We start from the raw sequence: 108732 nt of genomic DNA, 5'->3' as shown, positions 1-108732 counted from the left end.
CCGGTAACCAAGGCGGGAGAAGCTCGCTTAATGCGCGAGCCACCTGTTGTGGCAAGTGATTTCAGGATCAACCTTCGCAAATCTAGCTGTGGTTCACGGGTCCGCAAACCAACTGTTCGTGGTGTTACACAAGGTCCGCAGGGCTGCGGACCCCCAGCGGCCCGCGGTTCAGCACATGGGTGTAGATCATGGTGGTGCTTACATCCTGATGGCCCAGAAGTTCCTGGATCGTGCGGATGTCCTGGCCGCGTTCCAGTAGGTGGGTGGCAAACGAATGGCGAAAGGTATGGCAGCTGGCTGACTTGGTCACCCCAGCCTCAGTCACCGCCCGCTTCACGGCTTTCTGCACGATGCTCGGATCCAGATGGTGGCGTCCCTGGATCCCTGATGCTCCATCGTGCTAGCGATGTTCCTGTGGAAACACCCACTGCCAGGCCCATTCTCGATCGGCATTTGGATATTTCCTGGCGAGGGCATTGGGCATCAGCACCCGGCCCCACCCTGCAGTCAGATCCGCTTGATGCAGGCGCCGCACACCCAGCAGATGTCGCTGCAACTCTGCTACCAGGCTCTGGGGAAGCAGGGTGAGTCTGTCCTTGCCGCCTTTTCCATCCCGTACGGTCAGCTCACGCCGCTCGAAATGCAGATCCTTCACGCGCAGCCGCAGGGCCTCCATCAGGCGCAGACCGCTGCCATACAGGAGCCCCACCACCAGCGCTGGCTGCCCCTCCAGGCGATCACGCACCGTTTGGACTTCGGCCTCGCTGAGCACCACTGGGAGCCGTCGTCGTGTCCGCGCCCGCACTACACCCTCCAGCTCCAGGTCCCGTTCCAGCAGCTCGCGGTAGAGAAACAGCAGCGACGCCAATGCCTGGTTCTGGGTGGAAGCGCTCACTTTCAGGTCCACTGCCAGATGGGTGAGGAAGGCGTTCACCTCGGCGCTGCCCATGTCGCGGGGATGCCGCATGCCGTGAAACCGCAGAAAGCGCCGCAGCCATAGCTCGTAGGTCTTCACTGTGCGCCGGGCGTAGTGGCGGGTCTGGAGCTTTTCCCGGTAGCGCTGGATCAGGCCGGGAGACTTGGTTTGCTGGGTCATCCCAACCTCCGCCACGGCTACGGTTCAGCGTTGCCACGCTTGCAGGCTCCCGTTCAACAATCCAGACACGCCAGCCGCTCCGCGTCGCTGATGTCGCCCCGGTCGCGCAGCCATTGGCGGCGACGCGGGCGGCCGTAGGCCTGGCAGAACTCCTCCCCCAGGGCCGCCCGCAGGCGGCTGTCGCCGTCGAAGGCATCCAGCGCTTCACCCAGATCGGCCGGCAGCCGCGGGCAGATGTCGGGCGCGAGCGGGGCGGCGTAGTTGTCGTTGTCCCGGCGCGGGCCGGGTTGCAGCTGGCGTTCGATGCCGTCGAGGCCCGCCGCCAGGATGCCGGCCTGGAGCAGGTAGGGATGGGCCGAACCGTCCGGCAACCGCAGCTCCAGCCGCTGGTCGTCGGGGATGCGCAGCATGTGGGTGCGGTTGTTGCCGCTGTAGCTGATGCCCGCCGGGCTCCAGGTGGCGCCGGAGGTGGTGGGCGGCGCCGCCAGGCGCCGGTAGCTGTTCACCGTGGGGTTGGTGAGGGCGCACAGGGCCGGGGCGTGCTCCAGCAGGCCCGCCAGGAACTGGTAGGCCAACACCGAGAGCCCCAGCTCGCCGGCGGGATCGTGGAACAGGTTGGTCTGGGCGCCGCTGGTGCCGGCGCTGGCGTTGCCCGGCGTGCCCCAGAGGGAGAGATGGGTGTGGCAGCCGTTGCCGGTGCGTTCGGCGAAGGGCTTGGCCATGAAGCTGGCCTTGAGGCCCTGCTGTTCCGCCAGCGTCTTCACCATCACCTTGAAGAAGGCGTGGCGGTCGGCGGTGGTGAGGGCGTGGGCGAAGGTCCAGTTCACCTCGAACTGGCCGTTGGCGTCTTCGTGGTCGGCCTGGTACGGCCCCCAGCCCAGCTGCTCCATCGCCTCCAGCAGCGGCCCGATCAGGCCGTAACGGCGCATCAGCGCCAGCTGGTCGTAGCAGGGTTTCTCCTGGTGGTCGGCCGGATCGGCGATGCCGCCGCCGTCGGCCCCCAGCAGGAAGAACTCGGCCTCCACGCCGCTGCGCAGCTCGTAGCCCAGGGACGCCGCCCGCTCCAGCTGGGTTCGCAGCAGGCGGCGCGGACACTGGGCCATCGGTGTGCCGGCCAGCACCAGCTCGGCCGCCACCCAGCCCACCTCCGGCTGCCAGGGCAGGGGAGTGAGGCTGGCGGGATCGGGGATCGCCATCACGTCGCCGTCGGCGGGAGACAGATCCAGCCAGGCGGCGAAGCCGGCGAACCCGGCCCCGTCGCGGGCCATGGCCGCAATCGCCGAAGCGGGCACGAGCTTGGCCCGCTGGATGCCGAACAGGTCGGTGAAGGAGATCAGCAGGAACCTCAGCTGCAGCTCGCGGGCCTGGCTGGCGAGATCGGTCATGGCGGGGTGGATGGGGGGATGGGGCGACGGTGGTGGAGTGAAGGGGTAGCGGATGGAGGGATGGCGTGATCAGCTGGCCAGCAGCTGCTCTGCGATGCTCCGCAGCTGCTCCTGCTCCGGCGCGCTGCTGTGGGGGTTGCCGGCCCGGTGGCCGAGCTCGGATTCGATCCGGTGGAAGCTCGCCCCCGGGATGGCTCTGGCGTCGGCCTCCAGGTCGGCGGGGGGGAAGTAGAGGTCGTGGCTGCCGGCCACCACGGCGGTGCGGGCCCGCACCTGCCCCAGGGTCGCGGTCAGGTCGCCGCCGTCGGCCACGTCGTGGGCCAGCCAGGTGTCGAGCATGGCGATCAGGTCGCGCGGGTCGTGGCGCTGGTAGTGGGGCAGCCACTGCTGGCGCACGTGCTCCTCCACCGGTTCGGCGATGGTGCGGAAGAAGGGCTGGCTGGCGGCCCAGCTGGCGTAGATCAGGGCGTAGGTGAGCAGCCCCTGCTCCGGCGGTGCGCTGAAGCCGCTTCCCGTCCAGTGCCGGTCGGCGGTGAGGGCCTGGCGCAGGCTGAGCAGGAACAGGCGGTTGTGGGGGGAGGTGCGCGCCGTGCCGCACACGCAGCAGATGCGCGCCACCGCCTCGGGATGGTCCACCGCCCAGCGGTAGGCCTGCTGGGCCCCCATCGACCAGCCGTACACCAGCGCCGGCCGTTCCACCCCGAACAGCTCCGCCAGCAGCCGCCGCTGGGCGGCCACGTTGTCGCGCTGATCCACCACCCAGCCCTGCTCCGCCAGGCCCATGGCGCCGTGGCTGGGGCTGCTGGAGGCGCCGTTGCCGAACATGCCGGCGATCAGCACGCACCAGCGCTGCGGATCGAACACCGGCCCGGCCAGCCAGGCCAGGTCCTCCACCCGGGCGCCGTAGGAGCTGGGCACCAGGATCAGGTTGCTGCCCTCGGCGTTGAGCGCGCCGATGCGCAGGTAGCTCACCCGGGCGTCGGTGATGGTGCGGCCGCAGCTGAGGGGGAAAGGGCCCAGGGCATGCAACCCCTGCTGCCGGGGTGGTGCCGCTGGCGCCGCTGCGGAGGGGCTCATGACGCCGTCCTCATGCCGCGCCGCTGGCGGCGGGCAGGGCCAGGGCGGGCAGGTTGGCCAGCAGGCGGCGGTGCACGGCCACGTACCCCCGGTCCAGGTGCTGCAGGTGCGGCCCGATCAGCTCATGGGCCGCCGGCAGGGCATGGAAGGGCAGCGAGGGGTAGAGGTGGTGCTCTGCGTGGAAGGGCATGTTCCACATCAGCCAGCGCACCACGGGGTTGGTGAGGGTGGTGCGGGTGTTGGCGGTGCCGTCGGCGCTGAAGCTGCAGCCGCTGTGCTCGGCCAGCAGCACGAAGCGCAGGAACGGCTGGCCCACGGCCAGGGGCAGCAGCCAGAACCGGAGCAGGAAGCCGTTGCCGCCGATCAGCGACAGCGCCGCCAGCAGCAGGTAGAGGCCCGCCTGCAGCCACACCGAGCGACGCACCTGGGGGATCACCTCGGCATTCAGGTAGGGCACCGCCGAGAGGTCGCCCCACAGCAGCCGGGCATAGCCCTGCAGCTTGCCGGTCCACCACTGCCAGCCGCTCAGCTCCAGCAGGTAGGCCCCGGGGCTGGTGGGCACGGGATCATCCAGCTCCGGATCCAGGCCGGGCTGGTGGGTGTAGCGGTGGTGCCACTGGTGGTAGCGCCGGTAGGCGGTGGCGTTGTAGAAGCTCAGCAGCCCCAGCAGCCAGGCCACTGCGTCGTTGACGCGCCTGCTGCTGAAGGCGGTGCGGTGGCTGCACTCGTGCAGGCCCGCGAAGGCGGTGGCCAGCCCCACCCCGCTGGCCACCAGGCCGAGCAGGCGCAGGCCCAGGGGCAGGGTCTGCAGTCCCCAGAGCAGGCCGCCGGCCCCGATCAGCCCCAGGTGGCAGGCCAGGCGCAGCGCCGCCGGTCCACTGCGCAGCTCGTTGAGTTCAGCCAGCCGTGAGCGCTCGAGCAGCACGGATGGGGACGCGGGCATGGGTCGGGATCGGCGAGGGCGGGAGGGGGCAGGCGGGGCCCTGGGCGCCATCCCAGCAGCCCCGCCGGCGCCGCTGCGGTAGGCATGGTCACTGGTGCGCTACCTAGGCTGGATTCGTCTGATTCCGGTCCCTGGTTCGCGGGGGGTCCCCCAGCGCATCCCCCTCTCCCCCTGTCGATGGCGTCGTCGTTGTTCATGAGCCAGTCCGAGCTCCCCTCCGAGACCAGCGCCGATCCCCGCCGGCCGGCGCTGGTTCAGTCCCTGCGCAGCCGTTACGCCGACGCCGAGCGGCGTCAGGATGCCGCCGCCAAGCAGGCCCTGTTCCAGGAGGCGGTGTACCTGGGCATCCGGCCCGAGGAGTTCACGGCGCCGGGGTGAGCGCCGGCTCCATGCCGCGCAGGCAGCTGGCGAGCTCTTCCCGCAGCTCCAGGAACTGCGGCGACAGGCGCAGGTGGCGCAGGTCGCCCCTGTCGAGGTCGACGGCCACCGAACGCACGATGCGGCCGGGATTGGGCGCCAGGATGTGCACCTCCCGGGCCAGCAGCAGCGCCTCCTCCAGGTCGTGGGTGATCAGCAGGGCTGTGAGGCCGGTGCGCTGCCAGAGATCGTGCATGAACTCCTGCATCGACTCGCGGATCTGCAGATCCAGCGCGCCGAAGGGTTCATCGAGCAGCAGCACCCGGGGCTGGGCGGCCAGGGCGCGGGCGATCGCCACCCGCTGCTGCATGCCGCCGGAGAGTTCCCGCGGCAGCCGCCGGGCCGCGTCCGCCAGCCCCACCACCTCCAGGAAGTAGCTGGTGCGCTCGCGGATCTCGCGCCGGTTCAGCCCCTGCAGCTCCATGCCGAAGGCCACGTTCTGGGCGGCCGTGAGCCAGGGGTAGAGGCTGTACTTCTGAAACACCATCCCCCGGTCCGATCCCGGCCCGCGCACGGGGGTGCCGTCAATGCTGATCACGCCGGCGGTGGGGCGGTCCAGACCGGCCACCAGGCGCATCATCGTCGATTTCCCCGACCCCGAGCTGCCCACCAGCGCCACGAACTCGCCGGTGTTCACGGTGAAGCTGATCCGGTCGAGCACGAGCTTGCGGCTGCGGCCGCTGCCGAAGCTCTTCTCCACCTGGTCGACGCGCAGCTGCATGGGGAAGGTCGTGCGGTGAGAGTGCCGTTCAGTTGGCCCAGGCGCAGGCCCGGCGCATCACCAGCCGGAAGCCCAGATCGATCACCAGGCCGATCAGGCCGATCACGATCAGGCCGAGGAAGATCTCGTCGGTGCGCAGAAACCGCTGGGCCAGGCTGATCCGCTTGCCCAGCCCTTCGTTGGCGGCCACCAGCTCGGCCACGATCACCAGATTCCAGGCGGCGGCCATGTTGATCCGGTAGGCGTCGATCACCTGGGGCGCGATGCAGGGCGTGATCACCCGAAGCAGCACCTGGGAGGTGCGCCCGCCGAGGGTGAGGGCCGTCTCCACCAGTTCGCGCGGCACGAACTTCACCGCATCCATGATCATCAGCGTGTTGAAGAACAGGGTGCCGATGAAGATCAGCAGAATCTTCGGCAGCTCCCCCAGGCCGAAGTAGATGATCAGCAGGGGAATGAAGGCCGGGGCCGGCATGTAGCGGATCAGGCCCATCAGCGGCTCCAGCAGCCGGTTGATCACCGTGCTGGTGCCCATGGCGATGCCCAGCGGCAGGGCGACCGCCGCCGAGAGGGCGAAGCCGCCCAGCACCCGCCCCACGCTGGCCAGCAGATCGGCCCAGAGCAGCCCCTGGCCGGCCTGGGCCCGGCCCGCTGCCAGTACAGCCGCCGGGCTGGGCAGGAACAGGGGGTCCACCAGCCTCAGGCTCGTGACCAGCGTCCAGATCAGCAGCACCACCAGCACCCCGGTGAGTCCCAGGACCCAGGGGTGGTGCAGCAGGTCCTTCGCGCGTGCCATGGCCCCTCTCCCGCCCCCCGCTCAGTTCGCCTTGACCGCTTTCAGGAAGCGGCCCTCGAACAGGCCCTCCAGCTTCGGCGGGCTCTGCGCCAGGCCCACCTGCTGCAGGAAAGCGCTGATCTGGCCGGCGGCGTAGGGCAGCGATGCCATGGTGCTGCCGGGCGCCAGCGCCTTGAGGTTGTCCTCGAGGCTGAACAGGGTGGTGCCGGCCTCGTAGGCCCTGTACTCCTCCTCGCTCACGCCGGCCCGGGCGCTGAGGATGGCCAGCGAGGCCTCCGGGTTGGCCTGCATCTCGGCCAGGGTGGCGAACCAGGCGTCGACGATCTTCTGCACCTTCTCGGGGTTGGCCTCCACGAACTCGCGGCGGCACACCAGGTGATCGCTGATGGCGCCCGGGAAGTCGGCGGAGGTGAACAGGGTGGAGCTGCCCGGGCGCTTCAGGGCCTGGGTGGTGAAGGGGGCGAACACGCCCACGGCATCCACCTGGCCGGCCACGAAGGCGGCGGCGGCGGCCCCGGTCTCCAGCGGCACGAAGGTGATGTCGTCGGCGCTCAGGCCCGCCTTCTCCAGGCCCAGCAGCAGCAGGTAGTGATCCACCGTGCCCTCCTCGGCCGCCACCCGCTTGCCCTTCAGGTCGGCCACCGTCCTGATCCCCTCGGCCACGATGATCTGGTCGTTGCCGGTGGAGTTGTCGTTGGTGAGCACCACCTGCAGATCGGCGCCGCCGGCGATCGAACTGATCGTGTCGTTGAGGGTCTGGCTGTTGCAGTCAAGCTGGCCGGCGTTGAGGGCGTTGATCGAATCGAGGTAGCCGTCGAACCACTGCAGGGTCACCGGCACGCCGAACAGCCCCTTCTCCTCGGTGACCTTCCAGGGGATCCAGCCCGGCCAGGCGCTGTAGCCGATGCGCACCGCGCCTTCCGGCGTGCCGCCGCCGCAGGCGCTGAGGGTGGTGGCCCCGAGGCCCACCAGCAGCAGGGTGGCGAGCAGGCGGCGACGGCCGGTGCTGGGGCGGCGCAGGAAGGGAAGACGCATGGCTGGCAATCGAGCGGTGGTGGGGGATGGGCGGGGAGTTCCTGACCCAGGAGCTCCGCTGCGGCGAGGTGCCGCTGGATCGGGGGGCGGCCGGCGATGGCTCAGAAGGGTTCCGGCTGGCGCTGGCGTGGCCTGGAGGCGTCCGTCATGCGCTCACCAGGGCGGCGGGGGCCGCCGGCGCGATGGCCGCGAGCTGCGCCCCCAGCCACTGGTGCCAGGCCTCGATCCCCTCGCCGCTGGTGGCGGACACCGGGATCACTGCGCAGCGGGGGTTCACCTGGCGGATGTGGGCCTCGATGCGCTCCAGCTGCACCGGCAGGTAGGGCAGCAGATCGGTCTTGGTGATCAGCACGCAGTGGGCTTCGCGGAACATCACCGGGTACTTGAGCGGCTTGTCGTCGCCCTCGGTGACGCTCAGCAGCGCCACCTTGCGGTGCTCGCCCACCTCGAACTCTGCCGGGCACACCAGGTTGCCCACGTTCTCCACCCAGAGGATGTCGAGAGCGGCGGGATCGAGGCGCTGGCGCAGCAGCTTGAGGCCACCGCTCACCATCGCCGCATCCAGGTGGCAGCTGCGGCCGGTGGTGATCGGCACCACCGGCACCCCCACCGCCTCCAGGCGCTCGGCGTCCAGCTGGGTGGTCATGTCGCCCTCCAGCACCGCCATGGCGTACTCGCCGGCCAGGGCGGCGAGGCTGCGTTCCAGCAGCGAGGTCTTGCCGGCGCCGGGGCTGCTCATCACGTTCAGGCAGAGCAGCCGCCAGGCGTCGAAGTGCTCGCGGTTGTGCTCGGCCTGGTGCTGGTTGGCAGCCAGCAGGTTGAGGCCGAGGGTGTCTTCCAGGGGCATGTGCATGGCGGTCAGCGCGCAGCGGCGGTTCGTGAAGGGCGGGTTGGATCGCGAAGCAGGTAATCGACGGAGCGGATGCGCAGCTCGCGGCCACTGACGATCTCCTCCATCGGGTGATCGCAGCAGGGGGAGCGGTAGGCCTGCCGGGGATCGGGGCTGTAGGTGCTGTTGCAGATCAAACAGCGCCCCACCAGGGGCACGGTTTCGATCGCCAGGTCGGCGCCATCGAGCCAGCTGCCCTGCACGGCAACCCGCCAGGTGGTGACCAACTGGTCGGGTTCCACGCAGGTGAAGGCGCCCACCTGCAGATGCACCCGCTCCACCTGGGGCGTGTGCGGGGCGTGCTGCTGCTTCCAGGCGTTCATGGAGAGGAGCAGGCATTTGGTCATGTCGACTTCATGCATGGCCTCATCTCCACGTCTGATCGACGTTCATGTTGCAGACGTCGCTGATCCAGCTGGGCTTCTCCTTCCGCGGCAGCTGGCCGCTCACCACCAGGTGGGCCATGGTGTCGCAGATCACCCGGGTGGCCATCAGTGAGGTCATGTCGCTGATGTCGTAGGGCGGCGACACCTCCACTACCTCCAGGCCGCACACCGGCACGTTGCGCACGATCAGCTCCAGCAGCTTGAGGGCCTCGCGCGGCAGCAGGCCGCCGGGTTCGGGCCAGCCGGTGCCGGGCACGAAGCCGGCGTCGATGCAGTCGATGTCGAAGGAGATGTACACGCAGTCGGTGCCGTCGGTGGCGCGCTCGATGGCGTACTGCGCCGCCGCCTCCAGGCCCATGTCGCAGATGTCGGTGACGGTGAGCACGTTGGTGCCCCGCTCGCGGCACACCTTCACGCCTTCGCGCGGCACCTGCCAGCCACCGATGCCCAGCTGCACCAGGTTCCTGGCGGGGGCGTTGGCCATGTTCGTGGCGTGGAACCACGGACAGGTGTGCATGCGCTCGTCGAGGTCGATCTCCTGGGTGTCGACGTGGCGGTCGAAGTGGATGATGCCCACCTTCTTGTCGCCCAGATGCCGGCAGACGCCGCGCACGGTGGGGAAGCCGATCGAGTGGTCGCCGCCGAGGATGATCGGAAAGGCACCGCTGGCGAAGATGTGGGCGATGCCCTTGGAGATCTGGTCGAAGCTCTTCTCGTTGTTGGCCGGAATCGTGAAGATGTCGCCCACGTCGCAGAGCTTGATCTGCTCGCGCAGATCCACCCCCATCTCGTAGTTGTAGGGGGTGTAGAGGGCCGAGATCCGCCGGATGCCCTGGGGACCGAAGCGGGTGCCGGGCCGGTAGGTGGTGCCGGAATCGTGGGGGACCCCCACCACCGCCACGTCGAATTCCCCCACCCGGTTCACGTCCTCGATGTAGGGCGCCTTCATGAACGTGTTGATGCCCGCGAAGTGGGGCAGTTCGCCGCGGGAGAAGGTGGAGATGCGCCGGTCGACGATGCTCTCGGCGGCCTCCAGGCCCCAGCGGTGGCCCTGGTCCACCTCCTGCTGCCAGCCGGTGAGGGGCAGGCGGGCCTCCTTCTCGAGGGCCTCGGCGCCCTGACGGCCGCGCGGAGGTTCGAACGCGCCTTCAGGGCCGGTGGTCGCGCCGGTGGGATCGCTCATGGGCATGCACGGAGTGGACTGAAGCGGTCTCCCGGGCTTTTGTCCCTCCGTGCAACCGGGCGAACCCGGTGAGCTTCTCTCGGACCAGGCATCCCTCGGAGGCGCACGGCACGCAAAGTCGCGCACGGCACGCAGGGTGGGGATCGGAACCCTAGAAGCTGCTTCCGCTGAGCCAGATTCACCCCACACCGGCAGGTGCGTTGTGGCGACGGCTACCAGCCCCGCTGGAATCGACCGGCCTCAGCCGCCGCGGGCCCAGAGCTCCGCCTGCTCGGCATGGGCGCCGTCGAAGAAGCGTGTCTCCGCCTCGGTGAAGCGGGAGAGCAGCCGTGACGCCAGTTTCTCCCAGGCCTGATCGCCCAGCACCGCCACGCGCCGTGGCGTGCGGCGGTGCTCGCGCACCAGCGAGAGATGGTCGCCCAGAGCCGCCAGGCCGCTCCAGCCGTCGAACTCCCGCAGGTCCACCAGCAGGCGCACCGGCTGGGAGCTGGCGAACAGCCGGGCGATCTCCTCCTCCACCCCGTCGTAGGCGCTGGGCTCCAGCTGGCCGATCAGCCGCACGCGGACCACCCCATCCCGTTCCTCCAGGTGGATCGCGCCCAGCGATTCGGCAAGCCAGCGGCGGGCTTCCTGCTCGTCGCCGCCGGCGAACAGACGCACCGGACAGGGCAGCGCCACACCCATGGCCCGCACCGCCGTGCGCAGCCAGGGCACGTCGCTGATGACCGCGATGCGCTCGAAGCCGCGCCAGTGGCGCAGGCCCAGGCGGGCGTCGTCCCAGACGGCGGCGAGGTCGTAGCCCTCGAACCCCTCGCCGAAGACCATCAGGACCTTGATGCGATCGTGCATCTCGATCGCGCGGTCGATGGCCGGCACCAGCACGCTGTCGTAGTCCCCGCCGGTGATCCGCCCGCTGAAGGTGAAGCCCAGGGTCCCTTCCGGCAGCCCCGCAATCGTCTCGATCACGGCTTGTCTCCCCTGCTGACGCTCAACCCGAAGCTAGACAGCCCCATCAGCCAGGGCCACGCAGGCTCCTTTCGGCCTCGATCGTGTGCACCCTGAAGAGAGAGCCCCGGCTGCAGGGAGGCACCTCATGCATCACAGCGCCGTCCCCGAAGGCGTCATCGCCCGCATGCGGGAGATCCGCCGCGACCTGCACCGCCACCCCGAGCTGGCCTTCCAGGAGGAGCGCACGGCGGCACGGATCATGGCCGAGCTCGAGGCCCTCGGCATCGCCTGCGACTACGGCGGTGTGGGCAGCGGCGTGATCGGCCGGCTGGGGCCATCCCAGCCCGTCACCACCATCGCCCTGCGGGCCGACATGGACGCCCTTCCCGGGGAGGAGTCGACCCAGCTGCCCTTCGCGTCCCAGGAGCCGGGGCGCATGCACGCCTGCGGCCACGACGCCCATGTGGCGATGGTGCTGGGGGCGGCCCACCTGCTGGCGGCCGCGCCGCCGGTGGTGGGGGTGCGGCTGGTGTTCCAGCCGGCCGAGGAGAAGGGCGGCGGTGCCCGCACCGTGATCGCCGCCGGCGCCCTGGAGGGGGTGAGCGCGATCTTCGGCGCCCATGTGACCCATCACTACCGGGTGGGCCAGATCATGGTGGCGGCCGGGGTGATTACCGCCCAGTCGGACCGCTTCCGGATCGACGTGCGCGGCCGCGGCGGCCACGGCGCCAGGCCCCACGAGGCCACCGACGCCGTGGTGATCACGGGTTTCCTGATCACCGCCCTGCAGACCCTGGTGTCACGGGAGATCGATCCCGTGCACCCCTCGGTGGTGACGATCGGCCAGGTGCAGGCGGGTTCGGCGCCGAACGTGATCGCCGAGACGGCCGTGCTGGAGGGCAGCATCCGCACCACCCTGCCGGCGGTGCGCGATCAGCTCCATGCCGGCCTGCGGCGCATGGCCCGCGCCCTGGGCGACCTGCACGGCGCCGAGGTGGAGGTGACGCTCCAGAGCGGCTATCCGCCGGTGGTGAACACCGCCGCTGAAGCCCGCCTGGCGGAGCGCGCCGCCCGCCAGGTGGTGGGGGACGCCGGCCTGATGGCGCTGGACCACCCCAGCATGGGCAGTGAGGACTTCGCCTACTACCTGGAGCGGATCCCCGGCTGCTACGTGCGCTTCGGGGCCAGGCCCGAGGGCAGCCCGTACGTGCCCCTGCACAGTCCGGCCTTCGACATCGACGAGGGGGTGCTGCCGGTGGGCGCCGCCTTCTTCGAGGCGGTGGTGCGCGAGGCGGAACGATCGCCCCTGCAGGGAGCGCCGCCGGCCTGACGGCGGAGGCGCGGGCCATGGACTTCACGCCGTCGCCGGCCTTCTCGGTGGGGATGGAACTGGAGCTGCAGCTGCTCGATCCCCACACCCTCAACCTCACCGACGCGGTGCTGCCGCTGCTGGCGACCTATCCCGACCAGTCCTTCGTGAAGCCGGAGTTCCTGCAGAACACGGTGGAGGTGGTGTCGCCGGTGACGGCGGATCTCAGCGAGCTGGAGACCAGCCTGCGCACCCTGCTGCGCGAACTGCTGGGGCACCTCGACGGGCTGGGGCTGGGGGTCTGCGGCGCCGGCACCCATCCCTTCAACACCCAGCCGGCGCTGTTCACCCCAGGCGAGCGCTACCGGCTGATGGAGAAGTCCTCCGGCTGGCTGGGGCAGAACCAGGTGACCTTCGCCACCCATGTGCATCTGGGCCTGCCCGGCGGCGAGGAGGCCGTGACCCTGATGCGCGAGCTCAAGCCGTTCCTGCCCCTGCTGGTGGCGCTCTCCGCCAGCTCCCCCTGCTGGCATGGCAGCGACACCCGTTTCGCGGCCTTCCGCCACCGGGTGCTGGCCGCCTCGCGCAGCTACGGCATCCCGCCCGATTTCCCCGACTGGCCGGCCTTCGAGCGCTTCTTCGCCGCCATGGCCCGGGCCAGGGTGCTGCACACGGCCCGCGACCTCCACTGGGATCTGAGGCCCTGTCCCCACTTCGGCACCCTGGAGGTGCGGGTGATGGACGCCCAGCCCACACTCAGCGAGGCGCTGGCGCTGGCTGCGCTGCTGCGGGCGCTGGTGCGCTGTCTCCAGGCCTCCCGCGGCTCCTGGACGCCGCCCGCGGTGCTGGCCCCCCAGCCCTGGTGGACCCTGCGGGACAACTGCTTCATCGCCTCCCGCGATGGGCTCGAGGCCCGGCTGATCGCCAGCCAGGAGGGTGAGCTGATGTCCCTGCGCGCCATCGCCGATCAGGTGCTCGCGTGGGTGCGCCCCTGGGCTGCGGCCGATGAGCGGCCCTGGCTCGATCGCCTCGACGCCTCGATCGCCGCTGGGCTCCCCTACGCCCGCCAGCGCCGCCGGCTTCGGCGCGGTGGCGGTCCCCGGGAGGTGGTGGCGGCGTTGAGCCGTGAGTTCCGGGCCGATCTCAACGCTTCACCCGCCTGAGCGCCGACCCCGGCTGGGCCCGCCTGAGCCTGGAAGGGGTGCGGATCAGCCGGGCGCGTGGGCCTCGAAGAAGGCGAGCTCCAGTTCCATCGCCCGCCGGTAGGTGGCTTCCACCGCCTTGCCGGGGCTGGCCAGGCGGTCGAGCAGTGCCTCCAGGCGGCGGGCCAGGGCTGCGAAGGCGGGGTCGGCGTAGGTGTCGATCCACTCGGCGTAGGCGTGGCCGGGGTGGCCCACCTGGGCGCGCAGCTGCTGCCCCAGCCAGGCGTAGAGCCGCAGGCAGGGGGTCATGGCGGCGCAGATCAGGCCGGCATCGCCGCCGCGGGCGGTGGCGAGCAGAAACTCCGTGTAGGCCGTAGTGGCCGGCAGGGGGCTGGTGGCGTCGAGATCGATGGCCCAGCGGCTGGCGTAGCCGGCATGGAGGCGGAGTTCCTCCAGCACCCCCTGCAGCAGTGCATTGAAGGCCACCAGGCTGTCGCGGTCGGGGCTGTGGGCGATGGCCAGGGCATAGGCCCTGGCGAAGCTCTCCAGGAAGTAGGCGTCCTGGGCCACGTAGCCGCAGAAGGCCGCGCGCGGCAGGGTGCCCTGGCCCAGACCCTGCACGAACGGGTGCTCCAGGGTGCGCCGGGCCAGATCGGCGTTGCCGGCCCAGAGCTGGCCGGCCAGGCTTGCGCTCATCGCTGCTCCGCCTGCCCTGGCCCGACGGGCTCCACCATCCGGGCGGGCTCCACCCAGCGGTCGAAGTCCTCGGCGCTGATCTCGCCCAGCACCAGGGCCGCCTCGCGCAGGCTGAGCTGGTGCAGGTGGGCGTGCTTGGCGATGGCGCAGGCGCGGTCGTAGCCGATCGCCGGCGTCAGCGCCGTCACCAGCATCAGGCTCTGGTCGAGCAGGCTCTCGATGCGTGCCGTGTTCGCCTCCAGGCCCTCGATGCAGAAACGCCGGAAGCCGGTGGCGGCCCCGGCAAGCAGCTCGATGCTCTCCAGCAGGTTGTGGGCGATCAGGGGCTTGAACACGTTGAGCTCGAAGTTGCCCTGGCTGGCAGCCATCTGCACGGCGGTGTTGTTGCCCATCACCTGCACCGCCACCATCGTCAGGCTCTCGCACTGGGTGGGGTTCACCTTGCCGGGCATGATCGAGCTGCCGGGCTCGTTCTCGGGCAGGATCAGTTCCCCCAGGCCGCAGCGGGGGCCGCTGCCCAGCCAGCGGATGTCGTTGGCGATCTTCATCAGGCTGCCGGCCAGCACCGTGAGGGCGCCGTGGGCGGCCGCCAGCGGCTCGTGGCCCGCCAGGGCCTGGAACTTGTTGGGCGCGCTGGTGAAGGGCAGGCCGAGGCGTTCGGCCAGCCGGGCCGCCACCGCCTCGCCGAAGCCGGACGGTGCATTGAGGCCGGTGCCCACCGCCGTGCCGCCGATGGCCAGCTGGTGCACCTGGGGCAGGGTCGCCCTCAGCCCCTCGAGGCCCAGCTCCAGCTGGGCGGCGTAGCCGCCGAACTCCTGGCCGAGGCTGAGGGGCACCGCGTCCTGCAGGTGGGTGCGGCCGATCTTGATGATGGTTCTGAAGGCCTCGGCCTTGGTGGCCAGGGCGTCGTGCAGGGCCTCGAGGGCCGGGATCAGCCGCCGCTGCAGCTCCAGCGCCACGGCCACGTGCAGGGCGGCCGGGAAGGTGTCGTTGCTCGACTGACTCAGGTTCACGTGGTCGTTGGGATGCACCGGGCTCTTGCTGCCCAGCACCCCGCCGGCCGCGGCGATCGCCCGGTTGGCGATCACCTCGTTCACGTTCATGTTGGTCTGGGTGCCGGAGCCCGTCTGCCACACCTTCAGCGGAAACTCGGCGTCGAGCTCACCGCGGGCCACCTCCTCGGCGGCGGCCACGATCAGCTGCGCCAGCTCGGGGCTGAGCTTTCCGGCTTCGCGGTTCACCTCGGCGCAGGCGGCCTTGAGCGCCCCGAAGGCGTGCACCACCGCCGGCGGCATGGGCTGGCCGAAGGGGAAGAAGGCGATCGAGCGCTCGGTCTGGGCACCCCACAGGCGCTCGGCGGGCACCGCCACGGCTCCCAGGCTGTCGCTCTCCTGGCGCGTCGGGCCGGGGGCGCTCATCGGCGGGCGCCTCCGCCGCTCACCACCTCGGCGTTGAGCTCGTTGATGCTCACGGTGCTGCTGCCGCCGCGGAAGGCCTCGGGCAGGGGGATGCCGGTGGCTTCGCTCACCGCCTCGTTGATCACGTCCAGATCCACGGCGCCCTCCGCGTCCAGCAGCACGCGGCCCCCGCCGGAGAACACCACCACCTGGGGGGTGAGGCCGCGCCAGTAGTGGGCCGGGTCGCCGGGGCCGCCGTCGGCACGGTTCTGCAGGGGATCGGTGACCAGCGGGATCAGCTCGATGCTGTTGCCCCAGAGCCGCTGCAGTTCCGACACCACCGGCGCGAAACGCTTGCTGGCGGCGTCGTCATCGAGGTAGTACACCACCACGGCCGGGCGGCCGGCCCCGAGTGCCTGGGCCAGGGTGCTGCGCGGCGGCACCAGGGAGCCGTTGCCGGCGTAGAGGGCGTAGATGTTGCCGTCGTAGGTGTCGCTGTCGAGGGCGGCCCGGGCCGGAGCGGGCCACAGCAGCGGCGCCGCGGGCAGGAGCAGCAGCAGCGCCAGGGCCAGTCTGAGCAGCAGGCCGGTGAGCCGCGTGCGTGTTGGCATGGGGTGCGGCATGCGTGTCGCCATCCCCTGCCCGTCGGCCCCGGCCTGCTGCACGCTGCTCTCCCTCGATCGCGGTGGCGCCATTGTGGCGTCCGGCCGGAGCGTTCAAGGGCGGGTGAGGCTGCGCCCCATGCCCTGCAGGATGCCGCGGCCCACCAGGCCGATGGCCCTGCCCACCACCTGGGTGAGCAGCACCACCAGCAGATCGCCGATGCCCTTGAGCAGGGTGCGCAGCTGGGGGGCGATGGCATCGCGGGTTTCCAGGGCCAGGGTCACCAGCTGCTGCAGGCCGCCCAGCTGGCGCAGTTCCCGGTCGCGCGGTTCGAGCAGCTGCACGCTGGCGATGCCGGTGCCCTCCAGGCAGAGCAGCTGGCGGCGGCTCTCGTAGAGGGCGATCGGCCGCTCCACCCAGCTCAGCCAGCGCTGCTGGGCATTGAGCTGGTTGCGCAGCCGCTCCAGGTTGCGGGTGGAGAGCAGATCGGGGCGCAGCAGGTAGCGGCGCAGCTCCGGCCAGGCGCCGCAGCTGGCCAGCACCTCGGCGGCCAGCAGTTCGGCGCTGCGCAGCAGCCAGTTGGCCACCAGCCGTTCCAGGTGCAGCACGGCGCGGGGATCGTCCGGCGGCAGCAGCTGGCCGTCCACCAGCAGCGGCCGGGCCAGCACTAGGGCGGCGACCATGGGCAGGGCGTCGGGCAGCTCCGGGTCGTCGGCCCGCAGGTCGCTGGCGCGCACCAGGCTGGCCGCCACCGGCGTGAGGCTGCCGTCCTGGGGCAGCTGCACGTAGGGACTGGCCATCTCGCGCAGCGCCTGCTCGCGCAGCTGGGGCTGCAGTGCCTGCCAGCGCTCCAGCAGCGCCGTCAGGTCGCTGCTCCCGCCACCGGCCCCACTGCCAGAGCCGCCGCCGGCCAGTTCCCCGGCCAGCTGCAGGCGCAGCCGGTCGAGCTGGTGCACCAGGGCGATCAGCAGGTCGACGCGGCGGTCGCTGTTGAGGCCCTCGATCGCCAGCAGCTGGCCGCTGCGGTTGGCCAGACCGGTCTCGATCGCTGTCGTGAGCCGGCCGCGCACCGTGTCCCAGATGCCGCCGGCGCTGCGCTGGCGCAGGGTGAGTGCGCCCCCTGCGCCGGGCAGCTGGTCTGCGCCGGCAGCCTCGGCGGACACCGGCAGGGGGTCGCTCCAGGCCATGCTGAGCGGGCCCCAGAGCCACAGCAGCAGCCGGCGCGCCCAGCTCAGCTCCCGCAGGCGGCCCTCCAGCATCAGGCGGGCCAGGGGGTGGAGCGAGGGGCGGGCCAGCAGCAGGTTGCAGCCGGCCATGGCCACGGCGATCTGATCGAGACCGCTGAGCAGCAGGGCCTGGCCCAGGCCGGGCTTCGCGCCCGTTGCCGGCCCCTCGTCCGGCTGCAGCTGCAGCACGCGGCCGCCGCCGCGCAGGGTGGCGATCGCCTCCAGCAGCCGCTCCGGCGTGGGGTCCTCGATCAGGCCCTGGCAGGGGAGCTGCAGCAGCATCTCGCGGCCGAAGCCGTGGCCGGCGCCCAGCACCACCAGCAGCGGCGCCGGTTGCCAGCGCTCGCGCAGCAGCAGCGCTTCACGCCGGAGGCTGGCCTCGGCCATGGCCGCGCTGGGCCGCCAGAGCACCAGGGCCGGAGCGCCCTGGAGACGGCCGGGGCCCTCGGCCACCGTGAGTTCGCTGAGCTCGTCGGCCAGCAGCCGGGTGAGGGCGGCGGCCAGCAGGGGCTCGGCGATCAGCAGCAGCTCGGTGCTCACGCGCAGGCGCCTGGCGTCGGCCCAGAGTACCGGCCCCGGCAAGACGGCCTGCGGGTTGGGGGACCGGCCGCCGCTCAGCGGCGGGGGCGGCCGGTGAGGTGCAGGGTGTAGGTCTCGATGCAGTAGCCGGTGTGCTGTTCGATCTGCTGCAGCAGCTCCGGGGGCAGTTCCACGTCCAGATCGCGGATCGCGCCCGACTCCATACAGGTGAGGTGGCTGTGGGGATCGCTGCGGTAGCCGTAGAGGCGGCCGCTGGCGCGGTCGAGGCACTCGATCACCCCGGCCGACTGCAGGGCTTCGAGGTTCTGGTAGACGGAGGTATGGCCGATGTTGCGGCCCAGATCGTTGAGCTTCTCGAAGATGTCCCTGGCGCTGAGGTGACTCTTCTCGCTCCAGAGCAGATCGAGCACCATGCGGCGCTGACGGCTGAGGCGCATGCCCAGGTCGCGGCAGCGGCGGTACACCTCCTCAACGGTGGTGCAGCCTGCGGCGTCAGCGGCGGCGGGGGGAGCCGCCGTGGCGGAGCCGCTGGCGGCAAGCCCGGTTGTGGCGGGGGCGGCACTCACGCGTGGCAGCGGCTCTTGACGGCAGCAGGACGACTCAGTCCGTTATAGAGCAACCTGCAATCGGTCCGCCTACGCGATGCCGGCGCTGGCGGGGGGATCGCCCACGTCCTGCAGGCGCCCGTCGCCCACCGCGCCCAGGGCCTCGGCCAGATCCACCCGGCCGTCGTAGAGCGCCCGGCCCACGATCACGCCCTCCACCCCCAGCGGTTCGAGGGCCAGCAGCGAGAGCAGGTGCTCGAGGCTGCCGATGCCGCCCGAGGCGATCACGGGCACGGCGCTGGCCTCGGCCATGGCCCGCAGCGCCGTCAGGTTCGGACCCGCCAGGGTGCCGTCGGTGGCGATGTCAGTGCTGATCACCGCGGCGATGCCGCTGCCGCTGAAGCGCCGGGCCAGATCGGTGGCGTCGGTGCCGCTCTCCTCGATCCAGCCGCGCGTGGCCACCTTGCCGTTGCGGGCGTCGATGCCCACCACGATCCGGCCCGGGTGGCGCGCCGCCAGCTTCTGCACCAGCTCCGGCCGTTCCAGCGCCACCGTGCCCAGAATCACCCGGTCGAGGCCGCAGGCGAGCAGCTCCTCGGCCCGCTCGGCCGTGCGCACGCCGCCGCCGAGCTGCACCGGAATCGTCAGCGCGGCGGTGATCGCCTTCACGGCGGCGTCGTTCACCGGCAGGCCGCTGCGGGCGCCGTCCAGATCCACCAGATGCAGGCGGGCGGCACCCTGCTCCTGCCAGCTCAGGGCCTGGGCCACCGGGTCGTCGCTGAAGCGCGTCACCTGGCTGTAGTCGCCCTGGTGCAGCCGCACGCACTGGCCGTCGAGCAGGTCGATGGCGGGGATGATCTGCATCGCTGGCTGGCCTCGCACTCCACGCGCCGGCCATCCTGAAGGACCGCGGCTGCGTTCGTCCTGGCCTTCCTCCTGGAGCTGGTGCCGGCCCTGGCGGCGGGCATGCTGCTGGCCCGTGGGCATCCCCACCTGGCCGGTCGCCTGGCGGTGCCGCTGCTGCGCTGGGGCGTGCCGGTGAGCATCACCGGCCTGCTGCTGCGCAGCGGCCTGCACTGGAGCTACGGCCAGGTGCTGCTGCTGGCCGCCGCGGCCGTGCTCTGTGCGCTGCTGCTCCTGGCTCTGGTGCCGCCGCTGCGGGCCGCCTTTCGCACGCCCCAGCAGCGGCTGGGCGCCGTGGTGGGCAACACCGCCTACTTCGGCATTCCCGCGGCCCTGGCTCTGCTGCCCGCCGGCGCCGTGGGCTACAGCATCAGCTACGACCTCGCCGCCACCCTGTTCACCTGGTGCATCGGCCCCTCGCTGATCCGGGGCGTGCCGCTGCGGGCCGGGGTGCTGCTGAAATCCATGGCGGCCAGCCCGGCCACCCAGGGGCTGCTGGGAGCTCTGCTGCTGCAGGGCACCCCCTGGCACCAGGTCCTGGCCGCTGCCCTCTGGTGGCCGGCGCGGCTGGTGATCTGGCTGTCGCTGGTGGTGGTGGGCCTGCGGCTGGGGCCGGTGCTGGGGGCGCGGCTGCCCCTGCGCCTGCTGCCGGCCCTGCTGGTGAAGCTGCTGGTGTTCCCGTTGCTGCTGCTGGCCGGCGTGGAGCTGCTGGGCCTGGAGGAACCCGCCCGCTCGGCGGTGGTGCTGCAGGCGGCGGCACCCACGGCCGTGGCGGTGCTGCTGCTCTCGGAGGCCGCCGGCTCAGCGGTTGAGGGGCCCGAGGCCGCCACCGAGGCGGCGGCCCTCGTGCTCTGGAGCACATTGCTGGCCCTGGTGTCGGTGCCGCTGTGGGCCTGGGCCCTCGGCGCCGGCCTCCCCCTCGGGGCTTGAATGGCGCCCAGTTCGGACGCTCCGGCGGACTCAGGCGGCATGAGGATCCTGGTGATGGGCGGCACCCGCTTCGTGGGCCGGCCCCTGGTGGAGCTGCTGCTGGCCCAGGGCCACGAGCTCACCCTGTTCACCCGCGGCCGCAATCCCGTGCCGGGCGGCGTGGAGCACCTGGTGGGAGACCGCAGCGCGCCGGAGGGACTGGAGGTGCTGCAGGGCCGGCGGTTCGACGTGATCGTGGACAGCTCGGGCCGCACCCTCGCCGACACCCGCGCCGTGATCGCCCGTACCGACGCACCCGCCCACCGCGTCGTGTACGTGAGCTCGGCCGGCGTCTATGCCGACAGCGAGCTCTGGCCCCTCGATGAGAGCAGCCCCACCGATCCCGCCAGCCGCCATGCCGGCAAGGCGGAGACGGAGGACTGGCTGCGCGCCCAGGGCATCCCCTTCACCAGCTTCCGCCCCACCTACATCGTCGGCCCGGGGAACTACAACCCCGTGGAGAGCTGGTTCTTCGACCGCATCGTGCACGGCCGGCCGGTGCCGCTGCCCGGCGACGGCAGCACGATCACCCAGCTCGGTCATGTGCAGGACCTGGCCGCCGCCATGGCCCGCTGCATCGAGGTGGAGGCCGCCGCCAACCGCGTCTACAACTGCAGCGGCCGCCAGGGCGTCACCTTCCGCGGGCTGGTGCACAGCGCCGCCCGTGCCGCCGGTGTGGATCCGGCTGCTGTGGAGATCCGCAGCTTCGATCCCGCCGGGCTGGACAAGAAGGCACGCAAGGCCTTCCCCCTGCGCCTGGCTCACTTCCTCACCGACATCACCCGGGTGCGGCGGGAGCTGGCCTGGGAGCCGGCCTTCGATCTGGACGCCACCCTGGCGGACAGCTACCGAAACGACTACGCCCTGCGCCCGCCCGCCGAGCCCGACTGCAGCGGCGACGCGGCCCTGATCGGTTGATGGTGCCCACTCGCGGCTGAGCCAGGCTTCAGCGATCCACCAAAGGGTTGATCAGGCGGAGAGCGCCGATCCGGCCGCCGTGGTTGAAGTCCTCGCTGAAGAGCACATCACAGCGGCTGCGGATGGCGGCTTCGGCGATCAGGGCATCTAACCAGCTCAGCTGTTCGCGCGTGCTCAGCAGATGCGCATCGAGCACCAGCGTCGTGTCGGTGGTCACCACCTCGTGGTCAGCACAGACCTGCGCCAACCAGTGGCGGATCCGTTCGGATTTCCCGGGATTTCGCTGGTCGAGGCGGTAGGCCCAGAGGTTGGAGTCGATGAACGCCCGCATCAGCGGGGCTGGTGAAGCTCATCGCGCGTCCAGGGTTCTGCGCTGCTGCCGGTGCTGCTTGAGGCCACGGCTTCGAAGCGGGCCAGGGCCTCGAGCCTGCGGCTGCGGGCATCGACGTAGCGGCTGAACGGGTTCAGCTGCGCCGCAGGTACCCCCGGGCCGAGCTCAGCGCCAGCAGCAGCGACGGCCAGAACAGCCACCAGCCCAGTTGATGCAGGGCCGCTGGATCGGGTTGCCAACCCGGCGGCCAGAGCAGCAGCAGCAGGCTGGTGAACTGCAGCACGGTCTTGGCCTTGCCGGACAGGGAGGCTGGGCCGCCTCCGCTGGCTCCGGCGCGCCAGCCGGAGATCAGCAGCTCGCGGGCCAGCAGCAGCCACACCGCCCAGAGCGGCAGCTGCTGGGGCCACGCCGGCTGGGCGGCCAGCCACAGAAGCGGCGCGGCGATCAGGATCTTGTCGGTGAGGGGATCGAGGCGCGCCCCCCATTCCGAACCGCCACCGGCGCGGCGGGCCAACCAGCCGTCGAGGCCGTCGCTGAGGCCACCCAGCAGCAGCAGCCACCAGGCCAGGGCCGCCTGGCCGGCGCCCAAGGCCAGGATCAGCGGCAGGCCCAGCAGGGCCCGCGCCACGGTGAGGCCGTCGGCCAGCCGCCGAGCCCGGATGCTGAAACCCGCCGCTGACCTGCCGCTCATGGCAGCGGCCCCAGCTGGGCGTGGAGGCCATAGGGCTCGGCGTCGGCCGGATCGCTGATGCCCAGCTCCTCACGCCCCTGGCGCACGGGCCTGTGCCAGCCCTCTTCCCAGCGCACCGCGGCCAGACAGGCGGCCCGGCGGGCGATGGCGGTCAGCAGTCGCAGACTGTCGGCCGCGCGCAGCAACTCCTGGAAGCGCCCCATCCCCGCTTGCGGCTGCAGCTTCTGCCCATTGTGAAGGCGGCGCCGGCCCAGGCTCAGAATGCCCCCACAGCCCGCCCCTGCCGCCGTGGTGCAACAGCCCGTCTCCGCCGTGATGACCGCCCCGGTGCTCAGCGTCACGGTCGACACCCCCCTGCAGAACGCCGTGAAGCTGATGAGCGACCACCACATCAGCGGCCTGCCGGTGGTGGACGAGAGCGGCGCCCTGGTGGGGGAACTCACCGAGCAGGACCTGATGGTGCGCGAGAGCGGCTTCCAGCCGGGTCCCTACGTGATGCTGCTCGACGCCGTGATCTACCTGCGCAATCCCCTCAGCTGGGAGCGGGAGGTGCACCAGGTGCTGGGCAGCACGGTGGGCGAGGTGATGCGGCGCAATCCCCACAGCTGCGGCGCCGACCTGCAGCTGCCTGCCGCGGCCCGGCAGCTGCACGAGGGCGGTACCCAGCGCCTGTTCGTGCTCGACGACGCCCGCCGGCCGGTGGGCGTGCTCACCCGCGGCGACGTGGTGCGGGCCCTGGCCGCCGAGGCCTGAGCGCCGCCCCGTCCGCGGCGCTCCAGGGAACCACCGCGCCCTCCGCCACCAGCCACTGCCGCTCCCCGGTCGGGCTGGGATGGCCGCCGGTGAGCTCGCCGAAGGCGGGCAGCGCCAGGCGCTCAGCCCTGGGGTCGTAGCTGAAGCACGGCAGCCGCAGGCGGTCGGCGCCGCGGCCGATCACGGCCACCGGGTGCAGGTGGCCGCAGATGTTGAGCAGGCCCGGGCGCGGCTCGGGCTCATGGCTGAGCCACCACGGCCCCAGGGCCTGGCTGGGCTGCTGGGGCAGGCCGGCGATCCAGCTGCCGCGCTCGTGGTTGCCCCCCACCAGCTCCAGCGCACACCCCAGCAGCTCGGGCAGCGCCGCCAGCTTGGCCCGCAGCTCGGCGGTGAGGCCGAGGCGGCTGTGGATCAGATCGCCGAGCACCACCACCCGGTGCGGACGGTGCCGGTGGCTGAGCTCCAGCAGCCGGTTGAGGCTGCCGGCGTCGCCGTCGCTGGGCAGGGGCACGCCATGCACCTGGAAGGTCTCGGCCTTGCCCAGGTGCACGTCGGCCACCAGCAGCACCCCGCGCCGGGGGTCGAGGGCGGCCCGGACGCCCAGCAGCTCCAGATGCTCGCCGCGCCAGTGGAAGCTGGCGTTCACCGCGGGCCGATGGCCAGCCGGTAGGCCGGCCGCGCCTGGGCGGCGGCGATCGTGGCCTGCACCTGGGGCCAGGGGCTGAGGTCGATCTGGGGCAAGAAGATCGGCAGGTAGGCCAGATAGGCCTGCACGGCGCAGTCGGCGGCGCCCCAGGCCTCGCCCACCAGCGGCCCGCCGCCGGCCAGCTGCGCGTTGAGCACGTCCATCAGCCGCGGAAATTCGCGCTCGCGGTTGCTGGGCACGAACAGGGCCACCGCCAGGGTGGCGTTGGCGAACAGCAGCCACTGGGCCACCAGGGCCCGGCGGGCGGCCGCGGCGTCCGGCCCGCCCACCAGCTCAGGGTTGAATTCGCCGCCGTGGCGCTCGGCCAGGTGCAGCAGGATGGCGCCGCTCTCGAACAGCCGCAGCGGCCCGCCGCCGGGGGCCTCGAGACTGTCGTCCTCCAGGGCCGGCAGCTTGGCGAAGGGGTTGATGGCGGTGAAGGCCGCTTCGCGGTGCTCGCCGGCCTGCAGGTCGAGCTCCACCAGGCGGTAGGGGATGCCCTTCTCCTCCAGGTACCAGCGGGGCATGGAGGCGCGGGTGCGGGCGCCGCCGTAGAGGGTGAGGGTCATGGGGGCCTGGGCGGGAGCGCCGGCCAGCCTATGGGCCGCCGGAGGGCTGCCGCCGCCGGGCCTGGGGCACACAATCGAAGCAGTGTCGAAGCAGTGGCGGCGGGGGCTGGGGATGGCGGAGCACGGCACCCACGGAGACCCGGACCGCCAGGCCTGCCTGCTGCAGCTGGCCCCCCACCTGGTGGGCCGCACGCGCCGGGGGGTGGTGGGCAGCAGCCGTTACGCCGAGCGTCTGCGCGAGGCCGTGCGCCAGGCGGCCGCCGACCCGGGGGCCGGGCCGGTGCTGATCTGCGGCGAACCCGGGCTGGGCAAGGACAACCTGGCTGCCCTGATCCACTACGGCAGCCCGCAGCGGCGGCGCCTGATGGCCCGCATCGACGCCGCCACCCTGGGCGATGACGGGGCCGCCCTGTTCGGCAGCGCCTCCTCCGGCGGTGACGGTTCGCTGCTCGACTGCCTGGGGGACGGCGCCCTGCTCATCGACAACCTCGACCGGGCCGATCCCCGCCTGCGCCCGCGGCTGCTGGAGCTGCTGCGCGAAGGCCGCTGGCGGGCGCCGGGCCCTGCCGGCCGCGAGCGCCGGTTCTGCGGCCGGGTGTTCGCCACCACCGAGTCGGCCCTGGCGGAGTTCGACCGCTGCGCCACCGTGATCCGGGTGCCGCCGCTGCGGGTGCGGCGCCAGGACCTGGGCGAGTGGCTGCGCTACGGCATCCGCCAGCGGGCCCGGGGGCTGGGCTGGCGGCTGCCGCCGCAGGTGAGCGAGGCGGTGGTGAAGCGGCTCCAGAGCCACGACTTCCCGGGCAACGTGACGGAGCTGGAGGGCGTGATCGAACGGGCCCTGCGCCAGGCCGCCGCCGACAGCTCCAGTGAACGGCCCGGCGCCCCCTTCGCCAGCCTGCCCGCCACCCTGCCCGATGAGGTGTTCTGGACCGGCGCCCGGCCGGGCCGGGCCCGCTTCGACCTCTGGCGCTGGAAGCCGCGGCTGCGCTTCGCGATGCGCTCCCCCCGGCTCTGGAACGCCCTGCTCTTCGGCCTGGTGAGCTGGGTGTTCGTGCTGGTGAACCTGTGGCTCTGGCTCGGTCCCCAGGACCGGGCCCACAACGGCGCCCTGAACCTGTTCTGGGCCTGGTGGTGGCCGCTGATCCTGCTGGCCTATCCGCTGGTGGGGCGGCTGTGGTGCTCCTTCTGTCCGTTCATGGTGTGGGGCGAGATCAGCCAGCGCCTCGCCCGCGCCCTGGGCTGGCGGCCGCGCTCCTGGCCCCGGGGCGACAGCGACGCCTGGGGGGCGCCGCTGCTGGCTGCCGGCTTCGCCCTGATCCTGCTCTGGGAGGAGGTGTGGGACCTGGAGAACACCGCCTGGCTGAGCAGCTGCCTGCTGCTGCTGATCACCGCCGGGGCGGTGCTGGGCTCGCTGCTGTTCGAGAAGCGCTTCTGGTGCCGTTACCTCTGCCCGGTGGGCGGCATGAACGGCCTGTTCGCCAAGCTCTCGATCCTGGAGCTGCGGGCCCAGGCCGGCACCTGCAGCGGCAGCTGCAGCACCTACGGCTGCTTCAAGGGCGGTCCGGCGGTGGGTGAGGGTCTGGCCACCGCCGGCTGTCCCCTCGGCACCCACCCCGCCCACCTGGCCGACAATCGCAACTGCGTGCTCTGCCTCACCTGCGCCGCGGCGTGCCCGCACCGCTCCGTGCAGCTGCGCCTGCGCCCCCCCGCCGCCGACCTGCAGCGGGAGATGGAGGCGCCGGCCGGGGAGGCGGGGCTGATCCTGGTGCTGGCCGGCGGCATCGGCCTGCACCACTGGCAACGGCTGCTGGGCTGGCTGCCGCTGGCGCCCGGCAGCCTGCAGGCCGGGCCGCTGCTGCCGAGGCTGGCGTTCGGCTGCCTGGCCCTGGCCCTGCCAGCCCTGCTGTTTCTCCTGAGCCGGCCGCTGCTCCCGGCGGGCCAGCGCCGCCTGCCGCTCTACGCCCTGCTGCCCCTGCTCTGGGCGCTGCTGCTGGCCCGCCACCTGCCCCTGGGCATGGCCGAGGCCGGCCGCATCCTGCCGGTGAGCCTGGCGCCGCTGCTGGCCGGAGCGGCCTCATTGCCCGCCTGGAGCGCCGACGTCCACGTGATCGCCTTCTGCCAGAGCGCCGCGGTGCTGCTGGGGCTGGGCTGGTCGGCGGTGCTGCTGCGGCGGCTGTGGCCGGCGCCGCGGCTGCAGCTGGCCGGACTGGGGGTGTTCCTGCTGCTGGCCGCCGGCGGCCGCTGGCTGGTGGCCCTGCCGCAGCTGCAGCAGCCCCTGGCTGTCCTGCCGCCGGGATAATGGCGCCCAACCCCCCAGCCGCCCCCCGCACCTCCATGACCACCGCCCTGCTGATCGCCCTGGCCGCCTCGCTGGCGCTGATGGCCTGGATCGTCAAGCGCCTGGAGCAGGCCTGAGGGTCGCGTTCCTTCACAGGGGCAGCAGGGAGGCCATGCGCACGCAGGCTCCCTGAGCCTTGGCTGCGTACATCGCCTGGTCCGCGGCCACCAGCAGCTGCCGCACCGTGCGGCCGTGTTCGGGGTAGCGGGCGATGCCGACGCTCGCCGACAGCCCCGGATCCAGGCCCACTTCCGTGAGCGGTTCCCTGCAGGTTTCGATCAGCTTGTCGGCGATCCGCAGCAGCTCCCCCTCGCCGCCGGCATGGGGCACCAGCACCACGAACTCGTCACCCCCCTGACGGCAGATCACATCGGTGCTGCGCAGCACGGCCTGCAGGCGCCGGGCCATCACCTGCAGCACCCGGTCACCCACGGCATGGCCGTGGCGGTCGTTCACCTCCTTGAAGCCGTCGAGATCGAGATAGAGCACCGCCAGGGCCCAGTGGTGGCGCTGCGCCAGGGCCAGATCCCGCTCCAGCTGCTCCATCAGCAGGGCGCGGTTGCCCAGGCCGGTGAGCACGTCGTGGCGCGCCTGGTGGTGGACCGCCTTCTCCTCGGCGTAGCGGTCGGTGATGTCCTCCAGCATGCCCACGAAGTAGCGGGGCTGGTGATCCGGTCCGCGCACGGTGGAGATCGAGAGGTGGTGGCGGCGCAGTTCGCCGCTGCGCACCCGGTTCCAGAGGTCGCCCTGCCAGTGGCCCTGGCTGTGCAGGCTGCTCCAGAGTTCGCCGTAGAAGGCGTCGTCGTGGCGGCCGGAACGCAGCAGGTTGGTGTGCCGCCCGAGCACCTCCACCGGCCGGTAGCCGCTGAGGCGGCCGAAGGCCTCGTTCACCATCAGGATCCTGCCCTGGGGGTCGCTCACCACGATCCCCAGCCGCGAGGCCTCGAACACCGTGCTGGCCAGGGCCCGCTCCTCCCCGGCGGCCTGGTTCACGGCCAGGGCCGCGCGCATCGCCAGATGGCTGTTCACCAGCGCCCGGGTGCTGAGGGCGGCCAGGGTGGTGGCGGCCAGCCCGCAGGCCAGCGGCAGCCACAGGCCGCGCCGGTCCGCGCCCGGGCCTTCCCCCGGGCCGGCCCGCAGGAGCGTGAGGGTCCAGGTGCGGCCGGCCAGATCCAGCGGCTGGCTGAGGCTGCCGCCGGATGGATCGCCGCCGGTTTCCGGAAGGGGTGGCGGCTCCCGACCGCTGCCCGTGAGGCGCAGGCGGCCAGCCAGCCACTGGCCTTCTCTCAGCCGTGCCAGACCCCGGGCCAGCAGCCCGTCGCTCTCGACAACCGTCAGCGCCCAGCCCTGGGGGGGACCACCCGCTGCCGCCGCCGGCACCGCCAGCGCCAGCAGGGCCGGCTCCGGCCCGCCGCTGAGGCTGGCCAGGCCCGTTCGGGCCGAGCGCTCCAGGGCCTCGCGACGGGCGGGCACGGCGGCCGGATCCTCTCCCAGCAGTGGCCGATGGGCGGCAGCGGAGGGCGCCACCAGCTCCACCCGGCTGCGGATCGGCGCTGCGCCCGGCGCAGCCAGCGGTTCCAGGCGCCGGGCGAAGCCCAGCACCCGGCCCTCGCCGGCGAGGGCCGCTGCGAAGCTGCGGAAGTCCGCCTCCCGCACCGGTGCGGCCACCCGCAGCAGCCCCGCCACCGCCTGCAGCAGCTGGATGTCCTCGGCCAGGGCCGCGCGGATGGCCCCACCGGCCTGCAGCAGCAGCGCCTGCTCCAGGCGCCGCTGCTCGGCCAGGGCCGCGCGGTGCATCCCCGCCGTCACCACGCCGGTGAGCAGCAGCCCGCCCGCCAGCACCAGCGGCGGCAGCGCCTGCAGGGGGGCGGCCTGCAGCCCCTTCGCCAGCCGGGCGAGCGGCGCTGCCTGCCCTCCCCCGGGGCGGCGTCCTGGTGGCTCTGGCGGTGTGGCCACGCCGTCGGCTCCTGGGGCCGGGTCCCCGTTAAGACACCTCTGGCCTAGCAGGCTTCCGCCCGTTCCGCCTCGGCCCGCAGCCGCTCGATGCGCTCCAGCAGCGACTCGTTGCTCATGCGGTTGTTGAGACGCTCGGCCAGCAGCGGGAAGGCCAGCGGCCCCGGCCGGGGGGTGCGCTCCAGAAGCAGGCGGCAACCGAGCAGCCGCTCCAGGGCGGCGCGGATGCGCGGCAGCTCCAGCTGCTCCTGCAGCACCTCGCGCCGCGCCTGGGCCAGCAGCCGGTTGCCGGGCTCGTGGCGGCTGAACACGTCGTGGAGCAGGGCGGCGCTGATCTGCAGCTGGCCGCCGCTGCGGCTCTGGCCGGGATAGCAGTTGCGCACCAGGCCGGCGATCTGGGCGATGGAGCGGAAGCGGCGCCGTCCCAGTTCCGAGAGATTCACCGCCTGCTCCAGATCCTCCTCCAGCCGCTCCACCTCCAGCAGCGCGTCGCCGTGGAGCTCGAACAGCTCCTCGAACGGATAGCCGCGCGGCGCCAGCAACTCGAAGCCGTAGTCGTTCACCGACACCGTGATCGTGCCGGGCCGGTGGCGGGCCAGCCGCCAGGCCCACAGGAAACCCAGGCCCTCGTGCACGAACCGCCCCTCGAAGGGATAGGCGTAGAGGTGGCTGCCCTCGCGGCTGCGGCACACCTCCACCAGGAACTCATCGCGACGGGGCAGGCGCGAGAGGTCGGCCTGGCGGCGCAGCAGCGGTTCCAGGGCCTGCAGTTCGGGGGTGTCGAGCTCGCCATCCCCCGCGAGGGCCCGGGCGCAGCGGTCCACCTCGGCCCGGAGCCCCTCGCTGAGCAGATCGGAGAGGGCCATCTGGCCCCCCGCCCAGGCCGGCACTGCGGAACTCTTCTTCGTGGTGGCCTTCACCTGGGCGGTCATCTCCCGCAGGCGCACGAACTCCAGCTGGCGGCCGGCGAAGAAGAACACATCACCCGGCCGGAGGCGGGAGATGAAGGTCTCCTCCACATGGCCGAGCACGGCGCCGCGCACGTAGCGCACGGTCACCGCACGGTCGGCGGTGATCGTGCCGATGTGCAGGCGGTGCAGGCGGGCGATCGCCTTCTCGCGCACCACGTAGCGGAACCCGTCGCCGGCCGGCTGGCGCTCCAGCTTGCGATAGCGGGGATAGGCCCCCAGGCACTCGCCGCCCTCCTCCAGGAAGCGCAGGCACCACTGCCAGTCGCCGGGGCTGAGGCCGCGGAAGCTCCAGGCCGTGCGCACCACGGCCCACTCCCGCTCGGGATCGAAGCCCGGCCCGCAGGCCAGGGTGGTGAGGTGCTGGAGCAGCACGTCGAGCGGCGCCTCGGGCGGCCGGCGGGTCTCCACCAGGCCCTCGGCGAGGCCGCGCCGCATGGCGCTCACCTCCAGCAGTTCGAGGGCGTTGGTGGGCATGAACAGCACCTGGGCGGTGCCGCCGGGGCAGTGGGCGCTGCGGCCGGCCCGCTGCAGCAGCCGCGCCAGGTTCTTGGCCGAACCGATCTGCACCACCCGCTCCACCGGCTGGAAGTCGACGCCCAGATCCAGGGAGCTGGTGCACACCACCCAGCGCAGAGCGCCGCTCTTCACGGCCGCCTCGATCGCCTCGCGTTCGGCCCGGTCGATGGCGCTGTGGTGCAGGGCCAGGGCGTCCTCCATCTCCGGGCAGGCGTAGCGGAGGCACTGGTGCCAGCGCTCGGCCTGGTTGCGGGTGTTGGTGAACAGCAGCGTGGAGACGGCGGGATCGAGGGCCGCCACCAGCTCCTCGTACATGCGCAGGCCCAGGTGGCCGGCCCAGGGGAAGCCGTCGATCGTTTCGGGCAGCAGGCTGCGGATGGCGGTGGGCCGCTCGATGGCGGCGCTGATGATCAGGGGTTCGCCGCTGCCCGTGCCCACCGCCGCCCGGGCGGCCTCCTGGAGGTTGCCGATGGTGGCGCTGATCGCCCAGGTGCGCAGCGCCGGCCGCAGTGCCCGCAGCCAGCTCAGGCAGAGCTCGGTCTGGCTGCCGCGCTTGCCGCCCATCAGCTCGTGCCACTCGTCGAGAACCATTGCCTGCAGGCCGCTGAACAGCTCCGGGGCGCTGGGACTGGCCAGCAGCAGCGACAGCGACTCGGGCGTGGTGATCAGGATCTCGGGGGGCCGGCGCAGCTGCCGGCTGCGCTCACTGCTGCTGGTGTCGCCGTTGCGGATCGCCACCCGCAGCGGCCAGCCCATGGCCTCGATCGGTTCCTGGATGGCCAGGGCCAGGTCGCGGCTGAGGGCCCGCAGCGGCGTGATGTAGAGCAGGCGCAGGGCGCCGGGTGCTTCACCGGGCCGCTCCGCGCTCCAGCCCGCTTCAGCGAGCAGCTCGGCGATCGGACCCATCACCGCGGCATAGGTTTTGCCGGAGCCGGTGGGCACCTGGATCAGGCCGCTGCGGCCGGCCAGGTAGGCCCGCCAGGTCTGGCGCTGAAAGGGCAGCGGCGTCCAGCCCCGGCGTGCGAACCAGGCCTCGATCGGCGCCAGGGCGGCGGCGGCATCCACGCGGCGGCACACGCAATGCCCACAGTCCAGCAGGTGGGAGGGCGGCTGGGGCTGTGCCGGCCCGGTGTGGATCTCCTGGCCCGGGGGCGGGCCGGTAGCGCGGGCCACACCCGCTCCGCCGGCGCTCCATACCCTCGGGCCACTTCCGATCCGTGCCATGCCCACCTGCGTGCGGGCCCGCCACGTGGCCCCCGATCTCTCCGTGTTCGTCGTCACCAGCGGCTGCGATCCCGGCGGCCCGGCCAACGGGGGTCTGCGCCTGCTGCCCTACCGCTCCGACGGCGCCGCCCTGGCCGACGCCCGCCGGCTGGCAGCCCTGATGGAGCAGAAGCACAGCCTCTATGGCACCGGCTTCAGCGGCGGCAAGGTGGTGGCCCGGGCCGCCGATCCCCGGGGCCTCAAGCAGCGGGTGCTGCAGGTCACCGCCCTGCTGCTGGAGTCGCTGGGCGGCAGCATGGTGACGGGCTGCGATCTCAACACCGGCCGCGAAGACATGGAGCGGCTGGTGCGCTGGACCCCCCACGTGCTGGCGGCCGTGGGCAGCCGCATCGACCCCAGCGCCTGCACCGCCCACGGCGTGCTCGGTGCCCTGGAGGCCCTGCGCCCCCGTCCCGGCAGCGCCCTGGTGCATGGCTGCGGCGCCGTGGGTGGAGTGGTGGCCCGCTCCCTGGTGGACGCGGGTTGGCGGGTGTGGACCGTGGATCGCGATGGCCGCCGCGCCGCCCTGCCCGGCGCGCGCCCGCTGGACCCCGACGGTGCCTGGTGGCGCCAGGAGGTGGACGTGCTGCTGCCCTGCTCGGTGTCGGGCCTGATCGGCGGCGCCATCGCCCGCCAGCTGCAGGCGGCTGCGGTCGTGCCGGCGGCCAACGCCCCCTTCCAGCGGGCCTGCCTGGCCGACGATCTGGCCCAGCGGGGGGTGACGGTGCTGCCCGATCCGCTGGTGAACGCCGGCGCCGTGATCGCCGATTCGATCGAGCGCTACGCCCCCGACGCCTGGCGCCGGGCCGAGCCGGAGCAGGTGTATGGGTTCGTGCGGGCGGTGGTGCAGGAGCGCACCTGCCGCCACCTTGCCGGATCGGCGCTCGCGCCTGGCCCGGCCAGGGAGCCCGAACCCGTCATGGAGTGCGAATCCGCAGTGGAGACAGCGCCGATCGGCCTGCGCTTCCCGCTCTGGTGCGCCCGCCGCTAGCCCTTCAGGTCAGCAGCACCGACACCACCACCGCGGCCACCCCCAGGATCACGGCGGCCACCACCAGGCCGGCCGCCACATTGCCCCTGCGGATCTCGCTCCGGTAGTCGATCGGGGCGAGCAGGTCGAACAGCCAGGTGCCGCCGTAGATCAGCAGCACGCCGACGACGGTCCAGCCGATGGTGAGCAGCAGTTGCGTGAGCCGAGGAGCCATGGCAGCCAGCAGGGGGCTGGAACGCGTTCCCTACGCTATCGGCAGCGCCTGAGCCGAGATGGCGATGCCGTCATCGCCGCGGCAACCTCCCCCTGCCACGGTGTCACCGGCCCGGGACATCAGCCGCGGCGCGGAGGTGGTGCGCTGGCCCCAGCTGGCGCTGCTGCTGCCGCTGGCGCCGCTGCTGGTGCTGCTGGCGGCGGTGAGCGTTCCCCGCCAGCGTCAGCTGGTGGTGCTGGAGGGGGAGCAGCCGGCGTCGAGCCGTCCGTTCCGCCTGCACGACGGCTGGCTGGGCAGCCCCGAGATCCGTCTGCGCGCGGAACTGCCGCCCAACACCGCCATGGCGCTGGCGGTGGATCTGCTCGATCCCGCCGGCCAGACGGTGCTGCAGTTCGACCAGGAGGGCTGGCGCGAGCAGGGGATCTGGCAGGAGGACGGTGAGAGCGGCCGCTACGACGAGAGCGACGCGGAACTGCGGCTGCAGCTGCGGCCCCGCCAGGGGGGAGACCACACCCTGCGACTGGCGCTGGAGGAGTTCACGGATGCCGCCGGCCGGCCCCTGCCGGCGTCGCTGCGGGTGGCGCTGGTGGTGGACAACCACAGCGTCGACGGTGGGCTGCTGCTGATCACCGCGGCCGTCACGGCTGTGCTGGTGCGGCTGCTGTGGGTGGCGGTGTACGGCGACTGCCGCCAGCGCCGGCGCCTGCGGGTGGACGACGACGGGGCGGCCCTGCGGCTGGAGCTGGGCGGAGCCGGCCTGGTGCGGGTGCAGGTGCTGGCCCGCTACGAGGAACCGGATCTGCCGCCGGTCCGGCCGCAGCCGGCGCCGCGCCAGGTGGAGCTGGAGCTGGCGGTGAGCGATGCCTGGGGGGCGGTGCTGCTGCGTGAACGGCTGGAGGTGCCGCTGCGTCACTACAGCAACGATGGCGACCACTGGTGGGTGGTGAACACGAGCCGCTACCTGCGCCTGAGCGAGCCCGCCAGCCTGCGCCTGCGGGCCTCCCTGCCCGATCCCCTGGCCGGCGGGGCGGTGGAGCTTGAGTGGATCCAGCTGCTGGTCGAGGATGGCGTGGTCACCGCCTGGCCGGTGGCCGTGACCCCCCTGCGCAGCCCCGGGTGATGGAACGTCAGCTGCTGCTGCTGCTGGCCGTGCTGGCCCTGCTGCTGGGCTCCGGCCTGGCGGTCACCCGCCCGGCCCTGTACCGCATCGGTCAGGACGGCACGCCGCGCACCACAGGGGCCGTGGCCTTCCGCGGTCGCAGCGTCGGCGGCCGCTGGCAGCCGGCCGCGGGCCAGCGGGGCTGGGGCGGCTTCCAGGGGCGGGGACCGGGCGGAGCGAAGTGAGCCGATCCGCACCGTCGTCGCGGCGCCTGAGCGGCGGCCAGGTGCAGCTGCTGCTGATCACCGCCGCCATCTCCTCCTGTGTGGGCCTGGTGCTGGAGCTGCTGCTGGTGGCCCAGGCCAGCTACCTGGTGGGCGATGCCGCCCTGGCCACGGGGGTGGTGGTGGGCACCTTCCTGGCGGCCATGGGGCTGGGGGCCTGGCTGAGCCAGTTCCTGGCCACCGCCGGTGACCCCCAGCGCCAGCTGCTGCGGGCGCTGCTGCGGGTGGAACTGGGGCTGAGTCCACTGTGTCTGCTGGGCCCCCTGGCCCTGTTCGCCCTGTTCGCCGTCGACGGCCCGATCTGGCTGGCGGTGGTGCTGCTGACGCTGCTGGTTGGGGTGCTGGGGGGGATGGAACTGCCCCTGATCACCCGCCTGCTGGAGAACCAGCAGCAGCTGCGCACCGCCCTGGCGCGGGTGCTGGCGCTCGACTACCTCGGCGCCCTGGCCGGAGCGCTGCTCTTCCCGCTGGTGCTGCTGCCCTGGCTGGGGCTGCTGCCCACCGCCGCCGCCCTGGCGGTGGTGCCCCTGGTCACCAGCGCCCTGCTGGCCTGGCGGTTTCCGGAGCTGCGGCGCTGGCGCTGGCCCCTCGGCGCCGCCGTGCCGCTGACGCTGCTGGCCGGCGCGGTGGTGGGTCCGCTGGGCGATCGCATCGAGGACAGCCTCTACGCCGATCCGGTGGTGGGACGGATGCAGTCGCGCCACCAGCGCATCGTGCTCACCCGGCGCCGCGGCGACCTGCGCCTCTATCTGGACGGCAGCCTGCAGTTCTCCAGCCTGGACGAATACCGCTACCACGAGGCCCTGGTGCACCCGGCCATGGCCCTGCACGGCCGGCCGCAGCGGGTGCTGCTGCTCGGCGCCGGCGACGGCCTGGCCCTGCGCGAGGTGCTGCGCTGGCCGGCGGTGCGGCAGGTGGATCTGCTGGAGCTCGATCCGGCGATGCTGCAGCTGGCCCGCCGCCACCCGCTGCTGCGCCGCCTCAACGCAGGCAGCCTCGCCGATCCGCGCGTGCGCGTGCACGTGGGCGATGCCTTCGCCCGGGTGGCCGAGCTGGATGGGCCCTACGACGTGGTGATCGCCGATTTCCCCGATCCCGCCACAGCCGCCGTGGCACGGCTCTACAGCGTGGCCTTCTACGGCCGCCTGCGCCAGCGCCTGGCCGGCGATGGCGTGCTGGTGACCCAGGCCTCCACCCCCTTCTTCACGCCCCGGGTGCTGGCCTCGATCCAGGCCAGCCTGGAGCACCTGGGGCTGCGCACCCGGCCCTACAGCGTCAGCGTGCCCAGCTTCGGGCCGTGGGGGTTCGTGCTGGCCCAGCGCTCCGGCCCGGAGCGTGGCTTCGCACCGCTGCCCTTCACCGGACGCTGGGTGGATGCCACGGAGCTCGAGCGGCTGTTCGAGCTGCCGCGCGACCTGCGGCCGGATCCGGGAGAGACGGTGCTGCCGAACCGCCTGGGGCGGCCCGTTCTGGCGGAGTACCAGCGCCGCAGCCGCTGGCAGCAGGGCTGGCCCTAGGCGCCCTGGCGCCTAGATCCGCGACATCGCCGAGATCTTAGCGAGCTTGACGGCATCGAGGCCGTCGAGTTCCTCCAGCGTCAGCAGCTCGTCGCGCACCAGGCTGGCGAACACGAACAGCAGGCCGGAGAGACGGAAGTCGAAGCGGCCCTCGATGGCGTGGCGCTGGATGCTGAGGAAGTCGTGCAGGGTCCAGACGCTTTCGACGCTGTCCAGCGTGCGGGCATGGGCCTGGACGGTCTGCACCAGGGATGCGATCGCCCGCTGCTGAGCCCTGTCGAAGGCGCACCGGGCGATGATCTGCTCGGCTTCACTCCAGCCGGCATCGTCGGCCGGGGCCTGGGATGGAGCGGTTGACCGGGTCGCTGACGGGTGCTCGGCTGCCTGTCCTCCCATCCCTGTGCCGCGGTCTGAAACGTGATGTCGTGGACGCTACAGCGCCTGTGATGCCACCGCGAGCGCGCCCGCCTGGCGCCGCAGCCGGCGGTGGCAGGCGGGCAATGCATACCAGGGCAGGGAGGGATGGCTGTGGTGCTCCACGTGGTAGCCGAAGTGGAAGCAGGCCAGCAGTGACAGCGGTTCGGGCCAGGCCAGCGTGACGGCGCCATGGCTGGCGTCGCCGCTCTGGCGGCGGTGGGGCAGGTAGGTGCCGAACAGGAACAGCTGCACGGCACTGAGGACCAGCGGCAGGATCCAGTAACAGAGCACCACCTGCAGGCCGTGGCCGTGGCGGGCTGAAACCAGCAGGGCGGCGCTGAGCCAGAGCAGCGCCAGCAGGGCCAGGGTGCGGGGCCCGAGATAGCCGCCCAGAAAGCGCAGGAACCAGCCCACCGGCCCGGGCCGGTGCGGGGCGTGGAAGTCGGGATCGCGGGCGCTGCCGGGGGCGCGGTGGTGCAGCAGGTGGTTGCGGCGGCAGATGCCGTAGGGCAGGCAGGCGTAGAGCGCCAGGGCCAGGTGGCCGAGCCCGTCGTTGAGCCCGCGGCTGGCCGGCACCAGGGAGCGGTGCATGGCGTCGTGGCCGACGATGAACAGACCGGTCTGCAGCTGGGTGCGCAGCAGCACCGCCACCAGGGCGGCCCCCGCCGGCAGGGCCGGAGCGAGGGCCAGCAGCAGCAGGCTGAGGCACCAGCCGCCGATCAGACCCAGGGCGACGGCGGTGCCTCGGCTGATCACTTGCCGAGCTTGAGCAGCTCGGCCGGGGAGGCCAGCAGGTCTATGGCCACGAAGTAGATCTTGTTGTCGGGATCGAGCAGGAAGCGCCAGGCCACGTTCATGCCCACATTCGCGCCGAACCAGGGGGTCTGCACCTTGCCGGTGACCTTGATCTGGGTGAAGCCGCCGTCGGTGGGCTCGCTGTAGCCGCGTTCGGGCAACAGGCTCAGGTTCTGGCACTCCTCGCGGAAGAAGCGCAGGATCGCCTCGCTGCCCACGATCGGCTGCTTGAACGGCGGCTGCAGGGCGCCGTCGGGCAGGAACAGCTGGATGAGGTTGTCGAAGTCGTTGGCGTTGAGCAGCTCCATGTAGGAGAACACCGTGGGGTTGAGCACCCCTTCGATGAACACCTTTTTCCGCTGCTCCTCGGGGGTGGGCACCACCACCGGCTCCATCACCTTCTGTCCTTCGCCCTTGGTGGGATCGAAGCCCATGTCCACCACGAAGTTGCGCAGCACGGTGATCTGCTGACCACCCTCCAGGCCGCGCAGGCTGGCGAGCACGGAGGCGGCGTTGGCGGAGAGCTGATAGCCCTCGGGGATCGGCGCCACGATGCCCTCGTCCATCCACACACCCAGCTGGTACCAGAAGCCCAGCTTGATGTTCACCGACCAGTTGGCGTAGGTGCGGCCGATCTCGGTGTCGGCGCTATTGGCCAGATCACACATCACCTGGCTCTGTTCGGTGAAATCCATCGCCTTGATCCGGTTCAGCACCGGTTCGGCGAACTGCATGCGGGCCGCACCGGGGGCTGCGATCGTGATCGTCTTGCCCATCTCCAGGTAGGCGTACCAGATCAGGGCCAGCTGGTCTTCGGCGCTGAGCAGCCGGTAGCGGGCGGTGAGGGCGGGAACCGCATCGGCCGACAGCGTTTCGGGAAAGATCTTGGTGGCCTTATCCAGGGTGAACATGGCGCGGGTCTCCAGGGAGCAAGGGACTGCCCTGAAAGGTAGGTGCTGCATCCCCGACCCGACTGGTGCGGGGACCCGCCATAGCCTGGGCAGGTCTCCATCTGTTGCACCCCGCCGTCATGGCCGTGTTCCTGCTGGCGTTGCTGGTGCTCGCCGGCGTGGGGGTGCTGCTGCTGCAGCGCCGGCGCCGCCAGGCGGCCCAGCGCCGCCGGGAGGCCCGGGAGCGGGAGCGCACGCTCTTCGACCTGCGCCTGGGCGACATCGTGCAGGCCGAGGCCGCCGACTGGGTGGTGGAGGACCGCCTGCTCTACGACCAGGACGGCTTCCAGTGGCTGGAGTATCTGCTGCGCGACGGCGGCCGCAGCCGCTGGCTGGTGGTGTGCGAGGACGACTGGCTGGAGGTGAGCTGGCTGGAGCCGGTGGACCTGGTGCCGCCGCCGCCCCTGCCGCTGCCGCCGGAACTCACCTGGCACGGCGCCACCTACCGGCTCCAGGAGCAGGGCACCGCCAGCGTGACCGCCAGTCACCGGCGCATGAACCAGCGCCTGGGCCGCTGCCGTTTCGCCGACTACACGGGGCCGGGCGAGCGCGTGCTGGGGCTGGAGGTCTGGGCTCAGGCCGGCGGTGCCCAGGCGGATGCGGAGATCGAGGCCACCGCCGGGCGGCTGATCGATCCCCGCAGCCTCACCCTGCTGCCTGGCGACGGCCGCTCGGTGTACCGGAGCGCCGCGGACTGATTCCCCGGCTCACGCCTCGGGCAGCAGGGCCAGGGCACTGGCCAGGGTGTCGGCCTCGGCGGTCGGTTTGTCGCGGCGCCAGCGGCTGATGCGCGGGAAGCGCACGGCGATGCCGCTGCGGTGGCGGCTGGAGCGCTGCAGCCCCTCGAAGGCCAGCTCGAACACCTGCAGCGGCTGCACGGCACGCACCGGCCCGAAGCGCTCGGTGGTGTGGCTGCGGATCCAGCGGTCGAGCTCGTCGATCTCGCCGTCGTCGAGGCCGGAATAGGCCTTGGCGAAGGTCACCAGCCGCGGGGGCTCGGCGCCGTCGCCGGGCTCGCCGGCAGGGGCGGGTGACCGCTCCCAGAGGCCGAAGGTGTAGTCGGTGAACAGGTTGGCGCGGCGGCCGCTGCCGGCCTGGGCGTAGAGCAGAACGGCGTCGAGGCGGAAGGGATCGCGCTTGTGCTTCCACCAGTGCCCCCGCCGCCGACCGGCCAGGTAGGGCGAGTCGGCGGCCTTGAGCATCAGGCCCTCGGCACCGGCCGCGCTGGCCTGGCCGCGCAGCGGCTCCAGCTGATCCCAGGCCTGCAGGCAGAGAAGGGGGGAGAGGCGCAGGGGCCCGGGATCAGGGGTGCCAGCCGCCGCCGCCGGCTGCCGCAGCAGGGCCTCCAGGGCGGCCCGGCGCTGGCTCAGGGGCTGGGGGCGCAGGTCCTCGCCCCCGTGCTCCAGCAGTTCGTAGGCCAGCAGCACCGCGGGGCACTCGGCCAGCAGCCGCCGCCCCGGCGCCTTGCGCCCCAGACGACGCTGCAGCTGGGCGAAGGGGGCCGGCCGGTCGCTGGCACCGGGCCACACGAGGATCTCGCCGTCGAGCACGGTGCCATCGGGCAGCGCCGCCGCCGCCGCGGTCAGCTCCGGGAAGGCGTCGTTGATCAGCTCCTCGCCACGGCTCCAGAGGAAGCTCTGGCCGGCGCGGCGGATCAGCTGGCCGCGGATGCCGTCCCACTTCCACTCGCACAGCCAGCTGGTGGCGGCGCCGGGCAGGGGTGGGTCCAGGGGGGAGGCCAGGAAGAAGGGGTAGGGCCGGCTGGGGGCCGCCTCCATCGCCTGCGCCGGGGCGATCAGCTGGCGCCAGGCCTGGGCCGAGGGCACGAAGCCGCCCATCAGCCGGTGGGCCAGCAGCGCCTCCTCCAGGCCACTCAGGCGGGCCAGGGCGCGGATCACCAGCCCCCGGGCCACGCCCACCCGCAGGCCGCCGCTGAGCAGCTTGTTCACCACCAGCAGCTCGTGGGGCCCCAGGGCGCTCCAGAGGCTGCGCACCGCCTGGGACTGGGCCTCCGGCTCGAGGGCGGCGGCCCGGGGCAGCAGCTCCTCCATCCAGTGGTGCAGGGGCTGGTCACCGGCCAGGGGGGCGTCGGGGCCGGCGGGATGCTGCTGCTGCCAGAGCAGGGCGATGGTTTCGGCCGAATCGCCCACCTGGGCATGACAGTCGTCGAACAGCCATTCCGGCAGGGAGGAACCCTCCAGGCAGATCTGACGCAGCCGGCGGCCGGTGATCAGCCGCCGGCCCTGCTGGCCGAGAAGCACCTGCAGGGCCCAGGCGGCATCGGCCGGCTCGGCATCGCTGAGGTGACGCACCAGGGCGTTCACCCTGGCGTTGGTGCCGGTGAGGCCATCGAGTTCGGCGTAGAGCTCAGCAAAGCGGCGCATTGACCGAGTGAATCAGCTGTTGCGACCTGTCGAGAGACGCTCGACGGTTCGGAGCGGGACCTGCCCCGTCATGGCGTCGCTCGGGGCAGCAGCTTCAGTCCCACCACCAGCCAGCCCACGGTGAGCACCAGGCAGAGGGCCGTCCAGCGGCCCAGCCCCATGCCCGCAATCGCCAGCGGGGCGAAGGCGGTGATCAGCCCGCCACCCAGGAAGGGCTCGAACAGCAGCTGTTTGAACGAAAACGCCTCCAGCACCTGGCTGCGGCCCATGGGATCGGCCATGCGCAGCAGCAGCAGGCCGTTGGCCGTGGTGCCGGTGGCCTGGCCGAAATCGGCGATGCCGCGCTCGAACCAGGCGTCGGGAAACAGCCGCGGCGCCAGCAGCAGCACCATCAGCACGTTCCAGGCCAGGCCCGTCACGGCCAGCAGCGTGAACGGGAGCAGGTTGTCGGCCAGCAGGGGAAGGTTGAGGCTGGCCATGGCGGCGGTGATCAGCACATCCATCGCCAGCGAGGCGATGCTGGCCTGATCGGTGGCCGAGGCCAGAAACGGCTGCTCGAGCTTCTGCAGCAGAAGCTGCACCAGCAGCCCGCCCACCATCGCCAGGGGAAACACCGGCAGCGCCTCGAACACCGCTGAGAGCTGCACCAGCAGCTGCTTGATCAGCGCGCCCACGCCCACCGCCACCCCCGCCAGGGTGAGGTTGAGGGTGAGCACATCGAGGCTGATCTCCTGCCCGCTGGGAATCAGGCCGGCGGCACGCTCCCCCGCCAGCCGGCCCCTGGCGCCGAAGCTGCCCTTGCGCCCCCCCACCAGGGCGGCGGGACTGCGGTGCCGCTGGCGCAGCAGCCAGCGGCGGGCCTGGCCCAGCAGCACCAGGGCGGTGCCGAGCAGCACCGAGGCCATCACCCCCACGGTGGCCATCGCCAGGGCCAGGGTGCGACCGGCGGGAAAGCCCAGCTCCTGGTAGGTGCGGCCCAGGCCCGCCGCCGTGCCGTGGCCGCCCTCGAAGCCCACCTCCACCAGGGTGGCCATCAGCGGATGGCTGCCCAGCAGGGGCTGCAGCAGGGCCAGCACCACCAGCCCGGCCACCAGGTACTGGCCGAAGCCGATCACCATCGAGAAGGCGGTCTGGTGGGCGGCCCGCTGCCAGAGCTGGCCGGGGCTGGGCAGCCTCTGCCCGAGAAACAGGGTGGCGAACACCAGGGCGATCAGGGCCGCCGGCGCCTGGGACCACACCTCCACCACGGTGTCGGGCACCAGCTGCAGCGGTCCGTAGGGGCCGATCGCCAGACCCAGCAGGCCGGCGATCAGCGCTTCCGGCAGACCCAGGCGGCGCAGCCAGGCCAGCCGGCGGCGCAGCACCAGGGCGATCAGCAGCAGCAGGCTGAGCACCGAGAAGGCGATCAGCACGTCGTAGACCTGCATGGTCAGTGCTCCGGGGTGTCCAGCAGGGCGGCCTCCACCGTGAGACCGGGCCCGAAGGCCAGGGCCACCCAGGGACCGGGGGCCAGGGCGCGGCGCAGCCGCTCCAGGATGAACAGGATCGTGGCCGAGGACATGTTGCCGTGGTCGCGCAGCACGGTTGCGGACACGGCGATGTGCTCCGGCGCCAGATCCAGCGCCGTGGCGCTGGCCTGCAGGATGCGCGGGCCGCCGGGGTGCAGGGCCCAGGCGCCGATGGCGCCGATCTCCAGGCCGTGCCCGTGCAGCCAGCGCTCCAGCCAGGGGCGCAGGTGGGCCGCCACCGCCGCCGGCACCCGCGGCGAGAGGCCCATGGCGAAGCCGTGGTCGCCGATCGTCCACGACATCAGCTCCGCCGTGCCCGGGATCACGGTGGAGCCCGAGGCCAGCACCCGTGGGCCCTCGGCGCCGCCGGCGCTGAGTACCAGGGCCGCGGCCCCATCGGCGAACAGGGCGTTGGCCACCACCTTCTCCGGATCCCAGCCGTAGTGCAGATGCAGGCTGCAGAGTTCCACCGAACACAGCAGCACGCAGGCCTGGGGATCGGCTTCCACGAAGGCCCGTGCCACGCGCAGGCCGTTGAGGGCGCCGTGGCAGCCCATGAAGCCCACGTGGGTGCGCTCCACGTCGGCGTCCAGCTCCAGCTGGCCGATCAGCTCCAGGTCGAATCCCGGCGCCTGAAAGCCGGTGCAGCTCACGGTCACCAGATGGGTGATGCGCCCCGGGTGAATCCCGGCGTCGGCCAGGGCGCGCCGTGACGCCGCCAGGGCCAGCGCCGGCGCGTGACGCGCGAAGCGCAGCATGCGCTCCTCCGTGGAGGGATTGCGCTCGCCGTAGAAGGGCAGCCGCGCGGCGACCGGCCGCTGCGGCTCGCCGCTCTCCAGCAGCACGCTGTGGCGGCGCTGCACCCGGCTGCGGCGCTGGATGCGCTCCACCAGCGCCGCGCGCGCGCGCGAATCGGCGCTGAAGCGCCGGGCCAGGGCGATGGCGTCGCCCTGGTTCACGCCATGGGCCGGCAGGGCGGTGCCGATGCCGCGGATGCTCACGCCCATGGCAGGGTTGCGGGCAAGGGGCAGGGGGCCGGGGCCGATGGCGGCTCGTTGAGCGCGCGGATCAGCCGGCGGGGCAGCGGCGGCAGGCGGTTGGCCAGGGCGAACAGGGCGGCGGCCGTGGCCGGCCGGCGCAGCAGAGCCGTCACGGCCCGGCAGAGCCGCTGGCGCCGCCCCAGCCGCCGCCGCAACGTGCGCACCCACAGGCGCTCCAGGGCCGGATCCCAGCCCCGCACCCCCTGCAGCACCAGGGGCGTGGCGGCGGCGGCGGCGGTGAGGGCCCAGCCCATGCCCTCGCCGGTGAACGGCTCCACGTAGCCGGCCGCGTCGCCGAGCACCAGGAAGCGTTCCCCCGCCAGGGGAGTGGCCTGCCGCGTCAGCGCCGGCGTGCCCTGCCAGCGGGCTCCGGCCAGGCCCGCCGGAACGGCGAAGCCGGCCTGCTCCAGCACCTGGGCGGCGGCGGCGGCCGGTCCGCCGGCGCTGGCCAGCAGGGCGCGATCGAAGGCGGCCGCCAGGTCGAGGCGGCCGTCCTCCAGCCGCACCAGCCCCACATAGCCCTGGCGCCCCACGGCCATGTGGATGCGTTCCGGCTCGTAGCCGTCGCTGGTGGCGGGCAGCAGGCAGCCGGCCCCCACCCGTGAGCGGGGCTGGATGCGCACGCCGGTGCCGGGTTCACCATCGAGGCAGCGGTGGGCCAGCCCCGCCGCCACCAGCACCACGGCGGCGTGCACCTGCCGCTGCTCACGGCTGCCGCCGGCACGCAGGTGCACGCCGCGCCAGCCCGCCGTGGCCGGCCCCAGCCGGGCGGACGTGTGGGGCAGGAAGCTGGCCCCGGCGCTGACCGCCGCCCGCACCAGGGCCTGATCGAAGCGCTGCCGCGACAGGGCCCGGCCGTCGGGCAGGGGGAAGTCAGCCTGGCGGCCCCCCAGCCCGACGCGGATCCCCCGCAGCGGTACACCGCCCTGGCGCTCGATCAGCTCGCCCAGCCCCAGGGCCTCGAGCACGGCCCGGGCCTGGCCGTTGAGACAGCAGCCGCACACCTTCCAGCGCGGGAAGCGGCGTTTCTCCACCAGCAGCACCCGCAGACCCCGCCGGGCCAGATCGAAGGATGCCAGGGCCCCGGCCGGGCCGGCGCCCACCACCACCACGTCCCAGTGGGGGGTGTCGCCGTGATCGGGCTCGCTGCCGGGGCCGGCGCCGACGGAACCCATCTCAACCCCGGCTCCAGCTGAGAAGGTAACGCTCGGGCCAGCAGCGCCGCAGCCGTGCGCCCGCCAGTCCTGCCCGCTCGGCCATGGCGGCCACCTCGGCCAGCCGGAACGCCCCCCGCACCGACAGCGGCCCGTCGGTGTGCACCACCGGCGAGCGGCTCAGCAGGCGGGTGCCGGCCCAGGCCAGGGCGTAGCCCAGGGGGCTGCGGATGAGGTCGTTCACCAGCACCAGCCGGCGGGCGCGCCGGGCCATCAGGGCCAGCAGCCATTCGGCGTCGTGATCGTCGAGGTGGTGCAGGAACAGTGAACAGAGCACCACGTCGTAGCCCTCCGGATCGGCCCCGTCCGGTCCCTGGGGCCAGGGATCGGCGAGGGCATCGGCCTGGAAGAAACGCACCGCGGCGCCGCGGCGGGCGGCGTTGGCCGCCGCGATCCGCACCGCCTCGGGGTTGAGGTCGCAGCCCTCCACGCTGAGCTGGAGGCCGCGCCGCTGGCCTGCGAGGGCCAGATCGATGGCCGTGTCGCCGCCGCCGCAGGCCAGATCCAGCACCCGCAGGCGCTGGCCGGGCCGGACGGCGGCCAGCGCCTGGATCGGGGCCAGCAGGCTGGCCGAGCAGCGGCTGATGGCGTTGATGCGGCGCAGCCCCGCCAGCGCCCGCTGGTGCTCAGCCGGGTCGAGCCCGGGCTGATCCATCAGCTCCGGCAGGCGTTGCCGCGTCGCCAGCGGGATCGGCATGGCTGGGGTGGGTCGACGCGGGCGCGCCCATGGTGGCGGGCTCAGGACAGGGCCGCGCCGGGCGCGTGCTCGTCCCCCCGCTCCGCCGCGAAGCCGCCCTCCAGGGGCTCAGCGCTGATGCCCTCCACCTCGCGCAGGTAGCGGGCCAGGCCGTCGCTGTTGCCGTGGGTTACGTACACCTGGCGGGCGCCGCTGTCCTTCACGCTCTGGATCAGGCCGGGCCAGTCGGCATGGTCGCTCATCACGAAGCCGCGCTCGTAGCCGCGCCGGCGGCGGGCGCCGCGCACGGCCATCCAGCCGCTCACGAAGGCCGTCTGCGGCAGGCGGAAGCGCTTCATCCACGGCGAGCGGTGGGCCGACGGCGGCGCGATCACCAGCCGGCCGGCCAGGGAATCGCCCTTGCCGATGGCGCTGGCCGGCAGCGTGGGCGGCATCGCCACCCCCGCCTCCCGGTAGGCCGGCATCAGCGCCTCCACCGCGCCGTGCAACAGGATCTCGTGCCCCTCGGCCCCGGGCTGGCCTGGTGCGCCCACGCCGATGGCGGCCAGTTCGGCGAGCAGCCGCTGGGCCTTGCCGAAGGCGTAGGCGACCAGGATCGAGGGCCGCTCCGGCGCCTGCCGCCACCAGCGCAGGATCTCCGCCGCCACCGCCGCGCCGCTCTGCCAGCGGTAGATCGGCAGAGCGAAGGTGGCCTCGGTGATGAACACATCGGCCCGCACCGGCTCGAAGGGGGTGCAGCTGGGGTCGGCGCAGCGCTTGTAGTCGCCGCTCACCAGCCAGCTCTCGCCACCGGCCTCCAGGCGGATCTGGGCGCTGCCGAGCACGTGGCCGGCGGAGTGGAACGACACGCGGGCATCGCCGATGCGGTGCAGCTGGCCGTAGTCCACCGGGATGAGGTTGATGGTGGCCCCGAGGCGCTGGCGCAGGATCGCCTCGCTGGCGCCGACGGCCCAGTATTCGCCGCAGCCCGGCCGGGCGTGATCCGCGTGGGCATGGGTGATCAGGGCCCGCGGCACCGGCCGCCAGGGATCGATCCAGGCGCCGGCGGCGGGGCAGTGGAGGCCCTGGGGGGTGAGCTGCAGCAGACCGTCGGCGGGCAGGGCCATGGGCTGGGGCGTGACGGCGGCGCGGGCCGTGATCCTGGCCACATCCTGCGTTGACACGCCCCGCCTGCGTGCCTAGGGAGAGGGGGGCCCCCAGGGGCCCCGTGTCTCCTCGCGCCGGGATCCGCCATGACGCTCGACAGCTTCCGCGACGAGCTGGCGGCCACCGCCTGCGCGATCGCCTCCCAGGGAAAGGGCCTGCTGGCGGCCGATGAATCCACCGGCACCATCGGCAAGCGCTTCGCGGCCGTCGGCGTGGAGAACACCGAGGCGAACCGCTGCGCTTACCGCAGCCTGCTGGCCACCGCGCCAGGCCTGGCCGAGGCCATCAGCGGCGTGATTCTCTACGAGGAAACCCTGTTCCAGGACAGCCTCGACGCCAGCGGTGCGCCGGGCCCGCCGATCGTGGAGCTGTTCGAGGGGCAGGGAATCGTGCCCGGCATCAAGGTGGACCAGGGGGTGGAGCCGCTGCCCGGCGGCCTGCCCGGCGAGAGCTGGTGCACCGGCCTCAAGGGTCTGCAGGAACGGGCCGCCCGCTACTACGCCCGCGGCGCGCGCTTCGCCAAGTGGCGCGCCGTGCTGAAGATCACACCGGAGGGTGCGCCGTCGGAGCTGTGCGTGCGCGAGAACGCCTGGGGGTTGGCCCGCTACGCCCGCACCGTGCAGGAGGAGGGCCTGGTGCCGATCGTGGAGCCGGAGATCCTGATGGACGGCGACCACGACCTCGAGACCACCGCCGCCGTGCAGGAGTGGGTGCTGCGCACGGTGTACGAGGCTCTCAGCCGCAACGGCGTGTTTCTGGAGGGGAGCCTGCTCAAGCCCTCGATGACCCTGCCGGGCATGGCCTGCCCCGGTGCGCCCAGCCCTGATCAGGTGGCCGAATTCACCCTGCGCACCCTGGAGCGCACCGTGCCGGTGAGCGTGCCGGCGATCCTGTTTCTCTCCGGCGGCCTCAGCGAGGAGGAGGCCAGCGTGTATCTCAACGCCATCAACCAGACCCTCTCACCGGCGCCCTGGCACCTGGGCTTCTCCTACGGCCGCGCCCTGCAGCAGTCGTGCCTGAAGCACTGGGCCGGCCATGACGTGCACGGGGGGCAGCAGGCGCTGCTGGCCCGGGCGCGAGCCAATGGCCAGGCCGCCCAGGGCTTCTACGTGGCCGGCTCGGAGCCCTCCGACGGCGCTCCCCTGTATGAGGCCAACTACAGCTACTGAGTGTGGGAATGGGGTGGGTGAGGGAATGGCTTGTTTCTGCAGCGTGCTGCTGGATTCCTATCGGAACAGCACCAAGATCGATACTCATGCGCTCAACCGCTGACCACTGGGGATAGACCGCCCAGCCCACACTGTGTAACAGCACGAACAGTTGGTTTGCGGACCCGTGAACCACAGCGAATGGATGGATCCCCGGCATGAGATCGATTGGGGGAACAAGGGTATCGCGAATCAGACGAGCACCGCCCCTCTTGGTTATCGGAAAAGAACTGGGCGATGGCGCTGGTTCACGGAACCATCCAATGACTAGTTATACTGACTAGAAGGGCTTGTGCAAAATAATTATCAGCCCTCATCAAAGGATCCTCATGACTCCCGATAACTCTATTTCGTTTTGGTCAGACTTGTCGACAATTCTCGCGTGCATAACTGCAATAGTTGCTTTGATTATTGGCACAATACAATTCTACTTAACTCAAGCAGCAACCCGTGAGTCGCAGGCGGTAGATCTATTCTTGAAATGGAATGAACTGAACATCGAAGAAGCAGGCATTGGCTCTACGGTACCTCCAAACAATCAGAACGTTAGATCAATCCATTGGTATGGCAACTGCAAAATGGCGATTACAGAGGCGCTGTACGAGGTCTCTCACAGATCGCCATCATGGGTAAAAACCTGTGAATGGATGCTTGAGATGCAGCATGGCTTCATCGTAGAGGGCGGTTTTGATGTAAATACATATTGTCCTAGATTTAGGAAGTTTTGCCGAAGCAGAGGTTACGGTCTTAAATCCTCTTAAAAATGCTAGCCTGAATGCCAGATTTAGTCTAGATAAGTGGTCCAAGGAATTTCGTGGCCGTGTAGGAAGGAGTCATGAATACATCTATCTCTAGCATCTTATTCCTAAACGCGATAGCCGTATAACATCCAGATGCAGAAGACGGGAACTGGGGGCTTGGTTCTATACCGGTATCTCTGCCCGCTTCTGATCTGGAGCGTTAGGCGACAGGCAGTAAACTCGCTTCAAGACGAGCCTGAATCTCAGAGGTGCTCACCTCAGCACCCCCAGCGCAAGCTATCTTTTAAGTGTATGCTACTGAATGCTGTACTTTTCTACAGCATCCTGATTGCGGTCCCAAAAGGAAATGGCTGAAGCTCCTAGCAGGAAAGAGAAACTTGTTGCCGCTTCAGAAGCCGGAAGCCTTCTTGAAGCAGTCTATAGCGCCTTTCGAGATGAACGCAGAGAGCAAGATGACTTGGCGTTAGATCTTGCAGATCTACACAATAATGGACTTGTTGATATCTTCGCGGAGTTTACTAAGCTTGAGGTCAATGCATCAAGCGGGATTGATTTCTTCATTATAAGGCGGATTTTTGAAAAGTCTGTTCCTCATACTCATGCCTCTGTGGGCTGCGTCATGCGGACTGTACTGCAACTGTTCCGATGCGCAGGGCAGGATGGTGCTGCTGGGTCAATCTTTGCTGGCTATATCAACTTTTGCGCGAAAGACTCGCAGCGGCCCCGGGAAGCGCTGAAGCTCATTGAGGCGGATCCAAATCAGTTTGCCGACATGCTTCCTGCAACTATACATGCAGGGTCATTAACTGACAATCCTCACTACCTTGAGGCAGCAATCCGTCTTAGCCAGCATTCAGAAAAGGTCTTGCGCCAGCGTGCCATTACTGCAATGTCACATCTGCAGTGGCAAAATGGGAGCCGTGTACCTGATTCCTTGATCACAGCATTAGAAAGGTCATGCCACGAGGAGGATGACGAAATCCAAGCAGCCGTCATCAAGAGTGCATATACATTATATCAGCAGGATAAAACGCTTGAATTACGCATGATATCGCTGATTGGAGATGCGATTTCCAAGGGAAACGATCTCACTTTGGAGGAGGCTTCAATGCTCTTTGGCTGTCATGCGAATGAAATCCCGATGCCACTCAAGGATATACTCCTTAGGGGATTAATTCGGGTCAACCCCAAGCACCATGTCCTACTCGAGAACATTGATTACGGCCTTGCATGCCTTCTAAAGCAATGCGACAACGAAAAGGCGCTTCTGTTTCTGGAAGAGCTCCTCTTGATGCATCCACAATCACTATCTATTCGCTTATTCGCCACCACTGCCGAGTACATCCGCAGAGATACAGCCCTTCTTAGCAGGGTCATGACACGCTGGTTTCTGAACGGTTCGCCTGTTCTTGGCCAGTCCGTTAAAGAGATGGGAGCAACCCATCATGGTGAAGATCTATTGATCGAGATCGACACCACGCAATTGCAGCAGAATGACTCAGTGCGTATTGTATTCATCGCACGCAAAGCTATTGGCTACTTTTTCCTGCAGCCCGTGACAGCTGCGAGCATTGTCATTTCTCTCATGCGCTACGCATCTGATGAGAAAGCCTTAGAGGAGTTGGCTCAACTCCTTTTTGACCCGCTACTTCTTAGCTATCCAGGATGTGTTGGCGACTATGTAAAAGCACAGTGTCCATCGGAGGCGGGCCAAGTAAAGGAGGAACTGAAGAAAGTGCTGAGTACCATCACTTGCTATCTCGACAAGTTGGCCGGTGTCCCGTCGCTTCCTGCTCTACATCCCAGCCAAACGCAACGAGAGTCGTACAGACGGTATATCTCAGATTTAACTGCAGTGTCTTTTAGGGCTGCTGAGAAGGAATCTTTACTCAGCCTCATCTGCACAAAACAGACGCTACTCTATGGTCGAAAGTCAATATATTTCCAACATACTGCTGCTGGCGAGACCACACGTATGGAGGCCCCTCTCTTGAGCAATCGCGTCGAGATTGAGACGCCCCGGATGGATCCTATTGACCCATATGGATTGGACTTTATCTTGCGTGTCTTTCGTGCTGAACGCATTTGCCAATGAAACTCATCATTAGGGAGTACCTCGCCTCATTGAAGGAGAGGGGTGAGCTTGACGCAGTGCTCCCAGATCTTCTCAGCCAGCTTGGACTAAATGTCTATTCGCGGCCCGCACGAGGCACACGACAAGATGGAGTTGATGTGGGTGCGGTCGGGAGTCTCGACGGAGGGCCTGAGAAAGTTTATCTCCTATCGATTAAGCCGGGGGACCTGACGAGAAGGGATTGGGATGGGAATTCTGCACAGTCTCTTCGGCCATCGTTAAATGAGATTCTAGATTCATACATACCACATCGCATGCCAGCCGAGCATAGGGGCAAAGATGTTGTCATCTGCATTGCTATTGGAGGAGACGTACAGGAGCAAGTTCGACCACTCCTCACAGGCTATATGGCTGAGAATACTAAGTCGTGCATATCATTTGAAGAGTGGAATGGGGACAAGCTGGCTGAACTCATTCAGTCCAGTTTACTTAGCGAGGAATTGCTGCCACAAAATGCCCGAAAAGATATCCGGAAATCACTTGCCATGTTAGACCAGCCGGATGTTTCATGCCGTCACTTCACACAGTTAGTTAAGTCGCTCTCCGACGTTGATAAGCATGGCGACTTAGAGCGTGTCACTGCCATTAGGCAAATGAGTATATGCCTCTGGATCCTGTTTGCTTGGGCTCGTGAGGCAGGCAATATCGAAGCTGCATATCGATCCAGTGAGTTTGCCCTTCTTCATGCGTGGCCTATTGCAAAGAAGTTTGCAGGCCAGAACAATAAGACGAGCCTGGCGGCTACTTCTGCATTCTACTCAATATTCTCTACATACAGCCAGATCTGCAGTGAGTATCTGCATACTATCGTTTTGCCATACGTAGGCACGCTGCATGCAATTTCGGTGGCGGTGCACAGCTCACACAGCATCGACATCAACTTGAAGTTGTTTGACCTTCTTGGCCGTCTTGGGCTCGAAGGACTGTGGGCGCACTGGGGAGCACAGAGATGCCCTAAGGATGAGGAGGGCGCTAAACAGAAGCTGCAGGCAGAGGTAATAAGCTATGCCGAAGCGATCAGACAGCTCATTGCCAATAATCCTGCTCTCCTCCTGCCTGCCAAGGATGAGCAAGCAATTGATATATCGATAGCACTTACTCTCTTGGCTATCAGTGGTGATGGTTTGACTTTCATTCGTAGCTGGCTCACGGAGATCCTTTCGCGGGCAAAGTTCAGTTACGAAGCTAACGGCAAGTATCCGTGCGTTCTTTCCAGCTATACCGAGCTACTTGAGCATCCGAAGTCCCGAGATAGTGAGTACCGTAGAAATGCTACGAGTGCAAGCATCCTTTACCCTGTCATTGCTCTTTGGGCTGCGCTAATTAAGGATGCGCAGCTTTACAGCAATATCGCTAGTCTCAAGCGAGACGTCATGTCGCACTGCACCTTTCAACTCTGGTATCCAGACGAGACTTCCGAGGCGAACTACTACAGAAACGATGAAGTACACGGCGCCACCCTTGCAAACTTAGATTTTGACAAGCCTGTTTCAGATTTTCTAGACCAAGTATTTCGGGAGTGTGACGAAACGCCGCACTTCCAAGAGCTTTCTGCGGTTAGATATGGCTGGTGGCCACTAATCGTTGTTGCCTGTCGCCTCTACCGCCTTCCATTGCCACTTCACATCCTTCAAGGCCTTAGGGAGAATGGAAGAAAAGATTGTGCTATTTCGGCTGATGAGATTGCATAGGTTGGGCAAATACAAGCCTCTTCCCAATTTTGATTCCCTAACATCAAGATTCAGAAGACGGGAGCGGCAAGGCTCATTTGTCGCCTATACTCAGGCCCGCTTCTGATCTGGGGCGTTAGCTACTGAACGAGGTCTCCATGAAGCTCTTCGACCGATTCATTCAAAGGCCCCTTGCCCCTTCCGGCACCAAGCGAGTGCTCCCTGAGCTTTGTGGTGTCATGACTGCCCATCAGGCATGGGCTACTGCTGCTCCGATCGTCAAGGCAATGGATCGACAGGCGAGATTGACGTTCATTGCGAGTGGCCTTGATCTAAACGAGAAGGGCTGCTCGCTGTCCTGGGAGTTCATCTTCATTCTTCCCGAGCGCAATGTCAACGTGGTGCTGAGTCTTGAGCCGGATCCGCAGTCTGAGGATGTCGATGGCTCTCCTTGCATTTTAATCCAGCGCATCAATCAGGCAGCGGCCATTGATGCAAGCAGGCCGACTTTACCGGATGGGTTTCGAGACTCTCCGGATGTCGTGGCGGAGTTCATCGCCCATGGAGTGGACTTTGTGGCTGGCCCCAGTGATATAAAACTCGAGGGCCGTGTGCTTCCGTCTGGCGAGGCGGTATGGGTGACCTACTACTGGGATCAGGAGTACAGCACATCATTCCTACCAAAGTGCGGCTGATGCCTTGTTCGGTGCCACAGGATCGTGCCATCAGCCTGAGGTGCAGGATCGCTTCAGTGGTGTCGACCACGCAGCTGCAGCTGCATTTCAGGGAGCGGAGTAGCCAAACTCCACCCCAGCCGGCAGCCAGTGGCGGTGGCTGCTGGTGTCGTAGATGAACCAGGGCTCGGTGCGGCTGAAGTCGTCCCTGCCGGTGCCGGTGAGCACCCAGGTGATGAACCGGGCCGCCAGGGCGCACGGGATCAGATTCGCTTGGTTCTGCCGGAAGAACGTGGCGAGGGGAAAGCCCTCCGGATCAGGCGCTCGCAGATCGGCCTGCATCCCGGTGTCCACTTCGCCAGGGATGAGTTCGCCCACCGCCAGCGTGACCGGCAACTCCAGCCGCAGGCTCTTGCTGATCGCGTGCAAGGCGTGCTTGCTCATGCAGTAGAGGGACAGGCCCGGGAAGCTCTCGTGCGCGGAACGGGTGGAGAGATTCAGCACCCGGCCGCCGTTCACCATCAGCGGGGCCAGGCCCGTCGCCAGGCGTGCCGGTGCCACCGCCATCAAGGTGAAGGCGTCGAGCATCGCCTCACAGCCGTGATCGGCCAGGGGGCCCAGCGGCGTCACGGCGCCGGCGCCATTCACCAGGGCGGCCAGGGGCTTCGCGTCCAGGGCCTCCCGCATGGCGCTGATGGCGGCCTCGATGCCGCGCGGCGTGCTCAGATCGGCCACCACCTCGCTCAGGTCTGCGCCGTTCCCCATCGCCTCCACCAGGCCCGGCCGCCGCACCACCGCGATCACCTCGCGTCCCTCGGCCAGCAGCAGGTCCACCAGGTCGCGCCCCAGCCCCCGGCTGGCACCCGTCACCACGATCACCCCTGGCGGCAGGTGCACCGCTGGATCGCCCAGCGTTGGCTCGCTCACCTCTCCGTTCTCCATGACTTCAGAGCACGCCCACGCCCAGGGCCACCTCGATCACCGTGAGCCCCACCAGACCCGCCAGACCCGCCAGGGCGAGAAGCGTCGGCAGACCGGACAACCCCATGTGACCTCCTGGCGAACCCCATCTCGGGAGTTTCTAAAGGAAATCTAAAGGTGTCTTGGCGGCGAGGGCTACCGCCTCCCGCATCGCATGACTTCGTCACATGCCGCTTCGCCCATCTGCCGGGCTGTCAGCGGCTCATCTCCAGCATCCGCTGGATCGGCGCCAGCGCCCGCTGGCGCAGCGCCTCGTCCATCTCGATCGCCGGGGCCATGTCCCGCAGGCACAGCCACAGCTTCTCCAGGGTGTTCAGGCGCATGTAGGGGCAGGCGTTGCAGCTGCAGCCATCGGCGCCGGGCACCTCGAAGAACGGCTTGCCCGGCACCTTCAGGCGCATCTGGTGCAGGATCCCCGGCTCGGTGAGCACGATGAAGCTCTGGGCCGGGCTCGCCTCGGCCCGGTGCAGCAGCTTGCTGGTGGAGCCGATGAAGTCGGCCAGATCGAGGAGGTGCTGCTGGCACTCCGGGTGGGCCAGCACCTCGGCCTCCGGGTGCTCCAGCTTCAGCTGCAGCAGCGCCTGCTCGCTGAAGGCCACGTGCACCTGGCAGCTGCCGGGCCAGAGGGTGAGCTCGCGGCCGCTCTGGGCCTGCACCCAGCGGCCCAGGTTTTCGTCGGGGCCGAACAGGATCGGCCGGTCGGCCGGCAGCTGCTTCACCAGATCCACGGCGTTGCTGCTGGTGCAGATCAGGTCGCTGTGGGCCTTCACCGCCGCCGAGCAGTTGATGTAGCTCACGGCGATGTGCTCGGGATGCTCGGCCCGGAACGCCGCGAAGGCGTCGGCGGGGCAGGCGTCGGCCAGGGAGCAGCCGGCCGCCAGGTCCGGCAGCAGCACCGTCTTGGTGGGGTTGAGGATCTTGGCCGTCTCGGCCATGAAGTGCACGCCGCAGAACACGATCACGTCGGCGTCGGTGCTGGCCGCCTTGCGGGCCAGCTCCAGGGAGTCGCCGATGAAATCCGCCACGTCCTGGATGGCGTCGTCCTGGTAGTAGTGCGCCAGGATCACGGCGTTGCGCTCGCGCCGCAGCCGCTCGATGTCGGCGCGCAGATCCTGGGGATGGCGGGGCGGGCTGGCGACGCTGCCGGTGCCTGTGTTCTGGATGGCTGCGAAAACCAACCGCGGTCCTCAACGGGGCAGGATGAGCAAGCCTAGGCAGGGGTGCATGACGGTCCAGCGCCTGGCGGTGGTGGGAGATCCGCACGGCGCCTGGGATGGGAGCGATGCCGCCGTGCTGGCGCGCGTCGCCCCCGATGCCCTGCTGGTGGTGGGCGATCTCAGCGACGGCCAGCCGCGCATTCCGGCCCTGCTGCGGCGCCAGGACTTGCCCACCGCCTGCATCCTCGGCAACCACGACGCCGGCCGCGATCCCTCCGGCCGCACCCTGCGGCGCCAGATCGATGCGCTGGGCGAGATCCACTGCGGCTGGGGGCTGAGGGAACTGCGGCCCCCCGGCCTGGCGGTGGTGGGCGCCCGGCCCGGCACCGCCGGTGGTGGCTTCCACCTCTCGCGGGCGGTGCAGGCGGCGTTCGGACCGCTCAGCCTCGAGGAGTCGGCGGAGCGGATCACGGCGGCGGCGCTCCGCGCCGATCCGGCCCTGCCGCTGGTGGTGCTGGCCCACTGCGGCCCCGCCGGCCTGGGCAGCACCGCCGCCGATCCCTGCGGCCGCGACTGGAAGAAGCCCGCCTGCGACTGGGGCGACCAGGACCTGGCCGTGGCCATCCGCCGGATCCAGGCCCTGCGCCCGCTGCCGCTGGTGGTGTTCGGCCACATGCACCACCAGCTGCGGCGGGGCCTCGGCGTGCGCCGCAGCCTCTGCGTGGACCGCAGCGGCACGGTGTACCTGAACGCGGCCAGCGTGCCCCGCCACGGCGTCGACGCCGCCGGCCGCGACCTGCGCCACTTCAGCTGGGTGGAGCTGGAGGTGTCCGACCCATGGCGCCCCCGGGTGCTGAGCGCCAGCCACCGCTGGTTCGGACTGGATGGCCGTCTCCTTTATATGGAGCGCCTGCACTGCGACGACCGTCCGCGCCCGTCCGCCTCGGAGCTGCCCCTGCCGTGCTGATCCTCGCCTGCATCAGCAGCCATGGCTATGGCCATGGCTCCCGCACCGCCGCCGTGCTCACGGCCCTGCACCGGCTGCGGCCCCACTGGCGCCTGGTGCTCTCCACCGCCCTGCCGCCCCCCTTCCTGGCCACGGCCTTCGGGCCGGTGCCATACCACCAGCGCCCCTGCCGCTGGGACGTGGGGGTGGTGCAGGCCGACGCCCTCGGCTGTGATCCCGCGGCCACCCTCGCGGCCCTGGAGGATCTGCAGCACGCCCTGCCCGCCCAGCTGGAGCGCGAGCTGGCCTGGCTGCGTTCCCAGCAGGGGCCGGTGCTTGTGCTGGCTGACGTGCCCCCCGCGGCGGCGCTGCTGGCCGAGGGCCTCGGGGCGCCGCTGATCTGGCTGGCCAGCTTCGGCTGGGATGCCATCTACGCACCCTTCGGCGCCTCCTTCGCCCCCTGGGTGCAGCGCAGCCGCAGCCTCTACGGCCACGGCCGGCTGCTGCTGCACTGCCCGCTCTCGCTGCCGATGCCCTGGGGGGTGCCGGAACTCCGCATCGGACTCACGGCCGGCGAGCCGCGCCTCGACGGGGCCGCCCTGGCCCGGGAGCTGGCTCTGCATCCCGAGCGGGATCGCAACGTGCTGATCAGCTTCGGCGGGCTGGGGCTGCCCCTGGACCCGGGGCTGCTGGCGCGCTGGCCCGATCATGTGTTCGTGGGGCACGACCCGGTGCTGGGCCAGGCGGCCAACGGGCGGGTGCTGCCGGCGGCGGTGCGCCCCCTGGAGCTGATGGGCCACTGCGGCCGGCTGATCACCAAGCCCGGCTACAGCAGCTTCTGCGAGGCCATGCGCTACGGGGTGGGCACTCACCTGGTGCAGCGGCGGGGCTTCGCCGAGGCGCCGGTGCTGGAGCGCGAGCTGCAGCGCCACGGCCGCCACCGGCTGCTCAGCCAGGCCCAGATGCGCTGCGGCGACTGGGAACTGCACCGTCCGCTTCTCGATCCCAAGGAGGGACCGCTGCCCGGCGACGGGGCACGCCAGGCGGCCGAGGCGATCGTGGCCCTGGGGTCGGATCTGGAGTGATCAGCAGATTCGATCAGTCCACCGCCCCTGATCGGCGTTTCTGTTGTGCTGAGAGCTCACTTTCTTGTGGTGGCGGTGATTTCAACCGTTCGGCGTGATTGTTGATACGAGTGGACGCTTGTTCGATTGGCACATATCCAATCTCGGCCGCGGTGTCCTTTAGGCAAATTGCTGCGCAACCTTTTTGTTGTCAGGTTTGGTTCACTTCGCCAAAGCAACAGCAATCCTCGGCCTGATCGGCGCCTCCCCGGTGTCCGCGCTCGCCCTGGCGCCCGCCGCCTCGGCCACCCAGGTGGCCGCACCCGGCTACGCGATGCCCAGCTCCCAGCAGGTGGACGATCCCTCCGGGGTGTCCGTGGCGTTGTCGGTGCCTCTGCCGCCTCCTGCTCCCCGCATCTTCGCGATCACGCCGGAGCGCCGGGCCCTGCTCAACACCATCCGTTACGCGGAGGGCACCTGGGCCAACGGTGATGACCGCGGCTACTGGATCATGTTCGGGGGCGGCCTGATGCCCTCCCTCGACCGGCACCCCGACCGGGTGGTGCGCAGCGCCCGCTACGCCAGCGCCGCCGCCGGGGCCTACCAGTTCATGCCGCCCACCTGGGCGATGGTCAGCCGCTCCCTCGGCTTCCGCACCCACGGCCCCGACGCCTTCGGTCCCCAGGTGCAGGATCAGGCGGCCATCTACCTGGTGCAGCGCCGTGGCGCCCTGGCCCTCGCCGATCGCGGTGAGTTCACCCCCGAACTGGCCAACCGCCTGGCGCCGGAGTGGGCCTCCTTCCCCACCCTGGCCGGCCGCAGCTTCTACGGCCAGCCCGTGAAGCGCTACGACGAGCTGCGCCGCTTCTATGAGGCCAACCTCCAGCAGCTGCGGGCTCAGGCCCGTGCCCGCCAGGAGGCGGCCCTGCTGGCGGCCGCCGCCAGGGCCGAGACCGCCACCAGGGCCGAGCAGGAGCCGGCCTGCGCCCCCGCCAGTTCCCTGCGCTGCCGTCTTGAGGCCCTCGACAGCGTCGGCCCCCGCTCCCGCGCCGGCGAGCTGGGCCGCAGCTGAGCGCCGCTCAGCTCTCGCCGCCGCTGACCCTGGTGCGCCCCACCGTGTTCTGGGCGATCAGGTAGGCGGCGGCGATCGCCCCGGCGAATCCCAGGGCATTGCGCAGCAGCGGCAGCACGTCGCTGGTGCGGGTCACGATCGGCGCCACGCCGAACACCCCGAACAGGATCACCCACAGGGGTGAGAGCAGGAGCACCCAGGCCCACTCCACGCTGCGGCCGGGCTGGCGGGGGTAGGCGGCGAAGCCCACGATCAGGCCCCCCAGGATCGAGGTGGCCAGGGTGAGCACCCACTGCTCCTGGGGCAGGCCCGGCACCACCTGGCAGCCGCCCCGCTCCAGGCAGGTCTCCACCGCGCCCAGCGCGTCGATGATGGCGCCGTCCTCGCCGTGGTCGCGCACGTAGTACTGGTTGCCGAAGCGGGTCTGCAGCTCCACCCAGTAGGTGCGGGGCATCAGTGCGAACAGAGCGTCGCCCACGTTGAAGTTGAGCAGGTTGCCGCCGCGGGGATCGGCCACCAGCAGCAGCGAGCGCTCGTCCAGGTTCCAGAAGTCCTTCACCGCCAGCCCCGGGGTGCGCTCGTACTGGGTGAGCACCCGCAGCTTCCAGCCGCTCTCGGCCTCCACGGCGCTGAGGTGGTGTTCCAGCTCCGTGCGCTGGGCGTCGGTGAAGGCCCGGGCCAGGTCGATCACGGGGGTGGGGTGATCGGGCAGCAGTTCCGGGTTGTCGGCGGCCAGGGCCGGGCCGGCCCAGCCGCCCAGGGCCAGCAGAACCGCAAGCGCCGCCGGCATCAGCACCGCCGACACCCTTGCCGCCCAAGCGGCCGCCAACCCACCCATGCACCTGCTCCGGAGAGGATGCATTCTCCCTGAGCTGGCCCCTGCGTCGTGACCGTTCCCGGCTGGTTGCAACGGCGCCTGGCGGCCGCCGGCGGCGCCGTGCCCTTCTCCACCTACATGGACTGGGTGCTGCACGACCCGGACCACGGCGCCTACGGCTCCGGGCGGCTGCGGATCGGCCCGCGGGGGGACTTCGCCACAGCCCCCTCCCTGGGCGCCGACTTCGCGGCCCTGCTGGCGTCCCAGCTGGCCGAGTGGCTGAGCGAGCTGGCGGCCACCGCTCCCGGCCCGCTGGCGCTGGTGGAAGCCGGGCCCGGCGAGGGCAGCCTGGCGGCCGATCTGGCGGCGGCCCTGGCGGCGGGCTGGCCCGACCTGGCCGCCCGCTGCGAGCTGGTGCTGGTGGAGCCCAACCCGGGCATGGCGGCCCGCCAGCGCCAACGCCTGGCCGCCTGTCCGCTGCCCTGCCGCTGGAGCGGCTTCGCCGAGCTGGCCGCCGCTCCGGTGCGCGGGGTGCTGCTGGCCCATGAGGTGCTCGACGCCCTGCCGGTGGAGCGGATCTGCTGGGACGGGGAGGACTGGCGGCGCCAGCGGGTGGTGCTGGCGGGCGGCAGTGACGGCGGCGAAGCGCTGCTGCGTCTGCAGCCCGGGGAGCGCCTGGAGGCCGGCCTGCGTCCTGCGCTCGCCGGCCTCGGCCTCGACCCGCCCGGTCCGCGGCTCGGGCCGGGCTGGACCACCGAGCTGCATCCGGGCCTGGCCCCCTGGCTGCAGCAGGCGGCAGCCGCCCTCGGCGACGGCTGGCTGCTGGTGATCGACTACGCCCTCGAGGCCAGCCGCTACTACGCCCCGGCCCGGGCCCAGGGCACGCTGATGGCCTACCGCCACCAGCAGGCCAGCGGCGATCCCCTGCAGCAGCCCGGCAGCTGGGATCTCACCGCCCACCTCTGCATCGACAGTCTGGAGCGGGAGGCCGGGGCCAGCGGCTGGCGGCCCCTGGGCCACTGCCGCCAGGGCCAGGCCCTGCTCGCCCTGGGGCTGGCCGAGCGACTCCACGGGCTGCAGCAGCTCCCCGGCGCTGCGCTGGCCCAGGCCCTGGCCCGCCGGGAGGCGCTGCTGCGCCTGGTGGACCCCCACGCCCTGGGCGATTTCCGCTGGCTGGCCTTCGCCCGCGGCACCGCCCCGGGGGTGCCCCGCTTCCTGCGCGATCCCAGCGCCCCCTTCTGACCCAACGGCCAGTGGGCGCGGCTATGGTTCGGCGCTTCCTCACCCCGACGTGCCCGACCCCTTCCGACTGCTGGAGGTGCTGGTGCTGCTCACGGCCCTGGTTGGCTTCCTGGGGCTGATCTGGCGCCAGAACCTGTTCCTGCGCGCCCTGGCCCTGGATGTGATGGGCACCGGCGCCATCTCGCTGTTCGTGCTGGTGGCCTCGCGCAGCGGCCTGCGCACGCCGATCCTCGACCGCGACGAACTGATCCGCGCCGCCTCGCCCGATCTGGCCTGGGCCGACCCCATCCCCCAGGCCGTGATCCTCACCGCCATCGTCATCGGCCTGTCCATCCAGGCTCTGCTGCTGGTCACCATCGCCCGCCTGTCGCGTCTCGATCCCCTGCTCGAGACCACCAGCTTCGAGCGGCTGCTGCTCGAGTCATCCGTGCCGGCTTCGTCCGGGCGCCGCTCCTGATGGCGATCACAGCCCTCACCCTGGCGATCGCCTGGCTGCTGCTCCCCTTTCTGGCCGCGTTCAGCGCCGCCCTGCTGCCCCGCCTGGCCCGCCCCCTGGCCCTGGTGTGCGTGCTCACCACCCTGGCCTGGGGCGTCTGGGCCAGCCAACCCGGCCGCCAGGTGCTGTTCGAGCTGATCGGCAGCCTGGGGGTGCAGCTGCAGCTCGACGGCGTGGCGGCCCCGTTTCTGCTGCTCAACGGCCTGGTGGTGCTGGGCGTGCTGGTGGACAGCTGGCGCCAGCCGCCGCCGGGCCCCTTCCTGCTGCTGCTGATGGTGCTGCTGGGGGGCCTCAACTCCGCCTTCCTGGCCACCGATCTGGTGAGCCTCTACGTGGCGCTCGAGGTGGTGGGCATCACCGCCTTTCTGCTCATCCTGCAGAGCCGGGAACCCCGCCAGCTCTGGGTCGCCCTGCGCTACCTGCTGGTGGGCAACGGCGTGATGACGCTGTTCCTGATCGGCACCGGGCTCCTCTATCTCTATACGGGCAGTTTCCGGCTGCAGTCGCTGCAGCAGCTGCCTCCGGGCAGCACCACCCTGGCGGTGGGTCTGGCCCTGGTGATGCTGGGCCTGCTCACCAAGGCCGGCCTGTTCCTCAGCGGCCTCTGGCTGCCCCAGACCCATGCCGAGGCTCCGGCCCCGGTGTCGGCCCTGCTCTCCGGGGTGGTGGTGGCCGGCGGGATCTGCCCGCTGCTGCGCCTGGCGCTGCTGCTGCCTGCCCAGCAACCGGTGTTCACATGGGTGGGCCTGGCCAGTGTGCTGCTGGGCCAGGTCTATGCCCTCGGCGATGGTGATCTCAAGCGCCTGCTGGCCTGGAGCACCCTCTCCCAGATGGGCTTCGCCCTGCTCAATCCCGCCGCCGGCGGACTGTTCGTGCTCGGCCATGGCGTCGCCAAGGGCGCCCTCTTCCTGGTGGCCGGCAAGGTGCCCAGCCGCGATCTCTCGCTCTGGGGCCGTCACCCCCTGGTGCCGGCCCTGGGGCTGCCCCTGCTGGTGGGTGCCCTCTCGATCGCCGGGGCGCCGCCGCTGCTGGGCTACTACACCAAGGCCGCCCTGGAAGTGCTGCCGCCCACCGGCATCCCCGGTCTGCCGCTGCATCTGCTGGGCTGGCTGCTGCCCCTGCTGATGGTGGGCACGGCGGCGGTCTACGCCCGCATCTGCTGGCTGCCCCTGGGCGCCGGCCGGCAGGTGCAGGCGCCGGGGGGGCTGCTGCTCGCCCTGCTGCTGCTGCTGGTGGGCCTGCTGGCGCCGTGGCTCCCCGGTGGCTCGCCGTTCCCCGGCCCCGCGGCCCTGGGCAAGGGGCTGGCGGTGCTCGCCGCCGGGGCCGGGGTGGAGGCCCTGCGGCGCGCTCTGGCCAGCCCGATGACAGCCCTCGGGCTCCGCCAGCGGCTGCGGCTGCCCAACCTCGAGCGCCTGGTCGACCTGCTCGGTGCCCTGGCGGTGGTGGGGGCCGGTCTGCAGCTGCTGCTGCTGCGCCTGCAGCCCCTCAGCGCCGAACTGCTCGCAGCGGAGGCCCCATGTCTCGGTTGATCCTGATCGCCCTGCGCATGCTGATCTGGTTGCTGCTCACCGCCGACCCCGATGAGCTCAATGTGGTCATCGGGCTGGCGGTGTCCCTGGCACTGCCGCTCCCCAGGCGCGTGCGCTCGCTCACACCGGCGCAGCTCTGGCGTGCCCTCGCCGCCAGCCTGGCGGCCGTGCCCCAGGCCTACGGCGAGGCGGTGCAGCTGCTGCTGCATCGCAAGCTGGAGGAGAGCGTGCTGCACGACGAGCCGGTGCTGCCCAGCGGCCGTCCCTCCAGCGTGCTGGTGTTCCTGGATGTGTTCCGCATCACCCTCACGCCGTTCACGATCGCCCTGGGGCTCGACGACGGCGGCCGCAGCTACCGCGTGCACCACCTGGTTTTCGAGGAGGACCGGCGATGAGCGGGCTGCTGTTCGGGATGGTGCTGGCGGTGCTGCTGGAGATCCTGGTGGTGTGCCGCCGCACCGACGTGTGGCACCGCCTGGCGGCCTTCGCCAGCGTGTCCACCAAGGTGGGGATGGTGATGCTGGTGGTGTCGGTGGTGCGTGACGACTGGATGGTGGGTCTGGTGGGGGTGATCGTCCTCAGCGTCGGCAACGGCTCGGTGATGCTCCTGGCCAACCTGCTGCAGGGGGTGGAGCGATGATCCCCGCCCTTGCCGCCGGCTTCTCCGGGCTCGCCCAGATCGCCAGTGCGCTGCTGCTGCTGCTCGGGCTGGTGTTCTGGATCGCCGGCAGCTGGCCCCTGCTCGGTCGCGGCAGCTACCTCACCAAGCTCCACTACCTGGGGATCTCCGACACCCTCGGCTCGGCGCTGATGCTGCTCGGCCTCCTGCTGCGCTTCCAGCGCGAATGGCCGCTGCTGCTGCTGGCGCTGCTGTCGCTGGTGGTGTGGAACACGATCTTCGGCTACGTGCTGGCGGCCTGTTCCCAGGCGGCCCGCCGCTTCCCTCCCGCCCCATGACCAGCACCCTCGCCACCGACCTGCCCCTGCTGCTGCCGATCACGGCCCTGCTGCCGCTCACGGCGATCCTGGTGGTGGCGCAGTCGAACCCCTACCAGACCCTGGTGCTGCGCGGCATCCTGGGCGCCGTGGCCGCTCTGATCTACGCCCTGCTGGGGGCGGCCGACGTGGCTCTCACCGAGGCCCTGGTGGGCACGCTGCTCTCGACCACCCTCTACGCGGTGGCCCTGCGCTCCTCGATGGTGCTGCGTCTCGCCTGGCCCGCCGGCAGCCCGCCGCTGCCCTCCGAGCGCCGGCGCCAGCTGGAGGGCTGGCTTGATCAGCTCAGCCTGCGGCTGGAACTGGTGCAGGACGTGGAGCTGCAGGGCCTCCACGGACTGCTCGAGTGGCAGCCCGATGCGGCCGTGCTGCAGGTGCGTCTCCACAGCCCCCGGCTGCTGCAGCGCCTCGCCGCCCTGCCCCGCCAGGGCGGCTGGGGCGACCTGCTGGACGTCCTGCAGCTGCTGCCGGCCGCGTCCGCGCCGATCCAGGAGGCGGGGGTGTGAGATACGTCTACGCCCCGGCGGCGCTGCTGCTGTTCCTGATTCCCCTCACCGTGGCACTGCCGACCCTCCCCGACGTCGGCGGCACCGTGGATGCGCTGCTGGAGGCCGGGCGGGTGCCCAATCTGGTGTCCACCGTGATCCTCTACACCCGCCTCTACGACACGGTGGCTGAGGTGGTGGTGTTCACCCTGGCCTCGATCGGCGTGCGCTGGATCTTCAGCGGTGACCCCCTGCAGCGCCGCATCCTCGTCGTTCAGGACGCCCCTTCCGTGGTGCTCTGCCAGCTGGGCGCCACGGTGTGCGCCCTGGTGGCGGTGGAACTGGCCCTGCGCGGCCATCTCTCCCCGGGCGGCGGCTTCGCGGCGGGGGTGGCGGGCGGCACGGCCATCGGCCTGCTGCTGATCAGCGGCTCGCTGCGCATGGTGGACCGCTTCTACAACCGCTACCGCGCCGACCTCTGGGAGAAGGGCGCGGTGGTGCTGTTCCTGCTGCTGGCCTTCCTCAGCCTCGAAGGCCTGGGTCCGGCGATGCAGGGCCGCTACGGGGCGATCGCCAGCGGTGGCTGGATCCCCCTGCTGAACATGCTGGTGGCGGTGAAGGTCACCCTGGGCTCCTGGGCGATGGTGCAGCTGCTGGTGCGGTACCGGGGCCTGTTCTGAGCTCGGTTCCCCGCTGATCCCTGCGCTGAGGCGGCACGGGAAGAGTTGCTCGATGACCGCGAGCCTGCCCTCGTGGCCTCCCTCTCGGGCACCATCTCCCGGCAGCCGGGATCCCGTCGTGCCCATGGCGCCAGGCGCATCCATCCGGCCGCCTGTCCTGCTGGCCCAGTGGCTGAAGCGATCCCTGCCGCCGATCACGACAAGGCGCCCGTGGGCATGAAAAGAGCGCCCCCGGGGTTCCCCTTGCGGGGAGCCTGAGGGCGCGTTCTCGTTTGCTCAGCAGACCTGGCTTGCTCCAGGAGGCCTGCGTTGCTCAGGAGGCCTGGGGGGCGAGCTCCTGGCGGTTGCCGATCACCAGACGCAGCAGGATCGGCGCCAGGAAGGTGGTGCCGATCACCATCAGCAGGATGGCCGCCTCCAGGGCGGGGGTGAGGATGCCGGCCTGGGTGCCGAGGCCCAGGAAGATCAGACCCACCTCGCCGCGGGGCATCATCCCCAGGCCCACCACCAGGCGGTTGGTGGGCTCCTTGCTGGTGTAGGTCCAGCCCGCCGACACCTTGCCGGCCACCGCCACCACCAGCAGGAACACCGCCACGATCAGCCCCTCCCGGTTGGCGGGATCGAAGGGGTTGAGCACCGACAGATCCATGCCGGTGCCGATCAGCACGAAGAACACCGTGGCGAACAGGGCCACCAGCGGCTTCACCGCCGTGTCGATGTCGTGGGTGTGCTTGGAGGCGCTGAGGATCAGGCCGGCGGCGAAGGCGCCGAGCGCGGCCTCCAGACCGATGGCCTGGGCGGCGAAGCAGCTGAGCGTGAGCACCACGAAGCTGGCCACGGCCACGTCGCCGGGCGCCTTGAGACGGTCCACAACCCAGTCGAAGGCCGGGGCGGCGGTGCGGCTGAGGAACAGGGCGGCCGCCACGAACACCACGGCGGCGGCGCAGAGCTTGAGGATCGGACCGATGGTGAAGGCTCCGCCGCCGGCCAGGCTCACCACCACCGCCAGGATCACGATGCCGAGGATGTCGTCGAGCACCGCGGCGCCGATCACGATCTGGCCCTCCTTGCGCTTCAGCCACTGCAGTTCGCCGAACACGCTGGCGGTGATGCCGATCGAGGTGGCGGTCATGGCCGCCCCGGCGAACACCGCCGGAATCAGGGGCACATGGAAGAGGTAGTAGAGGCCTGCGGTGCCGAGGGCGAAGGGCACCACCACCCCGGTCACGGCCACCGTGGTGGCCTGCAGGCCCACCGCCACCAGTTCATCGAGCTCGCTCTCCAGGCCCGTCAGGAACAGCAGGGCGAAGAGCCCGAGCTGCGACACCGCCTGCAGGCTGGGGAAGGTTTCCCGGTAGACGTCCACGACCGTCTCCGCCGGCACGTCGGCCAGGGAGCCCACCAGGTTGAGCACGGCGCCGCTGAGCTGGGTCTGGGCATCGGGCGGCATCACCAGATGCAGGCCGGAGGCGCCGATCAGCACGCCGGCGACGAGTTCGCCCAGGATCGTGGGCAGCTGCAGGCGCACCATCAGCTCGGCGATGGCGCGGGCCGCCACGAAGATCACCAGGAAGCGGCCGACTCCGATCAGGGTTTCGGCCACCTCCAGCTGATGACTGCCGATCTCCAGCAGCAGTGGGGGGACGGGGAGCATCAACGGGATCCATGCAGCGAGGGCAACCGTATGTAGTTCCGCCGGCACACGCTTTGGTTCATCCGCGCCCCCGGGATGAAAAGGGCTGCTGATGGCACCCATCAGCCTCCTTGATCGGTGGCCGCGGGTTCAGGGGTTGCAGAACGGACAGTGACCGGGATCGGCGGCCTCCAGCCCATCCCGGCGCGGCCGCCGTTCGCTGTGGCCGCAGTGCTGGCACCCCCAGCGCTCGTGGGCGGTGAGCTGGGTGGCGGTGCCGCACCAGCTGCAGGGGAGCCCGGGTTCGGTGTCCTGCAGCCCCCAGCCCGGAGCCCGGCAGGCAGGACAGGGGCTGCGCAGCCGCCGCACCAGCGCCAGCCCGAGGCGGCGGATCGAGCGCATGCGCGTGGGGTTGAGATGGGCGCGCATGTCCGTCTCCAGCCACACCTCGCCCCTGGCGTCGGCGCGGCGGCAGGCCGCCAGGGCTTCCCGCAGCTCCGCGGCAGCCGAGATCCCCTTGTGGATGGGCTGGCGCGATCCGCCGGCGGGGCGGGCGATCACGGCATGGCGAGGGAACCCCACCTGCCCCAGCCATGCCGCCGGGTCCTCCCCAGGCCCGAGCCGCCGGTGGCTGTAGTTGGTGCGCCACTCGGTGCGCCGCTCCAGCACGCTCAGGTTGCGCTCCAGGTCCACGAACAGCAGCAGCTCCTGCCCCACCGCCAGCAGCGGCACGGAGGGGTGGGGGCCGAAGCTGCCCTCGCTGGCCAGGCCGAGCCGCAGGCCGCTGGCCTCCAGGCCCAGCAGGGCCTTGCGCCGGCAGGTGCTCAGGGCATCGCCGGCACGCTCCACCTCGCCGCTGAAGGTGCCCAGCCGGTCGGTGTCGCAGCCCTGCACGGCAAGGCTGGCGCCCAGGCCGAGGCGGAAGGGCAGGGCGAGGGCTCGCTCCTTGCCGTGGCGGGTGGTGAGGCAGATCCGCTCACCCGCGTAGGGGACCGCTGCCGCCCCTGCCCCGGCCATCAGGGGTCCACGCCCATGCCGGTGCGGTCGCCGCGCAGCCCCCGCTGGCGCAGCTCCTCCTCGAACGTGCGGGCCAGGTGAGCCTCCGGGGCATGCCGTTCGACCTGGGCGAGCATCAGCAGACTGCGCAGGCCCAGCCAGCCCAGGGCCAGGACGATCAGCAGGCTCACGGCCGGCACCATTAGTCAACGAATCATGGCTGGAAGGCGGCTCTGCTGGGGCTGCGCGGTCCAAGACGGACATCACGCGGTTAAGGTTCCGGGCCAACCTCCGCCTGTAGCGATGACCACAGCATCGGCGCCGCCACCGCGTCCGGGCCTGCGCCTGCTGAACCACATCAGCACCAACAACATCAAGGGGGATCTGTTCGGCGGGGTGACCGCCGCGATCGTGGCCCTGCCCCTGGCCCTGGCCTTCGGTGTGGCCTCCGGGGCCGGAGCCGCCGCCGGTCTCTGGGGCGCGGTGCTGGTGGGTCTGTTCGCCGCCCTGTTCGGCGGCACCCCCACCCTGATCTCCGAGCCCACCGGCCCGATGACGGTGGTGATGACGGCGGTGATCGCCCAGCTCACCGCCCGCAATCCCGAGAACGGGCTGGCGATGGCCTTCACCGTGGTGATGCTGGCCGGCGTGCTGCAGATCGCCTTCGGCCTGCTGAAGCTGGGCCGCTACATCACCCAGATGCCCTACACGGTGATCTCGGGCTTCATGAGCGGGATCGGCTTCATCCTGATCATCCTGCAGATCGGCCCCTTCCTGGGTCAGGCGATTCCCAGGGGCGGGGTGATGGGCACCCTGCGGGCGCTGCCCGATCTGGTGCAGGGGGCCCGGCCCACCGAGGTGATCCTGGCGCTGATCACCCTGGCGATTCTCTGGTTCACGCCCCGCAAGGTGCGCACCGTCATTCCCGCCCAGCTGATCGCCCTGGTGATCGGCACGCTGCTCTCGCTCACCCTGCTGAACATGCCGGGCGACGCGGGCAGCGAAGGCATCCGCCGCATCGGCGAGATCGCCTCGGGTTTCCCGCAGCTGCGGCTCCCTTTCTTCCAGGCGGATGACCTGCGGCTGATGCTCGTCGACGCCGTCGTGCTGGGGATGCTGGGCTGCATCGACGCGCTGCTCACGGCTGTGATCGCCGACAGCATCACCCGCACCGAGCACGACTCCAACAAGGAACTGATCGGCCAGGGCCTGGGCAACCTGGTGTCCGGCCTGTTCGGCGGCATCGCCGGCGCCGGCGCCACCATGGGCACGGTGGTGAACATCCAGGCCGGGGGCCGCAGCGCCCTCTCGGGCATCAGCCGTGCCCTGATCCTGATGGTGGTGATCCTCGCCGGGGGCCGGCTGGCGGCCCAGATTCCCCAGGCCGTGCTCGCCGGCATCGCCCTCAAGGTGGGCGTCGACATCGTCGACTGGGGCTTCATCAAGCGCGCCCATCGCATCTCACTCAGCGGCGCCCTGATCATGTACCTGGTGATCGGCCTCACCGTGCTGGTGGACCTGATCGTCGCTGTGGGCGTTGGGGTGTTCATCGCCAACATCCTCACCATCGACAAGATGAGTGCCCTGCAGTCCCGTTCCGTGAAGTCGATCAGCACCGGCGACGGTGATCTGATGCTCCCGGATGAGGAGAAGGCCCTGCTCGACAAGGGCCGGGGACAGGTGCTGCTCTTCCAGCTCAACGGCGCCATGATCTTCGGCGTGGCCAAGGCCATCGCCCGGGAGCACAACGCCATCGGCGACTGCAGGGCGGTGATCTTCGACCTCTCCGAGGTGTCGCATCTGGGGGTCACCGCCGCCCTGGCCGTGGAGAACGCGGTGGAGGAGGCGATCGAGAAGGGCCGGGACGTGTTCGTGGTCGGCGCTGCCGACACCACCAGGCGCCGCCTGGAGAAGCTGGGGCTCTACGCCAAGCTCCCGGCCGAACGCACCAGCCTCAGCCGCCGTGAGGCACTGGAGCAGGCCGTGGGTGCCCTCTCCTGAGACGCCCGGTCGGGCGCGGCGGCGCTGCCCCGGAGCCCCGGCATCGCCGGGGCTTTTTTCATGCCCGGCCTGGGTCCAGGCACCGTCGTGCCTGGACCACTCCCGGAGGGATTCCACTGCGCGGCAATGCTCGACTGGGCCATCAATCAGCTGCACTGATCACCACGATTTGAGCTTCTGGTTGTGACCCAGGCCCGGAAATCACCCACCTGGAGCCCAAAGTCCGTACCGTTTGCCGACCCTTTCCAGACATCCCTCCGATGCCTGCGCCACAGAAGCGCCCCACCGGCGGCTGCGACGCACTCACCCAGCACATGGGCGCCATCCGCCGCATCCCATTGCTGACCCCGGATGAAGAGATCACCCTGGCTCGCCTCGTTCAGGCCGGCCGCCAGGCTCAGGAGGTTTCAGAGGAATTGAAACTGCGCGCCGGCGGGGTAGCGCCCAGCCTGGAGACCTGGGCCCTCGAAGCCGGCATGGGCGTGCGGCAGCTGCAGCGCTGCCTGCGGCAGGCCAACCAGGCCCGCAGCCGCATGGTGGTGGCCAACCTGCGCCTGGTGGTGGGCATGGCCCGCCGCTACATGCACCGCCCGGCCGACCTGGAGGACCTGATCCAGGAAGGCACCATCGGCCTGATCCGTGCCGTGGAGCGCTTCGATCCCAGCCGCGGCTACCGCTTCTCCACCTACGCCACCTGGTGGATCCGCGACGGCATCACCAGCGCCCTGGTGAGCAAGGGGCGCACCATCCGGCTGCCCTCCACCATGGTGAGCCAGCTGCACCGCCTGCGGCAGGCCCAGCAGAGCCTCGGCCAGCAGCTTGGGAGAGATCCCAGCCTCGCGGAACTGGCCGACGCCACCGGCCTCAAGCCCCTGGACATCCGCGAGGTGCTGTTCAGGGCCCAGGAGCCCCTCAGTCTCGATGGTGCGCAGAGGCAGGACAGCGAGCAACGGCTGGTGGACACACTGCCCTGCGAGTCGAGCAGGCCCCAGGACCTGGTGGCCTCCACGCTGATGCGGCAGGACATCCGCAAACTCCTGCAGCAGCTGCCCGCCCAGGAAGCCGAGTTGCTGCGCTGGCGCTACGGCATCGATGGCCAGGAGGCCCTGAACCTGAGCGCCACGGCCCGCCAGATGGGGATCACCCGTGACACGGCCCGGGGCCTGGAGCGGCGTGCCAATGCCTCGATCCGGCGCCTCTCCACCCCCTTCGTTGACTATCTGGAAGCCTGAGTCGCACACCGGCACGACGACATCAGGGCGGTCCATGGGGGCCGCCTTTTTCATGCCTGATTCCAGCGTGTGACAACTGAACATCCTGGTGTAGTCGGAGAACATCTGATTCGCGGTGCGCTGTGCTGGTCGACCCAGCTCATAGAACACCCCCCTACAGTTCTGTGGTCACAATCTGAGGTGTATCGGCTCCCTGTTCTGGGGTTGCATCACAGTCCTTTTTTGTCCCCCCGTCGCATCCTGCAGCCATGCTTCTTTCCATGCCAGACCGATGCTTGCAACTCTCTCTTGGTGCCGGGCAGCCTGTTCCGGCAACCGTGAGCTGGCGTCTTGAGGCCGGCTATCTGCGAGCCTCCAGCTGGACCGATCAGGCGGAGATCTTCACGGTTGGCATCTGGGGACCCGGGGAATCGGTGATTCCTGAGTTGCTCACCATGCAACCGGTGGAGCTGAGTGCGTTGTCTTCCGTGCGCGTCAGTGAGTGGCTGCCAGACCAGGGCGAACGGCATTCCTTCTCCATCGCCCACCTCCAGCAGATGTCGATGCTGCTGCAGCTGAGCCGGATCAGACCGGCGGATGTGCGGCTGTTCAACCTGCTGATGTGGCTGGGCAGGCGCTTCGGTGATGACTCGCCGAAGGGTGTGCGTGTGCCGCTCGAAGAGATGAACCTCACCCATCGCCAGATGGCTGAGATCGTCTCCATGTCGCGGGTCACGGTGACCAAGACTCTCGGTCAGTTTCGCCAGCAGGGCTGGTTGATCAAGGAGGGATCGAGTGACCTGCTGGCCCGCAGTGCCATCTCCTCAATCCTGGAGGCCGCGCCCTAGGCATCTCCCGCTGATGTTGGGGCTGGCTGGCTGTGCTCTGATCGCACTGATCAGGGATCCGAATCATCTCTCTGCTCATGGATTAGATGGCCTTTCTATGCTGAGCTCAGCGCAGCCATGCCGATGAGCACCACACCCATCAGCGCACCATCAGCGCCCGGTCACGACGCCGGCACCGCCCATGCTTCCCGTCCTGCGGAAGCATCCTTTCCCTGGTATCAGGTGTTTCGCAGGCCTCAAATTGTCCAATCTCTGGAGGCTGTGCAGGATTTCATCGCCGTTTCCCTGTGCATGGGGCTGTTCTGTGTGATGGCGCTGCAGCTCAAGTCGATCTTCTCGTCGCTGCTTTCGCAACCCCAGTTCCATGCCATCACCGCCGACATCCTGTTCATCCTGATTCTGGTTGAGCTGTTCAGGCTGCTGATCATCTACCTGCAGGAACAGCGCGTCTCGATCGGCGTGTCCGTCGAGATCGCCATCGTCTCCGTTCTCCGGGAGGTCATCGTCAACGGCGTTCTCGAAACCGCCTGGCAGCAGATGATCGCGGTCTGCCTGTTCCTGGCCACCGCGGCGCTGCTGATGGTGGTCCGGGTCTGGCTGCCGCCCACCTTCGAGGGGGTGGACCCGGAATCCCAGGTGTCGGCCCGCATGCGGCGTGATCTCCCCCGGGAGTAGGGCCGCCGCCCCCGCCGATCCCCTTCGGCGGATCTCGCCCCACCCTCTGAGCGCGCTCCCTACACTCCGGCGCGCCTCACCATCGCCAGTACAACTAGAGGATCAAAGTGGCCGAATTTCTCACGCTCTTTCTCAAGCAAGTCCAATCGCCAACATTGGGTTTTCTGATCGGTGGCATCGTCGTCGCCTCGTTGGGAAGCCAGCTGGCCATTCCAGATTCCATTTACAGATTCATCAGCTTCTTCCTGCTGATGAAGATCGGGCTCACGGGTGGAATCGCCATTCGCAATTCCAACTTCTCCGAAATCCTGCTGCCGGCGCTCGCGGCTGTGCTGCTGGGCATCGTGATCGTGTTCATCAGCCGGTACACCTTGGCGAAATTGCCAGGCATCACGGTGCCGGATGCCGTCGCCACGGGTGGTCTGTTCGGTGCGGTGAGCGGCTCCACGCTGGCGGCGGTGCTGCCCCAGCTGGATTCCGCCAAGATCCCCTACGAGGCCTGGACTGCAGCCCTCTATCCGTTCATGGACATCCCGGCCCTGGTGACGGCGATCGTGGTGGCCAGCCTCTACATCACCAAGCAGACCGGCAAAACCTCCGAGAACGTCGAGATCTGGCCGATCATCAAGGAGAGCCTGCAGAGCTCCGCTGTCACCGCGCTGCTCCTGGGTGTGGCGCTCGGCATCCTCACCAAGCCCGAGCCGGTGTACGAGAGCTTCTTTGATCCCCTGTTCCGTGGCTTCCTCTCCGTGCTGATGATCATCATGGGCATGGAGGCCGCCCAGCGCATGAACGAGCTGCGCAAGGTTGCCCAGTGGTTTGCCATCTATGCCTTCATCGCCCCCATCCTTCATGGCTTCCTGGCCTTCGGCCTTGGCCTGATCATTCACAAGCTCACCGGCTTCAGCATCGGTGGCGCGGTGGTGCTGGCCGTGATCGCCGCGTCCAGCTCGGACATCTCCGGTCCCCCGACCCTCCGTGCCGGCATTCCCTCGGCCAATCCCTCGGCCTACATCGGCGCCTCCACGGCCATCGGTACACCCGTGGCGATTGCCGTGTGCATCCCGCTGTTCATCGGGATTGCTGAAGTGATGCTGGGACGTTAAAACCATCCAACAACTCCTAATCAGAGGTCAAAACCATGAGTCAACAGATCTGGAAGCTGGTGATCGTTGCGGAGGAAATTCTCTCCAAGAAACTGATCAAGCTGATCAAGGCTGCCGGCGCCACCGGTTACACCGTGAATGCGGCGGGCGGGGAAGGCAGTCGCAATGTACGCTCCACCGGGGAGCCGAGCGTTTCCCACACCCTCGCCAATGTGAAAATCGAGGTGCTCACAGGCACCCGCGAACTGGCCGACACGATCACCCGTGAGATCGAGGCCAAGTATTATGCGGACTTCTCGATCATCACCTACATCTACCCGGTGGAAGCGCTGCGCGATCACAAGTTCTGACGTGGTCTGTGGCCTGACGCCGTGAACCGCCCTGCTGGCCTGCTGCCCCTGCAGTCCGGTGCCTGGTCTTCCCCGATCTGCTGCCCGTCCATGCTTTTCTGCATGGGCGGGCCTTGCCTTTGCTTGCTTCGCTTCCAGATTCACCATCTCTGCCATGAAATTTCTCAGTGACGATCACTTTCTGGCTGGGGTGCACAGCTACGAGCGTCAGCTGGCCAAGCTCCTGGCGCTGCTGCTCGCTCTTGTGATCGGCCTGGCGACGCTTCAGTTGCTGGCGGACAGTGGTATCAAGCTGTTCACCCTGCAGGCCAACTGGTTCGATGGCAGCCTCATCAAGCTGCTGGATCGTCTGCTGCTGATCTTCATCGCTCTGGAGGTGATGCAGAACATCACCGCCTACCTGCGCGATCAGGTTGTGCAGATCGAACTGGTGCTGCTCACCGCCCTCACCGCCGTGGCCCGGAAGGTGATCGTGCTGCCACCCGGCACGGAGCAGAAGCCCCAGCTGATGGCGGGCTTCGGCCTGATCGCGGTGGGTCTGGCCGCTGCCTACTGGCTGGTGCTGGCGGCCCGCCGCGGCTCCAGCGCCACCCCCGAGTCCTGAACCGCCGCAACAGCACGATGAGCTGGCATCCCCACCTCTGGCACCCCACCACCCAGGTGGCCACCGCTCCGGAACCGCTGCGGGTGCGCTCGGCCCGCGGCAGTGAACTGGAACTCGACGACGGCCGGCGGCTGATCGACGCCATCAGCAGCTGGTGGGTGACGCTGCACGGCCATGCCGAACCGACGATCGCGGCGGCGATCGCCCGCCAGGCCCGTCAGCTGGAGCAGGTGATCTTCGCCAACTTCAGCCACGGGCCGGCCGAGCAGTTGGCCACGCGCCTCAGCGCCCTGAGCGGCCTGGAGCGGCTGTTCTTCTCCGACAACGGCTCCACCGCCGTGGAGGTGACCCTCAAGATCGCCTGGCAGTGGTGGCGCAACCAGGAGGGAGTCGGCGACGGCGCGGCCCATGGGCGGCGCCAGCTGATCGCCTTCGAGGGCGCCTACCACGGCGACACCTTCGGGGCGATGGCCCTGGGGGAGCGCTCGCTGTTCACCGGTCCCTACGAGCCGCTGCTGTTCGAGGTGGCGCGGGTGGCCTGGCCCCACACCCACTGGGGCGATGAGGACGTGGAGCGGCGGGAGCAGGCGGCCCTGGCCCAGCTGGAGCAGGCCCTGCAGACCCCCACCGTCGCCGTGATCCTCGAACCCCTGATCCAGGGGGCCAGCGGCATGCGCGTGGTGCGGGCCGGCTTCCTGCGGGCGGTGGCCGAGCGGGTGCGGGCCGCCGGCGCCCTGCTGATCGCCGATGAGGTGATGACGGGTTTCGGGCGTGCGGGCGATCTGTTCGCCTGCCGCCGGGCCGGCATCCAGCCCGACCTGATGGCCCTCTCCAAGGGGCTCACCGGTGGCTTCCTGCCCATGGGGGTGACCCTGGCCAGCGAGCGGCTCTACCAGGGCTTCATCAGCGAGCGGCCCGAGGCCACCTTCTTCCACGGCCACAGCTTCACCGCCAACCCCCTGGGCTGCGCCGCCGCCCTGGCCAGCCTGGATCTGCTGCAGGCCAGCCCCGAGCGCTTCCAGCAGTTCGCGGTGCGCCACATCCCGCTGCTGGAGGATCTGGCGCGGCACCCGCTGGTGCGCCGCCCCCGCTGCGCCGGCACCATGGCCGCCTTCGATGTGGAAACGGGCGAGAGCAGCTACCTCAACCCGGTGGGCAAACGCATCCAGCGCCTCTGCCTGGAGCAGGGGGTGTATCTGCGGCCCCTGGGCAACGTGGTGTATCTGCTGCCGCCCCTGGGCATCCGGGACGAGCAGCTGGAGGCCTGCTATCGAGCGCTCAGAACGGCCCTCGACGCCCTGGGTTAGCCCGGCAGGATCACCCGGTCGATCACGTGCACGATGCCGTTGTCGCAGGTGATGTCGGCGCTCACCACCGTGGCGTTCTTCACCTCGAAGGGATCGGCGCGCCGGATCGCAACCGGCGCTCCCTCCAGGCTCTCCCATTCGTCCCGGCTCACCAGCTCGTCGCGCTTGAGGGCACCGCTGAGCACGTGGAACTTGAGGATGCGGGCCAGCTGGGGCGGGTTGTCCACCAGGGTCTGCACGCAGCCCGGCGGCAGGGCGGCGAAGGCGTCGTCCACCGGCGCGAACACCGTGAACGGTCCGGGACTTTCCAGGGCTCCGGTGAGCCCGGCCACCTCCACGGCGGTGAGCAGGGTGGCGAAGCAGCCGGCGCCCCTGGCGGTCTCGATGATGGTGGCCATGGCGGTGGTGTCGGGATCGGGGTGAACGGCGAATTCAGCGGTAGTCCTGGGTCTGGATCTGGGGCAGCCGGGCTTCGGGCCGCAGGAAGCGGTCCATCTGGGCCTCGAAGAAGCGGCGGTTCGCCATCAGGTGCTCGGGGTCGGTGTCATCGAGCGGGTAGAGCAGGGCGCAGCGCAGGGCCTGGATCACCGCTGAGGTGACGTTGTACATCGAGCGCTGGAAGGTGATACCCAGCTGAATCAGTTTGTCGGCATCGCCACGCTTGTGCTGCCTGTAGAGATCCTCCAGGTAGGGAGGCAGGAAATGCAGCATGTCCTGCATCAGCAGGGTGGGCGGGATGCCGGCGGAGCCCACCGGAAACACGTCGGCGTAGAGAATGCCGTAGTGGAAGTCGGCCTGGTCGGCCGGCACCTGGCAGGCCTGGGCGTTGTAGCTCTTGGTGCCGCGGAACGGCGCCGTGCGGTAGAACACGGCCTCCACATAGGGCAGGGCCGCTTCATACAGCCAGGTGAAGCCCTCGCTCTTGGGGATGATCTCGAAGCACTCTCCCCTGATGTAGACATGGTGATAGATCGGACGCCCGGCGACGGCGAAGATGCCGTTCACCAGGAAGTTCATGGCGTCGGGAACGCCCTTGAAGCCGCCCTCGTCGTAGATGTCGCTCATCTCGAAGAACACCGGCGCCATCACCTCCCAGAACAAGCCCAGGTTGGCGGTGTAGCTCAGCTTCTTCACCTGCTCCATGAACATCTCCGGGAACAGGCGGTAGAGGCCCAGCATCAGCGGGTTGACGCGGAAGTAGGCCTTGATGGCGCGGTCGGCATTGGCCCGGTAGGTGTCCGTTTCCAGATAGTCGTAGAAGCGGCCGCCCATGCCCTGGTGCCAGAGCATGGCCTGCATGCAGGCCTCGGCGAACTCCATGTTGATGCGGTCGTGCCAGAGGTGATGGAGCAGCTTCGGCATCCGGCCGGTCTCTCCCCTGGCCATGAACTCCAGCAGCTCCGGGTGGGCCTTCTCGCCGCCCCGCCAGATGCGCAGCTTCGACTGATCCCCGGCGTAGGAATTCGGCAGGTCCAGATACTCCTGGCTGATGAAGTACTTGAAGGCCGGCAGCGGATCGAGGAACACCTGCTCGGCGATGTAGAGCAGGTCGCGCCAGTAGAAATCCATCGGCACGGCGTAGGCCTTGTAGATGCCGATGATCTGCATCAGGTTCTCCGGCGTGTCCGGCAGCATCGAGCCGCCGGCCTCCAGCCGGTGGATCACATCGGCGTAGCGATGGCTGGAGGGGGGGATCAGCGGCTGGCGGACGGCCTCGGGGGCAGCGGCGGTGGGTGGGGTCATGACGGCAGCGGCTCCGATGCGGACAGGGTCGTGGCGGATGCGATCTGAATGGTGGCCGGGTCGTTCAGGAACGGCTGGGCCCGCAGGGCCAGGCCCGCCGATTCCGTCTCGCTCCAGCCGGTGAGGGCCGTCGGCCAGAGGCCGGCTCCGATCACCAGCAGGGTGAGGGCGAGCGCCGGCACGCGCTCGCTCCAGCGCGTGTGGGCCCAGTCGGCGCGGTCGTTGTCGAGCCGCCCGAAGCCCACGCGGTTGAACAGCCGGATGGCGTACACCGCCGTGACGCCCGAGGCGAGGAGGCTCACCAGCGTCGCCCGCGGGAAGCTGGTCCAGCTGCCCTCGAACACCATCAGCTCGGCCGGGAAGCCGGCCAGCCCGGGGATGCCGGCGGCCGCCATCAGCGCCAGCAGCAGCATGCCCATGGTGAAGGGCAGGCCGCGCAGGGGATTCATCAGGCCCGAGAGCTTGCGGATAGCCGTGGTGCCGGTCTTGCGCTCGATCAGCCCCACACAGGCGAACAGCAGGGCGGAGATCAGCCCGTGGGCCAGCATCTGGGCGATCGCCCCCTGCAGGCTCAGCGGCGTGGCGGCCGCCAGGGCCAGCACCAGCAGGCCCATGTGCCCCAGGGAGCTGAAGGCCATCAGGCGGCGGATGTCGCTCTGGGCGAGAGCGTTGAGGGCGCCGTAGACGGCGCTCACGGCGCCGGCGGCCGCCAGCCAGGGCGACCAGGCGGCCCAGGCGTCGGGCAGGAATCCCACCCCGAAGCGCAGCAGGCCGTAGGCGCCGAGCTTGGCCACCACTCCGGCCAGCAGCATCACCACCGGGGTGGGCGCCTGGCCGTAGGTGAACGGCTGCCAGCCGTGCAGGGGCACCACCGGCAGCTTCAGCCCGAAGGCCAGTAGCAGCAGGGCCAGGATCCAGCGCTGGGCCGCCGGCGGAATCTGCGCGGCCCGCAGCGCATCGAACCCGAAGGCCGGGCCGGCCGGATTCAACCAGGCGAAGGCCAGCACGGCCGCCAGCAGGGCCAGCCCGGAGACGGAGCCGTAGAGCAGATAGCGCACCCCGGCCCCGGCGCGGCGCTCGCCCCCCCAGATCGCCACCAGCAGGGTGAGGGGGATCAGCACCAGCTCGAAGGCCAGCAGGAACAGCAGGGCATTGGCGGCCAGGAACGACGCCACGACACCGAGGTTGGTGGCCAGCATCAGGGCGAAGAACAGCCGCGGACGGCCCTGATCCGCCGGCGCCGAGAGGACGGCCAGGGTGGTGAGCAGGGCGCTCAGCAGCACCAGGGGCAGCGACAGGCCGTCGAGGCCCAGATCCAGGGAGAGGCCGAGCCGCGGCAGCCAGGGGAGCTGCAGGTCGGCCGGCGGGTGCCGCCAGCAGAGCAGGGCCACGAGCAGCTGCAGGCCGCCGGGCACGGCGGCGATGGAGCGAAGGCGGGCCGGGGGCACCTCCGCCGGCATCAGCGGCAGCAGCAGGGTGCCCGCCAGGGGCAGGGCCAGCAGCAGGAGCAGGGGAGTCGGTCCCATCAGCTGAACGGGCGGAGGAGGCGGGTGGATGGGAAGGGCGGAGCCACCAGCAGCCAGATGGCCATCAGCAGCAGACCCAGCACCAGGCTGAGGGCGTAGGCCTGGGACCGGCCGGAGGTGGTGAGGCTGAGGCGGCGGGCGCCCGCCAGGGCGGCGCTGCCGGAGGCGCCGCTGAAGCCCTCGATCAGCCGCTCGTCCGACCAGGCACTGAGCCGGGCCAGGGCGACCACGAGCCACACCACGGTGCGGTGGTAGAAGCGCTCGGTCTGCATGTCGTGGGCGAGCCAGTCCTGCAGCCCTCCAAGGGCCGCGGGCAGATGGGCCAGGGGATGGGGCCGCAGGTAGAAGAGGTAGAAGAGGGCCGACAGTCCACCGCCCACCAGGGTGGAGAGCAGCAGCGGAACCGCCAGGGGGCCCCAGCCCGGCAGCGGCGAGAGGGCGAACACCCCGTTGACCACCAGCAGCTGGGGCAGGTGCAGCACCAGGCCCATCAGCACCAGGGTGGGCAGGGCCATCAGCCAGAGCACCTCCGGCGAGCGGGTGGTGAACACTGACGGCCGGCCTCCCCAGATCAGGCCGAACACCCGGATCAGGCCGGCACTGAGCAGGGCATTGGTGATCAGCACCACGCCGCCCAGCACCGCAGGACTGGCGCTGGCGGCCGTGAGCTCCAGGAGCTCCCGCAGGGCGGCGAAGCCGCCGAACGGGGGCAGGGCCATCAGGCCGGCGGCGCCGGTGAGGAAGGCCAGGCCCATCAGCGGCCGCTTGCTCCAGAGCCCGCCGAGCTGGGTGAGGTCCTGGGTGATGTTGGTGAGCACGATCGCGCCGATCGCCATCAGCATCAGGGCCATCGGCAGCGGGTAGACGAGCATCAGGTGCTCGGCCACGCTGAAGTCCCCCAGCCCCACGGCCACGAACAGCAGGCCCAGCCAGCTGCTCACCAGGAAGGAGAGGGCCCGCTTGACGTCGATCTGGGCGAGGGCGATCAGGGAGGCCACCACGGCGGTGGTGCTCCCCACGACCACCAGCACGCTCTGCACCAGGGGGCTGAGTTCGATCAGGGGCTCGAGCCGCAGCAGCACCCAGGCTCCGCCCACCACCACCACCGAGTTGCGCAGCACCGTGGAGGGCAGCGGACTCTCCATCGCCTCATCGAGCCAGAGGTGGAGAGGGATCTGGGCGCACTTGCCCATCGGTCCGGCCACCAGGGCCAGCAGGATCAGGGGCAGGGCCGGCGGCAGGGCGTTGTGGTTGTTGATCTGATCGGCGGCCCAGGCCTGCAGGCCGTGGAAGTTCCAGGTGCCGGTGATCGGCAGCAGGGCGATCACGCCGGCCAGCAGGATCAGATCGCCGATGCGCTTGGTGAGGAAGGCGTCGCGGGCCCCCTTCACCACCAGCGGCTGGTTGTACCAGGTGCCCACGATCAGGTAGGTGCCGAAGGTGAGCAGCTCCAGGATCACGTAGCTGAAGAACAGCGAGTCGGTGAGCACCAGGGCGCAGAGTCCGGCCTCGAAGAAGCTCAGCGAGCCGAAGAACCGGGGCCAGCCCCAGTCCATCTCCAGGTAGGCGATCGAATAGAGCTGCACGAGCACGTGCAGGCCGGTGATCACCGTCATCGCCACCAGGGCCGGTTCGGTGACGAGTCCGTCGACGCCGATGCGCAGGCCGGCGCTGTCCAGCCAGGTCCAGCTGAAGGTGATCGGCCGGTAGAGGGCCTCGGCCCCGGCACGGGCATTGGTGTGCAGGGTGGTGAGGGCCACCACGCTGTGCACGAAGGCCACACTCACCATCAGCAGGTTGAGGTAGCCGCAGGGGCGGGGCCCGGTGCGGGAGATCAGGCCGGGCGACCAGGCCAGCGAGCCCAGGGCCGCCAGCAGGGGATAGAGGGGGATCAGCCAGGCCGCCTGGAGCGCAGCGACGGTCATGGGCAACGGAACGCGGCGGGCAGGGGAGGAACGGCGGAGCCGGAAGGCCGGATGAACGTAGTCAGGTGGTGGCGCCGCTGGGTGCGGCCAGCCAGTCGCCGAGGCTGCGCCGCGGCTGGTCGGGACTGCTGGTGATCTCGATGATCCGCCCCGCGGCGGCCGGATCGGCCAGGGCCTCCAGGCACACCCGGGCCACCAGCCGCCTGGGGATGCTGGAGCTGTCCTGCTGGTCGGGGCCGCTGAACACCACGCCCTCGCGTTCCTGGCCGGGCTCCAGACCCTCCTCCCGCTCGCTCAGGCCGCCGGGGCGGATCACGGTCCAGTCGAGACCGCTCCGCTCCAGCCAGCGTTCGCCCACCCGCTTCCACACCAGGATCAGGCCGAAGAGATTGAGGAGATGGAGCCAGCGGCCGGCGCAGAGCGAGCTCACCAGCACCACCCGCTTCAGGCCCACCGCGCGGCAGGCCTCGATCTGCCTGCGCACGCCGAAGGCATCGACCTGCAGCGGGCCGGTGAGGTCCACCGAGGGGCGCGCGCCGGTGGCGATCACCAGGGCCTCGCAGCCGCGCAGGGCCTGCTCCAGGGCCTGCCGCTGCCCCAGCTCCAGGCGGATCACCTCCGCTCCCTCGAGGCCCGCGGGCAGCTCCGAGCCGGGCCGCACCAGCGCCCGCACCGTGTGGCCCTGCCGCAGGGCCTCCTGCACCACCCGCCAGCCGGTCTTGCCGCTGGCGCCGCTCACCGCAATCGTCGTCATCCGCTCGGAACTGCCGCCGCCCGACGCTAGGTGCGCTGCCGGCAGTCCCGGCACGCCATCATCCGGGCAGGCATCCCGTCTCCATGTCTCCTGCCAGCACGGCTCCCGGCAACACTGCCTTCGCCAGCACGGTTCCTGCCACAGAGCCCCGGGTTCAGGACGCTCGCTGGCGGCAGCACTGGCTGCAGCAGTGGTACGCGGTGGGCTGCCTGAAGGATCTCGATCCCCGACGCCCCTTCGCCTTCACCCTGCTGGATCAGGACCTGGTGATCTGGTGGGACGCCGCCGCCGGGCAGTGGCGGGCCTTCGCCGACGTGTGCCCCCACCGGCTCGTGCCCCTCAGCGAGGGGCGCCTCAACGATCGCGGTGAGCTGGAGTGCCCGTATCACGGCTGGAGCTTCGACGGCGAGGGCCACTGCACCGCCATCCCTCAGGCGGTGCCGGAGGTGGCGGCCACGGCCTGCGCCAGCCCCCGCTCGCGCTGCCGGACCTTCGCCACGGCCACCGCCCAGGGGCTGCTGTTCGTGTTCGCCGGTGACGCCGCCGGTGCCGATGCCGTGCCGCTGCCCGTGGTGCCGCTGCTGGAGGAGCCGGGCTGGCTGGTGCAGGACACCTTCCGCGACCTGCCCATGGATGCCCTCACCCTGCTGGAGAACGTGCTCGACGTGAGCCACGTGCCCTTCACCCACCACCGCACCGTGGGCCGCCGCGAGAACGCCGCGCCGGTGGAGGCCGAGCTCACCGGTTCCGGGCCGGAGGGGTTCACCGCCGCCTGGCCGGAGGGTCCGCGCCGGGGGAAGCTCGGCAGCCAGTTCACGACCTACGTGGCGCCGGGGCTGATGTGGCACGACCTGGACGCCAAGGCCTTCGCCCGCTTCCTCACGGTGGTCTACGCCACCCCCACCCACCGGGGCCAGTGCCGCCTGATCGCCCGCTTCCCCTTCCAGTTCCGCTCGCGGCTGCCGCGGCTGCTGCTGGGGCTCACCCCGCGCTGGTTGCAGCACATCGGCAACCACACCGTGCTCGAGGACGATCAGGTGTTCCTGCACTGGCAGGAGCGGGCCCTGGCCAGTCGCGGCGGCAGCGGGCAGTTCAGCCGCGCCTGCTACCTGCCCACCAGCGCGGATGTCTACGTGAATGCGCTGCACGACTGGGTCATGAACCACGGCGGCGAGCCCTTTCCCGGCCAGCCCCTGCCGCCGCGCCAGGGCCCGGCGGCGCTGATGGATCGCTACGAGGCCCACACGCGCCACTGCCGCAGCTGCACCGCGGCCCATGGGCGCATCCGCCGCTGGCGGCCCTGGCTGCGGGGGCTGGTGGTGCTGGTGCCCCTGCTGCTGCTGGCGGTGGTGTGGCTGGGGGGCCTGACGCCCTCGGCCGGGCTGGTGGGCTCGGGTCTGGCGGTGGCGCTGCTGCTGGGCGCGCTGGAGCGCCAGCTGGCCCGCTGGCAGCGGGGGCTGGAGCGGGGCAGCGGCGAGCCGCCCCGCAACGCGCCGGCGGCGCTAGCTGTGCAGGGGTGAGCCCAGGCCGCCATGGATCCAATTCCTGTGCTGCTGCCGGTGGCCGGCGTGGAGCTGGCCGGCGATCTGGTGCTGCCCGGCCCGCGGCGGGGCCTGGTGCTGTTCGCCCACGGCAGCGGCAGCAGCCGCTTCAGTTCCCGCAACCGCTTCGTGGCCGCGGTGCTGCAGCGCGCCGGCCTGGCCACCCTGCTGTTCGATCTGCTCACGGCCGAGGAGGAGCGCCGCGACCGGGTGGATGCCGCCCTGCGCTTCGACATCCCCCTGCTCAGCGAGCGGCTGATCGGCGCCATCGACTGGACGGCGGCACAGCCGCAGCTCAGCGGTCTGCCGCTGGGGCTGTTCGGCGCCAGCACCGGCGCAGCGGCGGCCCTGATCGCCGCCGCCGAGCGCCCCGCTGGCGTGCATGCCGTGGTGTCACGCGGCGGCCGCCCCGATCTGGCCATGGCGGCCCTGCCGCAGGTGCGCTGCCCCACGCTGCTGATCGTGGGCGGGCGCGACCCCGAGGTGCTGCAGCTCAACCGCCAGGCCGCCGCGGCGCTGCGGGCGCCCCAGGCCCTGGAACTGGTGCCCGGGGCCAGCCACCTGTTCGAGGAGCCGGGCACCCTGGCGGCGGCCTCCCGGCTCGCCTGCGACTGGTTCCTGGAGCATCTGCCCGGTGGCGATGGCGGCTGTGATCCCGGGGCGGCTGTGCGCTGAGACGTTCAGGAGGGCTGCCGCCACCAGCGCCAGCCCTCCACGTTGATCAGCAGCCCGAACACGGTGAGGGCCACCATCAGCACGATCTGATCCAGCCGGCGGTCGGGCACCAGGATGTCGGCCACCAGGTGGGGCACGTTGGTCACCGAGTAGACGACGCTGAACCAGAAATGCAGCCGCCGCCAGGGCCGCCAGGCGGCCGGAGCCGGGGCCGTGTCGGCGTAGCTGATCAGCACGATGGCGATCAGGGGCAGCAGGAAGTAGGCGAGCATGGCGCCGAACAGGAGCGGCAGCCGGGCTTCCGCCACATGGCTGTGGATCTCCGGCGACTGGCCGTGGAACAGCGGCATCAGGCCCAGGTCCACATGGAAGAGCATCGCCAGCAGCCAGGTGATCCAGAGGGTGATCAGGCGCGGGGCGTGGCGGATCGCTGCGGTCATCGGCCGGGCGCTGGGAGGACGGGCTGCGGTTTCAGTCTGCCCAGCAGGGCCGGATCCGCCGCTGGCCACGGTTGGCAAGGGTCCGCAGCGTGCCTAGCTGTGGTCGAGGAGGACCAACGGAGGAGGCGAGGCCATGGCCGCTGAGGGAGCAGGGGATCAGGGGGAGCCGATCACGCCCCACGCCACGCCAATCCTGGATGAGGCCGGCCGGCTCACCTACGTGGGCGATGACGGCCGCCGCTACGTGGTGGGCCTGCCGGCGGAGGTGGACGACCTCGGCCTGGAGCGGGTGATGGCCAGCCTGAGCCGGGGCGGACCGCTGTTCGAGAACATCGAGGCGCTCTGCCACCGCTGGATCGCCTCGGTGAGCGGGCCGGATCTGGAGGCCCGCACCGCCCTGGCGCTGCTGCTCACCACCCTGGAGACCGCCCTGGAAGACCGCTACGGCGAGGTCTGAGCGGCCAGGGCGGCGAGGATCCGCTCGCTGTCCACGTCGTCGCGGATCTCCACGGCGCCGATGGCCGTGGGCAGCACGAAGCGCACCCGTCCGTCCTTCACCTTCTTGTCGGCCTGGAGGCACTGCAGCACCGCCTGCGGATCGAGCCGTGGCCAGGCCAGGGGCAGGCCTGCGGCGGCGATCACCGCCTTCTGGCGGGCCTGATCGGCGGCGCTCCACAGGCCCATGGCCAGGGCGATCTCGCCGGCGGCCACCATGCCGATGGCCACCGCCTCACCGTGCAGCCAGGTGCCGTAGCCGCAGAGGGTTTCCACCACGTGGCCGAGGGTGTGGCCGTAGTTGAGGATCGCCCGCAGGCCGCCCTCCCGCTCGTCTGCGGCCACCACCCGGGCCTTGGCGGCCGCGGAGCGCTCCAGCAGGGTCTGCAGCAGCTGCGGTCCCACGGCCGCCATCGAGCTGAGGTCGCCGGCGGCCTCCAGCTCGGCGAACAGCTCTGCGTCTCCGATCACGCCGTACTTGATCACCTCGGCCATGCCGGCGCGGAACTCCCGCTCCGGCAGGGTGGCCAGGGTGGTGGGATCGATCAGCACCAGCCGGGGCTGGTGGAAGGCGCCGATCAGGTTCTTGCCGCCGGGGTGGTTCACGCCCGTCTTGCCGCCGATCGCCGCATCCACCATCGCCAGCAGGGTGGTGGGCACCTGCACCACGGCGATGCCGCGCAGCCAGGTGGCGGCGGCGAAGCCGGCCATGTCGCCCACCACGCCGCCGCCGAGGGCCACGATCAGCGAGCCGCGCTCCAGCCGCTGCTCGAAGGCGGCGTCGTGGATGCGGGCCACGGTGGCGGGGGTCTTCTGGTCCTCACCGGCCTCGATCACCAGCTCGGCTGGCTCGAAGCCCGCCTGCCGCAGGCTGGTGAGGGCGGCGGCGCCGTAGTGCTCGTGCACCACGGGGTTGGTGACCACCAGCACCCGGGTGCCGCTGCGGAAGCCCCGTTCGGCGATCCGCGCGCCCAGCCCCGCCAGGGCGCCGTCGCCGATCACCACGGGATAGGGGTTGGCGCTCAGCGCCACCTCGATCGTGCGGAACCCCGCGGAGGTGCTGGGGGTGGCGGGCGTGGCGGTCATGGGCAAACCGGTGCTGGCCCGAGGCTACGGGCGGGGCGCGGCGTCCATAGGCTCGGCGTCCATAGGCTCGGCTGCCGATCCATCCGCCTGCCGTGGACGCCGCCAGCCTGCGAGCCCTGTTCACCAAGCCCTACGGCGCCCCGGCCCCCAGCGAGGAGCAGTGGCGCCAGGCCTATGCCGACGACGTGCACTTCCAGGACCCCACCCAGGAGCGGCAGGGCATCGCCGCCTACCTGGAGGCGCAGCAAGGCCTGCTGAAACGCTGCGACGACGTGTATCTGGTGCCGGGGGCGGTGGCGATCGAGGGCGACACGGCCTTCGTGGAGTGGGAGATGGGCCTGAAGATCAAGGGGATCGAGTTCATCTACCCCGGCACCACCCGGCTGCTGTTCAACGACGACGGCCGGATCGTCGACCACCGCGACTACTTCGACTTCGTGGGCCCCACCTTCGCGCCGGTGCCGCTGGTGGGCGGCTTCGTGCGCTGGCTCTACCGGCGGTTCGTGGCCTGAGCGGGCGCACCGTCCCTACCCTGCGGCCAGCACGACCCCCGGGCCGCCATGAGCCGTGAGCATCCCGTCGGCGACGCGCTGACGTTCACCATCGGCGGTTGCCTGTTCGGGGCCGGGGTGTTCCTGTTCCTCAACCAGGTGATGGTGCACTCGGGGTTCAGCCACGGGGGAGGCGGCTGGGGCTGGCGCGGCGGCTTCGGTGGCTGGGGTGGAGCGCTGCCCTTCGGCACCCCCGGCATGGGTCTGCTGATGATTCCCCTGGGCATCGGCGTGTGTCTGCTGTTCACCGGGAGCTTCCAGCGCTGGGCGCGCCTGCTGGTGTGGGCGTCCCTGGCCGCCCTGTTCGTGGGAGTGCTGAACGGCGTGCGCATCAGCTTCAGGCCCGCCACCCTCTGGCAGCTGATGGTGTACGTGCTGATGATCGCCAGCGGTGGCGGGCTGATGTTCCGCAGCCTCGCCGGCTACCGGGAACCCGAGCGCGTCTCCCCCGACCGGCGGCCGGATCCGCGCGGCGACGAGGACGACCTGCGCCGGGAACTGGCGGAGCTCAGGAAACGGGTCGACGAGTTCGGGAGCTGACGTTCGCGGCACCGGAGGGCAGGAGCATGCACCCGCATCCGGGGGCCATGTGTCCTGGAATGCCGAGCCCCCGGCGTCGTTCGTGAAGGATTGGCGCGTGACCCTGCTGCCCCGCGCCGCTTCCGTTCTGCTGGGCCTGCTGGCCTGGATCTCAGGCGCGCGGGCCGAGGGCGGTACCGGCCCGCTGCCCTGCCCGCTGGAGGCTGGCTGGCGGCTGGAGCGCCAGCTGGAGCTGCCCCGCCGCAGCGCCGACGGTCGGGAGATCGGCGGCTTCTCGGCCGTCCAGTGGGATCCGGCCACCAGCCAGCTGCTGCTGCTCAGCGACGCCACCGAGGGGGAGCTCCTGCGCTGGAGCGGCCTGCCGGACCGCGGCACGCCGCGCCTGCTGGAGGTGCTGCCGCTGCTGCGGCCGATGGACGGCGAGGCCCTGGTGGTGTTCGACGGCCAGCTGTGGGTGGCCAGCGAAGGCCGCCGCACGCCCGAACGCCAGGCCCAGCTGCTGCGTTTCGAGGCCGGCAGCGGCGCGCTGCTGGAGGCCTTGCCGCTGCCCGCCGCCTGGCAGCCCGGTGCGGGAACGGGCCTGGCCAGCAACGGCGGGCCGGAGTCGCTGCTGATCCTGCCGCCGTCGGCCGGCGGCGGCTTGCCGGCCCTGCTGATGGCGGCCGAGCACCCCCTCCTGCAGGACCCGCCGGATGCGGTGCGGCTGCTGCGCTGGCAGTGGCCGGCGGGCGCCGATCCCCGCACGGCCACGCCCACGGCCCTGCCCCAGGGGGCGCTGCGCCTGCCGGGGGAAGGCTGGGGCCTCACCGACCTGCTGCTGGTGAAGCCGGGCCGGCTGCTGGCGCTCTTGCGCCGCTTCGAGGCGCCGTTCAGCTGGCGGATCCGCCTGGCCCTCTATCCCCTGCCCGCGCCGTCGGCGCACGCCTCGCCGGCGCCGACGGCGGGCGGCGTGGGAGAGCCGCTGGATCCTCTCGCCAGCTGGGACCTGATCGCCGCCGGCCTCGCGGCGGACAACTGGGAGGGCCTCAGCCTCGGTCCGCCGCTGGCGGACGGCCGGCCCACGCTGCTGCTGGCCAGCGACGACAACTTCAACCCCCTCCAGGCCAGCCGCCTGGCCCTGCTCAGCCCGGTGCGCACCGATCCCTGCCCCGCCCAGCCATGAACCGCCGCACCCTGCTGATCGAGCTGCTGGGCCTGGGGGCCGCTGCGCCCGCCCTCGCCGCCCACGCCCGCGCCAGCACCGGTGTGCCCGCTGCCACCCGGCCCCCTGCCACCCGCCTGGATGCCCCGGCCAGCGGCCTGCCCTTCACGCCGCTGCCGGGGCCCATGCCCCTGCCCGGCGACGGCCGCACGGCGGCGCAGCAGCGTGAGCTCTACGGCCGCCTGGCCATCGACGACCGGCTGGAGGTGCCGGAGGGCTACCGCAGCGAGCTGCTGTTCACCTGGGGCGAGCCGCTGGCCGAGGGCCGCTTCGGCTTCAACAACGACTACCTGGCGTTCACGCCCCTGGAGGGCAGGCGGGCCCTGCTCACGGTGAATTTCGAGTACATCAGCCTGCGGCCCTGGATAGAGGGCTACGCCGAGGCCACCGGCAGCACGCTGCCCTTCGCGGAGCTGCAGGAGGCGCTGGCGGCGCGCGGCGGCCGGGTGGATGTGGCGTCGCTGGCGGCGGACGATCCCCTTCGCCAGCCGCTGCTGGCGGTGGCCACCGCCGCCATGGCCGACCTGGGCATCGGCGTGGCCGGCATCGCCTGCGACGCCAGCGGCGCCTGGCGCGCCGACCCGGGCCGCCACGACCGGCGCATCACCGGCCTGAGTGGGCTGGAGCGGCCCCAGGAGCGGCTGCGCTGCAGCGGTCCGGCGGCGGCCGTGTTTCGCCGGCGCCGGCGGCTGGGCTACGACGACGGCCTGGGCGATCGGGTGATCGGCAGCTTCGCCAACTGCGCCGGCGGCCAGACCCCCTGGGGCACGGTGTTCTCGGCCGAGGAGAATTTCCAGAGTCAGGTGGTGGAGCGGGTGTACGCCGACGGCTCCTCGCCGTCGCCGGCGGAGCGGCCCTTCCGCTTCGACGGCAGCCGGCTTGATGGCCTGGGCAATCCCTTCGGCCTGACGGGCAACAAGTACGGCTGGATGGTGGAGCTGGATCCGCGCCGCCCGGAGCAACCGGCTGTGAAGCACAGTTGGCTGGGCCGCTTCCGCCACGAGGCGGTGGCGGTGCAGGCCACCGCCGGCCGGCCGCTGGTGGTGTTCTCCGGCTGCGACCGCCACGGCGGCCACCTCTACCGCTTCGTGAGCGAGCAGTTGGTGCGGGATCCGGCCGATCCCGCCAACTCCCGGCTGCTGGAGCGAGGCCGGCTGGAGGCGGCGGTGTTCAACGCCGACGGCACGGGACGCTGGCTGGCCCTGGCCCCGGAGACGCCGCTGGCGCCGCTGCGCCCCAGCCACTACGCGCGCTTCGATCTCAGCCAGCCCACCCTGCTGCCCCACCGCGACCGCAGCCGGCCCGGCGCCGAGGCCCTGGCCAGCGACGCGGAGGTGGAGGCCTACCTCAAACAGCACCGCCGCCTGGCCGATCTCTATCCGGGCAGCGGCGAGGAGCGGCAGGGGGCGATCCTGATCGACGCCCACCTGGCCGCCAACGCCATCGGGGCCACCCCGGCCGCCCGCCCGGAGGACACCGACATCGACCCGCGCAGCGCCGATCTGCTGATCGCCTTCACCGCCGCCGGCAGCGACGGCGACGGGCGGGCCGATCCGGCGATCTTCCGCGGCCCGAGCGGGGAGGCGAGCTGGCCCTACGGCTGGGTGATGCGCCTGCAGGACGGGCTGCAGCAGGGGGATGCCACGGGGTTCCGCTGGCGCATGGTGGCCACCGGCGGCGCGCCCTGGCAGGGGGGCATGGGATTCGCCATGCCCGACAACCTGGCGATCGACCGCGGCGGCAATGTGTGGATGGTCACCGACCGCTCCGGCGGCAGCAGCCTGGACGTGTTCGGCAACAACGCCTGCTGGCTGTTCCCGGCCAGCGGCCCGCGCGCCGGTCAGGCGCTTCTGTTCGCCACCGGGCCGATGGAGTGCGAGCTGTGCGGGCCGTGCTTCGACCGGGAGGAAACCACCCTGTTCCTGGCGGTGCAGCATCCCGGCGAGCTCCACGGCACCCGCCAGCGCGGCGGCGAGGAGGTCCAGGCCCACACCCTGGAAGACCGCGACGGCGGCCGCTTCGAGCAGCTGCGCCAGGTGCCGCTCGGCTCCAGCTGGCCCTCACCGGTGCCCGGCCGCCCGCCCCGCCCGGGGGTGGTGGCGATCCGCCGCCTCGACGGCCGCCCGCTAGTCTGAGCACGGCTGCGGGTTCACGGCAGGATCTGCCACTGCCCGTCCTTGCCTTTCACCAGCAGAAACTGCTTGGGGAACAGCGAATTGAAGGTCAACATGAAGCAGAACCCGATGTCATTGGGCAGGGCCTCATAGCGCTCAGCCATGCCTGGCTCATGGGGACCGCCGAACAGAAGCTCACCCGTCCCGCGGGCCACCAGCACGGGGCTGTCGGTGGTGATCAGGCGGACGTCGGCTTCCGTGGGCGCTGCCACCCGGACGCCGATGGTATAGCCCGCCTCCAGGCAACGAAGGCGGCGGGCTTCCGGCACATTGATCGTGACCCCACGGTCCGTGGGCTGGTTGGCGATGAATCGATGGGCCGCCTCGAAGTCGGGCGCGAACAGCGATGCACGCTCGCTGATCAGAGCCATGATCGCGGCACGATCGGCCGGCTCGAGGGTATTCACCGCCGGGGCGTCATGCCAGGGTTCCACCTGGGCGAACGGTGCCTGGAACGCGTGCTGCACCCTCACCGCACCTCGCACTTCCCGGTCCTCGCCTCCCCTGGCTGCGTGATTGGTGGTGACCTCGGAGCCCTCCGCCGTGGTGCTGGTGGTGATTGCGTCATCGATTACCTCCCAGCGGAACTGACTGCGGTAGCTCACACGTCCATCCTTGGGGGTGAACCGGATCCGCAACAGGTTGTGACCCCGTCGCAGCAGCGGCTGCAGCTGACTTGCCGGCAACCACAGGGCAGGAAACACCTCGATGCCGATGGCGTCATGGTTCATCACCAGGGCTGATTTCTGCTCCAGAGGCCCCTCCGCCATCGGCACCCCATTGAGCTCCAGTTCCACCACGCCTGGCACAGTCGTGACCTTGTCGACGTCCCTGGCGGCGGGCAGATAGGGCGTGAAACGGAATTGCATGCTCACCGGTTTTGCCCCTGCCGGTGCCGCACCGAGAGCCACCAGCGGCCCCAGCAGGGTGGAGACAACCAGGCCGCGGATCAGCCGCCTCAGCCTTGAAGGAGTCAGTGATCGCCTGGTCTGAGCGCTGCAACACCGGGTGATGCCGCTGCAGGCACCAGTGGCTCTGTTCCTCAGAATCGGCTGCGGATGGGTCGGGCGACGGCTCTCTCCTGCGGCAACGAGCAATCCCATGGCATCAAGACTGATGCCTCCATGATCGGCGGCGGGGTTTCCTGCGCAACGTCCGCAGAGATAATCCTGATCCTGCAGGGGCATCAGGCTGAGACCCGACTGAGCTTGCGGAAATGTGTCGCTCTGAGTACCCCTGATGATCTCCTGGAGGGCATGATTGAAACCTGCTCACGAACCATGGATTGATCCGAGCAGGTCTCCTGCGAGACGCCGTCCATCAACGTCTGGGTTGGTTCTTATTTGGTGATTCCAGCAATTCACTCAGGAAGCGGGTGAGGGTGAAGCCTGGCTCTCCCGGATAGCTGATGTCCGCGATTCTCCACGCACCGGTGCCTGTGGGCTGCATCCGGTAGCGGAGTTGCACCGGCGTACCGGAAGGGCGGTTCAGCAGACCCACCTCCACACTCACCTGTGCCTCGAGACTGTCCTGGCCCGCGGGTGCGCAGCCCAGCACCCGGGCGCCGAAGGTGCGCACCTGGGTGCCGCTGAACACATCGGAATCCACGAAGCGGCCGTCGGCCGGGCTGAGGCGGAAGGCATCGTCGAGCTGCTGATACAACGCAGGGGTGAATCGCTCGCGCTGGCTCGTGAGATCGATCGCACCGCTGGCGTCCTGGCGGGCGACCTGCCAGCGGTAGAGACCATCGATCTGGGCCGTCAATGCCGCAGGGCAGGGCACCGGCCCGGCGCCAGCGGTGCTGAGCGGGGCGAGGGCGAGCAGCAACAGCCCTGAACATCCGGCTGCAATCCGAAGCACCATGCAGCCGAGGGGATCCGCATGCCTCAGGCTATTGCTTCCAAGGTATCCCTGTTGATGCGAAAGGCTCGCCCGGTCCGGGAGCGGATCTCTCCGTGGATCCTCATCGGCAGCTGTTCGGCGGCAGTGCGTCTAGCGTTTGAGTTTCGATCGTCGCTTGAATCCAGTGAACAAACGGATTTATGTGCTCGTCGCTCTCCTGATCCCGTTGCTGGCAGGCTGTGGTCTGATCTGGCGCTGGGCGAGCCTTCCCTTCAGCCTCACTTGCCGGTTGGAGGATGGATCGGAAAAGACCATTCGCGTCGATCCACGACTTCAGCAGGTGCAGGAACTGGATTCCGGCACGGGAGAAGTTCGTGCCACTATCACCACCAATGATCCACCGGATGAACTGGGAGGGGGGATCATCGATGACAGCAAGGTCATCGTTTCCCAAGAGGAGATTCACTGGAACCAGAGGATGTACAGGCCCCAGTTCGTCTCGGAAAGCCACACCATCAACCTGCAGACGTTGCACTATCGATCTGAGCTGACCATAGGCAGTGATTATGGTGCGGAATTCGATACCCAGAGCATGACGGGGACGTGTCGACGAGGCGAGCCTATCTCTTGACCAAAATGATGAGGGCTTAGCTCTCGACAATGGCATCAGGGTGAGTTCTCAGGAAGATCCCAGAGGTAGACCCAGTCACCGTCTGCCATGTAGAGCAGCCGGCCATCAGCTGACACAAGCACTAGTCCGCCTTTCGTCGTTACCGAAGGCAATCCGTTGCCTTCCTTCGCCCATTCGTCATGGATTCGGAGGTTCATGACTGGCTGGCCTCGGATGTCCCGGATCTCAAAAAAGTTATCTGCATACTGCGCGCCACCCAGCACAACGGCAGTGCCACTGGGAAGTGCCTGGAAGTACCCAACCATGGCGTTTTCACGCAGTGTCGTCTGCCGTCTTCCAAGCAAGTCCCATCGCCCAGCCCCGTACCATCCAGCAGCCCAGACATCTCCACTTGCGGTGATGGCCAGAGCATCGAGATTTTCAAGCCCAGTGTCGATTTCACTGAGCAGTCGACCACTCGTCGTGTTCCAGCGGCGAACGGTTCCGGTCTCTTCGCCGATGGCGATGCTGCTGCCAGAGGGATCGAATGCCACTTGATCCACCAGAGATCCTGAGCTGGGATCCTCGAATCGCCTCAGTTGCACCCCCTCGGCATTCCAGAGTGCCGCTGAACCATCTGCATGACCGGTGAGCAGGCTGCTCCCATCGGGTGAGATCACCATCACCCGGGTATCACAACCTTCACAACGACCTGCCTCGCCAGTCGCGGTATTGAAGCTTCCGCGTGGTTCACCCGATGAGCTCCAGCGATGGATGCTGTCGCCAGCGAGGCTGAACAGGAGCTTCCCATCCGATGTGACAGCGACACTCTGGACTTGTAACGGCTTCGGCTGCTGGCGAAAGCGCAACTGTCCGTTCAGCGTTCGCAGTTCGACTGCCCCGGACCGGCAACCCAGCAGCAGGTGATTGCCATCTGGCATGGCAGCCAGGGCCGTCACAACATCGCTGCCTCCACCATCTGGGACATCCCGGCCTGTGCAGACCTCCAGATGTGCTTTCCGTGCCAGGAGCGTTGGGACTGCCGTCTCTGCGGAGATGGGTTCGTGCATCCCCAGAAGTGCCGTGAGGAGCGCTGTCGCGAGGCCATAAAGCCCCAATCCACGCCTTGTCGTCATCCCTGTCGTCATTCTTGTCGTCATCGTGTTGTTGTGATCACCCGTCATGATCACTCTGCCTGCCCTACGCGCCAGATACCGATGCCATGGCCGGGGAAATGGGCTGCCAGTGTGTTGCCATCGCCGCTCAGAGAAGACGGTTGCATCGGCAACCTCGGTCTGGCCGGAGATGACGGCCCTGGCGAACGTAATTGAAGTGTGTGCAGCACCGCTCCGTTCTGGACACTCAGCACCCTGATGGCTCCGTCGTAGCCGGCCAGGAGGCCCCCAGTCGTCCAGTACAGCTGGTGCACCGGATCGGCCGTGTTGAGCATCCGGATCGGGCTGGCCGCGGCCAGATCCCAGATCGTCAGCGGGGGGGTCTGATCCAGGGCGAGGGCCAGCTGCCTGCCGTCCGGGGAGAAGGCCAGGGCGCGAATGCCTTGTCGGCCCTCCAGCTCCAGGTTGCTGATCAGCCTGCCCTCGCCGATGTTCCACACCTCGATCCGGTCGTTCCGGATCCGGTGCGGGAACGCCAGAAGACGGCGATCCGTGCTCATGGCCACCGGAACGGTGTTGCGATCCAGGGTGTTGAGATCCGCGGCAAGGGACTGCAGCCGTCGGCCACTGGAGAGATCCCACACCTGGAGGCTCCGGGGGGCGGGGCTCCCTGCCGAGGCGTCCAAGGACGCCAGGGTCACGAGCCTGTCATCGGCCATGGGATAGGCCACCTCGCCACCCGCCAGACGCAGCCGGGGCCGGCCTTCAGGGAGCGTTCGCACCTGCACCTGCTCCACGGCAGCGGTCACCAGTTCCTGGCCATCCGCCGTGAAGGCCAGGGTGGAGAGGATGTCCGCAAGGGTCTGCCGGCCATCGGGTTTGCCATGCAGGTTGCGGATCCTGTGCTGCTTGCGGGTGGTGAGATCCACGATGTCCACCTGCTGCCTGCCGTAGCGCACGCTCAGCACCGCCAGCCGATGGCCGTCGGCGCTGAGGGCCAGATCCAGGGGGGGGCTCTCGATGCCGCTGACCTCGGCCACAAGGGGGAACGAACCCGAGCTCTCCGGAACTCTGACGCTGATGCCAGGAGGAGAGAGGCTCACCGTGAGCACCAGGGCGCTGATCAGATAGCCGGCCAGGGTGATGCCAGCCCGCTGGCGGGGCTGGTGGAGGGGAGAGCGGGGGAGGGCGGCGCTGATCAGCCCCAGCACCGCTCCGGCGATGGCGGCGGCCGGAACCAGCATCAGCACCATGAAGCCCAGCCAGAGGCCGGCGTAGGGCCCGCCGATCAGCGAGGCCGGATTCGCCTCGATCGGCAGCAGACCGAACAGGAACACCGCTACGAAGGACCCCCACAAGGCAGGGCGCAAAGGGCGTCGCGCCACAGCGGCCACCATGCCGCCCACCACACCGCCCACCACCGCACTGAAGGCAGTCATGCGCAGCAGCTTCGGCAGCACCAGCTGCAGCAGCGTGTCGGCGTCGGGGAACAGTGTCATCGCCGGGCCCGGGCCGCCTCAGTGGATCCGCTCACCGCTGCGCACGGCGGCAGGCGGCGACTGCGGATCGCTGCCAGGCCGCCAGATGCGAGCGCGCAACTCACCCTGATCCCGGGGCTCGAACTCGGCTCGCCAGCCGGATGCCCACACGATCACCACGGTGTCTCCCCTGAGGCGCCACACTCCTCCGGCGGGACGGTCCACGCTGTTGAAGGCCAGGCCGTTGGAGAGCAGGCTCAGGGTGGTGGGCGGCAGGTCGTCCTGCACCGGCCGGAAGCGGTACACCCCCACGGCCCTGGCGACCGCAGGGTTCAGCTGCACCGCCTTGCCGTGGTTGCCGGGTGGCTGGAGCCTGTCTGTACCCGGAGCCCAGGACCATTGCACCGGCCCCTCCGGACCGGTGACGATCGCATCGGTCCAGCCGTCGTCGTAATCGACGCGCACGCCGTTGCCCCAGGGCTGCCAGCGGCCGCGTTCGAACAGCTCGCCGGCTCGCAGGCTTTCACTGCCGCCCAGCGGCGTGCCCTCCACACCACTGGTGCTCAGCGCCCGCCCGTCGGCGCTGAGGCGAACGTTGAAGAGGTTGTTGGCGTTGTCCACCAGTGCCCAGACACCGACGAAGCGCTGACGCTGCTGGCGCTGCTCGGCCGCGATCGCGGACGATGATTGCGCCACCATCGACTGAGACACCGCCTCGGCGGCAGCCGGCGCGGCCACCCCGGCGCCTGTCCTGAGGCCGGCGACGGTGAGCACCAGCAGCGCCGGAGTGAACGGGTGTGGCCGGCGGCAGGGGCGCTGCGCTCTGTGGCGGATCATCTCCATCAGCCGGGCGGCACCCTCACCCGGCAATCCTGGCAACAGCGGCAGCGAATGACCCCGAAGCGCCCGCCGCGGGATCATCAGGGGTTGCTTTGGAGGTCGCGCAGGACCCGCGCCGCGCCATCCTCCACCCTGATCAAGGGAAGGAACAGGCGGTACGGCCAGCCCTCGCCGGGGGGGCGGTCGCGCATGGCGATCAGGTCATGCCTGGGGCCGCTCTTGCCATCGGCGCCCCGGTAGCGCTCGACGGCATGGAACACCGTGAGCCTTGCAGTGGCATAGGCGAGCAGATAGGTGCCTGCCACCAGCAGGAGGCTGCGGCGGATGGCGCGGGGCGCTGCGAAGCGGTGCACGAGGGATCGTTGTTGCATTGGAGCGTGGCTCACTCGAACGCCACCGACACCGACGGGTCGCCCGGCAGACCGAGATAGCGCACGCTGATGCGGCTGTCGGGCGTCGCCGGTGCCGCCGGCAGGAAGGCGCCCAGGCTGAGCAGGTCGCCCGGCCGCAGCTCGATCCCCTCCTGGCGCAGGCTGCGGGCGAGCCAGAGCGCGGCGTGCAGGGGATGCTCCATCAGGGCGGCGCCCCGGGCCCGGCCGAGCTCCACACCGCTGTGCTCCTCGTGTGCCACCACCGTCATGGCGGCCAGGGCATCGTGGAAGGCTGCGGTGGGCTGCACCGGGATCGGGGTGCCCAGCACGCCGGCGCGGAAGCCCACGTTGGTGGCGATCACCGCCGGACCCGTCACGGGGCCGCCGAGCATCAGGTCGGGCAGCTCGATGAACGGCACCACGGCCTCGATGTGGCGCAGCGCCTCCCGAGGATCGCGGGCGCCGGCCAGGCCCGGACCCTTCACCACCACCAGCAGATCGGCCTCCACGTGGGGCATCGCTCCGAAGCGGACGGGGAGGGTGACACCGGAGGGGTGGAGCCCCCAGGCGAACATCGCCCCCCAGGCCGGTCCTTCCACCCCGAAGCGGCGCTGGGTCGCCGGGTTGGTGAAGGCGGCCTTGTAGCCCACCCGCGGCCCGAGCCGGGCGGGGATCTGCTCGATCAGGCGGCGGCGGGCGCAGGCGGCATCGTCGCCCGTGAGGCCGCTGCCGAAGCCGGCGCTGGGGCGGGCCGCCGCGAAGTCGGCGAGGTAGGCCGCCAGCGCCTCCGGCCCCGGGCAGGCGGCCCGGGCCTGGGCCGGCGCGAGCAGCAGCAGGCTCAGGCCGGCGGCGTGGGCGAGCGTGCGGGGGCGGACCATCGCCGGTGCGGACGGTCAGGGCAGCGTGAAGCCCGACTGCAGGTGCCGGAAGTCGAGCATCACCCAGGTGATCCAGACCAGCAGCGCGACCCCACCGGACACGGCGGCCAAGCGGGCGACGAAACGGCCCGCCATCTCCAGAGCACTGATTTCCTTCACCGGCCATCTTCCTGCGGTCCCCGCACGCTAAGCAGGGGTGAGGCCGGCGGTCCGCCCGCTCCACCGCCATGTCCCTGCCCCTCAGTCCGCCCCCGGCCCCACGCTCCAGAGGCCTGGCGCCGCTGGTGCTGCTGGCGCTCCTGGCGGCGGCGGCGGCACTGGCCTGGCAGCGGCTGCCGCCCTTCGGCATGCAACTGAGCCTGGCGATCCTGGGCGCGTCGCAGGCCTACAGCGACCACATCGTCGCCAGACTCCCGGCCTCCGCGCTGCTGCTGCCGCTGGCGGCCTTCGGAGGCGGCCTGCTGGCGAGCGTGTCCCCCTGCGTGCTGGCGATGCTGCCGCTGAACCTCGGTTACATCGGCACGCTCGACCTGCGCAGCCGGCCCCAGGCGATCCTGCGGGTGGGCAGCTTCGTGGCGGGCACGGTGGTGGTGCTGAGCCTGTTCGGTCTGATCGCCTCCTTCGCAGCGACGGTGCTGGTGGTGCATCGCGGCCCGGTGCATCTGGGGGTGGGACTGCTGATCCTGCTGATGGGCCTGAACCTGGGCGGATGGCTGCCCCTGCGGCTGCCCCGCCTGCCCCAACTGCCTGCCTCGGGCGGGCCGTTCCTGGTCGGGATGGGCTTTGCCCTGCTCAGCTCTCCCTGTTCCAGTCCGGTGCTGTTCTCGGTGCTCGCCGCCGCGGCCGGCAGCGGCTCGGGATTGCTGTCCGTGATCACGATGATGAGCTATGCCCTGGGCTACACCGCCGTGATCGCCGCCACGGGCCTCTGGGCCGGCCTGCTCAGCGCATCGAGGCGCCTGCTGCGCCATGGCGACACGCTCACCCGCGTGAGCAGCGCGGTGCTGCTACTCGCCGGTGCCATCTACGTGTTCCAGGGTGCGATCTGGAGCTGGCGGGGCTGAGTGGCGGGTCGCTGCCGCTGAGGCAAGCAGATTGCTCCTGACGTATGACATCAGTGCTATGAGGCGCCAGGACAGGGATGGCTGAAGTTCACGGCCGTTGCGATCCGCGATTCAGCCCGATGGCTGAATTGCTCAGCGCCAATGTCGAGGCAGGGCGTGATGTGGGCGCCTCAGTCGCCGTGACGCTCGATGGCTCCATGGTGGTTGACATCTGGTCCGGCTGGACCGATGCCTCCAGGACCACTCCCTGGCAGGCCGACACCATCACCAATGTCTGGTCCAGCACCAAGACGGTCACCTCACTTGCCGCACTGGTGCTGGTGGATCGCGGTGAGCTGGATGTCTTCAGACCGGTCTGTCACTACTGGCCGGAGTTTGCGGCCAACGGCAAGGCTGAGATCGAGGTGCGGCATCTCCTCTCGCACGCATCGGGGGTTTCTGGATGGGACCAGCCGGTCGACGTTGCCGATCTCGCTGATCTGCAGGTGTCCACGGCACTGCTGGCGGCGCAGTCACCCTGGTGGCCCCCCGGCACGGCATCGGGATATCACGACCGCAACTTCGGCCACCTGATCGGGGAGCTGATCCGCCGCATCACAGGCCAGACGCTGGGGGAGTTCCTCGCCACCGAGATCGCCGGTCCTTTAGCGGCCGATTTCCACATCGGGCTCGACCGGTCGCACGTCCCGCGCGTCTCGAACGTCATCCCCTTCGAGGGCCCCCTCCCCATCGACCTGGTGAGCGATCACCACAGTGTGCGCTACAGGACCCTGAGATCACCCTCATGGGCTCCGCAGGTGTCCTGGACGTCCGAGTGGCGCGAGGCCGAGATCGGCGCCGCCAACGGCCACGGCAATGCCCGTTCCCTGGTCCGCCTGCTGTCGGTGATCGCCTGCTCCGGTGAGGTGGATGGTGTCCGCCTTCTGTCACCGGAGACGGTCGAGCTGATCTTTCAGGAGCAGTCGAACGGCATGGATCTGGTGATTGGCATTCCGGTGCGCTGGGGGATCGGCTATGCCCTCAGAAATGAGGGCCTGACCGCGTATTTCCCCAGCGGCAGGGTCTGTGGCTGGGGAGGTTGGGGAGGCTCGATTGTGCTGGCCGACGTTGACCGACGCATGAGCATCAGCTACGTGATGAACCGCATGGAGGACGGGTCGAGCGACGACCGCGGCCCCGCATTCGTGCGGGCGGCCTACGCCGCCATTGGCATGGGCTGAGCCCTGTTGAGGCGCGTTCCTGCCAGAGTCGAGCAACCCAGCTCCCGACGCCATGGCCCGCTCCCGCATCGCCCTCCTCATGGCCGCCGTCGCGCTGCTGGCCGGCACCGCGGTGGGTTGCGGCTCCGGTCCGCAGGAGAAGGATGACGGCGAGGGCGGTGAGCCGAAGATCGAGCGCACCAGCCCCGAGAACGACGGCTCCGGGAAGGGCCGTGAGGAGGAGAGCGATGAGGAGAAGGACGACGACGATGACGACGACGAGGACTCGTGACCCTCAGGGCTTCACGCCCCAGGGTGTCCATCCCGCTTCGCGGAACAGGCGGTAGGCCACGGTGGAGTTGATGACGGGGTCGAACAGCTGCTCGGGCCTGGTGATGCCCATCGAGGCGATCAGCCGCTGGTTGGCGGCGTAGTGGATCTGGAACAGCCCGAAGCAGTCGCCGTTGCAGCCGCGGGCGGTGGGCGAGAGGCCGCTCTCCTTGTAGGCCACGCTGATCGCGGCGGTTTCATGCTCCTCCGGCCACACCTGGCGGATGGCGGCGAGGGCGTCGGCCTGGGGTGTCTCGCTCGCCAGCAGGTGCGGCGCCACCCACGAGACAGCCACGACCAGCAGCGCCGGCACCAGGATCACGGCCGGACGCGAGAGTCGCGGAAGGGAGCAGCGCATCGCCGCAGCGGGGGGCAGGGCCGAACCGTATCGGCCCCGCAGGGGTGCAGCAACCGGCAGCGGGCACCGGTCAGCCGATCACCGCAAGGCCCCGCCGGTGGATCTCGCGGGCGTGGTCGGTCCACACGCCCTGACCCCAGTAGCGGAAGCAGCTGGTCTCCAGCAGGAGCACGTGGAGGAGCGCCTCCTGGTAGCGGGGCGTGCGGGTGACGGCCGCATCGCCGGCCACCAGGGGGTCGAACACCTGGTGGAAGCGGGCGCTGAGCTGGCCCATGGGCTCGAGCACCTCGGCGTAGCCCTCCACCCAGCTGCGGTCGTCGGTCCAGGAGGCGCCGGCCATCGACAAGCCGGGGTCGCTCGCCTGCAGCGCGGCGATGGCCGCCTCCACGGCTTCGGGGGTGGGTGCGTTCCCCACCTGCTGCCAGAGCCTGTGCTGCCGCACCGCCTGGATGGAGGGAAACGCCGCGGGCTCCACCCCGGCGGCCTCCAGCAGCTCCAGGTATTCGGTGCCGTTCATCGCCACCGTGGCCTGGCCTGCGGCGGCGATGCGCTGATGGGCCTGGAGGAAGGCCGGCGGGAATTCGTTCATCATCACGCCGCCGTTCTCGCCGTCGGCGATCTGCGCCACCAGCGGCGGGATGGCGATGCCGCCCAGCACCACCCGCTCCAGGTCCAGGGCCTGGTGGAAGGGCTGCATCTGACCCACCAGCTTGGTGTCGGAGCCCTGGGTCTTGATCAGCGCCGTGATCGCCACCTCCTCGCCGCTGGAGCTGCGCGCCACGAGCCGGTTGGGGATCACCGTCTGTTCGGGGCTGAGCGCCGAGCCATCGAGGTTCTCCACGCTGTGCTCCTGCACCAGCAGCCAGCGGTAGCCGCACTCCAGCAGCGCCTGCACCAGGGCGAACAGCGTGTCGGGATGGTTGGGCAGCGCCATCTCCGGCAGGGAGAAGCCCTTCACCCGCTGCAGGGCCCCGGTGCCGAACAGGGCGGCGACGTGGTGCTGCCAGGCCTGGATCTGCAGCTTCAGGTCGGGGATCGGCGTGGAGGGGGCCACGGCGTGGCTCCAGAACGTGCCCAGCCACTCCACATGGGGCTGCATGGTGGGATCCGTGGCCAGGAACCGCAGCGCCTCGAGGATGTCGGCGCGGCCCATCTGCTCGATGCCCCAGAGCAGGTTGCCGGAGTAATCGAGCATGATCCGCGGGTTGCAGCCCTCGGCGATCAGCCGGGGGATGAGCTCGGCCATGCGCCGGTAGCAGCGGGCGAAGGGCTCGGCGTTGTGGTTGTCGCCCTCCCCCGGGTGCTCGAGCATCCACTGCAGGTGGGAGATCAGGTCCCCGTTGGCACCGGCCGGAATCGTGGGCTGGTGCATGTGCAGCGCGCAGGCGAAGCCGGACCGGATCGCCTCGAGCTTCAGGTTGGTGCGCGGCAGCGCCACGGGACCTGGCGACCGCACCAGGGCGAGGAGTTCGGCTTCGCGGCCGGCGATCGGCGGCAGGGCGTGGTGACGCAAGGCAGCAGGCAGCAAGCCTCCTAGAGTTGCACCACTCGATGGCTTGCCCGGTGCAGACGCGCGTCCTCGTTGTGGCCGCCGGGCTGATCGCCCTTCCCGCGTTGATTCCCGGTGCGGCACTGGCGCAGAAGCGGATTCCCAAGCTCCCGGGCTATGACGAGTGTCCGCTGGGTTATGTGAATGACCTCAAGCAGCATTGCAATTCACCCATCTACTACGAGATGAGGCCCACTTACGGCAAACCCTGCGAGTCGGGCTGGATGAACGTGGGCGCGGGCTACTGCAAGAAGAAGACTCTGGGAATCTTCTGATTGCCTGATCGCCGCAGCCCCAGCCTCAGCCCCACCATGCGCCGTGTCTCAGCTGCCGGGTTTGCCGGGGTCTGTCTGGCTCTGTCCGGCTGCGGGATGAACCGGGAGCCCACACAGGGGGCTTCCGCCGCAACGGAACCGATCAAGATCACGCTCGACCTGAGCGACCCCTCGATGAGTTTCGGGGTGCTGACCCGCGGCGAGGACCGCACCGTGTTCCAGGTGGGGTTCGGCAGAAACGGCATCACCTGCGCCGGCAGCCGCTTCGAGGAGGGCTACACGCCGCTGGGCCGGTTCAAGGTGAATGCGATTCTCAGCAACGACCGCTTCGTGATGGAGCCGGCGCTGATCGCCCAGTCGGGCAGGACCGAGCAGGAGCTGAAGGCCACGCTGTTCCGCAACATGAACGCCATCGACTTCAGCGGCGATGGTCAAACCGGCGAGTACGGCATCGGCTATGTGAGCCTGGCCCCGGTGGACAGCGTCGAGCAGCCCTTTGCCTTCAACACCTACGACGGCCGCTTCCGCTGGTACAGCTTCGCCATCCACGGCAGCAACAACGACCAGCGCATCGGCCAGCAGGTGACGGGTGGCTGCCTGAACGTGGCCGAGCCCGTGCTCAAGACCCTGCTCGAGACCGTGCGGCTGGGCGATGAGGTGGTGATCAGCGCCCAGGGGCCCTGCACCCCCTGAAGGCAGGTCCCCGTGCGGGCCGGGAGGGTCAGAAGGAGTCTTCCGTCTGGCCGGCGAAGCGGCCGGTGTAGCTCTCGCTGCCCTGCAGCTTCTGGAACACGAACTGGCAGATCGCGGTGCCGGGAACCACGGCCAGGGGAGCGGGGCCGAAGTTGCTCATCTCCAGCACCTGCTGGCTGTCGATGCCCGGCCCCATGAACGGGGCGCTGATGTGCACCATCAGCCCCAGCCGTGCGAAACGGCTGCGACCCTCCAGCCAGCCGCAGAGGCCGGGCCCCAGGCGCAACCGCTCCCGGGTGATGCCCAGCACCGTTTCGCCCGGCATGATCAGGATGTGCTCGCCAGGGGGCACCGCGATCTTGTCGGTGAGATCCCGGTAGTCGGTGTGCTCGCGCACCTCGATCACCGCGTGCACCTTGCGGAACACCCGGAAGAAGGGGGCGAGGGTGAGGTCGAGCGAGGCGGGGCCCAGGCGCTCGGGATCGAAGGGCGTGACCGTGATGGAGCCCTCTTCGATCGCCTGCAGGATCGCCTCTCTCCCGAGAACGGCCATGGGTTTCCGTGGGGGTGGTTCCGTGGGGGTGGGCGGTTGTGGATTGTGTCAGCACGTCCGCCAGGGATCAGCGGAATCTCTTCCGATCCCGCGAGCGCGGCTCGACTATGCATGGTGGTGACCCCAGGGAACGTCCCATGTCCAAGGCCCAGCTCACCGCCTTCATGGTCAAGGTGGCCGCCGATCCCGCCCTGGAGGCACGGGTGAATGCCGCTGCCGATGCGGCCGCGGTGGTGGCGATCGCCCACGAGGAGGGCCACAGCTTCTCGCCGGCCTCCTGGACCCGTCACCTGCGCGGCTGAGGTCTGCAGCGCCCGGCGCCGGGCCCGAGGCTGGTGCTTCAGCAAGCCGGGCCCGACCGGGGATCATGGGCCCAGTTGCCTGAACCGATCGCCATGAAGCTGCCGGAAGGATGGTGGGTGTGGCTGGCGGTGCTGGCGCTCAACGCCATGGCCGGTGCCATGTGGTTTGTGAATCGGGGACTGGAGCGCCCCGAAGCCGGAAGCAGCCTCTGGGCCGCACTGCGCTCGGTCAGCTTCGGTGGAGCGGGATAGGCGCTGCTGCCGGACGCATGCGCATGAGCCCCATCGACCAACCGCTCATGCTCCTGGACCTGCTCGGCCACGGATCTGCCAGGCAACAGCCAGCCCGGCCCCGGCGCAGGACATCGCCCGGCGGATCCTGGGAAACGGATGGTGGGCCGCGTGCTCACCGGCAACGGCATCACCCACTACGGCAATGGCCTCTACACCCAGATCGGCGCGGAGGAGCTGAGCGACAGCGAGCGCGACATGCTGCTGCAACTGTGCCGCCAGCGGCTGGACTGGTTCCGCGAGCAACGGGGTGAGGAGGTGGCTTGTTTGTCTGTTGAGAAGCCTGCGGCTTCGGCCATCACTCCCGCCAGCGGAGCCCGATCAGCGGCTCGGTGAAGGTTCGGATCGCCATCAGACATCAAGACTCAGCCTCAACCACCTGGTCCAACTGCTGAGCCAGAGCTGGGATGCTCTCGGAAATGAGCTGCCAGATGGTGTCCTCTTCGAGGCCGAAGTAAGCGTGCGCCAGAACATCGCGGAGGCCAGAGATGCGTCGCCACGGCACCTGGAGATGCCGGTCACGAACCGCCGGAGGGATCTTTTTCGCCGCTTCACCCAGCAACTCCCGGTTGCGCAGCACAGCATCAACCACCATTTCGTCAGAAAAAAATTCTGCTGGGTCAACCCATTGCTGTATTTGAGGATCTTGGTGCAGGACACCTGCATATCCAGCAGGAACAGTGACCAGTTCCGGGAACGCCCCCGTTCAGGCAAGCGGAAGGGCCTCCTGCTCAATGCGCTGCCGCAGTTCAGGGCGAAGACCCCGGCGGGTGACCAGGTCAACCCGGACGTTGAGCAGATCTTCCAGGGCCAGCTTGAGGTCCATGTACTGCTCGAAACTGGGGCTGGAAGGGAAGTCCACCAGAAGGTCCACGTCGCTCAGCCGCCCTGCCGCGCCGTGGATCACGGAGCCAAAGACACAAAGATCCTGGCCACCATGGGCGGCTGTGAGCCTGAGCAGCTCGGGCGCCAACTGCCTGAGCCGCTCGAGAGTGGGTGGCTGACTGGGATCCATCGCTCCCATTCTGCTGCCAGCCCCTCGCCCCCGCCACGTCCACAGGCCACTCTGGCTGAATGCCCCCGCACCCCTCCCCCACTTACGAGCGCCTCCGCGAGTACATCGCCCGGCGGATCCTGGGAAGTGCATGGTGGGTCGGGTGCTCACCGGCAACGCCATCACCCAGTGCTGATCAGTGCCTCACGATCAGAGCCTTGCGGCTCAGCTGGATCAGCGCGTGGGATTCAAACAGCCTGATCAGCTCAGGCAACACACCGATCAGGAGGGCAGCCAGTTCCTGGTTGCCGATGTTGCCAGTGGCCACGATCAGCAGCCTGGCAGGGCTACCGCGCAGGAGATGACTCTGAATGAAATCATCATCCTTGCTGAATGCCACCCGTCCATCGCCGTCAGCGACGGAAGAGATCGTCAGGTCAGTGCTGCGATTCCCCTCAGGAAGATCAACCGTATGAAGCACATCACAGCCCATCGTTTCCAGCTGCTTGACGAGGGATCGAGGCAGCTGGGCATCCAGCAGGATCTTCATGCAGGCAGAATCTCAACCCGCTGAACACGGGCCAGGTGTGCCGCGTACTGAAGTACTGCCGTGATGTCGGCGGCTTCGAGGTCGGGATAGTCGGCAAGGATGTCGGCCGTACTCATGCCGGCGGACAACAGATCAAGCACCATCTCCACGGGATAACGCAACCCCCGAATGGTTGGCTTCCCATGGCACACCTCAGGATTGATCGTGATGCGGGTGAGCTGGTCTTCCATGGGGCTCTCTTGCCAAGGCCAGCCTACGTGCGACAGATGGTCTCGGCTGTGAGGCAGCTGGGGGGATGCCATGGCGAGTGAGCTTCTCCCCCACCGACGAGCGCCTCCGGCACGCCATCGCCCAGCGCATGCGCATGCGCTCCATCATCCAACCGCTGATGCTCATGGAACCGGCCTTGGGGGAGCAGCCCCCGGGTGCCTCAAAGATCCAGGCTGCCGATCAGCTCCTCGATTGAGCAGCCCACCTGGCTGGCCACGTCCTTGAGGATCTGCCGCAAGGTGCCAACCCTCAGGGGCTTGTGGGCCGGAATCGTGAGGTGCTGCTGCTGGCCGGCGGAATCTCGGGTCAGCCGCATGTGACTGCCCGTCTGGCGAGTGACCGCGGAACCCTCACAGGGCCAGCAGTTCCTGCCTCACGTGATGGAGGCGGATGAGGGGCGGCGCCTCGCCGGGATCGAAGTGGCAGACGACGGCGTCGCGGATCTCCCGGTGGAGCTCCTCAAGGGTGTCGGCCTCGGTGTGGATCGCAGCACCGGCTGCGCTGGCCCGGAAGGAGCCGTCCTCCGCTTCCTGGACCACGAAAAGGATTTCCTGCATGGCGCCCTCCAATGGCACCAGTCTTGCAGTGGCGGGCGGGATGCTCCCCCTGTCTGGGCAAAGGGACTGGGGCGGCACAACCACAGCTGGAGCCGGGTGGGCTGCAGCCGCAAAACGACCGCACCAGAAACGATCCCAGCAGGGGGTTCCGCCTGACGGGCCGCCCAAAACCACACCTGGTCCAAATGCCGTGTTGCCGCCACCATCGCCCCATTCCCCCAAACCCCTCCCTCACCTACGAGCGCCTCCGGCACACCATCGCCGAGCGGATGCGCATGGGCCTCATCGACCAACCGCTGATGCTGTAGCCGCAGGCTTCCGCGCAGCGGTTGGAACTGCTGGGCCACGGATTTGCCAGGCAACAGCCAGCCCGGCCCCGGCGCAGGACATCGCCCGGCGGATCCTGGGAAACGGATGGTGGGCCGGGTGCTCACCGGCAACGGCATCACCCACTACGGCGATGGGCGCGACGCGCTGCTGCAGCTGTGCTGCCAGCGGCTGGATGGATTCCGCGAGCAACGGGGTGAGGAGTCGGCCCGATCATCCCCAGGAACCAGCTCGGCGCCAGGGTTCTCACAAACCTGCAAGCCGCCGTTAGGCTGATTACCTCGGCTTTCAGGCTCTGCCGGCACGGGATGTGGTGAAAGATCTGCTGACCCTGCCCCTGGCACAACGTCTGGAGTTGGTGCAGACCCTGTGGGATTCGATCGCCGCCGAACGGATTGGCACTGAACTCACGGCAGCCGATCGCCAACTGATCGATCAGCGGCTGGAGAGCTTCCTGGCGGACGGCGATCCTGGCCTCGATGCTGACCAGGTGCTGGACACCCTGGGGCAAACCCTCTGAGCATGGAGCTTCGGCTCCGCCCTGAAGCCAGGCTCGATCTCGAGGCTGCAGCTCGGTGGTACGAAGCTCAGGAACAGGGCCTGGGCCGGCAGTTTCTGGATGAGGTGCGCCTGACCTTCGAGCGCATCCGCGCCAACCCTGAGGCCTACCGCTATGGCGTGATCGATTTGCCGGTTGCCGCAACCGGCATCAGCGTGGTGCTGGCCGTTCTGCATTGCGGTCGCGACCCCAAGCTCTGGCGGGAACGCTCGAGACCTTGAAACCGTTGGTCTCAAAGGCCGAAGCCTGATCGGTCTGCCATGCCCCCACACCCCTCCCCCACCTACGAGCGCCTCCGGCACACCATCGCCGAGCGCATGAGCCCCGTCTATCAGCCACTGATGCTGATGGAACTGCTCGGCCGCCGCAGCCCGGCCCCGGCGCAGGACATCGCCCGGCGGATTCTGGGGGAGGACGTGACCCAGATCGAGTACACCACGGAGCGGGTGAAACGGATGGTGGGCCGTGTGCTCACCGGCAACGGCATCACCCGCTATGGCGATGGGTTCTACAGCCTGATCGGCGCGGAGGAGCTGAGCGACAGTGAGCAGAGCGCTGCTGGAACGTCGCCGCCAGCAGCAGGATCACCTGCTCCTGGCAATCCAGGGGGTTCATGGTGGGTCTCCTTAGCAGTCGACGATGCTGGGTTTGCAGCTCAATTGTTCGTTTGCCGCTCAATCAGCGAGCTAACGGTGAGCCCGAGGGGTGGCAGGTCACGTGCCACGGTTTCCCAGACCTGCTCCAGATTCACACGCAGATAATCATGAATAAGAACGTCCCGCATGCCGGCGATGGATTTCCAAGGGGTGGCAGCTTCGCGATCGCGAAGGTCCGAGGAGAGATTCTTCACAGCTTCGCCGATCACGATCAGGTTACGAATCACTCCATCCTGCACAAGCGTGGAAGCCAGAAAAGCTGTGCGGCCTTCCGTCGTGTAACGAGCGATGCGCTCAAGGGCTTCGGAAATGCTGGTGAGGTAAAGGAGATCCTTGCTCACAACGCCGTTGCCTGCGCGATGACCTGATCGCGGATCAATGGATGCAACTGCGCTGCTTCCGCCAGATCCACCTGGCAATTCAACAGAGCTTCCAGTTCCTGTCGAAGAGCGATCACCTCCAACAGGGAACAGCCCCGCTCCAGATCCACCAGAAGGTCAAGGTCGCTGCCGGGCCGATCCTGGCCGCGAGCCACCGAGCCATAGATCCGGAGGTTGCGAGCCCCATGGCGGTGAGCGACGGCAAGCACCTCCTCTCGGGCTGCCTGAAGCCGCCGGGAAAGGGAGTTGGCCTGGTTCGACGGCGCAGCCATGGACCCATTCTGGACTGCATCCCCGCCGAGGGCGATCGGCTCGACACCCCTCGCCGACCTGCTGCAGCATCCGGGGGCCGCGGTGGCGGTAGCCGTGGATCTGATTTCCGCCGGCAAGGGGGGCCATCGACTCCGCGTGCTGCCGCGGAGTGGGAGAGGGACTGGGGCGGCACAACCTCACCCGGAGCCGGGTTGGCTGCAACCGCCACGCGCCCGCGCCAGAAGGGATCCCTACAGGGTCGCCCTCCTGACGGGCCGCCCAAAGCCTCGCCTGGCCCAGGCGCACGGCAGTGCCCCTTGGCCATTCACACCGCGCCCAGTTTCCCCACCCCCGCCACCAGCTCGAGTAGACCCTGCCCAGAATGGCGGCATGACCAGCGTCGTCGCTCCACCGATCGACCAGCGCCTCCAGGGGATGGCTGCTGTGATCCGTCAAAGGATCCCAGGCGCGGAAGTGCGCCTGTTCGGCTCCCGGGCGCGTGGCACAGCGGGGCCGGAATCGGACATCGACCTGCTGATCACCGCACCGGATGCCTGGCTGGAGCGCCACCATCGCTTCGAGGTGCTCAACCAGCTCTGGGACGATCTGGCCCAGGCGGATGTGTCCCTTGATCTTCTGCTCTATTCCCAGCAGGAGTGCCAGGAGCGCCGCCACTGGCGCAGCCACGTGATCGGCAGGGCCTACCGGGAGGGGCGGTTGCTGGATGGTGCTCTCTGAGGCGGAAGGCCTGCTGAAGATCGCCACTGCCGATCTGGAGACGGCTGAGGCCAGCAGCGATCCAGCCGTGTTCCGGGAGGGTGCCTGGGGGTTCTGGCTTCAGCAGGCGGTGGAAAAGGCGCTCAAAGCCTGGCTGCTGCATCTGGACGTTGATGCGCCGCTCACCCATGATCTGCGTCGGCTGCTGCTGCTGCTGCTCGCCGCAGCCGGTGAGAGCACGGCAGATCTGGAGCCGCTGGCTCAGCTCACGGTCTATGCCGTGCAGTTCCGTTATGACGCTGATCCCACCCCTCTGGGGCTGGATCGAGCGCACGACAACCGTCAGGTGAAAGCGCTGCTGGCGCGGGTGAACGCACTGATCCTGCCAGGTTCTGACAGTGACCCTTGATGGGGTCTCCCATGCCCCCGCACCCCTCCCCCACCTACGAGGCCTCCGGCACACCATCGCCAAGCGCATGCGCATGAGCCCCATCGACCAACCGCTGATGCTGTAGCCGAAGGCTTCCGCGCAGCTGTGGAACTGTTGGGCCACGGATTTGCCAGGCAACAGCCAGCCCCGCCCCAGCGCAGGACTGGGCCCGGCGAATCCTGGGCAGCACATGGTGAGCCGGGTGCTCACCGGCAACGGCTTCACCGCAACCAGCATCGGATCCACCACCTTGATCAGCGGCCTGCCTGGGCTCATGGGTTGGGCCGATCGGTCTGTAGCCGTGAGCGAATCCAGAGTGGATCGCGTCGACAGTCGAGGATGGCGTAGATGTCGATTCTTGCCTCCTCCACCAAGTAGTAGAGCGCAAATGGGAATCTTCTGATCAACAGCCGATGGAAGCCGTGGGGTTCCCCCAATTATGAGGACAGGTCCATAGGGGTCACGCCATGACCACCAGACTGTCCATCGATGACCAACCCCACCAGAACCCGGCGCCGGTTCACGGCGCAGCAGAAGGCGGAGGCCGT

The 108732-nt window shown here is 69.7% G+C and carries 120 protein-coding genes, 2 pseudogenes and 1 riboswitch; of the genes and pseudogenes, 56 read left to right on the top strand and 66 right to left on the bottom strand.

Translation table 11 applies throughout. The annotated features are described in order from the left end of the window. Window positions 1-124: 124 nt before the first annotated feature. The 4 genes and pseudogenes from KBY90_RS06630 to KBY90_RS06615 form a co-directional block, all read right to left on the bottom strand. Window positions 125-1096 (bottom strand): annotated as a pseudogene (locus tag KBY90_RS06630) (integron integrase). A gap of 53 nt (window positions 1097-1149) precedes the next feature. Then, window positions 1150-2481: a type III glutamate--ammonia ligase gene (gene glnT / locus KBY90_RS06625; RefSeq protein WP_254967718.1), complete on the bottom strand. Its 1332-nt coding sequence runs from the start codon at window positions 2479-2481 to the stop codon at window positions 1150-1152. A gap of 69 nt (window positions 2482-2550) precedes the next feature. After that, window positions 2551-3558: an alpha/beta fold hydrolase gene (locus tag KBY90_RS06620; RefSeq protein ID WP_254967716.1), complete on the bottom strand. Its 1008-nt coding sequence runs from the start codon at window positions 3556-3558 to the stop codon at window positions 2551-2553. Between the two features lie 10 nt (window positions 3559-3568). Continuing rightward, window positions 3569-4501: a fatty acid desaturase gene (locus KBY90_RS06615; RefSeq protein WP_254967715.1), complete on the bottom strand. Its 933-nt coding sequence runs from the start codon at window positions 4499-4501 to the stop codon at window positions 3569-3571. 195 nt (window positions 4502-4696) lie between these two features. Here KBY90_RS06615 and KBY90_RS06610 point away from each other — a divergent pair, with 195 nt between their 5' ends. Then, window positions 4697-4879 carry a hypothetical protein gene (locus KBY90_RS06610; protein WP_254967714.1) on the top strand — a complete coding sequence of 61 codons (183 nt, stop codon included), beginning with the start codon at window positions 4697-4699 and terminating at the stop codon, window positions 4877-4879. Here the strand turns inward: KBY90_RS06610 and KBY90_RS06605 are convergent. The 7 genes from KBY90_RS06605 to KBY90_RS06575 form a co-directional block, all read right to left on the bottom strand. Further along, complete coding sequence (locus KBY90_RS06605; RefSeq protein WP_254967713.1) at window positions 4863-5639, bottom strand: ABC transporter ATP-binding protein; 777 nt, start codon at window positions 5637-5639, stop codon at window positions 4863-4865. The genes KBY90_RS06610 and KBY90_RS06605 overlap by 17 nt on opposite strands. A gap of 28 nt (window positions 5640-5667) precedes the next feature. Then, complete coding sequence (locus KBY90_RS06600; protein ID WP_254967712.1) at window positions 5668-6435, bottom strand: ABC transporter permease; 768 nt, start codon at window positions 6433-6435, stop codon at window positions 5668-5670. Between the two features lie 21 nt (window positions 6436-6456). Further along, window positions 6457-7470, bottom strand: a complete 1014-nt coding sequence (locus KBY90_RS06595; protein WP_254967711.1) for an ABC transporter substrate-binding protein — start codon at window positions 7468-7470, stop codon at window positions 6457-6459. 145 nt (window positions 7471-7615) lie between these two features. Next, entirely contained in the window at window positions 7616-8323 is a 708-nt protein-coding gene (gene hypB, locus KBY90_RS06590; protein ID WP_254967710.1) for a hydrogenase nickel incorporation protein HypB, read from the bottom strand. 5 nt (window positions 8324-8328) lie between these two features. Continuing rightward, a complete protein-coding gene (locus KBY90_RS06585; RefSeq protein ID WP_254967709.1) occupies window positions 8329-8721 on the bottom strand; it encodes a hydrogenase maturation nickel metallochaperone HypA in 393 nt (130 codons plus the stop codon). 4 nt (window positions 8722-8725) lie between these two features. Further along, window positions 8726-9928, bottom strand: a complete 1203-nt coding sequence (gene speB / locus KBY90_RS06580) for an agmatinase (protein WP_254967708.1) — start codon at window positions 9926-9928, stop codon at window positions 8726-8728. A gap of 26 nt (window positions 9929-9954) precedes the next feature. Further along, a riboswitch (guanidine-I (ykkC/yxkD leader) is annotated at window positions 9955-10094 on the bottom strand. A gap of 74 nt (window positions 10095-10168) precedes the next feature. Beyond that, window positions 10169-10894, bottom strand: a complete 726-nt coding sequence (locus KBY90_RS06575) for an STAS/SEC14 domain-containing protein (RefSeq protein ID WP_254967707.1) — start codon at window positions 10892-10894, stop codon at window positions 10169-10171. Window positions 10895-11021: 127 nt separating this feature from the next. Here KBY90_RS06575 and KBY90_RS06570 point away from each other — a divergent pair, with 127 nt between their 5' ends. Further along, entirely contained in the window at window positions 11022-12206 is a 1185-nt protein-coding gene (locus KBY90_RS06570) for a M20 family metallopeptidase (protein WP_254967704.1), read from the top strand. A gap of 17 nt (window positions 12207-12223) precedes the next feature. After that, on the top strand, window positions 12224-13348 hold the full coding sequence (locus tag KBY90_RS06565; RefSeq protein WP_254967703.1) for a YbdK family carboxylate-amine ligase: 1125 nt from the start codon (window positions 12224-12226) through the stop codon (window positions 13346-13348). A 45-nt stretch (window positions 13349-13393) separates the two neighbouring features. Here KBY90_RS06565 and KBY90_RS06560 read toward each other — a convergent pair whose 3' ends face one another. The 6 genes from KBY90_RS06560 to hisA form a co-directional block, all read right to left on the bottom strand. Beyond that, window positions 13394-14023 carry a TenA family protein gene (locus tag KBY90_RS06560; protein ID WP_254967702.1) on the bottom strand — a complete coding sequence of 210 codons (630 nt, stop codon included), beginning with the start codon at window positions 14021-14023 and terminating at the stop codon, window positions 13394-13396. Then, window positions 14020-15441: a class II fumarate hydratase gene (gene fumC / locus KBY90_RS06555; RefSeq protein WP_254967701.1), complete on the bottom strand. Its 1422-nt coding sequence runs from the start codon at window positions 15439-15441 to the stop codon at window positions 14020-14022. Before fumC ends, KBY90_RS06560 begins: the two co-directional genes overlap by 4 nt. Next, window positions 15438-16031 (bottom strand): thylakoid membrane photosystem I accumulation factor, encoded by a 594-nt coding sequence (locus KBY90_RS06550; protein WP_254967700.1) that lies wholly within the window; start codon window positions 16029-16031, stop codon window positions 15438-15440. The genes fumC and KBY90_RS06550 overlap by 4 nt, the downstream gene beginning before the upstream one ends. Before the next feature lie 105 nt (window positions 16032-16136). After that, window positions 16137-17831, bottom strand: a complete 1695-nt coding sequence (locus tag KBY90_RS06545; RefSeq protein WP_254967699.1) for a DUF3685 domain-containing protein — start codon at window positions 17829-17831, stop codon at window positions 16137-16139. A gap of 32 nt (window positions 17832-17863) precedes the next feature. Beyond that, window positions 17864-18226, bottom strand: a complete 363-nt coding sequence (locus KBY90_RS06540) for a Fur family transcriptional regulator (RefSeq protein WP_254967809.1) — start codon at window positions 18224-18226, stop codon at window positions 17864-17866. Between the two features lie 198 nt (window positions 18227-18424). Next, window positions 18425-19198: a 1-(5-phosphoribosyl)-5-[(5-phosphoribosylamino)methylideneamino]imidazole-4-carboxamide isomerase gene (gene hisA, locus KBY90_RS06535; RefSeq protein WP_254967698.1), complete on the bottom strand. Its 774-nt coding sequence runs from the start codon at window positions 19196-19198 to the stop codon at window positions 18425-18427. An 81-nt stretch (window positions 19199-19279) separates the two neighbouring features. Between hisA and KBY90_RS06530 the strand changes: the two genes are divergently transcribed. Further along, window positions 19280-20167 (top strand): malate transporter, encoded by an 888-nt coding sequence (locus KBY90_RS06530; protein ID WP_254967697.1) that lies wholly within the window; start codon window positions 19280-19282, stop codon window positions 20165-20167. 39 nt (window positions 20168-20206) lie between these two features. Then, on the top strand, window positions 20207-21124 hold the full coding sequence (locus tag KBY90_RS06525) for an NAD-dependent epimerase/dehydratase family protein (protein WP_254967696.1): 918 nt from the start codon (window positions 20207-20209) through the stop codon (window positions 21122-21124). Window positions 21125-21152: 28 nt separating this feature from the next. On the opposite strand, the gene KBY90_RS06520 is transcribed toward KBY90_RS06525, so the two are convergent. The 3 genes from KBY90_RS06520 to KBY90_RS06510 form a co-directional block, all read right to left on the bottom strand. Then, window positions 21153-21455 (bottom strand): PIN domain-containing protein, encoded by a 303-nt coding sequence (locus KBY90_RS06520; protein WP_254967695.1) that lies wholly within the window; start codon window positions 21453-21455, stop codon window positions 21153-21155. Window positions 21456-21588: 133 nt separating this feature from the next. Then, window positions 21589-22146, bottom strand: a complete 558-nt coding sequence (locus KBY90_RS06515; protein WP_254967694.1) for a CDP-alcohol phosphatidyltransferase family protein — start codon at window positions 22144-22146, stop codon at window positions 21589-21591. Further along, complete coding sequence (locus tag KBY90_RS06510) at window positions 22143-22349, bottom strand: ubiquinone biosynthesis protein COQ4 (protein ID WP_254967693.1); 207 nt, start codon at window positions 22347-22349, stop codon at window positions 22143-22145. The genes KBY90_RS06515 and KBY90_RS06510 overlap by 4 nt, the downstream gene beginning before the upstream one ends. Before the next feature lie 112 nt (window positions 22350-22461). Here KBY90_RS06510 and KBY90_RS06505 point away from each other — a divergent pair, with 112 nt between their 5' ends. Continuing rightward, window positions 22462-22899 carry a CBS domain-containing protein gene (locus KBY90_RS06505; RefSeq protein WP_254967808.1) on the top strand — a complete coding sequence of 146 codons (438 nt, stop codon included), beginning with the start codon at window positions 22462-22464 and terminating at the stop codon, window positions 22897-22899. Here the strand turns inward: KBY90_RS06505 and pdeM are convergent. Continuing rightward, window positions 22856-23545, bottom strand: coding sequence for a ligase-associated DNA damage response endonuclease PdeM (gene pdeM, locus KBY90_RS06500; RefSeq protein ID WP_254967692.1), 690 nt, complete (start codon window positions 23543-23545; stop codon window positions 22856-22858). The genes KBY90_RS06505 and pdeM overlap by 44 nt on opposite strands. Next, window positions 23542-24153 (bottom strand): glutathione S-transferase family protein, encoded by a 612-nt coding sequence (locus KBY90_RS06495; protein WP_254967691.1) that lies wholly within the window; start codon window positions 24151-24153, stop codon window positions 23542-23544. Before KBY90_RS06495 ends, pdeM begins: the two co-directional genes overlap by 4 nt. A gap of 112 nt (window positions 24154-24265) precedes the next feature. On the opposite strand from KBY90_RS06495, the gene KBY90_RS06490 reads away from it, so the two are divergent. Beyond that, on the top strand, window positions 24266-26452 hold the full coding sequence (locus KBY90_RS06490; RefSeq protein ID WP_254967806.1) for a 4Fe-4S binding protein: 2187 nt from the start codon (window positions 24266-24268) through the stop codon (window positions 26450-26452). 129 nt (window positions 26453-26581) lie between these two features. Here KBY90_RS06490 and KBY90_RS15075 read toward each other — a convergent pair whose 3' ends face one another. After that, complete coding sequence (locus tag KBY90_RS15075) at window positions 26582-28447, bottom strand: diguanylate cyclase domain-containing protein (protein WP_254967690.1); 1866 nt, start codon at window positions 28445-28447, stop codon at window positions 26582-26584. Between the two features lie 44 nt (window positions 28448-28491). Next, the gene (locus tag KBY90_RS06480; protein ID WP_254967805.1) at window positions 28492-30996 is read right to left on the bottom strand and encodes a ligase-associated DNA damage response DEXH box helicase; all 2505 of its coding nucleotides are present in this window, start codon (window positions 30994-30996) and stop codon (window positions 28492-28494) included. Window positions 30997-31153: 157 nt separating this feature from the next. Here KBY90_RS06480 and KBY90_RS06475 point away from each other — a divergent pair, with 157 nt between their 5' ends. Beyond that, entirely contained in the window at window positions 31154-32185 is a 1032-nt protein-coding gene (locus KBY90_RS06475; protein WP_254967689.1) for a Glu/Leu/Phe/Val dehydrogenase dimerization domain-containing protein, read from the top strand. A gap of 4 nt (window positions 32186-32189) precedes the next feature. Here KBY90_RS06475 and KBY90_RS06470 read toward each other — a convergent pair whose 3' ends face one another. After that, complete coding sequence (locus KBY90_RS06470) at window positions 32190-32399, bottom strand: DUF350 domain-containing protein (RefSeq protein WP_254967688.1); 210 nt, start codon at window positions 32397-32399, stop codon at window positions 32190-32192. A gap of 58 nt (window positions 32400-32457) precedes the next feature. Between KBY90_RS06470 and KBY90_RS06465 the strand changes: the two genes are divergently transcribed. The 3 genes from KBY90_RS06465 to KBY90_RS06455 are packed head-to-tail and all read left to right on the top strand — an operon-like array spanning window position 32458 to window position 35299. Further along, window positions 32458-33519 (top strand): hypothetical protein, encoded by a 1062-nt coding sequence (locus tag KBY90_RS06465; protein ID WP_254967687.1) that lies wholly within the window; start codon window positions 32458-32460, stop codon window positions 33517-33519. Beyond that, window positions 33519-33743 carry a hypothetical protein gene (locus KBY90_RS06460; protein WP_254967686.1) on the top strand — a complete coding sequence of 75 codons (225 nt, stop codon included), beginning with the start codon at window positions 33519-33521 and terminating at the stop codon, window positions 33741-33743. The genes KBY90_RS06465 and KBY90_RS06460 overlap by 1 nt, the downstream gene beginning before the upstream one ends. Next, entirely contained in the window at window positions 33740-35299 is a 1560-nt protein-coding gene (locus tag KBY90_RS06455; protein WP_254967685.1) for a polyamine aminopropyltransferase, read from the top strand. The genes KBY90_RS06460 and KBY90_RS06455 overlap by 4 nt, the downstream gene beginning before the upstream one ends. A 12-nt stretch (window positions 35300-35311) precedes the next feature. Here KBY90_RS06455 and KBY90_RS06450 read toward each other — a convergent pair whose 3' ends face one another. The 3 genes from KBY90_RS06450 to KBY90_RS06440 are packed head-to-tail and all read right to left on the bottom strand — an operon-like array spanning window position 35312 to window position 37422. Next, a complete protein-coding gene (locus KBY90_RS06450) occupies window positions 35312-35695 on the bottom strand; it encodes a hypothetical protein (RefSeq protein WP_254967684.1) in 384 nt (127 codons plus the stop codon). A gap of 36 nt (window positions 35696-35731) precedes the next feature. Continuing rightward, window positions 35732-36472, bottom strand: a complete 741-nt coding sequence (locus tag KBY90_RS06445; RefSeq protein WP_254967683.1) for a fatty acid desaturase — start codon at window positions 36470-36472, stop codon at window positions 35732-35734. Continuing rightward, window positions 36469-37422, bottom strand: a complete 954-nt coding sequence (locus KBY90_RS06440) for an orange carotenoid-binding protein (RefSeq protein ID WP_254967682.1) — start codon at window positions 37420-37422, stop codon at window positions 36469-36471. Before KBY90_RS06440 ends, KBY90_RS06445 begins: the two co-directional genes overlap by 4 nt. Window positions 37423-37526: 104 nt before the next feature. Between KBY90_RS06440 and KBY90_RS06435 the strand changes: the two genes are divergently transcribed. After that, the gene (locus tag KBY90_RS06435) at window positions 37527-38159 is read left to right on the top strand and encodes a DUF4178 domain-containing protein (protein WP_254967681.1); all 633 of its coding nucleotides are present in this window, start codon (window positions 37527-37529) and stop codon (window positions 38157-38159) included. Between the two features lie 9 nt (window positions 38160-38168). Here the strand turns inward: KBY90_RS06435 and KBY90_RS06430 are convergent, their stop codons facing one another. The 6 genes from KBY90_RS06430 to KBY90_RS06405 form a co-directional block, all read right to left on the bottom strand. After that, window positions 38169-39845 (bottom strand): ATP-dependent DNA ligase, encoded by a 1677-nt coding sequence (locus tag KBY90_RS06430; RefSeq protein WP_254967680.1) that lies wholly within the window; start codon window positions 39843-39845, stop codon window positions 38169-38171. 68 nt (window positions 39846-39913) lie between these two features. Continuing rightward, the gene (locus tag KBY90_RS06425) at window positions 39914-41272 is read right to left on the bottom strand and encodes a sodium/glutamate symporter (protein WP_254967679.1); all 1359 of its coding nucleotides are present in this window, start codon (window positions 41270-41272) and stop codon (window positions 39914-39916) included. A 2-nt stretch (window positions 41273-41274) separates the two neighbouring features. Beyond that, a complete protein-coding gene (locus KBY90_RS06420; protein WP_254967678.1) occupies window positions 41275-42360 on the bottom strand; it encodes a type III polyketide synthase in 1086 nt (361 codons plus the stop codon). Next, the gene (locus KBY90_RS06415) at window positions 42351-43568 is read right to left on the bottom strand and encodes an NAD(P)/FAD-dependent oxidoreductase (protein ID WP_254967677.1); all 1218 of its coding nucleotides are present in this window, start codon (window positions 43566-43568) and stop codon (window positions 42351-42353) included. Before KBY90_RS06415 ends, KBY90_RS06420 begins: the two co-directional genes overlap by 10 nt. 1 nt (window position 43569) lies before the next feature. Next, window positions 43570-44304 carry a methyltransferase domain-containing protein gene (locus KBY90_RS06410; protein WP_254967676.1) on the bottom strand — a complete coding sequence of 245 codons (735 nt, stop codon included), beginning with the start codon at window positions 44302-44304 and terminating at the stop codon, window positions 43570-43572. Between the two features lie 41 nt (window positions 44305-44345). Next, window positions 44346-45410, bottom strand: a complete 1065-nt coding sequence (locus tag KBY90_RS06405) for a ligase-associated DNA damage response exonuclease (RefSeq protein ID WP_254967804.1) — start codon at window positions 45408-45410, stop codon at window positions 44346-44348. A 126-nt stretch (window positions 45411-45536) separates the two neighbouring features. On the opposite strand from KBY90_RS06405, the gene KBY90_RS06400 reads away from it, so the two are divergent. From KBY90_RS06400 to KBY90_RS06385, 4 genes are all read left to right on the top strand, one after another. Next, window positions 45537-46619: a class I fructose-bisphosphate aldolase gene (locus KBY90_RS06400; protein ID WP_254967675.1), complete on the top strand. Its 1083-nt coding sequence runs from the start codon at window positions 45537-45539 to the stop codon at window positions 46617-46619. Window positions 46620-47765: 1146 nt separating this feature from the next. Further along, complete coding sequence (locus tag KBY90_RS06395; protein WP_254967674.1) at window positions 47766-49514, top strand: hypothetical protein; 1749 nt, start codon at window positions 47766-47768, stop codon at window positions 49512-49514. Beyond that, on the top strand, window positions 49511-51244 hold the full coding sequence (locus KBY90_RS06390; protein WP_254967673.1) for a hypothetical protein: 1734 nt from the start codon (window positions 49511-49513) through the stop codon (window positions 51242-51244). Before KBY90_RS06395 ends, KBY90_RS06390 begins: the two co-directional genes overlap by 4 nt. Before the next feature lie 137 nt (window positions 51245-51381). Further along, complete coding sequence (locus tag KBY90_RS06385) at window positions 51382-51918, top strand: hypothetical protein (RefSeq protein ID WP_254967672.1); 537 nt, start codon at window positions 51382-51384, stop codon at window positions 51916-51918. A gap of 87 nt (window positions 51919-52005) precedes the next feature. Here KBY90_RS06385 and KBY90_RS06380 read toward each other — a convergent pair whose 3' ends face one another. Both KBY90_RS06380 and nadA read right to left on the bottom strand, forming a co-directional pair. Further along, complete coding sequence (locus KBY90_RS06380) at window positions 52006-52839, bottom strand: SDR family NAD(P)-dependent oxidoreductase (RefSeq protein ID WP_254967671.1); 834 nt, start codon at window positions 52837-52839, stop codon at window positions 52006-52008. Window positions 52840-53072: 233 nt separating this feature from the next. Further along, a complete protein-coding gene (gene nadA / locus KBY90_RS06375) occupies window positions 53073-54056 on the bottom strand; it encodes a quinolinate synthase NadA (protein WP_396122547.1) in 984 nt (327 codons plus the stop codon). 46 nt (window positions 54057-54102) lie between these two features. On the opposite strand from nadA, the gene KBY90_RS06370 reads away from it, so the two are divergent. The 3 genes from KBY90_RS06370 to KBY90_RS06360 all read left to right on the top strand — a co-directional run bounded on the left by KBY90_RS06370 (window position 54103) and on the right by KBY90_RS06360 (window position 57117). Beyond that, a complete protein-coding gene (locus KBY90_RS06370) occupies window positions 54103-55002 on the top strand; it encodes a TIGR04168 family protein (RefSeq protein ID WP_254967670.1) in 900 nt (299 codons plus the stop codon). Continuing rightward, window positions 54996-56066: a hypothetical protein gene (locus KBY90_RS06365; RefSeq protein WP_254967669.1), complete on the top strand. Its 1071-nt coding sequence runs from the start codon at window positions 54996-54998 to the stop codon at window positions 56064-56066. Before KBY90_RS06370 ends, KBY90_RS06365 begins: the two co-directional genes overlap by 7 nt. 250 nt (window positions 56067-56316) lie before the next feature. After that, window positions 56317-57117 (top strand): endolysin, encoded by an 801-nt coding sequence (locus tag KBY90_RS06360; RefSeq protein WP_254967668.1) that lies wholly within the window; start codon window positions 56317-56319, stop codon window positions 57115-57117. A gap of 7 nt (window positions 57118-57124) precedes the next feature. Here KBY90_RS06360 and KBY90_RS06355 read toward each other — a convergent pair whose 3' ends face one another. Beyond that, window positions 57125-57907: a TPM domain-containing protein gene (locus KBY90_RS06355; RefSeq protein ID WP_254967801.1), complete on the bottom strand. Its 783-nt coding sequence runs from the start codon at window positions 57905-57907 to the stop codon at window positions 57125-57127. A 96-nt stretch (window positions 57908-58003) separates the two neighbouring features. On the opposite strand from KBY90_RS06355, the gene KBY90_RS06350 reads away from it, so the two are divergent. From KBY90_RS06350 to KBY90_RS06315, 8 genes are read left to right on the top strand one after another with little or no spacing between them, the layout of a single operon-like run. Further along, window positions 58004-59176: an SAM-dependent methyltransferase gene (locus KBY90_RS06350; RefSeq protein WP_254967667.1), complete on the top strand. Its 1173-nt coding sequence runs from the start codon at window positions 58004-58006 to the stop codon at window positions 59174-59176. A gap of 49 nt (window positions 59177-59225) precedes the next feature. After that, window positions 59226-59633: a cation:proton antiporter subunit C gene (locus KBY90_RS06345; protein ID WP_254967666.1), complete on the top strand. Its 408-nt coding sequence runs from the start codon at window positions 59226-59228 to the stop codon at window positions 59631-59633. Continuing rightward, window positions 59633-61201: a proton-conducting transporter membrane subunit gene (locus KBY90_RS06340; RefSeq protein WP_254967665.1), complete on the top strand. Its 1569-nt coding sequence runs from the start codon at window positions 59633-59635 to the stop codon at window positions 61199-61201. The genes KBY90_RS06345 and KBY90_RS06340 overlap by 1 nt, the downstream gene beginning before the upstream one ends. Next, the gene (locus KBY90_RS06335; RefSeq protein WP_254967664.1) at window positions 61189-61596 is read left to right on the top strand and encodes a Na+/H+ antiporter subunit E; all 408 of its coding nucleotides are present in this window, start codon (window positions 61189-61191) and stop codon (window positions 61594-61596) included. The genes KBY90_RS06340 and KBY90_RS06335 overlap by 13 nt, the downstream gene beginning before the upstream one ends. Further along, complete coding sequence (locus KBY90_RS06330) at window positions 61593-61841, top strand: hypothetical protein (RefSeq protein ID WP_254967663.1); 249 nt, start codon at window positions 61593-61595, stop codon at window positions 61839-61841. The genes KBY90_RS06335 and KBY90_RS06330 overlap by 4 nt, the downstream gene beginning before the upstream one ends. Further along, window positions 61838-62158, top strand: a complete 321-nt coding sequence (locus tag KBY90_RS06325) for a monovalent cation/H(+) antiporter subunit G (protein ID WP_254967662.1) — start codon at window positions 61838-61840, stop codon at window positions 62156-62158. The genes KBY90_RS06330 and KBY90_RS06325 overlap by 4 nt, the downstream gene beginning before the upstream one ends. After that, on the top strand, window positions 62155-62703 hold the full coding sequence (locus tag KBY90_RS06320) for a hydrogenase subunit MbhD domain-containing protein (RefSeq protein WP_254967661.1): 549 nt from the start codon (window positions 62155-62157) through the stop codon (window positions 62701-62703). Before KBY90_RS06325 ends, KBY90_RS06320 begins: the two co-directional genes overlap by 4 nt. Next, window positions 62700-63362, top strand: coding sequence for an MnhB domain-containing protein (locus tag KBY90_RS06315; protein WP_254967660.1), 663 nt, complete (start codon window positions 62700-62702; stop codon window positions 63360-63362). The genes KBY90_RS06320 and KBY90_RS06315 overlap by 4 nt, the downstream gene beginning before the upstream one ends. A gap of 313 nt (window positions 63363-63675) precedes the next feature. On the opposite strand, the gene KBY90_RS06310 is transcribed toward KBY90_RS06315, so the two are convergent. The 3 genes from KBY90_RS06310 to KBY90_RS06300 form a co-directional block, all read right to left on the bottom strand. Next, window positions 63676-65016, bottom strand: a complete 1341-nt coding sequence (locus KBY90_RS06310) for a cation:proton antiporter (protein WP_254967658.1) — start codon at window positions 65014-65016, stop codon at window positions 63676-63678. Between the two features lie 129 nt (window positions 65017-65145). After that, entirely contained in the window at window positions 65146-66012 is an 867-nt protein-coding gene (locus KBY90_RS06305) for a DUF6671 family protein (RefSeq protein WP_254967656.1), read from the bottom strand. Then, window positions 66012-66182: a hypothetical protein gene (locus tag KBY90_RS06300; protein WP_254967654.1), complete on the bottom strand. Its 171-nt coding sequence runs from the start codon at window positions 66180-66182 to the stop codon at window positions 66012-66014. The genes KBY90_RS06305 and KBY90_RS06300 overlap by 1 nt, the downstream gene beginning before the upstream one ends. Before the next feature lie 112 nt (window positions 66183-66294). On the opposite strand from KBY90_RS06300, the gene KBY90_RS06295 reads away from it, so the two are divergent. From KBY90_RS06295 to bioA, 8 genes are all read left to right on the top strand, one after another. Beyond that, the gene (locus tag KBY90_RS06295; RefSeq protein WP_254967653.1) at window positions 66295-67992 is read left to right on the top strand and encodes a SulP family inorganic anion transporter; all 1698 of its coding nucleotides are present in this window, start codon (window positions 66295-66297) and stop codon (window positions 67990-67992) included. Window positions 67993-68252: 260 nt separating this feature from the next. Beyond that, window positions 68253-69224, top strand: coding sequence for a sigma-70 family RNA polymerase sigma factor (locus tag KBY90_RS06290; protein ID WP_254967652.1), 972 nt, complete (start codon window positions 68253-68255; stop codon window positions 69222-69224). Between the two features lie 248 nt (window positions 69225-69472). Further along, window positions 69473-70051 carry a Crp/Fnr family transcriptional regulator gene (locus KBY90_RS06285; RefSeq protein ID WP_254967651.1) on the top strand — a complete coding sequence of 193 codons (579 nt, stop codon included), beginning with the start codon at window positions 69473-69475 and terminating at the stop codon, window positions 70049-70051. 309 nt (window positions 70052-70360) lie between these two features. Continuing rightward, window positions 70361-70726, top strand: a complete 366-nt coding sequence (locus tag KBY90_RS06280) for a phosphate-starvation-inducible PsiE family protein (RefSeq protein ID WP_396122546.1) — start codon at window positions 70361-70363, stop codon at window positions 70724-70726. Between the two features lie 107 nt (window positions 70727-70833). Further along, a complete protein-coding gene (locus KBY90_RS06275; RefSeq protein WP_254967649.1) occupies window positions 70834-71832 on the top strand; it encodes a sodium-dependent bicarbonate transport family permease in 999 nt (332 codons plus the stop codon). 35 nt (window positions 71833-71867) lie between these two features. Next, entirely contained in the window at window positions 71868-72182 is a 315-nt protein-coding gene (locus KBY90_RS06270; RefSeq protein ID WP_254967647.1) for a P-II family nitrogen regulator, read from the top strand. Between the two features lie 154 nt (window positions 72183-72336). Further along, on the top strand, window positions 72337-72786 hold the full coding sequence (locus KBY90_RS06265; protein WP_254967639.1) for a phosphate-starvation-inducible PsiE family protein: 450 nt from the start codon (window positions 72337-72339) through the stop codon (window positions 72784-72786). Between the two features lie 17 nt (window positions 72787-72803). Beyond that, a complete protein-coding gene (gene bioA / locus KBY90_RS06260; RefSeq protein WP_254967637.1) occupies window positions 72804-74093 on the top strand; it encodes an adenosylmethionine--8-amino-7-oxononanoate transaminase in 1290 nt (429 codons plus the stop codon). Here bioA and KBY90_RS06255 read toward each other — a convergent pair. The 5 genes from KBY90_RS06255 to KBY90_RS06235 form a co-directional block, all read right to left on the bottom strand. Then, window positions 74090-74491 carry a fasciclin domain-containing protein gene (locus KBY90_RS06255; RefSeq protein ID WP_254967636.1) on the bottom strand — a complete coding sequence of 134 codons (402 nt, stop codon included), beginning with the start codon at window positions 74489-74491 and terminating at the stop codon, window positions 74090-74092. The two genes, bioA and KBY90_RS06255, sit on opposite strands and share 4 nt — an antisense overlap. 34 nt (window positions 74492-74525) lie before the next feature. Next, window positions 74526-75836 carry a CO2 hydration protein gene (locus KBY90_RS06250; protein WP_254967635.1) on the bottom strand — a complete coding sequence of 437 codons (1311 nt, stop codon included), beginning with the start codon at window positions 75834-75836 and terminating at the stop codon, window positions 74526-74528. After that, window positions 75833-77362, bottom strand: coding sequence for an NADH-quinone oxidoreductase subunit M (locus tag KBY90_RS06245; protein ID WP_254967633.1), 1530 nt, complete (start codon window positions 77360-77362; stop codon window positions 75833-75835). Before KBY90_RS06245 ends, KBY90_RS06250 begins: the two co-directional genes overlap by 4 nt. Further along, window positions 77362-79287: an NAD(P)H-quinone oxidoreductase subunit F gene (locus KBY90_RS06240; RefSeq protein ID WP_254967631.1), complete on the bottom strand. Its 1926-nt coding sequence runs from the start codon at window positions 79285-79287 to the stop codon at window positions 77362-77364. The genes KBY90_RS06245 and KBY90_RS06240 overlap by 1 nt, the downstream gene beginning before the upstream one ends. A 61-nt stretch (window positions 79288-79348) precedes the next feature. Continuing rightward, a complete protein-coding gene (locus KBY90_RS06235; protein WP_254967630.1) occupies window positions 79349-80041 on the bottom strand; it encodes an SDR family oxidoreductase in 693 nt (230 codons plus the stop codon). Window positions 80042-80124: 83 nt separating this feature from the next. Here KBY90_RS06235 and KBY90_RS06230 point away from each other — a divergent pair, with 83 nt between their 5' ends. Together KBY90_RS06230 and KBY90_RS06225 are read left to right on the top strand one after the other, a co-directional pair. Beyond that, window positions 80125-81561, top strand: a complete 1437-nt coding sequence (locus KBY90_RS06230; protein WP_254967629.1) for a Rieske 2Fe-2S domain-containing protein — start codon at window positions 80125-80127, stop codon at window positions 81559-81561. A gap of 12 nt (window positions 81562-81573) precedes the next feature. Continuing rightward, window positions 81574-82257: a dienelactone hydrolase family protein gene (locus KBY90_RS06225; protein WP_254967627.1), complete on the top strand. Its 684-nt coding sequence runs from the start codon at window positions 81574-81576 to the stop codon at window positions 82255-82257. A 5-nt stretch (window positions 82258-82262) separates the two neighbouring features. Here the strand turns inward: KBY90_RS06225 and KBY90_RS06220 are convergent, their stop codons facing one another. Further along, on the bottom strand, window positions 82263-82697 hold the full coding sequence (locus KBY90_RS06220; RefSeq protein ID WP_254967626.1) for a hypothetical protein: 435 nt from the start codon (window positions 82695-82697) through the stop codon (window positions 82263-82265). Window positions 82698-82830: 133 nt separating this feature from the next. Between KBY90_RS06220 and KBY90_RS06215 the strand changes: the two genes are divergently transcribed. Further along, window positions 82831-83154, top strand: a complete 324-nt coding sequence (locus tag KBY90_RS06215; protein ID WP_254967625.1) for a hypothetical protein — start codon at window positions 82831-82833, stop codon at window positions 83152-83154. Here KBY90_RS06215 and aroB read toward each other — a convergent pair. Then, window positions 83139-84278 carry a 3-dehydroquinate synthase gene (aroB, locus tag KBY90_RS06210; RefSeq protein ID WP_254967624.1) on the bottom strand — a complete coding sequence of 380 codons (1140 nt, stop codon included), beginning with the start codon at window positions 84276-84278 and terminating at the stop codon, window positions 83139-83141. The two genes, KBY90_RS06215 and aroB, sit on opposite strands and share 16 nt — an antisense overlap. A gap of 92 nt (window positions 84279-84370) precedes the next feature. On the opposite strand from aroB, the gene KBY90_RS06205 reads away from it, so the two are divergent. The 4 genes from KBY90_RS06205 (at window position 84371) to KBY90_RS06190 (ending at window position 88705) form a co-directional block, all read left to right on the top strand. Further along, window positions 84371-84790: a nuclear transport factor 2 family protein gene (locus KBY90_RS06205; protein ID WP_254967623.1), complete on the top strand. Its 420-nt coding sequence runs from the start codon at window positions 84371-84373 to the stop codon at window positions 84788-84790. Between the two features lie 48 nt (window positions 84791-84838). Next, entirely contained in the window at window positions 84839-85369 is a 531-nt protein-coding gene (locus tag KBY90_RS06200; protein WP_254967816.1) for a hypothetical protein, read from the top strand. Window positions 85370-85466: 97 nt separating this feature from the next. Then, on the top strand, window positions 85467-86531 hold the full coding sequence (locus KBY90_RS06195) for an esterase-like activity of phytase family protein (RefSeq protein ID WP_254967622.1): 1065 nt from the start codon (window positions 85467-85469) through the stop codon (window positions 86529-86531). Further along, entirely contained in the window at window positions 86528-88705 is a 2178-nt protein-coding gene (locus KBY90_RS06190; RefSeq protein ID WP_254967621.1) for a PhoX family phosphatase, read from the top strand. Before KBY90_RS06195 ends, KBY90_RS06190 begins: the two co-directional genes overlap by 4 nt. A gap of 14 nt (window positions 88706-88719) precedes the next feature. Here KBY90_RS06190 and KBY90_RS06185 read toward each other — a convergent pair whose 3' ends face one another. Both KBY90_RS06185 and KBY90_RS06180 read right to left on the bottom strand, forming a co-directional pair. Beyond that, window positions 88720-89931, bottom strand: a complete 1212-nt coding sequence (locus KBY90_RS06185) for a hypothetical protein (protein WP_254967620.1) — start codon at window positions 89929-89931, stop codon at window positions 88720-88722. A gap of 133 nt (window positions 89932-90064) precedes the next feature. Next, window positions 90065-90571: a DUF3828 domain-containing protein gene (locus tag KBY90_RS06180; RefSeq protein WP_254967619.1), complete on the bottom strand. Its 507-nt coding sequence runs from the start codon at window positions 90569-90571 to the stop codon at window positions 90065-90067. A 217-nt stretch (window positions 90572-90788) separates the two neighbouring features. Between KBY90_RS06180 and KBY90_RS06175 the strand changes: the two genes are divergently transcribed. Further along, complete coding sequence (locus KBY90_RS06175; protein WP_254967618.1) at window positions 90789-91217, top strand: hypothetical protein; 429 nt, start codon at window positions 90789-90791, stop codon at window positions 91215-91217. A 35-nt stretch (window positions 91218-91252) separates the two neighbouring features. Here the strand turns inward: KBY90_RS06175 and KBY90_RS06170 are convergent, their stop codons facing one another. From KBY90_RS06170 to KBY90_RS06145, 6 genes are all read right to left on the bottom strand, one after another. Further along, window positions 91253-92380, bottom strand: a complete 1128-nt coding sequence (locus KBY90_RS06170; protein WP_254967617.1) for a WD40 repeat domain-containing protein — start codon at window positions 92378-92380, stop codon at window positions 91253-91255. A 2-nt stretch (window positions 92381-92382) separates the two neighbouring features. Continuing rightward, a complete protein-coding gene (locus KBY90_RS06165; RefSeq protein ID WP_254967616.1) occupies window positions 92383-93810 on the bottom strand; it encodes a WD40 repeat domain-containing protein in 1428 nt (475 codons plus the stop codon). An 18-nt stretch (window positions 93811-93828) separates the two neighbouring features. Continuing rightward, a complete protein-coding gene (locus KBY90_RS06160; RefSeq protein ID WP_254967615.1) occupies window positions 93829-94626 on the bottom strand; it encodes a hypothetical protein in 798 nt (265 codons plus the stop codon). 83 nt (window positions 94627-94709) lie between these two features. Further along, window positions 94710-95000: a hypothetical protein gene (locus tag KBY90_RS06155; protein ID WP_254967614.1), complete on the bottom strand. Its 291-nt coding sequence runs from the start codon at window positions 94998-95000 to the stop codon at window positions 94710-94712. 11 nt (window positions 95001-95011) lie between these two features. After that, window positions 95012-95878, bottom strand: a complete 867-nt coding sequence (locus KBY90_RS06150; protein ID WP_254967613.1) for a 2-keto-4-pentenoate hydratase — start codon at window positions 95876-95878, stop codon at window positions 95012-95014. Between the two features lie 15 nt (window positions 95879-95893). Next, entirely contained in the window at window positions 95894-96037 is a 144-nt protein-coding gene (locus KBY90_RS06145) for a hypothetical protein (RefSeq protein ID WP_254967612.1), read from the bottom strand. 68 nt (window positions 96038-96105) lie between these two features. Between KBY90_RS06145 and KBY90_RS06140 the strand changes: the two genes are divergently transcribed. From KBY90_RS06140 to KBY90_RS06130, 3 genes are all read left to right on the top strand, one after another. After that, window positions 96106-96942 (top strand): cytochrome c biogenesis protein CcdA, encoded by an 837-nt coding sequence (locus KBY90_RS06140; RefSeq protein ID WP_254967611.1) that lies wholly within the window; start codon window positions 96106-96108, stop codon window positions 96940-96942. Between the two features lie 77 nt (window positions 96943-97019). Then, entirely contained in the window at window positions 97020-98162 is a 1143-nt protein-coding gene (locus tag KBY90_RS06135) for a serine hydrolase (RefSeq protein ID WP_254967610.1), read from the top strand. A gap of 79 nt (window positions 98163-98241) precedes the next feature. Beyond that, a complete protein-coding gene (locus tag KBY90_RS06130) occupies window positions 98242-98433 on the top strand; it encodes a hypothetical protein (protein ID WP_254967609.1) in 192 nt (63 codons plus the stop codon). Between the two features lie 3 nt (window positions 98434-98436). Here KBY90_RS06130 and KBY90_RS06125 read toward each other — a convergent pair whose 3' ends face one another. Together KBY90_RS06125 and KBY90_RS06120 are read right to left on the bottom strand one after the other, a co-directional pair. Further along, window positions 98437-98829, bottom strand: a complete 393-nt coding sequence (locus KBY90_RS06125; RefSeq protein ID WP_254967608.1) for a transglycosylase SLT domain-containing protein — start codon at window positions 98827-98829, stop codon at window positions 98437-98439. Window positions 98830-98899: 70 nt separating this feature from the next. Beyond that, entirely contained in the window at window positions 98900-100342 is a 1443-nt protein-coding gene (locus KBY90_RS06120; RefSeq protein ID WP_254967607.1) for a glycosyl hydrolase family 57, read from the bottom strand. Between the two features lie 50 nt (window positions 100343-100392). Here KBY90_RS06120 and KBY90_RS06115 point away from each other — a divergent pair, with 50 nt between their 5' ends. Both KBY90_RS06115 and KBY90_RS06110 read left to right on the top strand, forming a co-directional pair. Further along, window positions 100393-100653, top strand: a complete 261-nt coding sequence (locus tag KBY90_RS06115; RefSeq protein WP_254967606.1) for a hypothetical protein — start codon at window positions 100393-100395, stop codon at window positions 100651-100653. 96 nt (window positions 100654-100749) lie between these two features. Beyond that, a complete protein-coding gene (locus KBY90_RS06110) occupies window positions 100750-101346 on the top strand; it encodes a L,D-transpeptidase (protein WP_254967605.1) in 597 nt (198 codons plus the stop codon). A 28-nt stretch (window positions 101347-101374) separates the two neighbouring features. Here KBY90_RS06110 and dcd read toward each other — a convergent pair whose 3' ends face one another. Then, window positions 101375-101899: a dCTP deaminase gene (dcd, locus tag KBY90_RS06105; RefSeq protein WP_254967604.1), complete on the bottom strand. Its 525-nt coding sequence runs from the start codon at window positions 101897-101899 to the stop codon at window positions 101375-101377. 137 nt (window positions 101900-102036) lie between these two features. Here dcd and KBY90_RS06100 point away from each other — a divergent pair, with 137 nt between their 5' ends. The 3 genes from KBY90_RS06100 to KBY90_RS06090 all read left to right on the top strand — a co-directional run bounded on the left by KBY90_RS06100 (window position 102037) and on the right by KBY90_RS06090 (window position 102828). Next, entirely contained in the window at window positions 102037-102201 is a 165-nt protein-coding gene (locus tag KBY90_RS06100) for a Nif11-like leader peptide family RiPP precursor (RefSeq protein ID WP_254967603.1), read from the top strand. 93 nt (window positions 102202-102294) lie between these two features. Next, window positions 102295-102453, top strand: coding sequence for a hypothetical protein (locus KBY90_RS06095; protein ID WP_254967602.1), 159 nt, complete (start codon window positions 102295-102297; stop codon window positions 102451-102453). A 138-nt stretch (window positions 102454-102591) separates the two neighbouring features. Continuing rightward, entirely contained in the window at window positions 102592-102828 is a 237-nt protein-coding gene (locus KBY90_RS06090) for a hypothetical protein (protein ID WP_254967601.1), read from the top strand. 22 nt (window positions 102829-102850) lie between these two features. On the opposite strand, the gene KBY90_RS06085 is transcribed toward KBY90_RS06090, so the two are convergent. The 6 genes and pseudogenes from KBY90_RS06085 to KBY90_RS06060 all read right to left on the bottom strand — a co-directional run bounded on the left by KBY90_RS06085 (window position 102851) and on the right by KBY90_RS06060 (window position 104863). Then, on the bottom strand, window positions 102851-103087 hold the full coding sequence (locus tag KBY90_RS06085) for a DUF86 domain-containing protein (protein WP_254967600.1): 237 nt from the start codon (window positions 103085-103087) through the stop codon (window positions 102851-102853). A 111-nt stretch (window positions 103088-103198) separates the two neighbouring features. Then, complete coding sequence (locus KBY90_RS06080; protein ID WP_254967599.1) at window positions 103199-103465, bottom strand: nucleotidyltransferase family protein; 267 nt, start codon at window positions 103463-103465, stop codon at window positions 103199-103201. Window positions 103466-103682: 217 nt separating this feature from the next. Beyond that, window positions 103683-104036 carry a DUF5615 family PIN-like protein gene (locus KBY90_RS06075; protein ID WP_254967598.1) on the bottom strand — a complete coding sequence of 118 codons (354 nt, stop codon included), beginning with the start codon at window positions 104034-104036 and terminating at the stop codon, window positions 103683-103685. Next, the gene (locus KBY90_RS06070; protein WP_254967597.1) at window positions 104033-104266 is read right to left on the bottom strand and encodes a DUF433 domain-containing protein; all 234 of its coding nucleotides are present in this window, start codon (window positions 104264-104266) and stop codon (window positions 104033-104035) included. The genes KBY90_RS06075 and KBY90_RS06070 overlap by 4 nt, the downstream gene beginning before the upstream one ends. A 200-nt stretch (window positions 104267-104466) precedes the next feature. Further along, window positions 104467-104634 (bottom strand): annotated as a pseudogene (locus KBY90_RS06065) (type II toxin-antitoxin system HicA family toxin); the annotation flags it as partial. Window positions 104635-104656: 22 nt separating this feature from the next. Further along, the gene (locus tag KBY90_RS06060; protein ID WP_254967596.1) at window positions 104657-104863 is read right to left on the bottom strand and encodes a 2-oxoisovalerate dehydrogenase; all 207 of its coding nucleotides are present in this window, start codon (window positions 104861-104863) and stop codon (window positions 104657-104659) included. 185 nt (window positions 104864-105048) lie between these two features. Between KBY90_RS06060 and KBY90_RS06055 the strand changes: the two genes are divergently transcribed. From KBY90_RS06055 to KBY90_RS06045, 3 genes are all read left to right on the top strand, one after another. After that, window positions 105049-105171: a hypothetical protein gene (locus tag KBY90_RS06055; RefSeq protein WP_254967595.1), complete on the top strand. Its 123-nt coding sequence runs from the start codon at window positions 105049-105051 to the stop codon at window positions 105169-105171. A 332-nt stretch (window positions 105172-105503) separates the two neighbouring features. Further along, complete coding sequence (locus tag KBY90_RS06050) at window positions 105504-105710, top strand: addiction module protein (protein WP_254967594.1); 207 nt, start codon at window positions 105504-105506, stop codon at window positions 105708-105710. A gap of 2 nt (window positions 105711-105712) precedes the next feature. After that, window positions 105713-105970 carry a type II toxin-antitoxin system RelE/ParE family toxin gene (locus KBY90_RS06045; protein ID WP_254967593.1) on the top strand — a complete coding sequence of 86 codons (258 nt, stop codon included), beginning with the start codon at window positions 105713-105715 and terminating at the stop codon, window positions 105968-105970. Between the two features lie 434 nt (window positions 105971-106404). Here the strand turns inward: KBY90_RS06045 and KBY90_RS06040 are convergent, their stop codons facing one another. Both KBY90_RS06040 and KBY90_RS06035 read right to left on the bottom strand, forming a co-directional pair. Further along, window positions 106405-106746, bottom strand: a complete 342-nt coding sequence (locus tag KBY90_RS06040) for a DUF86 domain-containing protein (RefSeq protein WP_254967592.1) — start codon at window positions 106744-106746, stop codon at window positions 106405-106407. After that, window positions 106743-107057 (bottom strand): nucleotidyltransferase family protein, encoded by a 315-nt coding sequence (locus KBY90_RS06035; protein WP_254967591.1) that lies wholly within the window; start codon window positions 107055-107057, stop codon window positions 106743-106745. Before KBY90_RS06035 ends, KBY90_RS06040 begins: the two co-directional genes overlap by 4 nt. Before the next feature lie 370 nt (window positions 107058-107427). Between KBY90_RS06035 and KBY90_RS06030 the strand changes: the two genes are divergently transcribed. Beyond that, window positions 107428-107775, top strand: coding sequence for a nucleotidyltransferase domain-containing protein (locus KBY90_RS06030; protein WP_254967590.1), 348 nt, complete (start codon window positions 107428-107430; stop codon window positions 107773-107775). Then, the gene (locus KBY90_RS06025) at window positions 107762-108163 is read left to right on the top strand and encodes a HEPN domain-containing protein (protein ID WP_254967589.1); all 402 of its coding nucleotides are present in this window, start codon (window positions 107762-107764) and stop codon (window positions 108161-108163) included. The genes KBY90_RS06030 and KBY90_RS06025 overlap by 14 nt, the downstream gene beginning before the upstream one ends. Window positions 108164-108732: the final 569 nt, after the last annotated feature.

The organism is Cyanobium sp. CH-040, assembly GCF_024346135.1.
Lineage (GTDB): Bacteria > Cyanobacteriota > Cyanobacteriia > PCC-6307 > Cyanobiaceae > NIES-981.
The sequence above is the reverse complement of the archived record's forward strand: the minus strand, read 5'-3'. Positions and strand labels throughout refer to the sequence as shown.

Coding starts and splice junctions, on each gene's coding strand:
- KBY90_RS06585 (WP_254967709.1), bottom strand. CDS start 8,721: ATGCATGAAGTCGACATGACCAAATGCCTGCTCCTCTCCATGAACGCC.
- KBY90_RS06470 (WP_254967688.1), bottom strand. CDS start 32,399: ATGGCTCCTCGGCTCACGCAACTGCTGCTCACCATCGGCTGGACCGTC.
- KBY90_RS06280 (WP_396122546.1), top strand. CDS start 70,361: ATGGCGCTGCAGCTCAAGTCGATCTTCTCGTCGCTGCTTTCGCAACCC.
- KBY90_RS06055 (WP_254967595.1), top strand. CDS start 105,049: ATGCCGTGTTGCCGCCACCATCGCCCCATTCCCCCAAACCCCTCCCTC.
- KBY90_RS06495 (WP_254967691.1), bottom strand. CDS start 24,153: ATGACCCTCACCCTCTACGGCGGCGCCCGCACCCGCGCCTCCATGCCC.
- KBY90_RS06160 (WP_254967615.1), bottom strand. CDS start 94,626: ATGATCCGCCACAGAGCGCAGCGCCCCTGCCGCCGGCCACACCCGTTC.
- KBY90_RS06515 (WP_254967694.1), bottom strand. CDS start 22,146: ATGAGCGGCAGGTCAGCGGCGGGTTTCAGCATCCGGGCTCGGCGGCTG.
- KBY90_RS06620 (WP_254967716.1), bottom strand. CDS start 3,558: ATGAGCCCCTCCGCAGCGGCGCCAGCGGCACCACCCCGGCAGCAGGGG.
- KBY90_RS06075 (WP_254967598.1), bottom strand. CDS start 104,036: ATGAAGATCCTGCTGGATGCCCAGCTGCCTCGATCCCTCGTCAAGCAG.
- KBY90_RS06325 (WP_254967662.1), top strand. CDS start 61,838: ATGATCCCCGCCCTTGCCGCCGGCTTCTCCGGGCTCGCCCAGATCGCC.
- KBY90_RS06610 (WP_254967714.1), top strand. CDS start 4,697: ATGAGCCAGTCCGAGCTCCCCTCCGAGACCAGCGCCGATCCCCGCCGG.
- KBY90_RS06235 (WP_254967630.1), bottom strand. CDS start 80,041: ATGACGACGATTGCGGTGAGCGGCGCCAGCGGCAAGACCGGCTGGCGG.
- KBY90_RS06150 (WP_254967613.1), bottom strand. CDS start 95,878: ATGGTCCGCCCCCGCACGCTCGCCCACGCCGCCGGCCTGAGCCTGCTG.
- KBY90_RS06550 (WP_254967700.1), bottom strand. CDS start 16,031: ATGCCAACACGCACGCGGCTCACCGGCCTGCTGCTCAGACTGGCCCTG.
- KBY90_RS06060 (WP_254967596.1), bottom strand. CDS start 104,863: ATGCAGGAAATCCTTTTCGTGGTCCAGGAAGCGGAGGACGGCTCCTTC.
- KBY90_RS06420 (WP_254967678.1), bottom strand. CDS start 42,360: ATGGGCGTGAGCATCCGCGGCATCGGCACCGCCCTGCCGGCCCATGGC.
- KBY90_RS06265 (WP_254967639.1), top strand. CDS start 72,337: ATGAAATTTCTCAGTGACGATCACTTTCTGGCTGGGGTGCACAGCTAC.
- KBY90_RS06475 (WP_254967689.1), top strand. CDS start 31,154: ATGCCCACCTGCGTGCGGGCCCGCCACGTGGCCCCCGATCTCTCCGTG.
- KBY90_RS06380 (WP_254967671.1), bottom strand. CDS start 52,839: ATGGAGAACGGAGAGGTGAGCGAGCCAACGCTGGGCGATCCAGCGGTG.
- KBY90_RS06085 (WP_254967600.1), bottom strand. CDS start 103,087: ATGGTGGTTGATGCTGTGCTGCGCAACCGGGAGTTGCTGGGTGAAGCG.
- KBY90_RS06465 (WP_254967687.1), top strand. CDS start 32,458: ATGGCGATGCCGTCATCGCCGCGGCAACCTCCCCCTGCCACGGTGTCA.
- KBY90_RS06340 (WP_254967665.1), top strand. CDS start 59,633: ATGGCGATCACAGCCCTCACCCTGGCGATCGCCTGGCTGCTGCTCCCC.
- KBY90_RS06305 (WP_254967656.1), bottom strand. CDS start 66,012: ATGGCCGGGGCAGGGGCGGCAGCGGTCCCCTACGCGGGTGAGCGGATC.
- KBY90_RS06430 (WP_254967680.1), bottom strand. CDS start 39,845: ATGCGCCGCTTTGCTGAGCTCTACGCCGAACTCGATGGCCTCACCGGC.
- KBY90_RS06355 (WP_254967801.1), bottom strand. CDS start 57,907: ATGCCGGCGGCGCTTGCGGTTCTGCTGGCCCTGGGCGGCTGGGCCGGC.
- KBY90_RS06025 (WP_254967589.1), top strand. CDS start 107,762: ATGGTGCTCTCTGAGGCGGAAGGCCTGCTGAAGATCGCCACTGCCGAT.
- KBY90_RS06215 (WP_254967625.1), top strand. CDS start 82,831: ATGGCCGCTGAGGGAGCAGGGGATCAGGGGGAGCCGATCACGCCCCAC.
- glnT (WP_254967718.1), bottom strand. CDS start 2,481: ATGACCGATCTCGCCAGCCAGGCCCGCGAGCTGCAGCTGAGGTTCCTG.
- KBY90_RS06335 (WP_254967664.1), top strand. CDS start 61,189: ATGTCTCGGTTGATCCTGATCGCCCTGCGCATGCTGATCTGGTTGCTG.
- KBY90_RS06310 (WP_254967658.1), bottom strand. CDS start 65,016: ATGCTCCCCGTCCCCCCACTGCTGCTGGAGATCGGCAGTCATCAGCTG.
- dcd (WP_254967604.1), bottom strand. CDS start 101,899: ATGGCCGTTCTCGGGAGAGAGGCGATCCTGCAGGCGATCGAAGAGGGC.
- KBY90_RS06095 (WP_254967602.1), top strand. CDS start 102,295: ATGAAGCTGCCGGAAGGATGGTGGGTGTGGCTGGCGGTGCTGGCGCTC.
- KBY90_RS06490 (WP_254967806.1), top strand. CDS start 24,266: ATGGCGGAGCACGGCACCCACGGAGACCCGGACCGCCAGGCCTGCCTG.
- KBY90_RS06385 (WP_254967672.1), top strand. CDS start 51,382: ATGAAGCTCTTCGACCGATTCATTCAAAGGCCCCTTGCCCCTTCCGGC.
- KBY90_RS06415 (WP_254967677.1), bottom strand. CDS start 43,568: ATGGGTTCCGTCGGCGCCGGCCCCGGCAGCGAGCCCGATCACGGCGAC.
- KBY90_RS06045 (WP_254967593.1), top strand. CDS start 105,713: ATGGAGCTTCGGCTCCGCCCTGAAGCCAGGCTCGATCTCGAGGCTGCA.
- KBY90_RS06520 (WP_254967695.1), bottom strand. CDS start 21,455: ATGCGGGCGTTCATCGACTCCAACCTCTGGGCCTACCGCCTCGACCAG.
- KBY90_RS06330 (WP_254967663.1), top strand. CDS start 61,593: ATGAGCGGGCTGCTGTTCGGGATGGTGCTGGCGGTGCTGCTGGAGATC.
- KBY90_RS06525 (WP_254967696.1), top strand. CDS start 20,207: ATGAGGATCCTGGTGATGGGCGGCACCCGCTTCGTGGGCCGGCCCCTG.
- KBY90_RS06400 (WP_254967675.1), top strand. CDS start 45,537: ATGACGCTCGACAGCTTCCGCGACGAGCTGGCGGCCACCGCCTGCGCG.
- KBY90_RS06425 (WP_254967679.1), bottom strand. CDS start 41,272: ATGCAGGTCTACGACGTGCTGATCGCCTTCTCGGTGCTCAGCCTGCTG.
- KBY90_RS06090 (WP_254967601.1), top strand. CDS start 102,592: ATGGTGGGCCGCGTGCTCACCGGCAACGGCATCACCCACTACGGCAAT.
- KBY90_RS06255 (WP_254967636.1), bottom strand. CDS start 74,491: ATGGCCACCATCATCGAGACCGCCAGGGGCGCCGGCTGCTTCGCCACC.
- KBY90_RS06390 (WP_254967673.1), top strand. CDS start 49,511: ATGAAACTCATCATTAGGGAGTACCTCGCCTCATTGAAGGAGAGGGGT.
- KBY90_RS06035 (WP_254967591.1), bottom strand. CDS start 107,057: ATGGCTGCGCCGTCGAACCAGGCCAACTCCCTTTCCCGGCGGCTTCAG.
- KBY90_RS06595 (WP_254967711.1), bottom strand. CDS start 7,470: ATGCGTCTTCCCTTCCTGCGCCGCCCCAGCACCGGCCGTCGCCGCCTG.
- KBY90_RS06225 (WP_254967627.1), top strand. CDS start 81,574: ATGGATCCAATTCCTGTGCTGCTGCCGGTGGCCGGCGTGGAGCTGGCC.
- KBY90_RS06230 (WP_254967629.1), top strand. CDS start 80,125: ATGTCTCCTGCCAGCACGGCTCCCGGCAACACTGCCTTCGCCAGCACG.
- KBY90_RS06370 (WP_254967670.1), top strand. CDS start 54,103: ATGACGGTCCAGCGCCTGGCGGTGGTGGGAGATCCGCACGGCGCCTGG.
- KBY90_RS06220 (WP_254967626.1), bottom strand. CDS start 82,697: ATGACCGCAGCGATCCGCCACGCCCCGCGCCTGATCACCCTCTGGATC.
- KBY90_RS06615 (WP_254967715.1), bottom strand. CDS start 4,501: ATGCCCGCGTCCCCATCCGTGCTGCTCGAGCGCTCACGGCTGGCTGAA.
- KBY90_RS06130 (WP_254967609.1), top strand. CDS start 98,242: ATGGCCGCCGTCGCGCTGCTGGCCGGCACCGCGGTGGGTTGCGGCTCC.
- KBY90_RS06250 (WP_254967635.1), bottom strand. CDS start 75,836: ATGACCCCACCCACCGCCGCTGCCCCCGAGGCCGTCCGCCAGCCGCTG.
- hisA (WP_254967698.1), bottom strand. CDS start 19,198: ATGCAGATCATCCCCGCCATCGACCTGCTCGACGGCCAGTGCGTGCGG.
- KBY90_RS06440 (WP_254967682.1), bottom strand. CDS start 37,422: ATGTTCACCCTGGATAAGGCCACCAAGATCTTTCCCGAAACGCTGTCG.
- KBY90_RS06245 (WP_254967633.1), bottom strand. CDS start 77,362: ATGGGACCGACTCCCCTGCTCCTGCTGCTGGCCCTGCCCCTGGCGGGC.
- KBY90_RS06165 (WP_254967616.1), bottom strand. CDS start 93,810: ATGACACTGTTCCCCGACGCCGACACGCTGCTGCAGCTGGTGCTGCCG.
- KBY90_RS06570 (WP_254967704.1), top strand. CDS start 11,022: ATGCATCACAGCGCCGTCCCCGAAGGCGTCATCGCCCGCATGCGGGAG.
- hypB (WP_254967710.1), bottom strand. CDS start 8,323: ATGCACATGCCCCTGGAAGACACCCTCGGCCTCAACCTGCTGGCTGCC.
- KBY90_RS06560 (WP_254967702.1), bottom strand. CDS start 14,023: ATGAGCGCAAGCCTGGCCGGCCAGCTCTGGGCCGGCAACGCCGATCTG.
- KBY90_RS06405 (WP_254967804.1), bottom strand. CDS start 45,410: ATGGCCCTGCCCGCCGACGGTCTGCTGCAGCTCACCCCCCAGGGCCTC.
- KBY90_RS06290 (WP_254967652.1), top strand. CDS start 68,253: ATGCCTGCGCCACAGAAGCGCCCCACCGGCGGCTGCGACGCACTCACC.
- bioA (WP_254967637.1), top strand. CDS start 72,804: ATGAGCTGGCATCCCCACCTCTGGCACCCCACCACCCAGGTGGCCACC.
- KBY90_RS06320 (WP_254967661.1), top strand. CDS start 62,155: ATGACCAGCACCCTCGCCACCGACCTGCCCCTGCTGCTGCCGATCACG.
- KBY90_RS06450 (WP_254967684.1), bottom strand. CDS start 35,695: ATGGGAGGACAGGCAGCCGAGCACCCGTCAGCGACCCGGTCAACCGCT.
- KBY90_RS06200 (WP_254967816.1), top strand. CDS start 84,839: ATGAGCCGTGAGCATCCCGTCGGCGACGCGCTGACGTTCACCATCGGC.
- KBY90_RS06240 (WP_254967631.1), bottom strand. CDS start 79,287: ATGACCGTCGCTGCGCTCCAGGCGGCCTGGCTGATCCCCCTCTATCCC.
- KBY90_RS06505 (WP_254967808.1), top strand. CDS start 22,462: ATGACCGCCCCGGTGCTCAGCGTCACGGTCGACACCCCCCTGCAGAAC.
- KBY90_RS06510 (WP_254967693.1), bottom strand. CDS start 22,349: ATGGGGCGCTTCCAGGAGTTGCTGCGCGCGGCCGACAGTCTGCGACTG.
- KBY90_RS06410 (WP_254967676.1), bottom strand. CDS start 44,304: ATGCCGATCCCGCTGGCGACGCGGCAACGCCTGCCGGAGCTGATGGAT.
- KBY90_RS06135 (WP_254967610.1), top strand. CDS start 97,020: ATGGCTGAAGTTCACGGCCGTTGCGATCCGCGATTCAGCCCGATGGCT.
- fumC (WP_254967701.1), bottom strand. CDS start 15,441: ATGAGCGCCCCCGGCCCGACGCGCCAGGAGAGCGACAGCCTGGGAGCC.
- aroB (WP_254967624.1), bottom strand. CDS start 84,278: ATGACCGCCACGCCCGCCACCCCCAGCACCTCCGCGGGGTTCCGCACG.
- KBY90_RS06600 (WP_254967712.1), bottom strand. CDS start 6,435: ATGGCACGCGCGAAGGACCTGCTGCACCACCCCTGGGTCCTGGGACTC.
- KBY90_RS06030 (WP_254967590.1), top strand. CDS start 107,428: ATGACCAGCGTCGTCGCTCCACCGATCGACCAGCGCCTCCAGGGGATG.
- KBY90_RS06170 (WP_254967617.1), bottom strand. CDS start 92,380: ATGACGGGTGATCACAACAACACGATGACGACAAGAATGACGACAGGG.
- KBY90_RS06070 (WP_254967597.1), bottom strand. CDS start 104,266: ATGGAAGACCAGCTCACCCGCATCACGATCAATCCTGAGGTGTGCCAT.
- KBY90_RS06565 (WP_254967703.1), top strand. CDS start 12,224: ATGGACTTCACGCCGTCGCCGGCCTTCTCGGTGGGGATGGAACTGGAG.
- KBY90_RS06110 (WP_254967605.1), top strand. CDS start 100,750: ATGAACCGGGAGCCCACACAGGGGGCTTCCGCCGCAACGGAACCGATC.
- KBY90_RS06460 (WP_254967686.1), top strand. CDS start 33,519: ATGGAACGTCAGCTGCTGCTGCTGCTGGCCGTGCTGGCCCTGCTGCTG.
- KBY90_RS06285 (WP_254967651.1), top strand. CDS start 69,473: ATGCTTCTTTCCATGCCAGACCGATGCTTGCAACTCTCTCTTGGTGCC.
- KBY90_RS06140 (WP_254967611.1), top strand. CDS start 96,106: ATGTCCCTGCCCCTCAGTCCGCCCCCGGCCCCACGCTCCAGAGGCCTG.
- KBY90_RS06395 (WP_254967674.1), top strand. CDS start 47,766: ATGGCTGAAGCTCCTAGCAGGAAAGAGAAACTTGTTGCCGCTTCAGAA.
- KBY90_RS06295 (WP_254967653.1), top strand. CDS start 66,295: ATGACCACAGCATCGGCGCCGCCACCGCGTCCGGGCCTGCGCCTGCTG.
- KBY90_RS06605 (WP_254967713.1), bottom strand. CDS start 5,639: ATGCAGCTGCGCGTCGACCAGGTGGAGAAGAGCTTCGGCAGCGGCCGC.
- KBY90_RS06125 (WP_254967608.1), bottom strand. CDS start 98,829: ATGCGCTGCTCCCTTCCGCGACTCTCGCGTCCGGCCGTGATCCTGGTG.
- KBY90_RS06185 (WP_254967620.1), bottom strand. CDS start 89,931: ATGCCCCTGCAGGATCAGGATTATCTCTGCGGACGTTGCGCAGGAAAC.
- KBY90_RS06190 (WP_254967621.1), top strand. CDS start 86,528: ATGAACCGCCGCACCCTGCTGATCGAGCTGCTGGGCCTGGGGGCCGCT.
- KBY90_RS06155 (WP_254967614.1), bottom strand. CDS start 95,000: ATGCAACAACGATCCCTCGTGCACCGCTTCGCAGCGCCCCGCGCCATC.
- KBY90_RS06540 (WP_254967809.1), bottom strand. CDS start 18,226: ATGCGCCTCAGCCGTCAGCGCCGCATGGTGCTCGATCTGCTCTGGAGC.
- KBY90_RS06270 (WP_254967647.1), top strand. CDS start 71,868: ATGAGTCAACAGATCTGGAAGCTGGTGATCGTTGCGGAGGAAATTCTC.
- speB (WP_254967708.1), bottom strand. CDS start 9,928: ATGAGCGATCCCACCGGCGCGACCACCGGCCCTGAAGGCGCGTTCGAA.
- KBY90_RS06100 (WP_254967603.1), top strand. CDS start 102,037: ATGTCCAAGGCCCAGCTCACCGCCTTCATGGTCAAGGTGGCCGCCGAT.